Origin of the sequence: Pseudoclavibacter sp. JAI123 (assembly GCF_013409665.1) — a bacterium.
Lineage (GTDB): Bacteria > Actinomycetota > Actinomycetes > Actinomycetales > Microbacteriaceae > Pseudoclavibacter.
In genome coordinates this window covers 228,355-342,464 of record NZ_JACCCM010000002.1, presented here as the reverse complement: position 1 = coordinate 342,464, position 114,110 = coordinate 228,355, and the positions used below count along the sequence as shown (strand labels likewise).

The 114,110-nt window shown below is 69.6% G+C and carries 100 protein-coding genes and 1 tRNA gene (2 of these 101 only partly in view); 44 read left to right on the top strand and 57 right to left on the bottom strand.

The genetic code is table 11. From position 1 onward, the window contains the following. From HDC34_RS13760 to HDC34_RS13705, 12 genes are all read left to right on the top strand, one after another. Nucleotides 1-708, top strand: partial view of a glutamate--cysteine ligase gene (locus tag HDC34_RS13760; protein WP_179557416.1) — the 3' portion only. 396 nt of this gene lie to the left of the window's left edge; the window shows 708 of its 1,104 coding nt (coding positions 397-1,104); its start codon lies beyond the left edge, outside the window; the stop codon is at nt 706-708. A gap of 131 nt (nt 709-839) precedes the next feature. Beyond that, nucleotides 840-1,808, top strand: a complete 969-nt coding sequence (gene iolC / locus HDC34_RS13755; RefSeq protein ID WP_104311331.1) for a 5-dehydro-2-deoxygluconokinase — start codon at nt 840-842, stop codon at nt 1,806-1,808. Further along, complete coding sequence (locus HDC34_RS13750; RefSeq protein ID WP_218855256.1) at nt 1,801-2,709, top strand: deoxyribose-phosphate aldolase; 909 nt, start codon at nt 1,801-1,803, stop codon at nt 2,707-2,709. Before iolC ends, HDC34_RS13750 begins: the two co-directional genes overlap by 8 nt. Before the next feature lie 89 nt (nt 2,710-2,798). Further along, nucleotides 2,799-4,322, top strand: coding sequence for a CoA-acylating methylmalonate-semialdehyde dehydrogenase (locus HDC34_RS13745; protein WP_179557415.1), 1,524 nt, complete (start codon nt 2,799-2,801; stop codon nt 4,320-4,322). 66 nt (nt 4,323-4,388) lie between these two features. Continuing rightward, nucleotides 4,389-5,303 carry a 5-deoxy-glucuronate isomerase gene (iolB, locus tag HDC34_RS13740; protein WP_179557414.1) on the top strand — a complete coding sequence of 305 codons (915 nt, stop codon included), beginning with the start codon at nt 4,389-4,391 and terminating at the stop codon, nt 5,301-5,303. A gap of 69 nt (nt 5,304-5,372) precedes the next feature. After that, nucleotides 5,373-7,271, top strand: a complete 1,899-nt coding sequence (gene iolD / locus HDC34_RS13735; RefSeq protein WP_374100768.1) for a 3D-(3,5/4)-trihydroxycyclohexane-1,2-dione acylhydrolase (decyclizing) — start codon at nt 5,373-5,375, stop codon at nt 7,269-7,271. A 61-nt stretch (nt 7,272-7,332) separates the two neighbouring features. Further along, complete coding sequence (locus tag HDC34_RS13730) at nt 7,333-8,244, top strand: sugar phosphate isomerase/epimerase (protein WP_179557412.1); 912 nt, start codon at nt 7,333-7,335, stop codon at nt 8,242-8,244. Between the two features lie 27 nt (nt 8,245-8,271). Next, nucleotides 8,272-9,294 (top strand): Gfo/Idh/MocA family protein, encoded by a 1,023-nt coding sequence (locus tag HDC34_RS13725; protein WP_179557411.1) that lies wholly within the window; start codon nt 8,272-8,274, stop codon nt 9,292-9,294. Between the two features lie 11 nt (nt 9,295-9,305). Continuing rightward, complete coding sequence (locus tag HDC34_RS13720) at nt 9,306-10,178, top strand: sugar phosphate isomerase/epimerase (RefSeq protein WP_179557410.1); 873 nt, start codon at nt 9,306-9,308, stop codon at nt 10,176-10,178. 179 nt (nt 10,179-10,357) lie between these two features. After that, nucleotides 10,358-11,809: a sugar porter family MFS transporter gene (locus HDC34_RS13715; protein ID WP_104311297.1), complete on the top strand. Its 1,452-nt coding sequence runs from the start codon at nt 10,358-10,360 to the stop codon at nt 11,807-11,809. Nucleotides 11,810-11,913: 104 nt separating this feature from the next. Beyond that, on the top strand, nt 11,914-12,954 hold the full coding sequence (locus HDC34_RS13710) for a DMT family transporter (protein ID WP_179557409.1): 1,041 nt from the start codon (nt 11,914-11,916) through the stop codon (nt 12,952-12,954). Then, nucleotides 12,951-13,622, top strand: a complete 672-nt coding sequence (locus HDC34_RS13705; RefSeq protein WP_179557408.1) for a GntR family transcriptional regulator — start codon at nt 12,951-12,953, stop codon at nt 13,620-13,622. Before HDC34_RS13710 ends, HDC34_RS13705 begins: the two co-directional genes overlap by 4 nt. A 203-nt stretch (nt 13,623-13,825) precedes the next feature. Here HDC34_RS13705 and HDC34_RS13700 read toward each other — a convergent pair whose 3' ends face one another. After that, nucleotides 13,826-15,367 carry a DEAD/DEAH box helicase gene (locus HDC34_RS13700; protein ID WP_179557407.1) on the bottom strand — a complete coding sequence of 514 codons (1,542 nt, stop codon included), beginning with the start codon at nt 15,365-15,367 and terminating at the stop codon, nt 13,826-13,828. Between the two features lie 354 nt (nt 15,368-15,721). On the opposite strand from HDC34_RS13700, the gene HDC34_RS13695 reads away from it, so the two are divergent. After that, nucleotides 15,722-16,948, top strand: coding sequence for a galactokinase family protein (locus HDC34_RS13695; protein WP_179557406.1), 1,227 nt, complete (start codon nt 15,722-15,724; stop codon nt 16,946-16,948). A 27-nt stretch (nt 16,949-16,975) separates the two neighbouring features. Here HDC34_RS13695 and HDC34_RS13690 read toward each other — a convergent pair whose 3' ends face one another. Further along, nucleotides 16,976-18,010: a LacI family DNA-binding transcriptional regulator gene (locus tag HDC34_RS13690; protein WP_179557405.1), complete on the bottom strand. Its 1,035-nt coding sequence runs from the start codon at nt 18,008-18,010 to the stop codon at nt 16,976-16,978. 129 nt (nt 18,011-18,139) lie between these two features. On the opposite strand from HDC34_RS13690, the gene HDC34_RS13685 reads away from it, so the two are divergent. The 3 genes from HDC34_RS13685 (at nt 18,140) to HDC34_RS13675 (ending at nt 20,948) form a co-directional block, all read left to right on the top strand. Further along, the gene (locus tag HDC34_RS13685) at nt 18,140-19,348 is read left to right on the top strand and encodes a Gfo/Idh/MocA family protein (RefSeq protein ID WP_179557404.1); all 1,209 of its coding nucleotides are present in this window, start codon (nt 18,140-18,142) and stop codon (nt 19,346-19,348) included. A 1-nt stretch (nt 19,349) separates the two neighbouring features. Next, complete coding sequence (locus tag HDC34_RS13680; protein WP_179557403.1) at nt 19,350-20,354, top strand: sugar phosphate isomerase/epimerase; 1,005 nt, start codon at nt 19,350-19,352, stop codon at nt 20,352-20,354. A 186-nt stretch (nt 20,355-20,540) separates the two neighbouring features. Further along, entirely contained in the window at nt 20,541-20,948 is a 408-nt protein-coding gene (locus tag HDC34_RS13675; protein ID WP_179557402.1) for a tautomerase family protein, read from the top strand. 204 nt (nt 20,949-21,152) lie between these two features. On the opposite strand, the gene HDC34_RS13670 is transcribed toward HDC34_RS13675, so the two are convergent. Next, nucleotides 21,153-21,929 (bottom strand): GntR family transcriptional regulator, encoded by a 777-nt coding sequence (locus HDC34_RS13670; RefSeq protein ID WP_104252487.1) that lies wholly within the window; start codon nt 21,927-21,929, stop codon nt 21,153-21,155. 219 nt (nt 21,930-22,148) lie between these two features. On the opposite strand from HDC34_RS13670, the gene HDC34_RS13665 reads away from it, so the two are divergent. After that, nucleotides 22,149-23,501 (top strand): choice-of-anchor L domain-containing protein, encoded by a 1,353-nt coding sequence (locus tag HDC34_RS13665; protein ID WP_179557401.1) that lies wholly within the window; start codon nt 22,149-22,151, stop codon nt 23,499-23,501. Between the two features lie 168 nt (nt 23,502-23,669). Here the strand turns inward: HDC34_RS13665 and ffh are convergent, their stop codons facing one another. Beyond that, the gene (gene ffh, locus HDC34_RS13660; protein WP_104311288.1) at nt 23,670-25,241 is read right to left on the bottom strand and encodes a signal recognition particle protein; all 1,572 of its coding nucleotides are present in this window, start codon (nt 25,239-25,241) and stop codon (nt 23,670-23,672) included. Nucleotides 25,242-25,320: 79 nt separating this feature from the next. Here ffh and HDC34_RS13655 point away from each other — a divergent pair, with 79 nt between their 5' ends. The 3 genes from HDC34_RS13655 to HDC34_RS13645 all read left to right on the top strand — a co-directional run bounded on the left by HDC34_RS13655 (nt 25,321) and on the right by HDC34_RS13645 (nt 27,393). Continuing rightward, nucleotides 25,321-25,887 carry a gamma carbonic anhydrase family protein gene (locus tag HDC34_RS13655; protein ID WP_104311287.1) on the top strand — a complete coding sequence of 189 codons (567 nt, stop codon included), beginning with the start codon at nt 25,321-25,323 and terminating at the stop codon, nt 25,885-25,887. 9 nt (nt 25,888-25,896) lie between these two features. Next, nucleotides 25,897-26,112: an SCO4848 family membrane protein gene (locus HDC34_RS13650; RefSeq protein ID WP_104311286.1), complete on the top strand. Its 216-nt coding sequence runs from the start codon at nt 25,897-25,899 to the stop codon at nt 26,110-26,112. 102 nt (nt 26,113-26,214) lie between these two features. Beyond that, on the top strand, nt 26,215-27,393 hold the full coding sequence (locus tag HDC34_RS13645) for a sorbosone dehydrogenase family protein (RefSeq protein ID WP_179557400.1): 1,179 nt from the start codon (nt 26,215-26,217) through the stop codon (nt 27,391-27,393). A 41-nt stretch (nt 27,394-27,434) separates the two neighbouring features. Here HDC34_RS13645 and HDC34_RS13640 read toward each other — a convergent pair whose 3' ends face one another. The 3 genes from HDC34_RS13640 to ftsY form a co-directional block, all read right to left on the bottom strand. Next, nucleotides 27,435-28,802: an MFS transporter gene (locus tag HDC34_RS13640; protein WP_179557399.1), complete on the bottom strand. Its 1,368-nt coding sequence runs from the start codon at nt 28,800-28,802 to the stop codon at nt 27,435-27,437. A gap of 125 nt (nt 28,803-28,927) precedes the next feature. Then, nucleotides 28,928-29,320: a hypothetical protein gene (locus HDC34_RS13635; protein WP_179557398.1), complete on the bottom strand. Its 393-nt coding sequence runs from the start codon at nt 29,318-29,320 to the stop codon at nt 28,928-28,930. 60 nt (nt 29,321-29,380) lie between these two features. Next, nucleotides 29,381-30,256 (bottom strand): signal recognition particle-docking protein FtsY, encoded by an 876-nt coding sequence (gene ftsY, locus HDC34_RS13630; protein WP_179557397.1) that lies wholly within the window; start codon nt 30,254-30,256, stop codon nt 29,381-29,383. Between the two features lie 97 nt (nt 30,257-30,353). Between ftsY and HDC34_RS13625 the strand changes: the two genes are divergently transcribed. Both HDC34_RS13625 and HDC34_RS13620 read left to right on the top strand, forming a co-directional pair. Continuing rightward, entirely contained in the window at nt 30,354-30,920 is a 567-nt protein-coding gene (locus HDC34_RS13625; RefSeq protein WP_179557396.1) for a histidine phosphatase family protein, read from the top strand. 233 nt (nt 30,921-31,153) lie between these two features. Continuing rightward, nucleotides 31,154-32,257 (top strand): TerC/Alx family metal homeostasis membrane protein, encoded by a 1,104-nt coding sequence (locus HDC34_RS13620; RefSeq protein WP_104311280.1) that lies wholly within the window; start codon nt 31,154-31,156, stop codon nt 32,255-32,257. A 324-nt stretch (nt 32,258-32,581) separates the two neighbouring features. Here the strand turns inward: HDC34_RS13620 and HDC34_RS13615 are convergent, their stop codons facing one another. Continuing rightward, nucleotides 32,582-35,203, bottom strand: a complete 2,622-nt coding sequence (locus tag HDC34_RS13615; protein ID WP_179557395.1) for a DEAD/DEAH box helicase — start codon at nt 35,201-35,203, stop codon at nt 32,582-32,584. 194 nt (nt 35,204-35,397) lie between these two features. Next, a complete protein-coding gene (locus HDC34_RS13610) occupies nt 35,398-39,333 on the bottom strand; it encodes an AAA family ATPase (protein WP_179557394.1) in 3,936 nt (1,311 codons plus the stop codon). A gap of 141 nt (nt 39,334-39,474) precedes the next feature. Between HDC34_RS13610 and HDC34_RS13605 the strand changes: the two genes are divergently transcribed. From HDC34_RS13605 to HDC34_RS13585, 6 genes are all read left to right on the top strand, one after another. Further along, nucleotides 39,475-40,581, top strand: a complete 1,107-nt coding sequence (locus tag HDC34_RS13605; RefSeq protein WP_179557393.1) for a GNAT family N-acetyltransferase — start codon at nt 39,475-39,477, stop codon at nt 40,579-40,581. Nucleotides 40,582-40,731: 150 nt separating this feature from the next. Beyond that, entirely contained in the window at nt 40,732-41,442 is a 711-nt protein-coding gene (locus HDC34_RS13600; RefSeq protein WP_179557392.1) for a bifunctional 2-polyprenyl-6-hydroxyphenol methylase/3-demethylubiquinol 3-O-methyltransferase UbiG, read from the top strand. Between the two features lie 60 nt (nt 41,443-41,502). Beyond that, nucleotides 41,503-41,973, top strand: coding sequence for a hypothetical protein (locus HDC34_RS13595; RefSeq protein ID WP_179557391.1), 471 nt, complete (start codon nt 41,503-41,505; stop codon nt 41,971-41,973). Between the two features lie 55 nt (nt 41,974-42,028). Further along, entirely contained in the window at nt 42,029-42,478 is a 450-nt protein-coding gene (gene rnhA, locus HDC34_RS13590; RefSeq protein WP_179557390.1) for a ribonuclease HI, read from the top strand. A 22-nt stretch (nt 42,479-42,500) separates the two neighbouring features. After that, the gene (locus HDC34_RS17540; protein ID WP_218855254.1) at nt 42,501-42,629 is read left to right on the top strand and encodes a DUF1801 domain-containing protein; all 129 of its coding nucleotides are present in this window, start codon (nt 42,501-42,503) and stop codon (nt 42,627-42,629) included. 3 nt (nt 42,630-42,632) lie between these two features. Further along, nucleotides 42,633-42,866, top strand: coding sequence for an iron chaperone (locus tag HDC34_RS13585; protein ID WP_179557389.1), 234 nt, complete (start codon nt 42,633-42,635; stop codon nt 42,864-42,866). A gap of 18 nt (nt 42,867-42,884) precedes the next feature. On the opposite strand, the gene HDC34_RS13580 is transcribed toward HDC34_RS13585, so the two are convergent. Next, the gene (locus HDC34_RS13580; protein WP_179557388.1) at nt 42,885-43,424 is read right to left on the bottom strand and encodes a TetR/AcrR family transcriptional regulator; all 540 of its coding nucleotides are present in this window, start codon (nt 43,422-43,424) and stop codon (nt 42,885-42,887) included. Nucleotides 43,425-43,477: 53 nt separating this feature from the next. Here HDC34_RS13580 and HDC34_RS13575 point away from each other — a divergent pair, with 53 nt between their 5' ends. Next, entirely contained in the window at nt 43,478-44,200 is a 723-nt protein-coding gene (locus tag HDC34_RS13575) for an MBL fold metallo-hydrolase (protein ID WP_179557387.1), read from the top strand. Between the two features lie 46 nt (nt 44,201-44,246). On the opposite strand, the gene mutM is transcribed toward HDC34_RS13575, so the two are convergent. The 10 genes from mutM to HDC34_RS13525 form a co-directional block, all read right to left on the bottom strand. Beyond that, nucleotides 44,247-45,116 (bottom strand): bifunctional DNA-formamidopyrimidine glycosylase/DNA-(apurinic or apyrimidinic site) lyase, encoded by an 870-nt coding sequence (gene mutM / locus HDC34_RS13570; RefSeq protein WP_179557386.1) that lies wholly within the window; start codon nt 45,114-45,116, stop codon nt 44,247-44,249. Between the two features lie 2 nt (nt 45,117-45,118). Beyond that, a complete protein-coding gene (gene rnc / locus HDC34_RS13565; protein ID WP_179557385.1) occupies nt 45,119-45,865 on the bottom strand; it encodes a ribonuclease III in 747 nt (248 codons plus the stop codon). 10 nt (nt 45,866-45,875) lie between these two features. After that, entirely contained in the window at nt 45,876-46,079 is a 204-nt protein-coding gene (gene rpmF / locus HDC34_RS13560) for a 50S ribosomal protein L32 (protein ID WP_068484295.1), read from the bottom strand. Between the two features lie 41 nt (nt 46,080-46,120). Next, on the bottom strand, nt 46,121-46,741 hold the full coding sequence (locus tag HDC34_RS13555) for a DUF177 domain-containing protein (RefSeq protein WP_258068027.1): 621 nt from the start codon (nt 46,739-46,741) through the stop codon (nt 46,121-46,123). Between the two features lie 44 nt (nt 46,742-46,785). Further along, a complete protein-coding gene (gene coaD, locus HDC34_RS13550) occupies nt 46,786-47,286 on the bottom strand; it encodes a pantetheine-phosphate adenylyltransferase (protein WP_104252466.1) in 501 nt (166 codons plus the stop codon). Nucleotides 47,287-47,394: 108 nt separating this feature from the next. Then, nucleotides 47,395-48,135: a copper resistance CopC family protein gene (locus HDC34_RS13545; protein ID WP_179557384.1), complete on the bottom strand. Its 741-nt coding sequence runs from the start codon at nt 48,133-48,135 to the stop codon at nt 47,395-47,397. 106 nt (nt 48,136-48,241) lie between these two features. After that, the gene (locus HDC34_RS13540; RefSeq protein ID WP_179557383.1) at nt 48,242-50,392 is read right to left on the bottom strand and encodes an ATP-dependent DNA helicase RecG; all 2,151 of its coding nucleotides are present in this window, start codon (nt 50,390-50,392) and stop codon (nt 48,242-48,244) included. Next, nucleotides 50,392-52,848: a DUF3488 and transglutaminase-like domain-containing protein gene (locus tag HDC34_RS13535; RefSeq protein WP_179557382.1), complete on the bottom strand. Its 2,457-nt coding sequence runs from the start codon at nt 52,846-52,848 to the stop codon at nt 50,392-50,394. Before HDC34_RS13535 ends, HDC34_RS13540 begins: the two co-directional genes overlap by 1 nt. After that, nucleotides 52,845-54,158, bottom strand: a complete 1,314-nt coding sequence (locus tag HDC34_RS18250; RefSeq protein WP_104311264.1) for a DUF58 domain-containing protein — start codon at nt 54,156-54,158, stop codon at nt 52,845-52,847. The genes HDC34_RS13535 and HDC34_RS18250 overlap by 4 nt, the downstream gene beginning before the upstream one ends. Before the next feature lie 3 nt (nt 54,159-54,161). Next, nucleotides 54,162-55,205, bottom strand: coding sequence for a MoxR family ATPase (locus HDC34_RS13525; RefSeq protein ID WP_104311263.1), 1,044 nt, complete (start codon nt 55,203-55,205; stop codon nt 54,162-54,164). 106 nt (nt 55,206-55,311) lie between these two features. On the opposite strand from HDC34_RS13525, the gene rsmD reads away from it, so the two are divergent. Continuing rightward, nucleotides 55,312-55,923 carry a 16S rRNA (guanine(966)-N(2))-methyltransferase RsmD gene (rsmD, locus tag HDC34_RS13520; RefSeq protein ID WP_179557381.1) on the top strand — a complete coding sequence of 204 codons (612 nt, stop codon included), beginning with the start codon at nt 55,312-55,314 and terminating at the stop codon, nt 55,921-55,923. Here rsmD and thiL read toward each other — a convergent pair. Beyond that, nucleotides 55,872-57,005, bottom strand: coding sequence for a thiamine-phosphate kinase (gene thiL / locus HDC34_RS13515; protein WP_179557380.1), 1,134 nt, complete (start codon nt 57,003-57,005; stop codon nt 55,872-55,874). The genes rsmD and thiL overlap by 52 nt on opposite strands. 24 nt (nt 57,006-57,029) lie before the next feature. On the opposite strand from thiL, the gene HDC34_RS13510 reads away from it, so the two are divergent. Next, nucleotides 57,030-57,527 (top strand): DUF3515 family protein, encoded by a 498-nt coding sequence (locus HDC34_RS13510; RefSeq protein WP_179557379.1) that lies wholly within the window; start codon nt 57,030-57,032, stop codon nt 57,525-57,527. A 51-nt stretch (nt 57,528-57,578) separates the two neighbouring features. On the opposite strand, the gene HDC34_RS13505 is transcribed toward HDC34_RS13510, so the two are convergent. From HDC34_RS13505 to HDC34_RS13425, 17 genes are all read right to left on the bottom strand, one after another. After that, nucleotides 57,579-58,769, bottom strand: a complete 1,191-nt coding sequence (locus tag HDC34_RS13505) for a D-alanine--D-alanine ligase family protein (RefSeq protein WP_179557598.1) — start codon at nt 58,767-58,769, stop codon at nt 57,579-57,581. Nucleotides 58,770-58,841: 72 nt separating this feature from the next. Next, nucleotides 58,842-59,849: an NAD(P)H-dependent glycerol-3-phosphate dehydrogenase gene (locus HDC34_RS13500; RefSeq protein ID WP_258068025.1), complete on the bottom strand. Its 1,008-nt coding sequence runs from the start codon at nt 59,847-59,849 to the stop codon at nt 58,842-58,844. Then, a complete protein-coding gene (locus HDC34_RS13495; protein WP_307852862.1) occupies nt 59,846-60,655 on the bottom strand; it encodes a lysophospholipid acyltransferase family protein in 810 nt (269 codons plus the stop codon). Before HDC34_RS13495 ends, HDC34_RS13500 begins: the two co-directional genes overlap by 4 nt. Nucleotides 60,656-60,657: 2 nt before the next feature. Beyond that, nucleotides 60,658-62,028, bottom strand: a complete 1,371-nt coding sequence (murA, locus tag HDC34_RS13490) for a UDP-N-acetylglucosamine 1-carboxyvinyltransferase (protein WP_104252457.1) — start codon at nt 62,026-62,028, stop codon at nt 60,658-60,660. Next, nucleotides 62,025-62,654: a 3-isopropylmalate dehydratase small subunit gene (gene leuD / locus HDC34_RS13485; RefSeq protein ID WP_179557378.1), complete on the bottom strand. Its 630-nt coding sequence runs from the start codon at nt 62,652-62,654 to the stop codon at nt 62,025-62,027. The genes murA and leuD overlap by 4 nt, the downstream gene beginning before the upstream one ends. Then, nucleotides 62,654-64,159: a 3-isopropylmalate dehydratase large subunit gene (gene leuC / locus HDC34_RS13480; protein WP_179557377.1), complete on the bottom strand. Its 1,506-nt coding sequence runs from the start codon at nt 64,157-64,159 to the stop codon at nt 62,654-62,656. The genes leuD and leuC overlap by 1 nt, the downstream gene beginning before the upstream one ends. Before the next feature lie 230 nt (nt 64,160-64,389). Then, a complete protein-coding gene (locus HDC34_RS13475; protein WP_179557376.1) occupies nt 64,390-65,142 on the bottom strand; it encodes an FHA domain-containing protein in 753 nt (250 codons plus the stop codon). Beyond that, nucleotides 65,135-67,567, bottom strand: coding sequence for a transglutaminase domain-containing protein (locus HDC34_RS13470; RefSeq protein ID WP_179557375.1), 2,433 nt, complete (start codon nt 67,565-67,567; stop codon nt 65,135-65,137). Before HDC34_RS13470 ends, HDC34_RS13475 begins: the two co-directional genes overlap by 8 nt. Next, the gene (locus HDC34_RS18245) at nt 67,564-68,787 is read right to left on the bottom strand and encodes a DUF58 domain-containing protein (protein ID WP_179557374.1); all 1,224 of its coding nucleotides are present in this window, start codon (nt 68,785-68,787) and stop codon (nt 67,564-67,566) included. Before HDC34_RS18245 ends, HDC34_RS13470 begins: the two co-directional genes overlap by 4 nt. Beyond that, the gene (locus HDC34_RS13460; protein ID WP_179557373.1) at nt 68,787-69,755 is read right to left on the bottom strand and encodes a MoxR family ATPase; all 969 of its coding nucleotides are present in this window, start codon (nt 69,753-69,755) and stop codon (nt 68,787-68,789) included. The genes HDC34_RS18245 and HDC34_RS13460 overlap by 1 nt, the downstream gene beginning before the upstream one ends. A gap of 73 nt (nt 69,756-69,828) precedes the next feature. Next, nucleotides 69,829-75,171 (bottom strand): Ig-like domain-containing protein, encoded by a 5,343-nt coding sequence (locus HDC34_RS13455; RefSeq protein ID WP_179557372.1) that lies wholly within the window; start codon nt 75,169-75,171, stop codon nt 69,829-69,831. A 198-nt stretch (nt 75,172-75,369) separates the two neighbouring features. Next, nucleotides 75,370-76,161, bottom strand: coding sequence for a hypothetical protein (locus HDC34_RS13450; protein WP_249312502.1), 792 nt, complete (start codon nt 76,159-76,161; stop codon nt 75,370-75,372). A gap of 26 nt (nt 76,162-76,187) precedes the next feature. Continuing rightward, nucleotides 76,188-77,951, bottom strand: coding sequence for a serine/threonine-protein kinase (locus HDC34_RS13445; RefSeq protein WP_179557371.1), 1,764 nt, complete (start codon nt 77,949-77,951; stop codon nt 76,188-76,190). A gap of 2 nt (nt 77,952-77,953) precedes the next feature. Further along, a complete protein-coding gene (locus HDC34_RS17885; protein WP_257023294.1) occupies nt 77,954-79,762 on the bottom strand; it encodes an FHA domain-containing protein in 1,809 nt (602 codons plus the stop codon). 2 nt (nt 79,763-79,764) lie between these two features. Continuing rightward, complete coding sequence (locus tag HDC34_RS13435; protein ID WP_307852864.1) at nt 79,765-80,655, bottom strand: protein phosphatase 2C domain-containing protein; 891 nt, start codon at nt 80,653-80,655, stop codon at nt 79,765-79,767. A 131-nt stretch (nt 80,656-80,786) separates the two neighbouring features. Further along, on the bottom strand, nt 80,787-82,442 hold the full coding sequence (locus tag HDC34_RS13430) for an ABC-F family ATP-binding cassette domain-containing protein (protein WP_179557369.1): 1,656 nt from the start codon (nt 82,440-82,442) through the stop codon (nt 80,787-80,789). A 266-nt stretch (nt 82,443-82,708) separates the two neighbouring features. Next, nucleotides 82,709-82,784 (bottom strand) — tRNA-Glu (locus HDC34_RS13425). A gap of 174 nt (nt 82,785-82,958) precedes the next feature. Between HDC34_RS13425 and HDC34_RS13420 the strand changes: the two genes are divergently transcribed. Next, complete coding sequence (locus HDC34_RS13420; RefSeq protein WP_179557368.1) at nt 82,959-83,621, top strand: MBL fold metallo-hydrolase; 663 nt, start codon at nt 82,959-82,961, stop codon at nt 83,619-83,621. A 64-nt stretch (nt 83,622-83,685) separates the two neighbouring features. On the opposite strand, the gene HDC34_RS13415 is transcribed toward HDC34_RS13420, so the two are convergent. From HDC34_RS13415 to HDC34_RS13400, 4 genes are all read right to left on the bottom strand, one after another. Then, nucleotides 83,686-83,964 (bottom strand): Rho termination factor N-terminal domain-containing protein, encoded by a 279-nt coding sequence (locus tag HDC34_RS13415; RefSeq protein ID WP_104311250.1) that lies wholly within the window; start codon nt 83,962-83,964, stop codon nt 83,686-83,688. A 56-nt stretch (nt 83,965-84,020) separates the two neighbouring features. After that, nucleotides 84,021-84,902: an SDR family oxidoreductase gene (locus HDC34_RS13410; RefSeq protein WP_104311249.1), complete on the bottom strand. Its 882-nt coding sequence runs from the start codon at nt 84,900-84,902 to the stop codon at nt 84,021-84,023. A gap of 146 nt (nt 84,903-85,048) precedes the next feature. Further along, on the bottom strand, nt 85,049-86,269 hold the full coding sequence (locus HDC34_RS13405; protein WP_179557367.1) for an MFS transporter: 1,221 nt from the start codon (nt 86,267-86,269) through the stop codon (nt 85,049-85,051). Next, nucleotides 86,266-86,700, bottom strand: a complete 435-nt coding sequence (locus HDC34_RS13400; RefSeq protein ID WP_179557366.1) for an Lrp/AsnC family transcriptional regulator — start codon at nt 86,698-86,700, stop codon at nt 86,266-86,268. The genes HDC34_RS13405 and HDC34_RS13400 overlap by 4 nt, the downstream gene beginning before the upstream one ends. A gap of 79 nt (nt 86,701-86,779) precedes the next feature. On the opposite strand from HDC34_RS13400, the gene HDC34_RS13395 reads away from it, so the two are divergent. Together HDC34_RS13395 and HDC34_RS13390 are read left to right on the top strand one after the other, a co-directional pair. Continuing rightward, nucleotides 86,780-87,691: an AzlC family ABC transporter permease gene (locus HDC34_RS13395; RefSeq protein ID WP_257023293.1), complete on the top strand. Its 912-nt coding sequence runs from the start codon at nt 86,780-86,782 to the stop codon at nt 87,689-87,691. Next, complete coding sequence (locus tag HDC34_RS13390) at nt 87,684-88,007, top strand: branched-chain amino acid transporter permease (protein WP_179557365.1); 324 nt, start codon at nt 87,684-87,686, stop codon at nt 88,005-88,007. The genes HDC34_RS13395 and HDC34_RS13390 overlap by 8 nt, the downstream gene beginning before the upstream one ends. 285 nt (nt 88,008-88,292) lie before the next feature. On the opposite strand, the gene HDC34_RS13385 is transcribed toward HDC34_RS13390, so the two are convergent. Both HDC34_RS13385 and HDC34_RS13380 read right to left on the bottom strand, forming a co-directional pair. Beyond that, complete coding sequence (locus HDC34_RS13385; RefSeq protein WP_179557364.1) at nt 88,293-89,192, bottom strand: type II CAAX prenyl endopeptidase Rce1 family protein; 900 nt, start codon at nt 89,190-89,192, stop codon at nt 88,293-88,295. A gap of 148 nt (nt 89,193-89,340) precedes the next feature. Next, nucleotides 89,341-89,487 carry a hypothetical protein gene (locus HDC34_RS13380; protein ID WP_179557363.1) on the bottom strand — a complete coding sequence of 49 codons (147 nt, stop codon included), beginning with the start codon at nt 89,485-89,487 and terminating at the stop codon, nt 89,341-89,343. 97 nt (nt 89,488-89,584) lie between these two features. On the opposite strand from HDC34_RS13380, the gene HDC34_RS13375 reads away from it, so the two are divergent. Next, nucleotides 89,585-91,051: a PLP-dependent aminotransferase family protein gene (locus tag HDC34_RS13375; protein ID WP_104311243.1), complete on the top strand. Its 1,467-nt coding sequence runs from the start codon at nt 89,585-89,587 to the stop codon at nt 91,049-91,051. A 3-nt stretch (nt 91,052-91,054) separates the two neighbouring features. Beyond that, complete coding sequence (locus HDC34_RS13370) at nt 91,055-91,882, top strand: Cof-type HAD-IIB family hydrolase (RefSeq protein ID WP_179557362.1); 828 nt, start codon at nt 91,055-91,057, stop codon at nt 91,880-91,882. A gap of 481 nt (nt 91,883-92,363) precedes the next feature. On the opposite strand, the gene HDC34_RS13365 is transcribed toward HDC34_RS13370, so the two are convergent. Further along, nucleotides 92,364-93,953: an HNH endonuclease signature motif containing protein gene (locus tag HDC34_RS13365; protein ID WP_179557361.1), complete on the bottom strand. Its 1,590-nt coding sequence runs from the start codon at nt 93,951-93,953 to the stop codon at nt 92,364-92,366. A 208-nt stretch (nt 93,954-94,161) separates the two neighbouring features. Here HDC34_RS13365 and HDC34_RS13360 point away from each other — a divergent pair, with 208 nt between their 5' ends. Beyond that, the gene (locus HDC34_RS13360) at nt 94,162-94,785 is read left to right on the top strand and encodes a GNAT family N-acetyltransferase (protein ID WP_179557360.1); all 624 of its coding nucleotides are present in this window, start codon (nt 94,162-94,164) and stop codon (nt 94,783-94,785) included. A 153-nt stretch (nt 94,786-94,938) separates the two neighbouring features. On the opposite strand, the gene HDC34_RS13355 is transcribed toward HDC34_RS13360, so the two are convergent. Both HDC34_RS13355 and HDC34_RS13350 read right to left on the bottom strand, forming a co-directional pair. After that, a complete protein-coding gene (locus tag HDC34_RS13355; RefSeq protein ID WP_179557359.1) occupies nt 94,939-95,085 on the bottom strand; it encodes a hypothetical protein in 147 nt (48 codons plus the stop codon). Between the two features lie 347 nt (nt 95,086-95,432). Beyond that, complete coding sequence (locus HDC34_RS13350; protein ID WP_179557358.1) at nt 95,433-95,720, bottom strand: hypothetical protein; 288 nt, start codon at nt 95,718-95,720, stop codon at nt 95,433-95,435. 105 nt (nt 95,721-95,825) lie between these two features. On the opposite strand from HDC34_RS13350, the gene HDC34_RS13345 reads away from it, so the two are divergent. Further along, nucleotides 95,826-97,097 (top strand): DUF445 domain-containing protein, encoded by a 1,272-nt coding sequence (locus HDC34_RS13345; protein ID WP_104311238.1) that lies wholly within the window; start codon nt 95,826-95,828, stop codon nt 97,095-97,097. Nucleotides 97,098-97,186: 89 nt separating this feature from the next. Here the strand turns inward: HDC34_RS13345 and HDC34_RS13340 are convergent, their stop codons facing one another. From HDC34_RS13340 to HDC34_RS13330, 3 genes are read right to left on the bottom strand one after another with little or no spacing between them, the layout of a single operon-like run. After that, nucleotides 97,187-98,119 (bottom strand): TAXI family TRAP transporter solute-binding subunit, encoded by a 933-nt coding sequence (locus tag HDC34_RS13340; RefSeq protein WP_179557357.1) that lies wholly within the window; start codon nt 98,117-98,119, stop codon nt 97,187-97,189. Then, nucleotides 98,113-99,711 (bottom strand): HAMP domain-containing sensor histidine kinase, encoded by a 1,599-nt coding sequence (locus HDC34_RS13335; RefSeq protein WP_179557356.1) that lies wholly within the window; start codon nt 99,709-99,711, stop codon nt 98,113-98,115. The genes HDC34_RS13340 and HDC34_RS13335 overlap by 7 nt, the downstream gene beginning before the upstream one ends. Continuing rightward, entirely contained in the window at nt 99,708-100,370 is a 663-nt protein-coding gene (locus HDC34_RS13330; protein ID WP_179557355.1) for a response regulator transcription factor, read from the bottom strand. The genes HDC34_RS13335 and HDC34_RS13330 overlap by 4 nt, the downstream gene beginning before the upstream one ends. Before the next feature lie 191 nt (nt 100,371-100,561). Here HDC34_RS13330 and HDC34_RS13325 point away from each other — a divergent pair, with 191 nt between their 5' ends. Continuing rightward, the gene (locus tag HDC34_RS13325) at nt 100,562-101,938 is read left to right on the top strand and encodes an MFS transporter (RefSeq protein WP_257023291.1); all 1,377 of its coding nucleotides are present in this window, start codon (nt 100,562-100,564) and stop codon (nt 101,936-101,938) included. Nucleotides 101,939-102,088: 150 nt separating this feature from the next. Here the strand turns inward: HDC34_RS13325 and HDC34_RS13320 are convergent, their stop codons facing one another. Beyond that, the gene (locus HDC34_RS13320) at nt 102,089-102,874 is read right to left on the bottom strand and encodes an SDR family oxidoreductase (RefSeq protein WP_179557353.1); all 786 of its coding nucleotides are present in this window, start codon (nt 102,872-102,874) and stop codon (nt 102,089-102,091) included. 259 nt (nt 102,875-103,133) lie between these two features. Between HDC34_RS13320 and HDC34_RS13315 the strand changes: the two genes are divergently transcribed. Further along, entirely contained in the window at nt 103,134-103,931 is a 798-nt protein-coding gene (locus HDC34_RS13315; RefSeq protein ID WP_179557352.1) for an SDR family oxidoreductase, read from the top strand. Nucleotides 103,932-103,994: 63 nt separating this feature from the next. Here the strand turns inward: HDC34_RS13315 and HDC34_RS13310 are convergent, their stop codons facing one another. From HDC34_RS13310 to HDC34_RS13295, 4 genes are all read right to left on the bottom strand, one after another. Beyond that, on the bottom strand, nt 103,995-104,657 hold the full coding sequence (locus tag HDC34_RS13310) for a carbonic anhydrase (RefSeq protein WP_104311232.1): 663 nt from the start codon (nt 104,655-104,657) through the stop codon (nt 103,995-103,997). 63 nt (nt 104,658-104,720) lie between these two features. Then, nucleotides 104,721-105,818: a DUF475 domain-containing protein gene (locus HDC34_RS13305; protein ID WP_179557351.1), complete on the bottom strand. Its 1,098-nt coding sequence runs from the start codon at nt 105,816-105,818 to the stop codon at nt 104,721-104,723. Between the two features lie 451 nt (nt 105,819-106,269). After that, nucleotides 106,270-107,631 carry a 6-phospho-beta-glucosidase gene (locus HDC34_RS13300; protein ID WP_179557350.1) on the bottom strand — a complete coding sequence of 454 codons (1,362 nt, stop codon included), beginning with the start codon at nt 107,629-107,631 and terminating at the stop codon, nt 106,270-106,272. Beyond that, nucleotides 107,628-108,377 (bottom strand): DeoR/GlpR family DNA-binding transcription regulator, encoded by a 750-nt coding sequence (locus HDC34_RS13295; protein WP_104311229.1) that lies wholly within the window; start codon nt 108,375-108,377, stop codon nt 107,628-107,630. Before HDC34_RS13295 ends, HDC34_RS13300 begins: the two co-directional genes overlap by 4 nt. Nucleotides 108,378-108,500: 123 nt before the next feature. Between HDC34_RS13295 and HDC34_RS13290 the strand changes: the two genes are divergently transcribed. From HDC34_RS13290 to HDC34_RS13275, 4 genes are all read left to right on the top strand, one after another. After that, nucleotides 108,501-109,685 (top strand): PfkB family carbohydrate kinase, encoded by a 1,185-nt coding sequence (locus HDC34_RS13290; protein WP_249312507.1) that lies wholly within the window; start codon nt 108,501-108,503, stop codon nt 109,683-109,685. A 54-nt stretch (nt 109,686-109,739) separates the two neighbouring features. Continuing rightward, nucleotides 109,740-111,098 (top strand): ABC transporter substrate-binding protein, encoded by a 1,359-nt coding sequence (locus tag HDC34_RS13285; protein WP_179557349.1) that lies wholly within the window; start codon nt 109,740-109,742, stop codon nt 111,096-111,098. 73 nt (nt 111,099-111,171) lie between these two features. Then, complete coding sequence (locus tag HDC34_RS13280; RefSeq protein WP_104311227.1) at nt 111,172-112,086, top strand: carbohydrate ABC transporter permease; 915 nt, start codon at nt 111,172-111,174, stop codon at nt 112,084-112,086. Continuing rightward, the gene (locus HDC34_RS13275; protein ID WP_104311226.1) at nt 112,083-112,901 is read left to right on the top strand and encodes a carbohydrate ABC transporter permease; all 819 of its coding nucleotides are present in this window, start codon (nt 112,083-112,085) and stop codon (nt 112,899-112,901) included. The genes HDC34_RS13280 and HDC34_RS13275 overlap by 4 nt, the downstream gene beginning before the upstream one ends. On the opposite strand, the gene HDC34_RS13270 is transcribed toward HDC34_RS13275, so the two are convergent. After that, nucleotides 112,891-113,745 (bottom strand): citryl-CoA lyase, encoded by an 855-nt coding sequence (locus HDC34_RS13270; protein ID WP_179557348.1) that lies wholly within the window; start codon nt 113,743-113,745, stop codon nt 112,891-112,893. The two genes, HDC34_RS13275 and HDC34_RS13270, sit on opposite strands and share 11 nt — an antisense overlap. After that, nucleotides 113,742-114,110, bottom strand: the 3' end of a protein-coding gene (locus tag HDC34_RS13265; protein WP_179557347.1) for a CaiB/BaiF CoA-transferase family protein. It continues 846 nt past the right edge of the window; 369 of the gene's 1,215 nt are visible here — the last part of the coding sequence; its start codon lies beyond the right edge, outside the window; it ends in the stop codon at nt 113,742-113,744. The genes HDC34_RS13270 and HDC34_RS13265 overlap by 4 nt, the downstream gene beginning before the upstream one ends.

Below are 114,110 nucleotides of genomic sequence, written 5' to 3'. Positions count from 1 at the left end.
GGGATCGAGGACTGCCGGAAGGTGCCCGCGGTCATGCGGGCCGCGCTCGCCAACTACCCCCTCATGCTCGCGCTCTCCGCATCGAGCCCGTACTGGCAGGGCGAGGACACGACCTTCAGCTCCCACCGCACGATGATCTTCCAGCAGCTCCCGACGGGTGGCCTCCCGCCGGAGATGGAGACGTGGGAGGACTACGAGCGAGTCGCCCATGACGTGCTCCACACGGGCATCGTCGACGAGGTGCAGGAGCTGCGCTGGGACGTGCGCCCCTCGGCGCAGTGGGGCACGGTGGAGATCCGCATCTCGGACGGGGCGACGAACCTCCGCGAGCTCGGAGCCATGGTCGCGCTCAACCACGTCATCGTCGAGCACGCGTCTCGGGAGCTCGACGCCGGCAGGGACACGGATCGCCTCCCGTCGTGGTTCGTGCGCGAGAACAAATGGCGTGCGGCCCGCTATGGACTCGACGCCATCATCATCGAGGACGCGGACGGCAACGAGCGCCCCGTCACGGAGGTGCTCGCCGAGCGCATCGAGGGCGACTACCTGCAGGTCGCGGAGGACCTCGGATGCACGCGGGAGCTCGCCGTGATCGCGGAGATCATCGAGGGTGGCTCGTCGAGCGACCGGCAGCGTCGCGTGGCGGAGCGGCACGACGGCGCGCTTGTCCCCGTCGTCGACTCGCTCATCGAGGAACTCAAGGCCTGACGCACGCCGAACGGCGGCCGGAGATCGGGCCGATGAGGGTGACCGTTCGACTTTGTTACTTTGTCAGGACAATAGGTGTATGCTGACTCTCGTCCTCGTTCACCATCGGACTGAAAGTTGTACAGAGCCGTATGACCACTACAACAGCAACGTCAGCGTTCGACCTCATCACGCTCGGCCGTGTTGGCGTCGACATCTACCCTCTCCAGACCGGAGTCGGGCTCGAGGATGTCTCCACATTCGGGAAGTTCCTCGGCGGCAGTGCGACGAACGTCGCGGTCGCGGGCGCCAAGCACGGCCTGAACTCCGCGGTCATCACCCGCACGGGTGACGACCCCTTCGGCCGCTACATCGTGCGGGAGCTCGAGCGCCTCGGCGTCAGGAGCGACTTCGTGACGAGTGACGACTCGCTCGCCACTCCGGTCACGTTCTGCGAGATCTTCCCGCCTGACGACTTCCCCCTCTACTTCTACCGGCAGCCCAAGGCACCGGATCTCAACATCGAGGCCGAGACGCTCGACCTCGACGCGATCCGCGACGCCAAGATCTTCTGGGCGACCGTCACCGGCCTCTCCGAGGAGCCGAGCCGGGCCGCGCACCACGCTGCATTCGCCGCTCGTGCCCGCCGCGACCACACCATCCTCGACCTCGACTACCGCGCCATGTTCTGGCCGGATGCCGCAACTGCGACGGCCGCGATCGAGCCGATCCTCGCGCAGTCGACGATCGCCATCGGCAACAAGGAGGAGTGCGAGGTCGCCGTCGGTGAGACCGAGCCCCAGCGGGCAGCGGATGCGCTCCTCGAGCGAGGAGTCGACATCGCGGTCGTCAAGCAGGGCCCGCGCGGCGTCCTCGCCAAGACCCGAGAGGGATCCATCGAGGTGCCGACGCACTTCGTCGACGTCATCAACGGCCTCGGAGCCGGCGACAGCTTCGGCGGCGCGTTCTGCAAGGGCCTCATCGCCGGCTGGGACCTCGAGCACATCCTGCGCTTCGCGAACGTCGCCGGGGCCATCGTGGCCTCGCGACTCGAGTGCTCGACCGCCATGCCATCGACGGCGGAGGTCGACGAGATCCTGAAGGAGAACTCCCTTGCCTGAGCAGTACCGGATCCTCGACGAGGCCGCCTTCGAGAAGCTCCGCGACGCACGAGCTGACGGCCCTTCGGCCCTGCGCGAGGCGCTCGCCGGCCGGAAGCGCCGGACTTCGCTGCTTCCAGAAGACCGCAGGCTCTTCTTCGTGGCGGCCGACCACCCGGCGCGCGGCGCGCTCGGCGTCCGCGACGACGCCATGGCCATGGCCGATCGCTACGACCTGCTCGACCGCCTCGCGCTCGCCCTCTCCCGCCCTGGTGTCGATGGCGTGCTCGGCACGCCCGACGTCATCGACGATCTCGCCCTGCTCGGTGCCCTCGACGACAAGCTCATCGTCGGCTCCATGAACCGCGGCGGACTCCGGGGCGCGAGCTTCGAGATGGACGACCGCTTCACCGGGTACGACGTCGACTCGATGGTGCGCGACGGCATCGACTTCGCGAAGACCCTCCTGCGGGTGAACCTCTCCGACGCGGGCACGGTCTCGACGCTCGAGGCCAACGCACGCGCCGTCGACGACGCGGCGGCGGCCTCCCTGCCGATCATGCTCGAGCCGTTCATGAGTGAGTGGAAGGACGGGCGGATCGTCAACGACCTCTCGGCGGACGCCGTCATCACCTCGATCGCCATCGCCTCGGGTCTCGGCAACAGCTCCGGGTCGACCTGGATGAAGCTGCCCGTCGTCCCCGAGATGGAGCGCGTGATGGCGGCGACGACCATGCCGACGCTGTTGCTCGGCGGAGAGCCGAACGGCGACCAGGAAGCGGTCTACGCGAAGTGGGCCGAGGCCCTCGCGCTTCCCGGAGTTCGCGGCCTCGTCGTCGGCCGCACCCTCCTCTATCCCGCAGACGGCGACGTCGCGGCGGCCGTCGACACGGCCGCGCGCCTCGTGCATACCCCGAGCTGAGCTCGGACCGCCGACACCCTCACGTCGCGGCAGCTGCCGCATCCACTCGCGCCGCTCCCAACCCGGTGCACCACAGCGAAGGAAGATCAATGACTGACACTGCTCTGCCCACGATCCGGCACTGGATCGACGGCGCTTACTCAACCACCGCGCCGGCGCGCACCTCGCCGGTCTTCAACCCCGCCCTCGGCACCGCGACGGGCAACGTCGCTCTCGCCGACGACGCCGAGATCAACGCAGCGATCGCCGCCGCGAAGGCCGCGTTCCCCGGCTGGTCCAACACCTCGATCGCGAAGCGCCAGAACATCATCTTCAAGTTCCGCGAGCTGCTGAACGAGCGGAAGCTCGAGCTCGCGAAGATCATCACGTCCGAGCACGGCAAGGTCGTGTCCGACGCGGCCGGTGAGATCCAGCGCGGCCTCGAGGTCGTGGAGCTCGCGACCGGGTTCCCCCACATCATGAAGGGCGACTTCACCGAGAACGCGTCCACCGGTGTGGATGTGTTCTCCATCAAGCAGGCGCTCGGCGTGGTCGGCATCATCAGCCCCTTCAACTTCCCCGCGATGGTGCCCATGTGGTTCTTCCCCATCGCGATCGCCGTCGGCAACACGGTCGTGCTCAAGCCCTCCGAGAAGGACCCCTCCGCGGCGCTCTGGCTCGCGGAGCTCTGGAAGGAAGCCGGCCTCCCCGACGGTGTCTTCAACGTCCTCCACGGCGACAAGCAGGCCGTCGACGGCCTCCTGAACCACGACGACGTCGCCGCGATCAGCTTTGTCGGCTCCACGCCCATCGCGCAGTACATCTACGAGACCGCCTCCAAGAACGGTAAAAGGGTCCAGGCGCTCGGTGGGGCGAAGAACCACATGCTCGTGCTCCCCGACGCCGACCTCGACCTCGTCGCCGACCAGGCCATCAACGCCGGCTACGGCTCCGCGGGCGAGCGGTGCATGGCCATCAGCGTGGTCCTCGCGATCGAGCCCGTCGCCGACCAGCTCATCGAGAAGGTGAAGGAGCGCATCGCGAAGCTCCGCATCGGCGACGGCACCCCCACCGACACCCACACGGAGCCCGACATGGGCCCCATCGTCTCGGAAGTGCACCGCGACAAGATCGCCTCCTACATCCAGATCGCGAAAGACGACGGCGCGGACGTGCTCGTCGACGGCCGCGAGATCAAGGCGGAAGGCGCCGACGGCGGGTTCTGGCTCGGCCCGACCCTCATCGACAACCTCCCCACCACCAGCCGCGCCTACACGGAAGAGATCTTCGGCCCCGTCCTCGGCATCGTCCGCGTCAAGTCGTTCGAGGAGGGCGTGGAGCTCATCAACACCGGCCAGTTCGGCAACGGCACCGCGATCTTCACCAACGACGGCGGCGCCGCCCGCCGCTTCCAGAACGAGATCCAGGTCGGCATGATCGGCATCAACGTGCCCATCCCCGTCCCCGTCGCCTACTACTCCTTCGGCGGCTGGAAAGACTCCGCGTTCGGCGACTCCAAGGCCTACGGCCTCCAGGGCTTCCACTTCTACACCCGCGAGAAAGCCGTCACCAGCCGCTGGCTCGACCCCGCCAAGCACGGCGGCATCAACCTCGGCTTCCCCGAGAACGACTGAGCAGCCCAGAACGACTAGCCTCCACCGGCTAGCCAGACCATTCGCACCTAGAAAGACTCACGAGCAATGTCCTCACACGCAGCAGCAGAGAACACCTGGTTCAGGGCCCGCGGAGCCCTCTCGCGAGACGGCTGGGAGAGCGTCGTCGATGCGACGCTCCCCGGCTGGGAACACACGGGCATCCGAGTCGCAGACCTCTCCGATGGTGTGCGCCTCGAGCTGCCCGCAGGCGACATTGAGCGAATGGTCATCCCCCTCCGCGGAGACGCGGCCCTCGAGCTCGACGGGGCGGATGCGCCCGCATCCGTCGAGCTCGAGGGCCGCCCCTCGGTCTTCGACGGTCCGGCAGACGTCGCCTACCTGCCCGTCGGCACCAGTGCCGTCGTCACGGGGAACGGCAGGGTCGCCGTCGCCGAGGCGCCGACGACCCAGGTCTTCCCGTTCCAGGTGCTCCGCAAGGGCGACGTGCCGGTCGAGCTGCGCGGCGCCGGCCGCTCGAGCCGGCAGGTGCAGAACTTCGGCATCCCCGGCTCGCTGCAGGCCGCCAAGCTCATCGTGTGCGAGGTCATCACACCGGCCGAGAACTGGTCGTCGTACCCGCCCCACAAGCACGACGAGCACCACCCGGGCCACGAGAGCCGCCTCGAGGAGATCTACTACTTCGAGAGCGAGCCCACCAAGAACGCGACGGTCCCCGAGGGCGCTGACGCCTTCGGCATGTTCGCGACCTACACGTCGCCGGCGGGTGAGATCTCCATCAACGAGATCGTGCGCACGGGAGACATCGCGCTGGTCCCGTTCGGCTACCACGGCCCCGCCGTCGCGGCCCCAGGCTACGACCTGTACTACCTCAACGTCATGGCCGGCCCAGATGAGGCGCGCGAATGGCTCATCAGCGACGACCCGGCCCACGGCTGGGTGCGCGAGCAGTGGACCTCCCAGGAGTTCGACTCCCGCCTCCCCTACGGCCCCCAGCAGTAACGCCGCGCTTCCAGCGCACCAGCACCAGCACCAGCACCAGCTCAGTACCAACGCAGAAAGATGACGCAGATGTCAACCAAGCGAATGACCGTCGGCCAGGCGCTCGTCGAGTTCCTCGGCAAGCAGTACACCGTCGACGGCGACGTGCGCGAGCGCACGATCCCCGGCATGTTCGGGATCTTCGGCCACGGCAATGTCGCCGGCATCGGCCAGGCGCTCAAGCAGGCCAACGTCGAAGACCCGAGCCTCATGCCGTACTTCCAGGCGCGCAATGAGCAGGCGATGGTGCACCAGTCGGTGGGCTACGCGCGCATGCGGCGCCGCCGCGCGACGTACGCGAGCGCCGCATCCGTCGGACCGGGCGCCGCCAACATGCTCACGGGTGCCGCCCTCGCGACGGCCAACCGCCTGCCGGCACTGCTCCTGCCGAGCGACACCTTCGCGACGCGCGTCTCCGACCCCGTGCTGCAGCAGCTCGAGTTCCCGCACGACACGGGCATCCAGGTGACGGATGCGTTCCGTCCCCTCTCCCGCTTCTTCGACCGCGTGCAGCGCCCCGAGCAGCTGTTCTCGATCGCACTCGCCGCCATGCGCGTCCTCACCGACCCTGCCGAGACGGGTGCCGTGACGATCGCGCTGCCGGAGGACGTCCAGGCCGAGCTCATCGACGTGCCGCTCGCCTTCCTCGAGGAGCGCGAGTGGCACATCCGCCGTCCCCTCCCCGAGGCCGGTCCGCTCGCCCGTGCTGTCGAGGCGATCAAGAACGCGAAGAACCCGATCATCGTCGCGGGCGGCGGCGTCATCTACTCGGGAGCTGAGGACGAGCTGCGCGCTTTCGTCGAGGCCACCGGCATCCCGGTCGGCACGAGCCAAGCCGGCGGCGGGTCCCTCGACTGGGACCACCCGCAGTACCTCGGCGGCATCGGAGCCACCGGCACGACCGCCGCGAACCGCCTCGCGGCGCAGGCCGACGTCGTCATCGGCATCGGCACGCGCTACAGCGACTTCACGACGGCAAGCCGCACGGTGTTCCAGAACGACGGCGTGCGCTTCGTCAACATCAACGTGGCCGCCTTCGACGCCTACAAGCACGGCTCGCAGCTGCCCGTCGTGGCGGATGCGCGCGAGACGCTCGTGAAGCTCATCGGCGCCCTCTCCGGGTTCCGCGTGAGCGACGACTACTCGCGGCAGATCGCCGCCGAGAAGAGCGGGTGGGATGCGGCCGTCGACGCCGCGTTCGAGCCGAGCGGCCTCGAGCTGCCGGGCCAGCCCGAGATCATCGGCGCTGTGCAGGGCGCAAGCGACCCGCGCGACGTCGTCGTCCAGGCCGCCGGCTCCCTGCCGGGCGACCTGCACAAGCTCTGGCGCGTGCGCGACCCGCTCGGCTACCACGTCGAGTACGCGTTCTCCTGCATGGGCTACGAGATCGCAGGCGGCATGGGCGTGCGCCGCGCGGCTCCCGACCGCGACGTGATCGTCATGGTCGGCGACGGCTCGTACCTCATGCTCCACACCGAGCTCGTGACTGCCGTCGCCGAGGGCATCAAGATCATCGTCGTGCTGATCCAGAACCACGGCTACGCCTCCATCGGCCACCTCTCCGAGACGGTCGGCTCCGAGCGCTTCGGCACCTGGTACCGCGCCTTCGACGAGGCCGGCTCGAACTTCCAGGGCGACGAGATCCTCCCCGTCGACCTCGCCGCCAACGCGCGCAGCTACGGCATCACCACGATCGAGATCGAGCCGAGCGCCAACGCCATCAGCGACCTGCGCGACGCCATGGCCGCGGCGAAGGCATCTGACACCTCGACCCTCATCCACATCAACAGCAACCCGCTCCTCTACGCCCCCGACGGCGAAGGATGGTGGGATGTGCCGGTCGCCGAGACCTCCACGCTCGACTCCACGAAGAGCGCGCTCGAGGCCTACAAGGAGCAGAAGGCCGCCCAGCGGCCGCTCCTCGGCTGACGCCACGACAACACCCTCTTCTCGACCTCCCCGAACGACCCTCAACAGAAAGCAGACGACGATGTCGCAGAGCATCCGAATCGGAACCGCACCTGACTCCTGGGGCATCTGGCTCCCCGACCACCCGGGCCAGATCCCGTGGCAGACCTTCCTCGACGAGGTCGTCAAGGCCGGTTACACGTGGATCGAGCTCGGCCCGTACGGCTACCTCCCCACCGACCCCAACCAGCTCTCCGACGAACTCGAGTCGCGCGGCCTGAAGCTCTCGGCCGGAACCGTCTTCACGGGTTTCCACAACGAGGACGAGAGCCAGTGGCAGCGCGCCTGGGACCAGGCCATCGCCGTCGCGGGGCTTGCCTCGAAGCTCGGCGCCGAGCACCTCGTGACGATCCCCGACATGTGGCGTGACGACATCACGGGCCAGGCGAAGGAGCCCCGCACGCTCGACGCCGAGCAGTGGACGCGCCTCGCGGCCGGCCATGACCGCCTCGGCAAGGCACTCCTCGAGGAGTACGGCGTCAAGCAGCAGTTCCACTCGCACGCCGACAGCCACGTCGGCACGTACCGCGAGGTCGAGCGCCTGCTCACCGAGACCGACGCTCGGTACACGAACCTCTGCCTCGACACGGGTCACTTCTCGTACTACGGCGGCGACAGCCTGCGCCTCATGAACGCCTACCCCGAGCGCATCGGCTACCTGCACCTCAAGCAGGTCGATCCTGACCGCCTGTTCGACGTCCTCAAGAACGATGTTCCGTGGGCCGAGGCCGCAGCCGACATGATCATGGTCGAGCCGCCGAACGGCATCCCGGAGCTCGGCCCCATCGTGGCCCGTGCCGCCGAGATCGACCCGAACATCTTCGGCATCGTCGAGCAGGACATGTTCGGCTGCTCGGCCGACCGCCCGTACCCGATCGCCGAGCGCACGCTCAAGCACATCTGCGGCTCCACGCCGGCAGCCCGCGCGAAGTAGCGCCAGAGAAGAACAGGAACCATCGACATGACTTCAACTGACCTCCGCGTCGGCGTCGTCGGCGCCGGCCTCATGGGCGCAGACCACATCGCCCGCATCACGAAGCGCATCAGCGGTGCCAGCGTCGCGGCCGTCATCGAGCCGGACGAGGGACGCGGCACCGCGGCCCTGCAGAACGCGCCGGGCGCGCAGTGGTTCACGAGCATCGAGGACGCCATCGCGGCGAACGCCGTCGACGCGGTGGTCATCGCGACGCCAGGCAAGTTCCACGAGCCCGTGCTCCTGCCCGCCCTCGCGGCGAAGCTCCCCATCCTGTGCGAGAAGCCGCTGACGGCAGACTCCGCGTCGTCCCTGCGCGTCGTCGAGGCCGAGATGGCCGCGTCGGACCGACCGCTCATCCAACTCGGCTTCATGCGCCGCTTCGACGCCGAGTACGCCCGCCTGCGCGAGATCATCGCCTCGGGCGAGGCAGGCGAGCTGCTCGCGCTGCGCGCCGTGCACCGCAACCCCGACGTGCCCGAGACGTACACGCAGGACATGCTCATCAACGACTCGGTCGTGCACGAACTCGATGTCATCCCGTGGCTCGCGGGCAGCGAGATCCGCAGCATCGAGATCAAGTACATGCGTCGCAACCCGAACTCGCCCGAGCGCCTCCGCGAGCCGATCCTCGTGCTCATGGAGCTCGAGAACGGCATCCTCGTCGACGTCGAGATGAACGTCAGCATCAAGTTCGGCTACCAGGTCGCGACCGAGGCAGTGTTCTCGAACGGGCTCGCCCGCATCGGCCAGGCCAACGGAGTGCAGACCTGGTCGGACGGCTCGTTCGCGAAGGAGGAGCACCGCTCGTTCGTGACCCGCTTCGCGGCCGCCTACGACGTGCAGATCCAGCGCTGGGTGGATGCGGTCGCCCGCGGAACCATCGACGGCCCGGACGCGTGGCACGGCTACCGCGTCGCGCTCGCCTGCGAGGCCGGCGTGAAGGCGTTCGACGGTGGCATCGTCGAGGTCCAGCAGGTCGAGCGCCCCGCGTTCTACGACAAGGCGTAAGGAGAGACCCCATGGTTCGCATCGCACTGGACCCGACGCCGTTCCACCACGACGCCGGCTTCCTCGAGTTCCCGGACATCGCAGCCCGCCTCGGCTACGAGTACCTGCAGATCACGCCCCACCCCGACTTCTCCTGGTTCTTCCGTCACCCGTCGGCCGACGACGCGTACGCGCTGAAGTTCAAGAAGCGGGCGGCGGATGCAGGGGTCAAGATCCCCGCCATCCTGCCGGTGCAGCGCATCTCGGGGCCGGAGGAAGCCGGCCGCCTCGCGGCGGTCCGCAACTTCACGCGGGTCATCGAGTTGGCGTCGCTGCTCGAGATCCCCGTGATCAACACGGAGTTCAGCGGAGAGCCCTCCCAGTTCAACGAGTCGGAGGACGCCTTCCACCGCTCGATGGAGACGCTGCTGCCGATCCTCGAGCGCGAGGGCATCCAGCTCAACATCGACCCGCACCCCAACGACTTCGTCGAGGACGGGCTCGAGGGGTGGCGCGTCATCCGCGGTCTGAACAGCAAGAACGTGGGCTTCGTCTACGTCGCCTCGCACACCTTCCACTACGGCGACCGGGCGAGGACGCTGCTCCCCGAACTGGGTGAGCGGCTCGGCGCCGTCTACACGGCGGACACGTTCGACCACCACCGGTCGCACGGCCTGCGCTACATCTCGAACCCTCCAGGGAACGAGGCGCGCATCCACCAGCACCTCCGCATCGGCGACGGCGACGTCGACTTCGCGGAGCTCTTCGCGACGCTGAAGCAGGTCGGGTACCTCGACCGCCCGGACGCGCTCATCGTCTCGAACGTCTTCGCAGAGGACGAGCGGGCCGACGAGGTCTCGAAGTTCCAGCTCGAGAAGATCCGGGAGCTTGTCGCCTCCTCCTGACACTGTGTGGCCCCGCAGCTCTGAGCTGCGGGGCCATTGTCACTCTCGACAAATTTGTCAGGACATATTCACATCACGTCATTCTTCGGTTACCATCAAGACACGCGTTCGCAGAAGACGCGCCAGCAGCACCGCACAACCTTGCTCCACCTCGCAGCATCCACGACAAGGACGTCCAAATGGCCTCATCGCATCCGGCGGGCAATACCGCCGAGAAATCACTTCCGCCCCTCACAGCTGGGCCGCACCGTTCGCGGCTCGGGCTGATCTCGATCGTCGCGTGCTTCGGCGGTCTCCTCTTCGGCTACGACACCGGTGTCATCAACGGCGCCCTGAACCCCATGACCGAGGAGCTCGGTCTGACGCCGCTCACCGAAGGCGTCGTCACGAGCTCGCTCGTCTTCGCGGCCGCCATCGGCGCGATCTTCTGCGGCCGCCTCTCCGACGGCTGGGGCCGCCGCAAGACCATCATCATGCTCGCCGTGCTCTTCTTCCTCGGCACGCTCGTCGTCGTCTTCACCCCGAACTTCGAGGTGCTCGTCGTCGGCCGCATCCTCCTCGGTCTTGCCGTCGGCGGAGCGTCCACGGTCGTCCCGGTCTTCTTGGCCGAGCTGGCACCCTACGAGATCCGCGGGTCGATCTCAGGCCGCAACGAAGCCGCCATCGTCATCGGACAGCTCTCCGCGTTCATCATCAACGCCATCCTCGGCAACACGCTCGGACACCTCGACGGCGTCTGGCGCATCATGTTCGCCATCTGCGCCATCCCGGCCATCTGCCTCTTCTTCGGCATGCTGCGCATGCCGGAATCACCCCGCTGGCTCGTCGAGAAGGGCCGCGACGCCGAGGCGCTCGAGGTGCTCAAGACCGTCCGCTCACCCGAGCGCGCCGAAGCTGAGCTCGCACAGGTCGAGAAGGTCGCGCTGGAAGAGGGCCAGGAGAAGCAGGTCGGCTTCGCAGCCATCCTCAAGAACAAGTGGCTCCTGCGCATCCTGCTCGTCGGCATCGGACTCGGTGTCGCCCAGCAGCTCACGGGCATCAACTCGATCATGTACTACGGCCAGATCGTGCTCATCGAGTCCGGCTTCGACTCGAGCGCGGCCCTCATCGCCAACATCGCGCCAGGCGTCATCGCCGTGGTCGGTGCATTCATCGCGCTCTCCTACATGGACAAGTTCGACCGCCGCAAGACGTTCATCATCGGCTTCACGCTGACGACGATCTGCCACCTGCTCATCGGCCTGTCTTCGATGCTGCTCGAGGTCGGCAACCCGCTGCGCCCCTGGGTCATCCTGTTCCTCGTCGTCGCGTTCGTCGGGTCGATGCAGACGTTCCTCAACGTGGCCGTCTGGGTCTACCTCTCCGAGGTCTTCCCGCTGCACATGCGCGGCATCGGCATGGGCGTCTCGATCTTCTTCCTCTGGGTCGCGAACGGCTTCCTCTCGCTGTACTTCCCCTCGCTCGTCGACGGAATGGGCATCACTGGAACCTTCTTCCTGTTCGGCGCGCTGAACGTGGTCGCGCTCATCTTCGTCGCAACGCAGATCCCGGAGACCCGCGGCCGCACGCTCGAGTCACTGGATGAGGGCGTCACGACCGGCGCGATCTTCCTTCCGACCGCGAAGAAGTAACCCCCTCTGCAGCAATGAGCGATGGGCTCGGCCGTTCCGGCCGGGCCCATCACTCGTCTTCGGATGCACCCCACGCGCACGACGGATTGTGTAACAATCTGTTCGTGGTGCCTCTCCTCCTCGTCCTCCTCGCCGCCGTCTGCTTCGGCACGACCGGGACGGCGCAGGCGCTCGGCGCGCCGGAGGTGAGCGCGTTCTCGCTGGGCTCCGCCCGTCTCGCCATCGGCGGGACGCTCCTCGGCGCCTGGGCGCTGTTCGCTGTGCGGCATCGCCGCGGAGCCCGCGGAACAACCGCGAAGTTCACGCCGGACGCAGCCCGGATCCGCCGACCGAATCGTGCCCATCTCGGTCTGATCTCCCTGGGCGCGCTCGGTGTGCTCCTCTACCAGCCGCTGTTCTTCGCGGGCACGGCAGGCAGCGGCGTGGCAGTCGGCACCGTCCTCGCGCTCGGATCAGCACCGGTCCTCACGGGACTGCTGCAGTGGGCGCTCGAACGCCGCTTTCCCGGACTGAGCTGGGGCGTCGCGACCGCGATCGCCGTCCTCGGCGTCGCGCTCATCGCGGCGGCTGGCGCAGGAGACGCGGGCGGAGCGAACCTCGCCGGGATCGCGGCGTCGATCGGTGCCGGCGCGAGCTACAGCGTCTACACGCTCTCGGCGAAGGCGCTCATGAACCGAGGCTGGAGCGCCGACGGCACCATGGGCGTCGTCTTCGGTGTCGCCGGCATCGTCAGCGTTCCCCTGCTCCTCGCGAGCGGGGCCGAGTGGATGCTCACGCCGGCCGGGCTCGCGACCGCGGCCTGGCTCGGTGTCGTCACGACGACCATCGCCTACCTGTGCTTCGGGGCTGGCCTCGCGAAGCTGCAGGCAGCGACCGTCTCGACACTGACGCTCGCGGAGCCGCTGACCGCGAGCATCCTGGGGCTCCTCGTGCTTCGCGAGCAGCTCGCGGGCCTCGAAGCCCTCGGCCTCATCGTGCTCGCGGCAGGAATCGTGGTGCTGGTGCTGGGGTCCACCGCTGCCTTCCAGCGGTTCTCACCTGCGACGAAGATGAGACTCGCCGTGAACGGCGCGACAACGGGCGCGGCTGCGGCTGCGGCTGGCATCCATCCGGACGCAGATTCGGCGGAGCGGCAGCAGCGATGACGCGTGCTGGAGCGCCTGACGCAACGCCACGACTGACCGCCGCCTCGAAGCTCGCCACGACGCTTCGCGAGCGCATCCTCGAGGGCAGCTACGCCCGCGGCCAGTCGCTGCGCGAGGAGCACCTCGCGGACGAGTTCGGAGTGTCGCGGCACACGGTGCGCACGGCCCTCGCCGCGCTGGGCGCGGAACGGCTTGTCCACTCCGCTCCCTACAAGGGGGTCGAGGTCACGAAGCTCGACGACGCGGAGATCAGGGCCATGCAGGATCTGCGCTGCGCGCTCGAATCCGAGGCCGTGCGCATCCTGAACTCGAGGCACGCAGGCGGGTGGCCGCTGGCCGTGCGGCAGCCGATCCAGTCGAAGATCGCCCGATTGCGGGAGATCGAGGCGAGCGATGCGCAGTCCTGGCGCCTGCTCGAGGCGGCGCACGCCGCCGTGCACCAGGCCATCGTCGACGCGGCCGGGAGTCCCCGGATCAGCGAGGCCTCGCGATCACTCGAGAGCGAGGTCCGCCTGCTGCTGGCGGGAGCGCACGAGCACTACGAGGCCACGGGGCTGGCCGACGACCACGAGGCCTACCTCACCCTGCTCGAGCACGACGGCCCGGCCGCCGTGCGAGGCCACCTCGACGCCCTCACCGCCCACCTGGTGAGCGGCTCCCCCGCCTGAGCCGACTCAGCGCCTGCCTGCGCAGCGCCCTTGGCATCCACACATCCAGACGAGAGCTGCCGCTTCCTGCGCGATCAAAGCCGCATCTCCCACGTGGATGGACTCCGAATGCGGGCAGACCGGCGAGCGGCGCGGGCAGAGCACGAACGGGCGGACCGATTGCTCGGGCCGCCCGTTCGGGGATGCTGTGCGTCTGGCGCTGACTACTGGCCGGAGGACCAGCTGGCGCGACGCGAGCCGCGCTCGCCGCCACCGCGCGACGGAGCCGCTGCGGAGGTGGTGCCTGCGCGGCGCGGGCGACCCTCGCCGCGGCGCTGGCCCTGGGCTGCACCCTCTCCACCCTGCGAGCGCGCGGGGCGCGACGCGGACGACGAGGAGGAGGTCTGCGATGAGGACCCGCCGCGGCCACGGCCACCGCCGGTGCTCGATCCGCCACGCGATGCGCCACCACGCGAGGAGGCGTTGTCGCGCTTGCGGCGCGCGTTCGCTCCCTGCGAGGTGCCGCGGCCCTGGCTGACCTCGACGTTGCCGGATCCCGGTCCGCCCGGAACGGGGCGCACGGTCGGGGCGACTTCGCCGACGAGCTCGGCCACGAACGGCGAGTTGACGTTGGCGCGCTGCGGGGTCACGCCGATCTTCGCGCGACGGAGCAGCATCTCCGTGTCCTTGCGCTGGCTCGGGAGCATGAGGGTGACGACGTCGCCCTCGGAGCCCGCGCGTGCCGTGCGGCCGGAGCGGTGCAGGTACGCCTTGTGCTCTGCCGGCGGGTCGACGTGGACGACGAGCTCGATGGCGTCGACGTGCACGCCGCGTGCGGCGACGTCGGTCGCGACGAGCACGTTGACCTCGCCGCCGGAGAACGCCGCGAGGTTGCGGTCGCGGGCGTTCTGCGAGAGGTTGCCGTGCAGGTCGACGGCCGGGATGCCGGCCGCGGTCAGCTGCTTGGCGAGCTTCTTCGCCTGGTGCTTGGTGCGCATGAACATGATGCGGCGGCCCTTGCCACTGGCGAGGGCGTGCACGAGCGCCGTCTTCGCCTCGGGCGTCTCCGTCTCGTAGACGTGGTGCGTCATGGCGGCGACGTGCGAGTTCGACTCGTCCACCGAGTGGAGGATCGGGTCGTTGAGGAACTTCTTGACGAGCTTGTCCACGCCGTTGTCGAGCGTGGCAGAGAAGAGGAGGCGCTGCCCGCTCTGCGGCGTGGCGTTCATGATGCGCGTGACGACGGGCAGGAAGCCCAGGTCGGCCATGTGGTCGGCCTCGTCGAGCACGGTGACCTCGACGGCGTCGAGGTTCACGATGCGCTGCTTCATGAGGTCGTCGAGGCGTCCGGGGCAGGCCACGACGATGTCGACGCCGTTGCGGAACGCGGTCTCCTGCGGACGCTGCGAGACGCCGCCGAAGACGGTGGTCACGGTGAGGCCTGCGGCCTTGGCGAGCGGCTCGATGACCGCTGCGACCTGGGTTGCGAGCTCGCGGGTGGGGAGCAGCACGAGGCCGAGCGGACGGCCCGGGCGGCGCTTGCCACCGGACACGGCACCGGCGAGGCGGGCCACGAGCGGGATCGCGAACGCGAGCGTCTTGCCGGAGCCCGTCTTGCCACGGCCGAGGACGTCGCGGCCAGCGAGGGTGCTCGGGAGTGTGGACTGCTGGATCGGGAAGGCTTCGTGCTTGCCTGCTGCATCGAGCACGCTCACGAGGGACTTGGGGACGCCGAGCTCGGCGAAAGTTGAGGTTGTTTCCGTCATATGGAGGTCTTGCCTTTCAATCAGCACGCAGAGAACGCACAACACTCGAGTGCTGCGCTCTTGCGGCGATGATGCGGGCGAATGTGCCCGTTCGCCGCAACTCGTGAAATCGTGCCGAGGCAGGAAAGGTGCCCTCGAACAACAAACGGTACGACGATTGTGGGAAATAGGACCCACGAAGGTCCGACTCTAGCACGCGAGACCAGTCCCGACCAGATGGACGGCCCGTTCCGTTCGGGTGCGCGGCTCGCCCGCTGGAGTTTCGGCACTCGTTCAGGACGCAGTTATTAGAATCGCCCTGCGCATGCACAGGGGCGGACGCCCATTCGCCCATGCCTGAGAAACGGTGACGAGATGAGCAGAGACCTGACGACGATCGTCTGTGAGGGCTTCCGGGCCGCCTTCGAGCGCGAACCCCTCGGAGTCTGGTCCGCGCCGGGTCGCGTCAGCATCATGGGCGACCACACCGACCTGCAGGATGGCGTCGGCTACGGGTGCGCCATCCCCCTCCGCTCGAGCGCGGCGATCGCGCCGCGTGACGACGGCCGCATCCGCATCGTCACCGATCTCTCCACCGAGGAGGCTGTGACCGACCTGCGGTCGATCTCCTCGGAGATCCCCACCAAGGATTGGCGTGCGTACCCGCTCGGAGCGGTCTCGAGCATGCTGCGCTTCGCTCGTGAGAACCCGCCGGAAGGCACTCGCGGCGACGACGACGAGACGGACCCCGGGGTGCCCTTCTTCCTGGGCACCGGCCTCGACATCTTCCTGACGACGGACGTGCCCATCGGGGCTGGCCTCGCCTCCTCCGCCTCCGTGTGCGCCACCATCAGCACGGCCCTCAACGACTTCTGGGGCCTCGGCATGAACGTCGAGGAGCTCGCGGAGATCGGCCGACAGACCGAGGCCGACATCGTCGGCGCGCCCGGCGGCCTGAGCGATCACATCACCGTGCACGCCGCGCGCAGCGATGAGGACGTCTTCTTCGACGCGCGCGGGTCCGACGTCTCCATCCTGCCAGCGCCGCGACCAGCCGAGTCCGGCCTGGTCCGCGTGCTCATCGACACGCGGGAATCGCACCGCAACTGGTCGGCGGAGTTCGCATCGAGGGCCGAGGACTGCGCCAGGGCTGCCGAGGCGCTCGGCTGCCAGACGCTGCGCGAGGTGCGACCTGCTGAACTCGACGCGGCTGCGGACAAGCTCGACGAGGTCGTCTTCAGGCGCGCCCGCCACGTCGTCTCCGAGATCGCTCGCACGCTGGAGTTCACGAAGCTCATGCGCACGGGCGAGACTCCCGAGGAGCGCAATCACCTGCTCGCCGCGTCGCAGGCGTCGCTCCGGGATGACTTCGAGGTCTCGACCGCGCGCATCGACTTCACCGTGGAGCTGGCCACCTACCTCGGCGCTGCAAGCGCGCGCATGACCGGCACGGGCCTCGGCGGCTCCGTGTTCGTGATGCACCCAGCCGAGAAGGTCGACGAGCTGCGCGAGAGCGTGCTGAGCGCGTACGTGGAGCAGGGCTGGGAGGCTCCCCTCGTGCTCGCCTTCGAACCTGAGGCAGGGGCGCGACGCGACCGTTGAGCCGCGTCATCGGCCGGCGAGCGCAGCTCAGGCGGAGCCGTCGGCGGACGCGGTCGAGCCCCGGACCGTGAGGATCGGCTGGATGAGCCTGCGCGTTCCCTCGCCTCGCTCTCCGGCCTCCGGACGGCGCCCTTCGATGCGCGCGAGCAGGAGCTCGGCCGCCACACGACCCACGTCGGCACTGCGGTCGTCGACCGAGGTGAGCGACAGGTGCTCGGCGCCCGCGAGGTGCGAGTCGTCGTAGCCGACGATCGAGATGTCGTCCGGCACCCGCATCCCGAGCTTGTCGAGCGTTCCGAGCACGCCAAGCGCCATGACGTCGTTCGCGGCGAAAACGGCCGTGGTCTCCGGCCAGTTCTCGAGCAGCTCGCGCGAGGCTCGTCGCCCTTCGTCCTGGTCAGTGGGACCAGAGCCTCCGACGACGCGCGGCTGGAGCCCCGCCTCGACCATGGCCGCCTCGTAGGCCATGCGCCTGAGTTCGGCCGCTCGCCCGCTGCCCGTGACATGCCCGATCCTCGTGTGGCCGAGTGACCGCAGGTGCTCGACGGCGAGGCGGGCGCCAGCTTCGTCGTCGTTGGCCACGAGGTCGGCCCCGACCGGCACCGTCGCCCGGTTGCCCGCGACGACGGTCGGCACCGGGAAGCCCTCCGCAGGCACCGCATCCACGTCACCGCCGATGACAAGACCCTCGACCCCTGCGGCGAGGAAGCCGCTGATCGGGGACTGCTCGAGGTGCGCGTTCAGGTTCGCGTCAGCCACCGTCACGTGGAAGCCGGGCCCGTTCAGCACCTCCTGCATGCCCTCGAGGAGGTCGACGAACCAGGGGTTCCTGAAGTCGTCGATCATGACGCCGATCGCGCGTGTGCGGTTCCCCGCGAGCGCCGTGGCCGCCCGGCTCGGCAGGTAGCCGAGTTCCTGGATCGCGGTCCGCACTGCCGCGCGCTTCTCGTCGCTGACTCGGGTCGAGTTCTGCAGCACAAGCGACACCAGCGACTTGGAGACTCCGGCGCGCTCAGCGACGTCGTAGATCGTCGGTCGCTTCTGGCGGGACGTGGGTGGCATTCGACACTCCGAACTCGGATCGTTTGACAGGACATTGTTTCATGACCTACCTTCCAGTGTAGCGCTCCAACACCGTCGTCGGTCGCCTGCGCTCACCATCCCAGCTCACGCAGAACCACAGGAGAACCAATGTCCACCTCACTGGGCGTCGCCGTCATCGGCGCAGGCATGGCCGGGCGCGCACACGCCGCGGCGTACCGCGTCGCATCCACTCTCTACAGCCCCACGCTGCCCAAGATCCACCTCGTCTCCATCGGAGACATCAACCCGGAGTTCGGCGCACTCGCCGCCAAGCGCTTCGGCTACGAGCGCACCGACTCGTCCTGGCAGGCCATCGCGGCCGCCGACGACATCGACGTCGTGAGCGTCGTCATCGCGAACTCCCTGCACCGAGAGGCCGTCGAGGGCCTCCTCGCAGCCGGCAAGCACGTGCTCTGCGAGAAGCCCCTCAGCGACTCCATCGAGGACGCCTACGCCATGGCCGAGGCCGCGGAGCGCGCCGACTCCATCGCCCGCGTGGGCTTCACCTACCGCCGATCCCCCGGCATCGCCCACATCCGCCAGCTCATCCAGGACGGCACCCTCGGCAAGCTGCTCCACTTCAGCGGGCGCTACTGGACGGACTACGCCTGCGACCCACAGGGCCCCATGAGCTGGCGCTTCAAGGGCGCACCAGGAAGCGGCGCGCTGGCCGATGTCGGGAGCCACATGGCGTACATCGCGGAGTTCCTTGGCGGTGAGATCCAGGAGGTCAGCGGCGGGACGCTCAGCACCGTCATCCACGAGCGCCCCCTGCCGCTCGGAGCCGTCCTCGGCCACGACCACGCGGCCGTGAGCGACACCTTCGAGTCCGTCGAGAACGACGACTACGCCGCGTTCTCACTGAAGTTCGCGGACGGCGCTGGCACCATCGAGGTCTCCCGTGTGGCTCGCGGCCATGCCAACAGCCTCATCTTCGAGGTCTTCTGCGAGAACGGTGGCGCCAGGTACGACCAGCGTCGCCCCTCCGAGATCGAGCTCTTCCTGAACGATGTCCCCTCGGCCCAGAACGGGTACCGGCAGGTGATCCTCGGACCGGAGCACCCCTACATCGCCGGCGGGCTCGCGATGGACGCCCCGAGTGTCGGCTTCGGGCAGAACGACGCATTCGTCTACCAGGCGCGCTCCTTCCTCGAGGAGGTCGCAGGCATCCCGGAGCATGCATCGCTCCCCCGCTGCGCCAGCTTCGAAGAAGGCATCCACAACATGGAGCTGCTCCACGCCGTCGCCACATCAGCAGCCGCGAACGGCTCGGCCGTGCGCGTCAACCCCACCACCACGCACAAGATCGGAGCCTGACATGCGTCTCGGCGTCTACAACGCGATCCTCCACGACCGGCCGCTGCCGGAGGCGATCACGGTCATCGCCGACCTCGGCCTCACGGGGATCGAGCTCAACTCGGGCGGCTTCCTCCCGGCAACCCACATCCCGAACTTCGACGAGATCCTTGAGAGCGATGATGCACGGGATGCGTTCCTGGCCCAGTTCGAGGGCACCGGCGTCTCGATCGCCGGCCTCAACTGCAACGGCAACCCGCTGCACCCCGACCGCGCGATCGGCGAGAAGCACGCCGAGGACATCCGCCGGTCGATCCGCCTCGCGGCCCGCCTCGGACAGGACCGCGTCGTCACGATGTCCGGCCTCCCCGGTGGCGAGCCGGGAGCTACGACCGTGAACTGGGTGGTCAACGCCTGGAACTCGGCGGCGCTCGACGTCATCGACTACCAGCTCGACGTCGCCGCGAAGTTCTGGGCCGAGATCGACGAGCTCGCCCGCGAGCACGGCGTGAAGGTGGCGCTCGAGCTCCACCCGCAGAACGTCGCCTTCAACCCGGCGAACTTCCGCGAGCTCATCGAGCGGGCCGGCACGACGAACATCGGCGTCGAACTCGACGCCTCGCACCTCTTCTGGCAGCAGATGGACCCGGTGGCCGTCGTCCGCGACCTCGGCAAGTGGGTCTTCCACGCGGCCGCGAAGGATGTTCGCGTGAACCCGGCAGCCGCAATCTACGGCGTGCTGGACAACCAGTTCCGCAAGCTGTCCGCCGACGAGCCGCGCACCAACCTCGGTGGCGACGAGTGGGCGAACGAGTGGCCGAAGAACTCAGCGTGGGACTTCGTCGCCCTCGGCCGCGGCCACGACACGGCGTTCTGGACCGAGTTCCTCCGCGCCCTGCACGAGGTCGACCCGGAGATGTGGGTCAACATCGAGCACGAGGACACCTCGCTCGGCCGCATCGAGGGGCTCGAGGTCGCCGCGACGGTGCTCCTCGACGCCGACGCGGCCCTCGAGGCGTCGCTCTGACTTCCGTCTTGGGCAGGACTCTTCTGCGAGAGCTCCGCGCCTGGCCACCGGGGCCGCATCCATTCGGATGCGGCCCCTCGTGGTCCCAAGAGCCCGGACGGTATTTGTTAGGACATTAGGACTTTTGAAGGTAGACTTCGTGAGCAGACAACGAATGTCACCCCTCGACCTCAAGGACACCGCACCATGCCTCTCGTACGCATCGACGTCAACGCCGGCCGCACGCCCGAGCAGATCTCGTCCATCGCCGACGCCATCCACGACGCCATCGTCGCCGAGTACGGGATCCCCGCTCGCGACCGGTTCCAGATCATCACCGAGCACCAGGGTGGCCAGATCATCGCCCAGGACGCCGGACTGGGCTTCGACCGCTCGAACGGCATCGTCATGATCCAGATCTTCACGCAGCGCGGCCGCACCACGGAGGCCAAGCAGTCGCTCTACGCTCGCATCGCCGAAGCACTCGGCGAGCAGGGCGTCGAGGGCAACGACGTCTTCATCGGCTACGTCGAGAACGGCCCAGAAGACTGGACGTTCGGCTTCGGCCGCGCCCAGTACCTCACGGGCGAGCTCGCGGTCCCCAACCGCGCCTAGCCTCGGCCCCAAGGCAGCCAGACGCTGCCAGCCGATGTGCCCGACCGCACCCCACGCGGAGGGCACATCGGCTGGCAGCGTCTTCTCGCGCATCCCGGAGAACTCGCGCTGCCGGCGGTGGTCATCGGCCCGCGGACGAGGACCAACCCGCCACTTCAGCGCGGGTCAGCGCTGTCAGCGCCCGTCAGCGCAGGTCAGCGCAGGTCACCGCTCGACGAGCGTGATCTCGAACGTGTAGAGGTCCGGCCGGTAGCAGTGCCGCCCGTACTCGACGGCGCGACCCGTCGCGTCGAACGCGACGCGGGACATCGTGAGCACCGCTGCACCGCCGGAGAGATCAAGAAGGCGCTCCTCCTCGCGAGACGCTGTCCTGGCACCGATGCGCTGCTTGGCGATGCGCATGGTGACGCCGCGGGCGCGGAGCAGCTGGTAGAGCCCGTGCTGGATGAGCTCATCCTCGGTGAGCTCGACGAACGGCTCTGGCAGCACGTTGTCGAGCACAGCAAGGGGGACCCCATCCGCGCTGCGCAGGCGCGAGATGTGCAGGGTGGGGCTTCCGACCTCGATGCCGAGGGTCTCGGCGAGCTCGGGCGTCGCGGCCTCGACTCGGCGAGAGAGCAGCGTCGTCGTCGGCTTCTGCGCGGACCGCTCGAGATCCTCATACAGGCTCGTGAGCTCGACGTTGCGGGTGACGGGCCCGTGCACGACCTGCGTGCCCACACCGCGGCGTCGGACGAGGAGTCCCTTGTCGACCAGCTCCTGGATCGCTCGGCGCACCGTCGGGCGAGAGAGGCCGAGGCGGTGGCCGAGGGATATCTCGTTCTCGAGCTTCGACCCTGCAGGCAGCGTGTCGTCTCGGATCGCCTTCTCGATGCGCTCCGACACCTGGTGGTACAGCGGGACGGGGCTCGAACGGTCGATGCCGACGAACAGCCCGAGCGGGAGTCGGGCCTCGCCTGTTGTCGCAGCTTCATTGCTCAATGGCGCACTCCTCGGACGACTTGATGACCTGACAAGCGTACCTGTCGACGAGCCCTCACCAACGGCGGCTCATCGGGGTGGCGCGCATTCACACGAGTCACATCCGCCCCACCTTCTGGTCCCGGGACGCACGAGCCCGTCCCGTTTCCCAAGATTCTCTTGATTTTCAGCGAACTAGCGGCTTAGCATCACCAAACCCACAGATCCTCAGGAGAACACATGCGACTCCGCACCGCCCTCGCCGCAGGGGCAACATCCGTCCTTCTTCTCGGAGTCGGAGTCGGCACCGCCGCCGCCTCGCCCGGGCAGACCGTCACCGACCTCACCGCCCAGACACCCGAAGAGCTGGTCGCCTCCCTCGTCGGCGACGAGACCGCCGTCTCGAATGTCGCCTACTCGGGCGCGCCGGAAGCCTCCGGCAGCTACTCGGGATTCACGGACCTCGGCGTCGAGAGCGGCGTCACCCTGACAACCGGCTCAGCCGGCGAAGACGGCGCCCTGCTCGGCCCGAACGAGTCCGGGTCGACCACGACATCGCACGGCCTTCCGGGCGATGCGGACCTCGACAACATCGTCGAGGGCTCGACCCGCGATGCCGCTGTGCTCGAGTTCGACTTCGTCCCCACCGAGGACAACATCGCGTTCTCCTACGTCTTCGGCTCCGAGGAGTACCAGGAGTTCGTCGACACGGGCTTCAACGACGTCTTCGCCTTCTTCGTCAACGGCACCAACTACGCGACCTTCGACGCGGATGGCACCACCACCGCCGTCGCGATCAACAACATCAACCACCTGCGCAACACGGGGCTCTACCGGGACAACCCCGTGGACTCCGGCGCCTTCGACACTGGCCTCGACGGGCTCACGACGGTGCTCGGCCTCTCCGCCCCCGTCCAGCAGGGCGAGACGAACCACATCAAGCTCGTCATCGCCGACCGCGGTGACAGCTCCTACGACTCGGCGGTCCTCATCCAGGCCGGCAGCTTCCGCTCCAACACGCCGCCGACGGCGGCCTCGCAGAACCTGTCCACAGACATCGACACGCCGCTCGACATCACGCTCACGGGCGCTGACGCCGAAGGCGACCCGCTGACCTACACCGTCGTCACGCAGCCGGAGAACGGAACGCTCAGCGGCGAAGGCGCTGACCTCACCTTCACCCCGGCCGACGGCTTCGAGGGAGAGACCAGCTTCACGTTCACGACCAACGACGGCTCCGTCGACAGCGAGGTGGCCACGGTCACCATCACGGTGAGCCCCGTCGTCGTGACGCCGACGCCCACCGAGACGACGACGCCGACTCCAACACCGACCGAGACGACCACGCCGACGCCGACGCCCACCAGCACGGCCACGCCGACCGCAACCGTCGTCCCCCCTGTCCCGACGACCACCGCGCCGACCTGGACCCCGGCGCCGACCTCGACCCATACGACGCCGCCGGCCACTGGCGGAGGACTCGCGACGACCGGTGCTGAAGGCTTCGCCCCCGCGCTGGCGATCGGCGCAGGACTCCTGCTGGCCGCCGGTGCCGTGCTGCTCCTCACACGCCGCATGAGGAAGTCCGACTAACGGCAGCGCACGAACGCACGAGGGGCGCATCCATCAGTGGATGCGCCCCTCGTGCTTCCTGCCGGCCGCGGGGCGACGCGCGAAGCGAGCCCGCTCAACGACGGAGGGGCACATCCACCGAGATGGATGCGCCCCTCCGTCAGGTGCCGCCAGCGGCAGCGTTTCGAGCTACCCGCGACCCAGGTACTTCTGGAGCTGCTCGAGCTCCGCCGGGCTCGGCTGCCCGTCGCCGGCCGCGGGACGTCCGAGACCCGCGCCACCGAACGCGCCACCCGGCCGCTTCGGAGCCGCGGCCTCCTCGACGGCCTGCTGCGCGCGCTTGGCCGGATTGCCGCTTCGCTTGCCCTGCTGCTTCTTCTTGCCACCCTTGGCCGCAGCCTTGCGACCGCCGTGCTGGCCTGGCATCGGCCCCATGCCGGGGATCTGCGGCGTGCCGCCGCGTGCGACGGTCTTCATCATCTTCGCCGCCTGCTCGAAGCGCTTCACGAGCTCGTTGACGTCGGTGACGGTCCGACCGGAACCGCGGGCGATGCGCGCGCGACGCGAGCCGTTGAGCAGCTTCGGATTCTGCCGCTCGGCCTTCGTCATCGACTGGATGATCGCCTCGGTGCGGACCAGCTCGCGCTCGTCGAAGTTCTCGAGCGCCTCCTTCATCTGGCCCATGCCCGGGAGCATGCCCATCATCTTCTTGAAGTTGCCGGCCTTGCGCAGCTGCTGCATCTGCTTGAGGAAGTCATCGAGGGTGAAGTTCTCGGTCGCGAGCTTGCCCGCGATCTCCATCGCCTCGTCCTCGTCGAAGGCCTTCTGAGCCTGCTCGATGAGGCTGAGGATGTCACCCATGTCGAGGATGCGCTTCGCCATGCGGTCGGGGTGGAAGACCTCGAAGTCGTCGAGCCCCTCACCGGTCGACGCGTACATGATGGGACGACCGGTGAGCTGCGCCACCGAGAGGGCGGCGCCACCGCGGGCGTCTCCGTCGAGCTTCGAGAGCACGACGCCGGTGAAGTCGACGCCCTCCTGGAAGGCCTTGGCCGTCGCGACGGCGTCCTGGCCGATCATGGCGTCGATCACGAAGAGGACTTCGTCGGGGGTCGTGGCGCGGCGGATGTCAGCCGCCTGCTTCATGAGCTCCTGGTCGACGCCGAGGCGGCCGGCCGTGTCGATGATGACGACGTCGTGCAGCTTGTCCTTCGCGAAGCGGACCGCATCCGTCGCGACGCGCACCGGGTCACCGACGCCGTTGCCGGGCTCAGGGGCGTAGACCTGCACGCCTGCCTGCTGGCCGACGACCTGCAGCTGGGTGACGGCGTTCGGACGCTGGAGGTCGGCCGCGACGAGCAGCGGCGTGTGCTTCTCCCCCGCGAGCCGCTTCGCGAGCTTGCCGGCGAGCGTCGTCTTTCCGGCGCCCTGAAGGCCGGCGAGCATGATGATCGTCGGCGGCTGCTTGGCGAACTCGATCTGGCGGGTGTCGCCGCCGAGGATGCGCACGAGCTCCTCGTTGACGATCTGCACGACCTGCTGAGCCGGGTTGAGGGCGCGGTTGACCTCATCGCCGAGGGCCCGCTCGCGCACGTGCGCGGCGAAGTCCTTGACCACGGGAAGCGCGACGTCGGCTTCGAGGAGGGCGCGACGGATCTCGCGCACGGTGCCGTCGACGTCGGCGGGCGTGAGCTTGCCCTTGGAGCGGAGGCCGGCGAGCGTCTGCGTCAGCCGGTCAGAGAGGTTCCCGAAAATGGCCATAGTCCGCCCATTTTAGCCGAGGTGGCGGAGTCTGGCGTGCGGGGTCGCGAAGGAGCAGCGCAACTGCGAGTATCGGAGCATGACCAGCGCCGCTCCCCTGATTCTGCCGTTCGAGGGCAAGACGCCTCGCATCCACGAGAGCGCCTGGATCGCGCCGGGTGCCGTCATCGTCGGTGACGTCGAGATCGGCCCGGAATCGTCCGTCTGGTACGGGTGCGTGCTGCGAGCGGATGTGGGTGGCCGCATCGTCATCGGGGCACGGTCGAACCTGCAGGACGGCACCGTGGTGCACGTCGAGCGAGAGGTCGACACGATCATCGGCGACGACGTGACGGCCGGCCACCAGGCGCTCCTGCACGGCACGACCATCGCGAACGGCACGCTCATCGGGATGAAGGCCGCGTGCCTCTCGAGGTCCATCATCGGCACGGGCTCGCTCGTCGCCGCGGGCGCCGTGGTGCTCGAGGGCGCGAGCATCCCCGACGGCGTCCTCGTCGCCGGCGTGCCCGCCAAGGTCCGGCGCGAGCTGACAGCAGCGGAGAGCGCCGCGTTCATTCCGCACGCGGCAGGCTACGTCGCCCTCGCGAAGCGGCAGAGCCCGGCGGGCGCCGCCATCTCGATCGGGGACGCCACCGCCCGCCCATAGGCTTGGGGCATGGTCTTCCTCGCAAGCATCGCCCTGCTCGTCGGTGCCGTCTTCAACGTGCTCGTCTGGCCGTCCTTCTACCGTCGGGTCTCCAACGACCCGCGCGCTCGGGACGAGAACGGTCGCCCCACTCGCTTCCTCACGGTGCACGCCGTGCTCGTGCTCACGGCGCTCGTCATCGGCATCGCCCAGGCGCTGCTCGGCATCCTCCTGCTGACGAACTGAGCCGCGTCGCTGGCGCAGGCGCCAACGGCCCCGGCACGGAGCGCCAGCACAGACAGCTCGGCTTGACTGGTCGCATCCATCGTCGAAGGATTGGCCGTCACCATGACCAAGCGCACCGCTCCGCTCATCGCCCTCACCGCCGCCGCAGCACTGGCCCTCGCCGGATGCGCGCCGACAGCACCCGAGACAGGGGCGACGGCGACGGCCACGGCGTCGGCCAGCCCGTCGCCGGCATCCACGACCCAGGCTCCGGCGACGTCAGCAGCAGCCACCGAAGAACCCGGCCCCGTCGCCCCGAGCGGCGACCCGCGAGTGGTCACGACTGGCCTTCAGGCCCCCTGGTCCGTCGTCGAGCTGGAGACGGGCGACTTCCTCGTGAGCGAGCGCGACTCCGGCCAGATCGTCGAGGTGTCCGCCGACGGGTCGAACCCCAATCGCGTCGTGACGACCATCGATGACGTTGCACCGGGCGGCGAGGGCGGCCTCCTCGGCCTCGCCCTCGCGGGGACGAGCGACGACGCCGAGCAGTGGCTGTACGCCTTCTACACCGCCGACGCCGACAACCGCATCGTGCGCTTCCCCGTGACCTGGGAGGGTGGCCTCGGCGTCGGGGCCCCCGAAGTGATCGTGGACGGCATCGCGAAAGCCGGCAACCACAACGGCGGGCGACTCGCGATCGGCCCGGACGGCTACCTCTACGCCTCGACCGGAGACGCGTCCCAGACCGATCTCGCCCAGGACCAGAACTCGCTCAACGGCAAGATCCTCCGGATGGAGCTCGACGGCTCCCCCGTCGCCGACAACCCGTTCGGCAACCGCGTCTACTCGATGGGCCACCGCAACCCGCAAGGCCTCGCGTTCGACGCAACAGGTGCGCTGTGGGCGAGCGAGTTCGGGCAGAACACGTGGGACGAGCTCAACAAGATCGAGGCGGGCGGCAACTACGGCTGGCCGAACGTCGAAGGCCAGGGCGACGACCCCGCGTTCCTCAACCCCGTCCTGCAGTGGTCGACCGACGAGGCCAGCCCAAGCGGCCTCGCGTACTCGCGCGACACGCTCTTCATGGCCGGCCTCGGCGGGGAGCGCCTCTGGAAGATCGCCATCCCAGGGGCATCAGAAGCCAGCGACGAGGCACTCTACGTCGACGAGTTCGGGCGGCTCCGCGACGCCGTCGTGACCTCATCCGGCACCCTGCTCGTGCTGACGAACAACACCGACGGGCGGGGGTCACCGCGCGACGGCGACGACACCCTGCTCGAGCTCACGCTCAGCGCGACGTGACGCTTCCCCGGCCTGCGCCATCCGCCCGCGACCGGTCGAGGTCAGCTCGCCGCGGTGACGGCCTCCGGCTTCGGGTTCCGCACGCCGAGCCATGAGCTGAGCGCCCCGGCGAAGAGGAGGCCAGCCGTCACGAACATGAGCGGCTGGAAGCTGTCCACGTCGATCGTGCCGCCGGCGATGACGCCGATCATGGCGATCGCCACGAGGCCGGCAACTCGCGAGATGGCGTTGTTGGTGGCCGAGCCGATGCCGGACTGCGTCGTCGGCACGGAGCCGAGGATGGCGGACGTGAGCGGAGCGACGGTCATCGAGAGACCGAGCGAGAAGACGACGACGCCCGGCAGCACCTGGGTCCAGTAGTTCACCTCGGAGCCGAGCCCCGAGTACATCAGCGTGCCGACGCCCGCGAGGATGGGCCCGACCGTCATGAAGAGGCGCGGCCCGAAGCGTCCGCTGAGCGAACCGAACCACGAGGACAGCGCCACGTTGGCGATCGACGTGGGCAGCGTCGCCAGCGCTGCGAACGTGGCACTGAACCCGGCCACCTGCTGCAGGTAGATGGCCAGCACGAAGCCGCCCAGCGAGAGCGCCGCGTAGATGAAGACCGTCGCGATGTTGCCAGCCCAGAAGTTGCGGATGCGGAAGAGCCCAAGCGGCAGCATCGGCTGCGGCGCACGCGCCTGCCAGAACAGGAATCCCGCGAAGCTCAACAGGCCGAGCACAAGAGGCAGGAAGACGACGGGGCTCCCCCACCCGTAGTTGCCCTGCTCGATGAGCGCGAACACGGGCCCGCCGAGGCCGAGGAAGCCGAGCACCGCCCCCAGCACGTCGATGCGCCCGCCGGACCTGCTGTCGACGCTCTTGTCGAGTCGGGTGAGCATCCAGAGCGTGACGAGGATCGGGATGACGTTGATGCCGAACACGAGACGCCAGGTGACGTAGTCGGCCGCGAGGCCCCCGAGGAAGGGGCCGGCGAGGAACGCGGCACCGGTCCAGGCTGTCCAGATGCCGATCGCCTTCGCCTGCGCGGCGTCGCGAAACGCCGAGATGATGAGCGCGAGCGAGCTCGGGACGAGCAGCGCCCCCGCCACCCCCTGCAGTGCCCGCGCGACGATGACGAACTCCGGAGTCGGCGACAGCGCGATGGCGACGCTCGTGATGCCGAAACCGATCAAGCCGAAACGCAGCACCGAGATGCGACCGAACACGTCAGACAGGGAACCCGCGAGCAGGATGAGCGAGCCGAGCGTGATGAGGTACGCGTCCACGATCCACTGCTGGGTGCCGAGCCCGCCGCCGAGTTCGGCGACCATGGCCGGGAGCGCGACATTGGTCACCGAGCCGTCCAGGAAGGCGACGAACGAGGCGAGGATCGCGATGACGAGGATCTGGCGTTGCTGGCGGGTCACGTGGCTGACAACCTCTGCCGTCGACGAATCCTTCCGCCTCGCCGCGATTTCGTCATTTCGTCTCGCGCCACGGGAAAATCGTCTGCTTCGACGGCGCTGTGCGAGCTCGGCTCCTCATGGCAGGCTCAGCCTCGTCCGCGCTCCCGGCGGAGTCGGTCGGCTTCCAGCTGGGCTGCGTCAGCGGCCATCCGCCTGAGGATGTCGGGGCGGAGGAGCACGAGGCGGAGCAGCTCGGGCAGCTGGGCGCCGCTGAGCTGCGGGAGCAGCTTCCACCGCAGGGCACTCGTCACCGCGTTCGCGAGCACTGCCACCAGCACGAAGACCACGAAGAGCCACGGCCGCGACCCGAACGCCGTCCAGATCAGGAGGGTCGCCCCGAGCAGGCTGACGGTCGCGAAGATCACCATGCGCCAGGATCGCCTCGGTACGGAGCCGAAGGCCATGAGGACTCCGCCCGCACCCGCGAGCACCACCGCGAGCGCGTAGGACAGGAACACGAACAGCGCGTCAGCTTCCATCAGAGACCTCTTCCACGGATGCGAGGCACACTACTCCCCCGCACTGGGCGACGGCGGGCCTCAGCCGACGAGCTTCTCGGCGAAGACGTGCGGCGTGAAGCCGGCCAGGTCGTTGATGCCCTCGCCCTGCCCGATGAGCTTGATCGGCAGACCTGTCCGCTCCTGCACCGCGAGCACGAAGCCACCCTTGGCGGAGCCGTCGAGCTTCGTCACCACGAGGCCGGTGACGCCGGCGTGCTGGATGAACGCCTCGGCCTGCGCGACACCGTTCTGGCCGGTCGTCGCATCGAGCACCAGCAGCACCTCGGAGACGGGCGCCAGCTTCTCGACGACCCTGCGGATCTTCGACAGCTCGTCCATGAGCCCGCTCTTCGTCTGCAGACGGCCAGCAGTGTCGATGACGACCATCTCGAGCCCCTCGCGCATCGCGATCTCGACCGCCTGATACGCGACCGATGCGGGGTCCTGCCCATGCTGCTGCGGGCGAACGATGCCCGCGCCGGCGCGCTGCGCCCAGGTCGCCAGCTGCTCGACCGCCGCCGCGCGGAACGTGTCCGCCGCCGCGACGACCACGGTGCGTCCGTTGATGCGCAGGAAGTTCGCGAACTTGCCGATGGTGGTGGTCTTGCCGACGCCGTTCACCCCGACCACGAGCGTCACCGCCGGGCGCTCGCGCAGGTTCAGCGTCGTATCGAACTTCGAGAGCCGCTCCTCGATGAGCTCGCGCAGCATCCGCTTCAGGTCCTTCGGATCCTCGGTATGGAACCGGTCGACCTGCTCGCGCAGCTGCTCGACGATCTCGTCGGTGATGTCGGGTCCGAAGTCGGCCGTGATCAGCGCCTCCTCGAGGTCGTCCCACGTCGTCTCGTCGATCTTCTGCCTGCCGAACATGCCGCGCAGAGCGCCGGACAGTGACCAGGGAGTGCGTTCAGCCATGTGCCAAGCGTAGTCAGCGCTCTGACACCATGGGTGCTGACCCCTCAGCCAGCGGCGAAACTTCGCCAGCGAGGGTGGAAACCTCGAACGGAGCACTATGCGCATCGGCCTCATCCGCCACGGCGAAACCGAGTGGAACGCGACCGGCCTCCTCCAGGGAGCCACCGACATCCCCTTGAACTCGAGAGGCCTCGACCAGGCGGGAGATGCAGCCGGGCTCCTCGTGGGCCAGGGCTGGAGCAACCTCTACAGCTCCCCGCTCTCCCGCGCGAGAGTCACGGCCGAGATCATCGGCGAGGGAACGGGCCTCGGTGCCCCGATCCTGCTGCCCGGCATCATCGAGCGCAGCTTCGGGGTCCTCGAAGGTGAGAAGTACTGGATGCCCGACGGGACCCGCCGTCCACTCGACCACCCCACCGTCGAACCGCGAGCCGCGGTCGTCGAGCGGTCGCTGGCCACCATCGGCGAGGTCGCGGCCGCCCACCCGGACGAGGACTCCCTCATCGTGTGCCACGGCAGCGTCATCCGCCTCGTCCTCACCGCGATCCTCAGCGCCCAGGCGCCGCACATCGGCAACCTCGGCCTCAGCATCCTGCGACCGGGCGCTGAAGGCGGCTTCGTCGTGACGCTGCTCAACGGGTACCCGCTCGTTCCAACGCCCTAGCAGGCATCCGGGAACGCAGGCACGCGAATCTCGGATTCGAGCGACGGATTCCTCGCCGCCCCTGGCGTCGCCCCGTCCACGGTGTACGATGAGCTTCGTTGAAGGGGAGTATTCCTCCTGCGACGCGCTCGTCATCACGGTGACTGTCATCAGCCACCCGGGCGCGTCGGTCGGTTTCTGCCGACGGAAGAGACCTTCGGCCGATTCGCCGAACACACCCCTCCGGAGGACCCGTGGACGTTCCCATTTGGATCTGGGCGGTGACCATTGCCGTGGTCATCGGCTTCTTTGTTTTCGACTTCTTCACCCACGTGAAGACGCCGCACGAGCCGAGCCTCAAGGAAGCCGGCTGGTGGTCGATCTTCTACATCGCGCTGGCCGTCGTCTTCATGGTGGCGCTCGGCTTCGTCTGGGACTGGCAGCACGCGGGCGAGTTCATCGCCGGCTACACCACCGAGAAGGCGCTGTCGGTCGACAACCTCTTCATCTTCCTCATCATCATGACGAGCTTCAAGGTGCCGAAGATCGCGCAGCAGAAGGCGCTGCTCATCGGCATCGCCATCGCCCTCGTCATGCGCTTCGCGTTCATCATCGCGGGTGCCGCGATCCTCGAGGCCTGGGTCTCCGTCTTCTACATCTTCGCCGCCTGGCTGCTCTACATGGCCGTCAAGCAGGCCATCGACTCCTTCAAGGACGAAGAGCCGGAGATGCCCAAGTGGGTCGGCCTCGTCCGCAAGATCATCCCCGCCAGCGAGCACTACGACGGCGACAAGTGGAAGATCCTGGAGAACGGCAAGAAGGTCTGGACGCCGCTCATCCTCGTCATCGTGGCCCTCGGCTTCACCGACCTGCTCTTCGCGCTCGACTCCATCCCCGCCATCTTCGGCATCACTCAGGAGCCGTACCTCGTCTTCATGGCGAACGCCTTCGCGCTCATGGGCCTCCGCCAGCTGTACTTCCTCATCGGCGGGCTCCTCGAGCGCCTCGTGTTCCTCGACCTGGGCCTTGCGTTCATCCTCGGCTTCATCGGCGTGAAGCTCATGTTCCACGCGCTCCACGAGAACGAGCTGCCCTTCATCAACGGTGGCGAGCCGCTCCTCTGGATCCCCGAGATCCCGATCTGGCTGTCGCTCACGTTCATCTTCGGCGTGCTCATCGTCGCGACGATCGCGAGCATCATCTACACCCGCGCCAAGGGCGACGACGCTCCCAGCACCGTCGGGTCCGCCGCCGGTGGCCCTGAGGCCGCAGCCGCCGGCGTCGAGGGCACCACGCCCGAGACCGCAGAGGACACGGACTCCGCTCCGGTCGCCAGCCACGAGCCCGACCGCCGCTAGGCACCACGCCAGCAGTACGACGAAACCGGATGCACGCGCCAGTCGCGAGCATCCGGTTTCGTCGTTCCTACCCGGCGGACCAGGGCGGGCTCGTGCGGCCTGGTGCGGTCTCCGGTGCCCGCGGTGCCCGCGGTGCCGCCGGTGCCCGCTGCACACCTGGGGTTTGTGCATCCGCGTGCCGTGTTGTGGATGCGCGACCCCCAGGTCTGCGGATGGTGCCACCGCAGGCCTGTGGCCGCCGCACCCGGGTCTTGCCGGAGGCATGCGGCAGGCCCCCGTCTGCTGGCTGCCCCGGAAGGGGCGTGCCGGGCGAGGGCGCCGGGTCTACAGGCGCGCGACCTCGGTGACCCGCACGACGGCCTCCCCGGCCTCGTGCGACTCGGCGAGGTCGACGTCGGCGCGGATGCGCCAGTCGTGGTCGCCAGCCGGGTCATCGATGATCTGCTCCACATGCCACACGCCGGTCCAGAGGCCGCCCGACTGGCGCCCCTCGGAGTCGTCGATCGTGAGGAGCTTCGGCGAACGAGCCGCCGCATCCACCCCCATCGAGTCGTGGTCTGCGAAGTAGTCGTCGAGGGCCTTCGGCCAGTCCACGTCCGGGTCGAGCTCGGCGAGCGCCTCGTCGCGCTGGAGGGCAGCGAGCTGCACTCGGCCGAACATCTCGTTGCGCACGAGCACCGTGAACGCGCGGCGGTTGCCGACGACGCTCGGCGGGGCCGGCGGCACGACGGGCTCGTCGCTCGCCGCCTGCTGCTCAGGGTCGACCAGCGACGCCCACTCGTCGATGAGGCTCGAGTCGACCTGGCGCACCAGCTCGCCGAGCCACTCGATGATGTCGAGCAGCTCCTCGGTCTTCGCCTCGTCCGGCACCGTCTGGCGGATGGCCTTGTACGCGTCGCTCAGGTAACGGAGCACAAGCCCCTCGCTGCGCATCAGCTGGTAGAAGTTCACGTACTCGGCGAAGCTCATGGCGCGCTCGAACATGTCGCGCACCACCGACTTCGGCGAGAGCTCGAAGTCGCGCACCCACGGCTCGTGCTGCGCGAACAGCTCGAACGACTGCGCGAGGAGCCCCTCGAGCGGCTTGGGATGCGTGATCTCCTCGAGCCGCTCCATGCGCTCGTCGTACTCGATGCCGTCGGCCTTCATCTGCGCGACCGCCTCGCCGCGCGCCTTGAACTGCTGCTGCGAGAGCACGGGGCGCGGGTCGTCGAGGGTCGACTCGATGATGCTGACGACGTCGAGCGCGTAGTGGCCGGAGCCGACGGCCCCCTCGCCGCTCGTGTTCTCCTCGGAACCGCGGTCGCCGGGAGCGGCCTCAGCGTCAGGGTCGAGCAGCTCGATGGCCGCGAGCGCAAACGGCGAGAGCGGCTGGTTGAGCGCGAAGTTCGCCTGCAGGTCGACGGTGAGGGTGATGCGCCCCTGCCTGCCGATCTCGACGATGCCTGCCGTCACGAGCGTGCGGAAGATGCCGATCGCGCGCAACGCCAGCTCCCGCTGACGGGCGGGCTTCTCGTGGTTGTCGTAGACGAGCCTCTTCGCGTTGCCGAAGACGTCTCCCCCACGCGCGATGACGTTGATGATCATCGACGCCGTGATGTGCATATGCGAGGTGAGTGGCTCTGGCTCCGCGGAGACGAGCTTCTCGAACGACTTCTCGCCCCACGAGACGAAGCCCTGCGGCGCCTTCTTCTTGACGATGCGCTTGCGCTTCTTCTCGTCGTCGCCCGCCTTGCGGACCGCAGCGGCGTTCTCGATCTCGTGCTCTGGCGCCTCGACGACAACCGTCCCGGCCGTGTCGTAGCCGGCCCGGCCCGCGCGCCCAGCGATCTGGTGGAACTCGCGCGCCGACAGGTGTCGCATCCGCTGTCCGTCGAACTTGGCGAGCGCCGTGATGAGCACCGTGCGGATGGGCACGTTGATGCCGACACCAAGGGTGTCGGTGCCGCAGATGACCCGCAGGAGGCCCTTCTGCGCGAGCGTCTCGACGAGGCGGCGGTAGCGGGGCAGCATGCCAGCATGGTGCACGCCGATGCCGGCCCGCACGTACCGGGACAGCACCTTGCCGAACGCCGTCGTGAAGCGGAACCCGCCGATGGCGTCGGCGATCGCATCCCGGCCTGCACGGTCGACGACCTTGAGACTCGACAGCGCCTGCGCCCGCTCGATGGCGGCGGCCTGCGAGAAGTGCACGATGTAGATGGGCGTCTTGCGCTCTTCGACGAGCTTCTCGACGGTCTCGTGCGTGGGCGCCACGACGTACGAGAAGTCGAGCGGGACGGGACGCTCGACGCCGGTCACGAGGGAGACATCGCGCTGCGTGCGGCGTTCGAGGTCCTCGACGATCTCGGTGACGTCGCCGAGGGTCGCCGACATGAGTAGGAACTGCACGTCGGGCAGCATGAGCAGCGGCAGCTGCCACGCCCACCCGCGGTCTGGGTCGCCGTAGTAGTGGAACTCATCCATGACCACCTGGTCGACGTCGGCGTCAGACCCTTGGCGCAGGGCGAGGTTCGCGAGGATCTCGGCGGTGCAGCAGATGATGGGCGCGTCCGGGTTCACGGAGCTGTCGCCCGTGACCATGCCGACGTTCGCAGCCCCGAAGATCTCGACGAGGGCGAAGAACTTCTCGCTCACGAGCGCCTTGATGGGGGCCGTGTAGTAGCTGCGGCCGCCCTGCGCGAGGCAGGCCGCGTGGGCGGCGATCGCGACGAGCGACTTGCCGGTGCCCGTCGGCGTGGACAGGATGACGTGCGCCTCGGAGACGAGCTCCATGACGGCTTCCTCCTGCGCCGGGTACATGGTGATGCCGCGGCTCGTGGTCCACAGCTCGAACGCCTCGAACATGGAGTCGGCATCGTACGGGTCCGGAAGGAGGGTCACGAGCCCCAGCTTGGGCTCGGGCGTGGCGGGGGCTGGGGCGGAGGTGCCGTCGACGGAAGTCATTGGGTCCATCGTCCCACGCCCGGGTCCGCCGGCGGCGCGGGGCTTCCGGCAATCGCTGCCAGCCAACTGGCCCTTGTCGGCACCTCACCCTCGAACGCTGCCAGGCGAATGGCCCTTTACGCGGCTCCATTCGGGCCCATTGACTGGCAGCGATCCCGGATGCGCGGGCGCGACATGCGCGGGCGCGACGCGGGTTAGGCGGCGGGCTGGTCCTCGTCGCGCTGGATGCGCTGGCCGACGACCGCGGAGACGCCGTCCTGGCGCATCGAGACGCCGTAGAGCGCATCCGCGATCTCCATCGTGCGCTTCTGGTGCGTGATGACGATGAGCTGACTGGAAGCGCGCAGCTCCTCGAAGACGGCGAGGAGTCGGCCGAGGTTGGCGTCGTCGAGCGCGGCCTCGACCTCGTCCATGATGTAGAACGGGCTCGGCCTGGCCTTGAAGATCGACACGAGGATGGCGACGGCCGCGAGCGAGCGCTCCCCGCCGGAGAGCAGCGAGAGGCGCTCGATCTTCTTGCCGGCCGGTCGCACCGAGACCTCGATGCCCGTCGTGAGCATGTCGTCTGGCGCCGTGAGCGTGATGTCGCCGGAACCGCCGGGGAAGAGGATCGGGAAGACCGTGTGGAAGGCCTCCCGCGTGTCCTCGAAGGCCGCCTCGAAGACGGTGCGCATGCGCTCGTCGATGTCGCCGACGATGCGCAGCAGGTCGGCCTTCGTCGCCGCGAGGTCGTCGAGCTGGTCGGCGAGGAACGCGTGCCGCTGCTCGAGGGCCGCGAACTCCTCGAGGGCCAGCGGGTTGATGCGGCCGAGCGTCGACATCTTGCGCTCGGCGGCGGCGAGGCGCGCCTGCTGCTCGGCGCGCACGAAGGGCACGCCCACGAACTCCTCCTCCGCATCCTCCTCGAGAGTCGCGGCGAGGTCGTCGTCGAGGTGCTCCGGGAGCGCGGGACCGGGACCGGCTCCAGCTCCGGCGTCGCTGGCGGTGTCAGTGTCGCTGGCGGTGTCGGCGTCCGTCACGCTGTCTGCGCCTGCGTCGGCGCCTGCGCCCGCGAGCGCAGCATCGTTGGCACCTGGGGCGACGCCCGCCGCGCCCGCTGTGCCCACTGCGCCGGCGGCACCGGATGCATCCGTCGCGTCGCCCCGATCAGCGGGCTCCCCCGCGCCGTTCGCAGCAGCCGAACCCGCCGCCTCGCCCTCGGCGGCGACCTCGTGCCTGGCCCGCTGCTCGGCGAGCGCGGAGGCGATGCGCTCGGCCTTCGCGCGCAGGGCGTCGTCGTCGGCTGGCACGAGCTGGTCCGGCCCGTACTCGGCGACGAGCACGGCCTCGGCGAGGCGCAGCTCGCTCGCGGCGCGCTCGAGCGTGGAACGCAGCGCGCTCTTCTTCTCGTAGATCTGCAGCTCGATGGAGTGCACGTCCTCGGTGATCTCGCTGAGGCGGGCGCGCAGCTGCTGCTCGGTCTGCCGCAGCTGACCGAGCTCCTCGTGCTGGGCGGCGCGTTCACGCTCGGCCTCGGCGAGCTGCTGCTGGGCTTCGGCGAGCGACTCCTGCACGGCGGCGGCGAGGCGCGGGATGGCGACGAGCACGCGCTCGGTCTGGGCGAGCTCCGCGCGGCGCACGACGGTCTCGCGGGCGGCCTTGTCCGCGGCCTGACGGTCGGCTTCGAGCTGGCGTTCGAGGGACTCTGCGCGGAGTCGTTCGCTGCGCGAGCGCTCGCGCAGCGTCTCGAGCTGCAGGCGCGCCTCGACCTCGGCCTCGCGGGCGCGCTCCACCCCTGCGTTGGCGTCGACGCGCGCCGAGGAGTCGAGTTCGGGCCGTGGCAGGGCCTCGTGTTCCGCGAGCGCCGCCTTGGCCGCGCTTGCCGCGTGCTCGGCCGCCTCGACGCCGCCGGAGGCGAGGTCGAAGGCCTTCGCGGCGCGCGCGAGCTCGGCGGTGCCCGCATCCACTCGCGCGCTGGCCCGGTTGAGCTGCTCGCGTTCGGCCGCGAGCGCGCCGTCGAAGGCACGGAGCGCGTCGAGCGTGCGCTTCGCCTCGGTCTTCGCGGCCTGCGATGCGGCGCGATGCTCAGCGAGCGCAAGCGCTGCCTGGTCGAGCTCGTCGGCGACCACGGCGAGGCGGGCGGATGCGCGGTCGCGGGCCGCAAGCAGCTCGAGTCGACTGGTGCCCTCTTCCGCGAAGCCGCCGCGCAAGGAGGTGCTCGTGACGACCTCTCCGGCGCGGGTGACGATGGTCAGCGTGGCGTCCACTGGTGCGTCTCCGGAGGACGCCTGCGCTGCCACCGCGGCCCGTGCCTCGTCGAGCGTCTCGCTGACGTGGACGCGGGCAAGCAGCGCGGCGATCGCGGGCGGCGCCTGCACGAGCTCGACCGCGGGGCGCAGGCCTTCCGGAGGCGTGCTGCCGTTGGCACCGGTCGACGCCGCGGCGGCGGCGCCCAACTCGGCGACCACCTCGACGAGGCCGAGCTTCTCCCCCGTGGCGTGCTCGAGCACCCGGAAGGCGGCGTCGGCGTCGCTCGCGAGCACCGCATCCGCCGTCGAGCCGAGGGCTGCGGCGATGGCGGCCTCGTAGCCCTCGTCGATGCGGAGGTGCTCGGCGACGGGGCCTTCGACGCCGTCGAGGCGGGCGGCGAGGAGGGCCGCGGTGCCGTCCTTGGCGGCCGTCGCGAGAGTGAGCGCCTGCACGCGGGCCTGGAGGGCGTCGCGTTCGCGCTCGAGCTCGTGGGCTCTGGTGCGTCCGGCGTCGAGCTGCTGTTCCGCTTCGCGCTGTGCGGCCTCGGCTCGCTTGTAGGCGGCGTCGAGCTCGCTGGAGTCGGAGGCGCTCTGCGCGGCGCTCGCGTCGAGCTGCTCCTTCGCTTTCCTGGCCTGCGCGAGGCGGTCGTTCGCCGCGTCGCGCGCGTTGCGCTGCCTGAGCACCTCGCCGCGCACCGACGCGAGCTTCGAGGCGGCGGTGTCGGCGGCGCCGCGCAGCTCGCTGCGGGTGAGGTCGTAGGCGGAGATTCGCGTCGCCTGGGCTTGGATCTCGACATCGATGCGGTCGAGCGCGGCACGCGCATCCTGGGTCGCGACTTTCGTCGCCTCCCAGAGCGTCTCGGCCTCGGCGGCCCGCTCGACGAGCACCTCCGCCTCGCGGCGGGCGACGTCGACAGCTTCGAGGGTCACGGTCGGCACGAACGCGGGCGACTCGAGGCGCGACACGAGCAGCCCCTTGCGCTGCGAGGCGAGCGCGTTGAGGTTCTGGATGCGCTCGCGCACGCTCTCCAGGTCGAAGACGACCCGGCGCGCGCCGTCGGCCGCGTCTCCCCGGTTCTCGGCGGCGAGCAGCTCGGCCCGGTTCAGGGCTGCGGTCAGCTTCTCCTGCAGGACGACCCGCTCCTCGGAGCGCTCCTGCTCGATGCCGGTCGCGAGGCGAAGGGCAGCGCGCAGCTGCACGGCGTCGTCGGCGAGCAGGCGCGCCTTCGCGTCGCGCGCGATGGCCTGGATGCCCTGCGCGCGCCTGGCGATGTCGGCCTGACGGGAGAGCGGCTTGAGCTGACGGCGCACCTCGTTGGTGAGGTCGCGGAGGCGCGTGAGGTTGGCCTCCATCGCCTCGAGCTTGCGCACCGTCTTCTCCTTGCGGCGGCGGTGCTTGAGGATCCCGGCGGCCTCCTCGATGAAGCCTCTGCGCTCCTCCGGGGTCGCGCGCAGCACGGCGTCCAGGCGGCCCTGGCCGACGATGACGTGCATCTCCTTGCCGAGCCCGGTGTCGCTGAGCAGCTCCTGCACGTCGAGGAGGCGCACGCCGTCGCCGTTGATCGCGTACTCGGACCCGCCGTTGCGGAACAGCGTGCGGCGGATCGTCACCTCGCTGTACTCGATCGGGAGCATCCCGTCGGCGTTGTCGATCGTGAGCGTCACCTCGGCGCGGCCGAGCGGCCCGCGCGTCGCGGTGCCGGCGAAGATGACGTCCTCCATCTTGCCGCCGCGGAGGCTCTTCGCTCCCTGCTCGCCCATGACCCAGGCGAGCGCGTCCACGACGTTCGACTTGCCGGAGCCGTTCGGGCCGACGACGCAGGTCACGCCAGGTTCGAGCGCGAGGGTCGTCGGTTGCGCAAATGACTTGAAGCCCTTCATCGTGAGGCTCTTCAGATGCATGCGCGCTCGCTGGCCTCTCGCTGGTGGTCGGACTTCGTTCGTGGGTCGGACCGGGCTGGTCGCTCGGACTGGGGTCGCGGCGCCCCGATCGGCGCGCTGGCGGGGCTGACGGGTCCCTGGCCTGACAGCTACGGTACCGGAGTGGACTACTTCATTCGGGAGCTCACGCCTCCAGAGCCGGCGTCGGCCCGAGACGGGGAGGCCTGGCGCCTGCTGGAGGGCTTCCGCGACATCGTCAACTCCGGATACGCCGCCACCTACGGCGAGGGTCGTCTGCTCGAGACGAGCCAGCGCATCCTCGCCGGCTGGACCATGCCGGGCCCCGTCACGAGCCGCCTGTTCCTCGCCTTCCCGAGCGGCGACGGGCGGGACGCGGGCGAGCATCCGGTCGCCGCGGCGAAGCTCATGGTCTCGCCCCGCGACTCCCCCACGCACGCGTACCCGCACGTCGTCGTGGATGCGCCTGCCAGGCGGCGAGGCATCGGCACCTTCGTCGCGGCCCACCTCGAGGAGCTCGCGCGGGCGGACGGCCGCACGTCCCTGCAGGCCTGGGTCGAGCATCCGACCCCGGGAGGCGAGCGGGTGGCCGCGCCGACCGGGCACGGCAGCGTCTCGGCGGCGGACCCCGCCGCTCGCTTCCTGTGGAAGACCGGCTGGGAGCTCGGCCAGATCGAGCGCATCAGCGAGCTGCGCCTCCCGGTGTCGGCCGAGAGCCTGCTCGCGCACATGGAGGCCGCGGCCGCTCGGGCCGGTGACGACTACCGCGTGCTCACCTGGGAGGGCGAGAGCGACCCCGCGCACCTCGACGACCTCGCGAGGCTCAACGGCGACATGTCGGTCGACGCCCCGGCCGGTGAGCTCGAAGTGGACGAAGAGCACTGGGATGCCGAGCGAGTCGCCCAGCTGGAGCGCCGCGCGCTCGCATCCGGGGCGACGTTCCTGAACGCGGCCGTGCTGCACCTCCCGAGCGGCCGCCTCGTGGCCCAGTCGATGCTGCAGCTCGACCTCGACGACACCACGCGCCCGGCGCAGCAGGACAACACGCTCGTCACGTCGACGCACCGCGGCAGGCGGCTCGGGATGCTCGTGAAAGCCGCGAACCTCGAGCAGCTCGCCGACCGCTACCCGGAGTGCACGGGCGTCTTCACCTGGAACGCCGAGGAGAACGCACACATGCTTCGCGTCAACGAGGCGCTCGGCTTCACCGCGCTCGCGCCGGAGGGCGGCTGGCAGAAGCGGCTGTCGTGAGCAGGCCGGCCAGCTTGCGTGATGAAACGCGCAGGACAGGCCGCGCGCACCCCCGCTCATTCCGTTCGTCCCGCAAGTTGGCCACCCCTGGCGTTTGCGGTTCCCGCAAACAGGGTTGCGGATGCGCGGACGGGTGCGCATGCTGAGCGCATGACCTCGCACCACCACCACGCATCCGATGCCTCCGATCCATCCGCAGCTTCGGGCACGAACGCTGCCGCGGCCGCCGATCAGCCGCAGGCACCCACCGAATTCTGGGAAGAGCTCTACTCGGCGAAGCCCGCCGTGTGGTCTGGCCGCGTGAACGCGAACCTTGCGAGCGTCGCCGGCACGCTCGCGCCGGGCCGCGCTCTGGACCTCGGATGCGGTGAGGGCGGCGACGCGATCTGGCTCGCCCAGCAGGGGTGGCGGGTCACGGGCATCGACATCTCGACGGTCGCCATCGAGCGCGCACGCGCGGCGGCGCATGCTGCCGGCGTCGATGCGTCACTGCTCGACTTCGTGGCCGGCGACCTCGAGACGTGGCGTCCGACAGAGCCGCTCCAACTCGTCACGGCGAGCTTCCTCCAGTCGCCCGTGCACCTCCCTCGAACGCAGATCATCCGCGAGGCCGCCCTCATGCTCGCCCCCGGCGGCCACCTCCTCACCGTCGCGCACGCGGGCCCGCCATCATGGGCGGCGGGCTCCGAGCATCCCGCGCACCTGTTCGTGCATCCAGAGCGCGAGGTCGCCGACCTGGCGTTGCCCGCAGACGAGTGGGAGGCGGTCGTCGCCGAGCTCCGCACCCGCGAGGTCACCTCACCGGATGGGGAACCCGGCACCCTCGAGGACAGCGTGGTGCTGCTGCGCCGCCGCGCCTGACCCACCACCGCCACCCTCCCGGTCTGCTTGACTGAGACCTCGACGACCAAGGAGCGAACAGTGAACGGTGCTCGACCCTTCCGCGTCGCCGGGGCGGGACTGCTGGCCATCGCCGTGTTGACCGGATGCGCCTCGTCACCTCCCGAGGATGAGGCGCACTACGCAGACCTGGCGCGCGCGGCCGACGAGAGGGACGTGCTGCCTGCCGCCGTCGAGACCACCCAGGACGGCGTCGAAGTAGATGTCGAGACGGTCAGGCTCGCCGCGGAGAACGACGGGACACTCGTCTTCCTCGCGCGCGGCACGCAGGCTGGTGAGGACTCCGTCTGCCTCGTGCTGACCGGACCTGGCGACGAGGACTGGGGGCTCACCTGCAGCATCGTCGGCGGGAGCTTCGGGGATGACCGCTCCACCTACTTCGTCGTGCCGGACGATGCGGGGCCGGAGCGCCTCCCCCAGGACATCTCCCTCACCCGGCTGAGCGAGAACGTCTACGTGAGCCCCGCGGCCGCGCCGGAGGAAGTGCAGTGAAGCCGGACGGCGGCGCGTACGCTATCGGTTTTGGCCGCGAATCCGGAGGACGCACGTGAGCGATGTTGTGATGTACACGGACGGCGCCTGCAAGGGCAACCCAGGGCCTGGCGGTTGGGGGGTCTGGCTGAAGTCGGGCGACCACGAGCGGGAGCTGTTCGGCGGCGAGCTCAACACGACCAACAACCGCATGGAGCTCAAGGCCGTCATCGAGGGCCTCAGCGCACTCAAGAAGCCCTGCAACGTCGCGCTCTACCTGGACAGCCAGTACGTCCGCAAGGGCATCACCGAGTGGATCAAGGGGTGGAAGGCGAAGGGGTGGAAGACCGCTTCGAAGCAGCCCGTCAAGAACGCGGAGCTCTGGAAGGAGCTCGACTCGCTCGTCGAGGACAGCGGCCACACCATCGAGTGGCGCTGGGTGAAGGGCCACTCAGGCGATGTCGGCAACGAGCGCGCCGACATGCTCGCGAACAAGGGCGTCGACCAGGCACTCGGCCGCGGCTAGGCCGCTTCCGTAGACTCGAAGCATGGCTGAGACGGCAAGCAGCATCGACGAGTACCTCGAGGCACTGAGCCCGGAGTATCGGGCCGAGCTCGAGCGCATCCGCTCGATCGTGAAGCGCATCGTGCCGGAGGCCGAGGAGAAGATCAGCTAACGGATGCCGACGCTCGCCTACAAGGGCAGGGCGCTGGTCTACTTCACGGCGTCGAAGAAGCACCTGAGCTTCTACCCATCCGAGTGGGCGATCGAGGAGTTCGCAGACCGCCTCACCGACTACACGACGACGAAGCACGCCATCCAGTTCACGGTCGCGAAGCCCCTTCCGGATGCGCTCATCGAGGAGCTCGTGACGTACCACGCACGGCAGATCGACGCCGGCCGGCAGCAGTAGCTCGCGACTCGACGCGAACTACTCGTCGCCGATCGCCCTGACTATGCTCGCGAGCCCGAAGCGCCACGCCTCGTCGACGTCCCCGCCCAGGTTGAAGCCACTGTTGAGCTCCATGCTCACGAAGCCGGCAGCCCATGCCGTGAGCGTCCGGGCCGCCTCGAGCGCACGTTCTTCACCGGCCAGTTCGCCCGCGAGCCGCAGGATGCTCTGGCTGGCGGACGCTCCGAACTCGGGCCGTGCCGTCGGCGTCCCCGCGCCCGGCGTCAGGATCAGCTGGAAGGCGGCTGGCCGCTCGTGCCCGAAGGCCCGGAACTCTCCCGCGAGCTGCTCGAGGCTGCCCGCCTCATCAAGTCGTTCCCCGAGTTCGCTGAGGGTCGCTTCCGCCACGAACTGGATGAGCTCCTCGCGGTTCGCCACGCGCTTGTAGAGGGACGGAGCTCGCACGCCGACACGGGCGGCGACCGCCTGCATGCTGAGGCCTGCGAGCCCCTCGCTCTCGAGGAGGTCGCGGGCAGCGAGCACGATGGCGTCGAGGGAGGTCCTGTCCGGGGTAGGCATGCATCCACTATAGCTATTGACAGTAGCCATGATGGCTACATAGATTAGCCATCATGAGACTCGACACTTCGCTCCACCGCATCGGCAACGACATCGTGGCCGCCTACCTCGTCGTGACGCCGGAGGGCGTGACCGTCATCGACGCGGGCCTGTCCGGCCACTGGCGCGAACTCGTGACAGAGCTCGCGACGCTGGGGCTCACGGTCGCCGATATCAGGGGCGTGATCCTCACGCACGGCGACTCCGACCACGTGGGCTTCGCGGAACGCCTCCGACGCGACCACGGTGTGCCAGTCTTCATCCACGTTGCAGACGCGGAGCGGGCAAAAGGCGGTCCGAAGCCAGCGACCGCGAAGCAGCAGATGAGGCTCGGCGCGCTCCTCGGGTTCGCCGCCTACTCGCTGCGCAAGGGCGGCGCCCGGACCCGGTGGCTGACAGAGGTCGTCGAGGTCCAGGGCGGCGAGACCCTCGACCTCCCTGGCTCGCCTCAGATCATCAGCATGCCCGGCCACTCCGCGGGCAGCATCGCGGTCTACATACCGGTTGCGGACGCCGTCTTCGTGGGCGACGGACTCACCACCCGCCACGTGCTCACGGGCACGGAGGGCCCTCAGCCGGCCCCGTTCACCGACGAGCCCGCCCAGGCGATCGCATCCCTGCGGGCCATCGTCGACACCAAGGCGAAGTGGGTGCTGCCTGGCCACGGAGCCCCGTGGAGCGAGGGAGTAGAGGCGGCGGTGGCGGCGGTCGAGTCGGCGGCCACTGGGCCCCGCTGACCGCGATGCTCGTCCACGCGACCCAGGACGTCGCTGGTGGCGGCGGCTAGCGCTCCCGCTGGCACTTCTCGCAGAAGTGCGAGCCGCGGTTCTGGAACTTCTCGCGCACGATCGGCCGCCCGCACCGCGGGCAGGGCTTCCCTTGCCGCCCGTACACGTTGAGCGAATGCGCGAAGTAGCCGGCCTGACCGTTCACGTTGACGTACTGAGCATCGAAGGACGTGCCACCCTCGGCGAGCGCCTTCGCGAACACCTCGCGCACGTGTTGCAGCAGCTCCCTCGCCTTCGACGGCGACAGCCCCGCCGTGTTGCGCGCGTAGTGCAGCCGCGCTCGCCACAGCGCCTCGTCGGCGTAGATGTTGCCGATCCCCGAGATGAGCGTCTGGTCCAGCAGCGCTGACTTCACGCCCGTCTTGCGTCGCAGCAGCGCGGCCGACCAGGCGTCGTCGTCGAAGTGCGGGTCGAGCGGGTCCCGGGCGATGTGCGCGACCTGCGACGGGACATGCTCGCCCGCGACGTCCAGGGTCGGCACAAGCCGGTCGATCGCGAGCGAACCGAACACGCGCTGGTCGGCGAACGCCACCACGAGGTCGCCGACAGGGCCGTCGACGCGGATGCGCGCGCGCAGGTGACGGTCGTCAGGAGCGTCGGGGGAGCGCAGCAGCATCTGCCCGCTCATGCCGAGATGCGCGGTCAGGGCCTCCTCGCGGCCCTCAAGCGGGAGCCACAGGTACTTGCCCCGGCGGGAGACGCTCGAGAACCGCGCACCCTCAAGCGCACCCACGAAGTGCGTCGAGTCACCGAGGTGACGACGGAGGGACCGCTCGTCGAGCACCTCGACGGCGGACACGGATGCCCCCGTCACGGCGGGGGCGAGGCCGAGGCGGACGACCTCGACTTCAGGCAGCTCCGGCACGGCTAGGAGACCGAAGGGGCGACGTCGTCGCCCTCGCTCAGCTGATGCCACGCGGCAAGCGCCCCAGCCACTTCGGCCTGCTTCTTGCTCGTGCCGACACCCTTCGCCTGAGCGAGGATGCGCTTCTTCTTCAGCACCGTCACCGTGGCAGTGAAGCTGCGGTCGTGCTCGAGCCCGGATCCCTCGACCTCGTACCTCGGCGGCTCGGCACCGCGAGTATCGGCGAGCTCCTGCAGAGCGGTCTTCGGGTCCTGCTCGGCGCCGAGGCGCCACACGACCGCGAGCTTCGGCTCCACCAGTCGCAGGATCAACTCGGTCGCGACGTCGACACCGGCGGACAGATAGGCGGCCCCGATGACCGCCTCCATCGTGTCGGCGAGCACCGAGTCCTTGTTGTTGCCACCCGTCAGGTGCTCGCCGCGCCCCAGGTGCAGATATTTCCCGAGGTCGATGCCCCGAGCGATCTCCGCCAGCGCCACCGTCGAGACGAGGGACGCGCGCAGGCGCGACAGCTGCCCCTCCGTGTAGTCGGGGTACGTGCGGTACAGCATGACCGTCACGGCCTGCCCGAGAATCGAATCGCCGAGGAACTCGAGGCGCTGATTGTCGGGGATGCCGCCGTTCTCGACCGCGTACGACCTGTGGGTCAACGCGAGCTCGAGGAGCGCGGGAACGAAGTCGACCCCGAGGCCGCCTGCCAGCTCAGCTGACGGTGCGGCGTCGGGGTCGATGATCTTCACGTCGTGCATGACGCGAGGATCAGACGTCTGCGACCTTGCGGCCCTTGTACTCGAAGAACAGCGGAGTGCCAGCTGCGTCCTCGACAACCTTCGCGCGGTGCGGGAGGCTGTAGGTGACCTTGCCGTTCTCAACGGTCTTGACGAGGGTCGGCACGGAGGCCTTCCACTGCGAACGACGCGAACGCGTGTTCGAGCGGCTCATCTTGCGCTTGGGGAGAGCCATCGGCGTCTACCTTTCATCTTTCATCGTGCAGGGAGGCGAGCTCATCTCTGGCCCGACTCCCCCTTGTAATCATGGTTGCGCGTGCCCTCACGAACATCTGTCTCACGAGGACCCGCGACTTCCTCAGAACCCGTTGCTGGTTCCTCGGCTGCTTCTGTTGAAGCGCCAAACCCTGCCAGTGCCGCCCAACGCGGGTCAACCGCGGGCGCCTGCTCTTCGAGCGGCTCCACCAGCTTCTCGCCGGTTTCGGGATCTAGGCCGAGGCAGTCCGGCCGACAAACCGGCTGGAATGGCAGTGCGAGCACTACCGCATCGCGAACGGGCGGTTCAAGGTCGACAGTGTCGTCGTGAACCTCGTACTCGAGGGCTTCGTCGCGAGCATACGCGAAAAGCTCTGCGAAATCGACCCGGAGCGGCTCGTCCAGCGGCGTCAGGCATCGGCTGCACTCCCCGCTCATCCGGGACTCGAGGCTTGCGGTCGCCAGAATGCCGTCGTGCAGCACCTCGAGACGCACGTCGAGCTCGATCGGCGTGCCCTTCTCGATGTAGCCGAGCCCTTCGCCGATGCGCTCAGGCGCATCGAAGTCGAGCTCGAGGGTGCGCATCGTGCCGGCCTTGCCCACGATGGTCGCGATGTTCACGAGGTACGGAGAGGAAGTCACCGGGAGATTGTACGCCCTCGGCTCGGAGTGCATCCCGAACCCCCTCACTCGATGGAGGTGTCGGTGTCGCCCTGCAGGTACTCGTACACGACGCGCGGCACGTACGGCGAGACGTCGCCCCCGAGGCCAGCCACCTGACGGACCAGCGAGCTGGACACGTGCGCGTGACTCGGGTCGGGGAGCATGAACATCGTCTCGACACGGGCGAGGTTGCGGTTCACGATCGCCATCGGCGTCTCGTAGGTGACGTCGGCCTGCGAGCGGATGCCCTTCACGATGACCTTCGCGCCGACATCGGTGCAGTAGTCGACCAGCAGGCCGACGCTCCAGGAGGCGACGCGGACGTTGCCGCGGATCCCGCTCGCCGAGACGGCCTGCTCGATGAGCTCCACCCGGCGTGCGATGGGCAGGAGCGCGTGCTTGTCCGGGTTGTGCACGACGACGACGTGCACTTCCTCGAAGACCGAGGTGGCGCGCTGGATGACATCGAGGTGGCCAAGGGTCACCGGATCGAACGAACCGGGCACAACAGCGATTCTGCTCATGCGGACAAGACTACGGGGCACTTCCTGCGCGAAGCGCGCACGAGAACCACGTTGCCGCTCGCGGGCGGAACGTGGGGCCGGAACGCCGCCCGGCGGGCCAGCTCAGCGTCAGCGCGCGTTGGGCGTGTCGTCGTCCTGGTCTGCCGTCGGCTCGTCGGCCTGCGGTTTGCGGCTCGCCTCGAGGTCAGCGGCCTTACGACGGAACACGAGGAAGGAGACGAGGACGACGGAGACTCCGGCGAGCCCCATGAGCACCCAGGCCCACGCGGGGATGCCCGAGTCCTGGGTAACCGGGGTGCTGGATTGCTCCGCCGCGCCTGTCGCTCCCGCGTCGCTGTTGGTGAGCGTGGACCCCTCCGTGTTCTCCGCGGCTCCGAAGCCGGCGGGCGCGGATGCTGAGGGCTGCGCGTCCTCGACGGAGGCGACGCCCACGGAGACGGTGAACGGGATGGTGCCGGAGATCGGATGGCCGTCGGAGGAGACGACCTGCCAGTTGAGCGCGTAGTCTCCGGCAGCGAGCTCGGGGAGCGCCTGGTCGACCACCGTGCCGTCCACCGTCGCAGGCGACTCGAGGTCGACGGCGGTCTCCTCCACGGCACTCACTGCGAACAGCTCGATCTGCGGTCCGAGCGTGCCCTCCGACTGCACTTCCGCGGAGAACGTCAGGGTCGCGCTCGCCGGGGCCACCTCCACGGCTTCGTTGGCGGAGGGGCTCGACTCGACCAGCGAGTCGTGCGCGGAGGCGTACTGCGACCCGATCCCGAGCGCGAGCGCCAGGAAGGCCAGCATCGCGGCGATCATGAGGCGGGAGGCGATACGGAGCGAGCGCACGGAGGAGGAAGAGGTCACCGGACCATCGTAGGCCAGGGGCCCGACCTGGCCCCTGGCACCGGCCTCCCCTCGTGCGGCCCCGTCTGGGCGAGCCCCGCTCGCCTGACGGCACCGACCGCCGCCGTCAGGATTTGCCGAGGAACTCCCGCTCCTCGAAGCTGTGGCGGCCTATCGCCGCCTTGAGGTCCGGCCAGCGCTTCAGGCTCCAGTCGTCGTTGATCAGCAGGGCGGCTTCGTCTCGCGCGGAACGGATGAGGTCTGTGTCCTCGATGACCCGGAGCAGCTTCAGGGATGTCCGCCCGCCGGATTGTGCAGTGCCGAGCACGTCGCCCTCGCGGCGCAGCTCGAGGTCGCGCTCGGCGAGCTCGAAGCCGTCGAGCGTCTCCGCCACTGCGTTGATGCGCTCCCGAGCAGTGGATTCCTCCTCGGAGTTCGAGACGAGCAGGCACAGCCCCGGGTGCTCCCCTCGCCCCACGCGACCGCGCAGCTGGTGCAGCTGCGAGACGCCGAAGCGGTCCGCATCCATGACGATCATGACCGACGCGTTCGGCACGTTGACACCGACCTCGATGACGGTCGTGGCGACGAGCACGTCGATCTTGCCCTCCGCGAAGGCCCGCATGGCGCCGTCCTTCTCGTCGCTCGGCATCGCCCCGTGCACGGCGGCGACGCGCTTGCCCGCGAACAGCGGATGCACGGCGAGCGTCGGCGCGAGCTCCATGACGGCGGCGACCGGCTGCGGTGCCTCCTCGCCCTCGGCGGGCTCCGCGGGCTCGGAGGGCTCGATGGCCGGGCACACGACAAACGCCTGCCGCCCGCGGTCGACCTCTTCCGCCACGCGCTGCCAGGCGCGTTCGAGCCAGTGCGGATGCTCGCGAGTCGCGACGACGAACGTCTCGATCTTCTGGCGCCCCTTCGGCATCGTCACGATGCTCGAGATGTCGAGGTCGCCGAACACCGTCATCGCGACCGTGCGCGGGATCGGTGTCGCGGTGAGCACCAGCAGGTGCGGCGGCTGGGCGCCCTTGGCGCGCAGCGACTCGCGCTGCTCGACCCCGAACCGGTGCTGCTCGTCGACGATGACGAGGCCCAGGTCGTCGAACATGACGTCGTCGCTGAGCAGCGCATGGGTGCCCACGATGATCTTCGCCTCGCCGGCGACGACGCGGAGCGAGGCCCGCTTGCGCTCGGCTTTCGGCATGCTTCCAGTGATGAGCGTTGGCTTCAGCCGCTCGGCGAGCTCCGGCCCCAGCGAGTCGATGATCGAGCGGTAGTGCTGGGACGCGAGCACCTCGGTGGGAGCGAGCATGGCCGATTGTCCGCCTGCGTCGGCGACCTGCAGCATCGCGCGCAGGGCGACGAGTGTCTTGCCGGAGCCGACCTCGCCCTGCACGAGGCGGTGCATCGGCACGCCGCGCGCGAGATCCTTCGCGATCTGCCGGCCGACGGTCTTCTGGTCGGGTGTCAGCTCGAAGGGCACCAGTTCGTCGAAGGCCGCGAGCATCGGGCCGATGTCGTCGGTCCTGGCCCGGGCGGCCACGAGCTCGGAGATGGCGCGACGCTGCAGCAACGCGGCCTGCAGCACGTAGGCCTCGGTGAAGCGCAGTGACTCCCGCGCTCGTTCGAGCAGCTTGAAGGTCTCGGGTTGGTGGATGGCGCGCATCGCCTCGTCGTAGCTGTACATGCCGAACATGGCGCGCGTCTCGACGGGCACCGGGTCGCGCAGGAACGGGACCGCCTCGAGCACCGCCTGGACGGCGGCCGCGACCTTCCAGGTGGGCAGGCTGGCCGTGGCCGGATAGATCGGGATCGGCTCCTTCAGCCACTGGTCTCGACGCTCCGACAGGGCCTCGAGCGGCGCGTTCTCGAACAGCTCGTACTCGGGATGGGCGAGCTGGATCGCTCCCCGGTAGGCGGACGCCTTGCCGGAGAAGATGCCCGTCACGCCCGGCTGCAGCTGCTTCGCCCGCCAGCTCTGGTTGAAGAAGGTCAGCGAGACGATGCCCTTCTCGTCGGTGATCTCGACTTCAAGGATCGACCCGCGGCGCGCCCGCATCTGGCGGTCGCTGACCCGGAGCACGCGTGCGACCAGGGTGACGTGCTCACCGAGCGGCAGCGACTCGATGGCGGTCATCTCACCCCGACGCGCATATCGGCGCGGGTAGTGCTCGAGCATGCCGGCGACCGTCGTGACGTCGAGCTGCTTCTTGAGCTGCTGAGCGTCGCGCTTCCCGAGCACGTCCTCGAGCGGCGTGTCGAGGCCGAATCCGTCCATCAGCGCCTTCCTGACAGGGAGGCCGGGGCGAGCACCGCCCGGCGACGGACGGCGGGCGGTGCCGAGGCCCGGAGCGCTGCCCTGACCACGAGGACATCGTTCCAGAGCGCCGACCGCTCGCCTGCGCTCAGCTGCTGCCCGGCTCCCGGGTCCGAGAAGGCGGCGTGCTCATGCTCGACCCGGATGCGGTCGAGCGCGGAGCGTGCGTCATCCACCTCCCCGACTGCGGGGTCGGTGGCAGACGCAGAGGCAGGAGCAGGAGCAGACGTGTCTGCCGCGCCGCCGCGAGTCTCGACGGCGCCAGCGATGGCGGCGACGACCGCCTCAGGGGTGAGTCCGGCGGCGAGCCGGACGCCGTAGTCGACGGCGCTCTCGCAGACCTCCTGCCAAGCCGCGGTCCCCGCGCTCGGATGCTGCGGCGGCGTCCCGGTCAGGACCGCGGTTCGGCGCGCTCGACGTCTGGCGCCGCGCAGGAACGCCGGGATAAGGAGGAGCGCGATGATCGCCAGCGCTCCGGCGATGACCGCCAGCGTGATGAACACCGCGGTGAGATCGATGCCCGCCTCTTCATCCTCCTGCGCGCCGGGGCTGTCCGCCGCATCGGTCGGAGTCGGTGTCGGCGTCTCCGGCGGCACGGTCGGCGCCTCCGTGCTCTGGGTCTCGACAGGGGTCGGCGTCGGCGTCGTGGTCTCGAACGGGTCGATCGTCGGCGCGGTCGTCTCACCCGGGCCGGGCGCGACGAGGTTTCCGAGGGCACCTGCGGGCGTCGTCTCGAACATGACCCAGCCGTGGCCGGGCAGGTAGAGCTCTGCCCACGCGTGGAGCTGGTCGCTCGTGACGGTGTAGACAGGCTGCCCCTCGGCGTTCAGCTCCCCCGCGGAGCCCGGCGTGAAGCCGACGCCGATGCGGGAGGGGATGCCGAGCATGCGCGCCATGACCGCCATCGACGACGCGTAATGCACGCAGTATCCCGCTCGTGCGTCCAGGAAGGCGGCGATGACGTCGAGGCTCGTTCCGTCGTACCCCTGCTGGACGGGCGCGGTCTCCGAGTACGCGAAGCCGTCGGCGAAGAACGCCTGGAGCTGCAGCGCCTGCGTCCCGGCGGGGGCATCCTCGTCGACGATTTCGCCGAGCACGTCGCGAATGCGGTCGGCACTCGGCCCCTCCGGCACCTGTGTGAGCGGTTCGAGCTCGGGCGGCACGTCGACCTCGAGCTGCGAGATGGTCTCGAAGCTCGGAGTCGGCACCACCGTCTGGATCTCGTAGTTCTGCGCCAGCGCTTCATCGTTCGCGCTGCGCACGTCACCGGTCCGCTCTTCGAGGAGGAACTCCCCCTGCAGGTCGACGATGCTGGCCGCGAAACCGGGTCGCGGGAGGAACGAGCTCACGCCGTCGTTGAGCACGATGCGCGTCGTGAACTCGCTCGACTGCGCCCCCGCCGAGACGCCGGTCGGGAGTGGCAGCTCGCCCCCGTCGATCGCCACGTTCCCGTCGAACGCGCCGGGAGTCCAGTCGTCGCTGCCGTTCAGGTCGCTGAGCGTCTGCAGCGTCAGGTAGGGCAGCGACCCCTGGTCCGTGGTCGTCGCGTAGCGGAGCACCTCGACCGCGTTGTTGCGCCGAAGGTCCTCGCCGAGGTCGATGATGGGGTTCGCCCGGTTCGTGGACAGCCCGGTCGTGGACGTCTGCCGGATCGCGTCGATGCCGGTCGGCGAGGGGACGACGGTCGAGGCGACGAGGACGGCAACCAGCGACACCGCGGTGACGCCCAGCGCCCCGCCGAGGCCGGCCAGGCCTCTGCTGTCGACGAGGAAGCCCTGGTACGAGAGCTCCTCGTCGTGCACACGCTGGTGCCAGCTCGACACCGCGTAGAGGAACACCGCGAGCGCCAGCGCGGCGAAGACGTACGCCCAGCCGTCGAACGCGTCGATGCCGAGGGCCATCGGGATGAGCGGGAACGCGAGCAGCGGCAGCATCGCGAGCGAGCGACCCCTGATGCCGAACACGAAGAAGTCGCAGAGCACCACGATGATCGCGACGCCGATGAGCACGAGCATCGTCATGGCGTCGGTCTCGCGCAGTGGCGCCGCGTCGGAGCGAAGCTGCTCGACGAGCTGCTCGGTGAGCACACCCCAGCCCTCGACCGTCGCCCGCGGCGAGCCGCGCCCTGTGAAGCTCACGAGAACGATGGCGCCGCCCACGATCGAGGCGATGAGCGCCCAGAGCTGGGACCCGGTGAAGGTGCGGACGAGCGCGGCGGCCCCGAGCATGATCGTGACCAGGACGATGGCCTTCGCCGACCACGTGTTGGTGTCGAAGATCGGCCAGAGCAGGTTCGTCGCGCTGTAGATCAGCACGGCGAGCGAGACGGTGACCACCCATGAGCCGTTGGCGCCCGGGGTCCCCTTCCAGCCTTGGCGGCGACGCATCTGCGCCGTGGTCGTGGCCTGCGCGCTCATACGGTGGCCTCCAGCTCGAGCACGGGCGTGAACGGCCGCGCGCGGGCGGGTGAGTAGACGGCGACGTTCCAACCGGCTTCCGTGAATGACGTCAGGGTGGCCGGGGGCACGGGCCCGTCGGAGACGAGCAGCGCGAGGGCTGGCGAGGCGACGGACGAGAGCGATCGGATGGCGGCCAGGCCTTCCCCGCCCAGGTGACGGTGCACGTAGACGACGGGAGTGCGCGCCACGCGGGAGATGTCGTCGACGACCTCGGCGCAGGCCTCCCGTCGCTCGGCGTCGGGCTGCGTGAGCATGAGTCGGCGCATGACCCCTTCGAGGGCCTCCTCCGACGGCGTGCGCGTGCTCTCGGCGTCGCCGTCGAGAGCCGCGTGCGTCTCGAAGAGCTCGGTCTCGTACCCGAAGCGGTGGAAGCGTGCGAGGACCGAAGCGGCGAGAGAGACCGCGAGCTCGAACTCCGCATCCACGGCAGTCGACGGACTGGCCTGCTCGTTCATGAGGTCGATGATCGTCATCGGCGCCTTCGGCTCCTCGACCGCGGGTGCCCCGCTCGTGTCGAGGATCACCACGGAGGTGTCCTCGGCGTGGTGCTCCTCCTGGCGGACGCGCAGCTCTCCCGCGTGCGCCGTCGCACGCCAGTGGATGCGTCGCAGCGGGTCCCCTCGTCGGTAGTCGCGGGTGAGCACGTCGTCGGAGTCACCCGACTGCGCGACACCGGCCTCGACCTCGCCGCCGCTCTTGCCGCTCGGCACCGACATCGCCGGCAGGTCGACGACGCGTGGCCACACCTCGACCTCGGTCGCCTCACCGATCTTCAGGACTCGCCGGGTCAGACCGAGGCCGTCCATGTTGTCGAAGAACAGGGGCCCGACCTCGTGGACTCCGCGCCGCATCGAATCCACACCGTAGGCGACCCGGCGACGCCGCTTGTCCTCGTTGCGGTTGATGCGTGAGCCGATCGCCGGCAGCACGCCGCCGACGCTGGACGGCTCCGCACCAGGCAGCAGGTCCAGGTAGGAACTCGGCTCGAGCGCGATCCAGGACCGGTTGCGGACCTCCGTGACCACTCGCATCCGATCACCCACGGCGAGCGTCGTCGGGTAGATCGTGCGCTCGGCCTCGAGGCGCGGGCGCCAGATGAGGCGAAGCACGTAGGCGACGAGGGGCAACGCGACGAGGAACCCACCGAGGGCGAGCAGCTCACCCCGACCGAAGACCACGGCGGCGGCTCCGAGCAGCACGCCGACCACCACCAGGCCGATGGCTCGGCTGGTGGGTCTCAGCCGCCTCTCGATGCGCTTCGTCGCCACGCGCTACGCGGTCGCCGCGCTCGTTGGGACGGCGATCTGCTGCGAGATCTGGTCGATGATGCGGGCGGCGGATGCAGACGCGGCGGTGCCCCTCGACCCGCGGGCGCTCAGCACGAGACGGTGCGCGAAGACGGGACCGACGAGCTTTGCGACGTCGTCCGGCACGACGAAGTCGCGTCCGGCGACCGCCGCAGCCGCGCGCGAGGCGCGGACGAGGTGCAGGGTGGCGCGGGGGCTCACGCCGACGCGCACATCTGGATGCTCGCGCGTGGCCCTCGCGAGGTCGACGATGTACTGCTTGATGGCGGGGGCCACGTAGATTCGCGAGGCCTGCTCGATCATGGTCGACACGTCGGTCGCGCTCAGCGAGGCGCGCACGCTGGCGAGGGGGTCGCTCGAGTCTCGGCGGTCGACCATGGCGAGCTCGTCGTCGCGCTCGGGGTAGCCCATCGACATCCGCGCCATGAAGCGGTCCCGCTGCGCCTCGGGGAGCGCGTACGTGCCTTCCATCTCCGAAGGATTCTGCGTGGCGAACACCGTGAACGGCGCGGGGAGCTTGTGCGTGACGCCGTCGACCGTGACCTGGCCCTCCTCCATGCACTCCAGGAGCGCCGACTGGGTCTTCGGGGAGGCGCGGTTGATCTCATCGCCGATGACGACGTTCGCGAACACCGGGCCCTGCTGGAACTCGAAGCGGCGTTCGACCTGGTCGTAGATCGCGACACCCGTCACGTCCGACGGCAGGAGGTCAGGGGTGAACTGGATGCGGCTCACGCTCGAGTCCATCGCCGCCGCGAGCGTCTTCGCGAGCACCGTCTTGCCGACGCCGGGCACGTCCTCCACCAGCAGGTGACCCCCGGCGAGGAGCACGACGACGGCGAGATGCACCTGCTCGTCTTTCCCCGAGATGACCGACGACACGCTCTCGCGGATCTGACGCGCGCCATCCTGCAGCGCAACGGCTGTGCTCGATGCGCGCTCGCGCCCAGTAGGCGCGGCTGACAGGGCCGTCGCCGCCGCGGTCTCCGCGCTGTTGCCGTGTTCCATGGCCACCTCCGAATTCAAGTGCCCATCATTCCACGCACCCCCGACAAGTTCGGCCAGAAGCTCGCCGCTGTGCATGCAGTCGCGGCCTCACGGCTACGATCGCTGCGTGACACGCATCATCGCAGGAGCCGCCAGGGGCCACTCGCTCTCCGTTCCCAAGAGCGGCACTCGTCCGACGAGCGACCGCGTCCGGGAGGCGATGTTCTCGTCGCTCGAGTCGCTGCTCGATCTCGGCGGTGTCGCCGTGCTCGACCTGTACGCGGGTTCCGGGGCGCTGGCGTTCGAGGCGCTCAGCCGGGGCGCGTCCAGCGCCGTGCTCGTCGAGCAGTCCAAGGCGGCCACGGCCGTGCTGCGCGCCAACGCCGAGCTGCTCGCTCGCGTGACGCGTGAGCAGGGCCGCCGCACGGTGACGACGCGCGTCGCGCAGAGCTCCGTGTCGAGCTTCCTCCGCACTCCCCCTGCCCAGCGTTTCGAGCTCGTGTTCATCGACCCGCCATACGAACTCGGCGAGGCGGAGCTCGCGGAGGCGCTCGAGGCGCTGGTGCCGCACCTGGCGCCCGAGGCGGTCGTCGTGATCGAACGCGGCTCTCGCTCCCCCGCCCCGACCGTTCCGCACAGCTTCGAGCCGCTACGCCGCAAAGCGTACGGCGAGACGATCGTGTACAGCTACGAGGCAGTGCCCGTCGAGGAATCAGACGCCGAGAAGTCCCAGGCGTAGGGGTCCCAGCCCCGCGCGTCCCTCGGCGCACCGTCGACGTGCACCGCCGAAGCGGCCCCGTCTGCCGCCGAACGCACCCGCCCGATCGCGCGGAACCCGTCCGGCAGCGTCGCCCAGGCCGGAAAGGCCGCCAGCAGCCCGTGGTCCTCGCCGCCGACCACGACGAGCTCCACGGCGCGCGCCCGCCGCTGGGTCTCGTCGAGCTCCGGCATCGCGGCGCGCAGCGCCGCGTCGACCGCTTCGATGTCGGAGCCGAGCACTGAGGTGTCGATCTCGAGCCGCACACCGCTGGCCCGGGCCAGCCTGGTCGCATCGAGGAGGAGGCCGTCGGAGACATCCATCATCGCCGTCGCGCCGGCCTCCCTGGCCGCGAGCCCCAGCGAGGTGTCGATCGTGGGCGCGAGATGCCAGTCGACCACGGCGGCGACGGCGTCGCCGCGCGAGCGCAGGGCCGCGATGCCCTCGGCGAGCGCCTCGCCCCGCGCATCCCGGGCCAGGGCATAGAGCAGCGAGAGCCCCGCACCGCTGCGCCCGGCCGGGCCGCTGAGGGCCAGGACATCGCCGGCCTCCGCCCCGGACCGCGGCACCGGCTCTCCTCCGCCCAGGTCGCCGAACGCCGTGATCGCGATCACGAGCTGTTCGCTCGTCGAGAGGTCGCCGCCGATGACGCCGCAGTCTGGGGCCATCTCGCGGAGGGCCTCGGCGAAGCCCTCGGCCAGCTCCTCGACCCAGGAGACCGCCGTCTCGCCGGGGAGCGCGAGCGCCACGGTGATCGCGGTCGGCGCGGCGCCCATGGCCGCGACGTCGGCGAGGTTCGAGGCACACGCCTTGCGGGCGAGGTCGCGAGCCGACGACCAGGCGAGACGGAAGTCCGGCCCCTCGATCATGAGGTCGGTCGTGATGACGACCCTCCCGTCGCCGGCCGCCAGGACGGCAGCGTCGTCACCGGCTCCGAGCACCCCGGCTCTGGCAGCGGGAACCCTGGCGAGAATGCGCCGCAGCAGCTCGGCTTCGCCGCATTCGCCGACCGTGAACACGGCAGCAGCGGGACGGCGGGACGCTTCATCGGAAAGGGCGGGCACCCGTTCACGATAGCCTGGGAGCAAATGCTTCGAACCTCTCGCTCCGCCTCTCGAATCGGCTCCGCCGTGGTCGCGACCGCCGCATCCATCGTGCTGCTGACCGCCTGCAACAGCGCCAGCGTGCCCATGGAACCCGCGCCGGACGCGGCGGCGCCCGAGTGCGCGGAAGTCTCGGTCCGTCTCCCCTCCACCGTCGACGGGCTCGAGCTGCGGCTCACGAACGCGCAGGCCACCGGCGCGTGGGGCACCCCGGCCAGCGTGCTGCTGCGCTGCGGCGTGCCGACCCCGGGGCCGACCACCGACTACTGCCAGAACCTCAACGGCATCGACTGGGTGCTCGACGACAGCCAGGCCCCCACGTACCGCTTCACGAGCTACGGTCGCACGCCCGCCGTCGAGGTCATCCTCGACTCAGACGTCGTGTCCGGGACGGCCGTGCTCATCGACCTCGAGGATGCGGTCGAGAAGCTGCCGAAGACGGGCGCCTGCGTGGGCGCCGACGACGTGCTCGGCTCGCAGTAGCGGCCCAGGTCGCCTTCGGGTGCTCGCCCCGCGGACGCCCGGGCCCCTCCGCTAGCGCGTGAGGCGCGCCTCGCGGGCCGCGGCGTGCGCGCTCGCCACCTCGATGAGCTCGGTGATGAGCTCCGGGTAGCTCATGCCGCTCGCCTGCCAGCACTTCGGGAACATGGAGATGGGCGTGAAACCGGGCATCGTGTTGATCTCGTTGACGACGAAGCCCTCGTCGGTGAGGAAGAAGTCGACGCGCGCGAGACCGGAGGCGCCGAGCGCCTCGAAGGCGCGGACGCCGAGCTCCGCCATCTCCTCGAGCAGTTCGTCGCTCAGATCGGCGGGGCAGCGCAACTCGACACCTGAGTCGTCGAGGTACTTCGCCTCGAAGTCGTAGAACTCCGCCTTCGTCATGACGATCTCGCCGGCGACGGACGCGCGCGCACGCTCCCCTGGCCGCGACTCGAGCACGGCGATCTCGACCTCTCGGCCGGCGACTGCCGCCTCGACGAGCACGTGGTCGTCCTCAGCGAGGGCTGTGGCCATGGCGTCGGCGAACTCCTCGAGCGCAGCGACCTTGCTCACTCCGACGCTCGAGCCGGCGCGGGCCGGCTTGATGAACACCGGAAGCCCGAGCTGGTCGATGACCTCAGCCGCCAGCGACTCACCCTGGGTGTCCCACTGATGCTGCGTGATCGTGACGCCGGCCGCGACCTGCAGGCCGGCATCCCGCAGCACGATCTTCGTGTAGTGCTTGTCCATGCCGACGCTCGCGGCGAGCACCGACGACCCCACGAAGGGCAGACCGACGAGCTCGAGCATGCCCTGCACGGTTCCGTCCTCTCCGAACGGGCCGTGCAGGATCGGGAAGACGAGGTCGACCTCGCCGAGTGACGTGCGCTCCGTGAGCTCGGCACCGGCTTCGGCACCCAGGGCGTCACCCTCGACTCGGGAGACGGTCACCTCGCGGTGCTTCGCGGAGTCCGGCAGGTGGATGCGCGTGCCGTTGTCGACGACCTCCGGCAGGTTCTCGGGGTCGAGCGCGAACTTGTCCGCGTCGTCGTCCTCCAGCACCCAGGCGCCATCCCGCGTGATGCCGATCGGCAGGACACGGTACTTGTCGCGGTCGATCGCGCCGAGGACACCGCTCGCCGTGGCGCACGAGATCGCGTGCTCGCTCGATCGGCCGCCGAAGACGATGGCGATGAGGGGCCGCGAGTCTGCTGCTGCGGTGGCGTTCGTCTGAGCGGTCGACATGAGGGTTCCTTCCACGAGCGACTCTTCGCTCACCGCATCAAGGGTACGGGGTCGCCAGGCTGGGACCGGGCGCTACTCGCCGCTCGGTCCGTCGTCGGTCGCGAGGTGCGGTGCCAGGTCGGCGGGGCTCATGCGGCCGTGGAGGACGTCGTCGATCTGCGTCGCGATGGGCATGTCGACACCGTGGCGCTCGGCGAGCTCGAGGATCGCGCCGACCGATCGAAGCCCTTCTGCCGTCTGCTGCATCTGCGCGACGACGTCGTCGTAGACGTAGCCCTGCCCCAGGAGCCTGCCGGCCGTGAAGTTCCGCGAGAGCGGGGATTCGCAGGTCGCGATGAGGTCGCCGAGCCCGGCCAGTCCGATCATGGTCGACGCCTGGGCGCCCATGGCGACGGCGAAGTCGGAGATCTCGGCGAGGCCGCGCGTCATGACCGACGCCTTGGTGTTCTCGCCGTAGCCGACGCCGTCGACGATGCCGACGGCGATCGCGATGAGGTTCTTGAGGACCCCGCCGAACTCGGTGCCGACCACGTCGACGTTCACGAACGACTTCAGGTAGCCGTTGCGGGCGAGCTTCGCGACGCTCACGGCCGTCGCCTCGCTGTCCGACGCGACGACGATGGCGGTCGGCTGCTCCTTCGCGATCTCGAGCGCGATGTTGGGGCCGCTGGCGACCGCGATGCGCTCGGCCGGGAGGTCCAGGACGCCTGTGAGCACCTGGCTCATGCGGAGGCCGCTCGAGCGCTCGACGCCCTTCATGAGGCTCACGACGACCGCGTCGTCGTCGATGAGGGTGGCGAGCTGCCCGGCGAGCTCGCGCGCTGTCTGCGCGGGCACCGACACGAAGACGAAGTGCTGCCCTCGAACCGCCTCGACGAGGTCCGGCGTCGCGCGCAGGTTCCTCGGCAGGTCGATGCCGGGCAGGTAGCCCGTGTTGCGGTGCGACTCGTTGATCTCGTTCGCGACCTCAGGACGGCGAGCCCAGATGGTCACCTCGTGCCCCGCGTCCGCGAGCACCTTCGCGAACGTGGTGCCCCAGCTGCCGCTGCCGAGCACGACGGCGCGCTGCACGGAGCTCACGCCCCGCTCCCCGATTCCCGAGGGGTGGTGCCCCGGTCCTGCGGGAACCGGCCGTGCTCCGTCTGCCCGTGCTTGGCCGGGTCGTAGAGCTCGGTCGGAGCCTTCTCACCGCGGATGCCCTCGAGCAGTCCCGTGATGTCGTGCATGATGAGCTCGGTCGCGCCCTTCATGGCGCTCGCGCTGTGCATGCGCCCGCTGAACTCGGCGAGGCTGACGGGCTCGCCGACGTGCACCGTGATGGTCTTGCGCCATCCCAGCGTGAGCTTCTTGGAGTAGCGGGGCAGGATGTGCTGCGCGCCCCAGATCGCCGTCGGGTAGACCGGGATGTCGGCACTCAGCGCAACTCGGGCGGCTCCGTTCTTGCCGCGCATGGGCCACAGCTCGGGCTCGCGGGTGAGCGTGCCCTCCGGGTAGATGATGACTCCTTGGCCGAGGCGTGCGAGCTGCTGCGCGGATGCGATGGCAGCCTGGTTGGCGCCGCGGACGTCACGCGAGACGGGGATCTGCCCGCTCTTGCGGAGAATCCAGCCGAGCCCCTTCACCCGGAAGAGCCGGTCGGCCGCCATGAAGCGCGGCGCGCGGCCGAGCTTCCAGACGGCCATCCCCATGATGAGCGGGTCGATCTCGCTCGTGTGGTTCGGGGCGACGATGAACGCGCCGTCGACCGGCAGCTCGCCCTTGATCTCCCACCGCATGATCGGCCAGCTCAACGGGAAGGCGATCGCCGCCAGGAACCAGAAGATCGACGGCCTGCTCTTCTCCGGCGAGACGCGCTTTCCCGCAGATCCCCGCTTCGCAGCGGTCACTCCTACGCCTCTACCGTGAAGTCAGCTCCGAGGGTCTCGAGCTTCGCGATGAAGTTCTCGTAGCCGCGCGCGATGATGCCGACGTTGGAGACACGCGAGGTGCCCTCCGCTGCGAGCGCCGCGATGAGGTGGCTGAAGCCGCCGCGCAGGTCGGGGACCTCGATGTCGGCTGCCTTGAGCTTCGTCGGGCCGGAGATGACGGCGGAGTGCTGGAAGTTGCGCTGTCCGAAGCGGCACTCCTGGCTGCCGAGGCACTCGCGGTGCAGCTGGATGTCGCTGCCCATCTCGACGAGCGCGTCGACGAAGCCGAAGCGCTGCTCGTACACGGTCTCGTGCACGATCGAGACGCCGTGCGCCTGTGTCAGCGCGACGACGAGCGGCTGCTGCCAGTCGGTCATGAAGCCGGGGTGCACGTCCGTCTCGATGACGACGGGGCGCAGCTCACCGCCGGGGTGGTAGAAGCGGATGCCGTCGTCGTGGATCTCGAATGCTCCACCGGCCTTGCGGAAGACGTTGAGGAACGTGAGCATCTCGGGCTGCTTGGCGCCGCCGACGTAGATGTCGCCCTTCGTGACGAGCGCCGCGGAGGCCCAGCTGGCTGCCTCGTTGCGGTCGAAGAGCGCCTTGTGGCTGTAGCCGCCGAGGCGTTCGACGCCCTCGATGCGGATGACGCGGTCGGCGTCGACCGAGATGATGGCGCCCATCTTCTGCAGGATGTTGATGAGGTCCATGATCTCGGGCTCGATGGCCGCGTTGCGCAGCTCCGTGCGCCCGTTGGCGCGCACGGCCGTGAGGAGGACCTGCTCGGTGGCGCCGACGGACGGGTACGGGAGCGTGACCTTCGCGCCGTGCAGGCCTTCTGGCGCGCTCATCCGGATGCCGCTCGGCAGCTTCTCGATGACGGCGCCGAAGTTGCGGAGCACCTCGAGGTGGAAGTCGATCGGGCGGTCGCCGATGCGGCAGCCGCCGAGGTCGGGGATGAACGCCTCGCCGAGGCGGTGCAGGAGCGGGCCGCAGAAGAGGATCGGGATGCGGCTGGAGCCGGCGTGCGCGTTGATCTCGGCCATGTGGGCCGTCTCGACGTTCGTCGGGTCGAGGCGCAGGTCGCCAGACACCTCGTTGCGGTCGATCTTCACGCCGTGGAGGGTGAGGAGGCCGGCGACGACGCGGACGTCGGAGATGTCCGGCACGTCGCGCAGCACGCTGACGTCCTCGCCGAGGAGGGCCGCGACCATGGCCTTGGTCACGAGGTTCTTCGCGCCACGGACCTCGATGCGACCGGCGAGCGGGCGTCCGCCGTTGAAGACGATGGTGTCGCCGGTCAGGCCGACTGATGCGCCGGCGCGAGCCGAGTCGTTGGTGATCGTGTTCACTGAGTTGCACTCCCTGCGGTGGTGGACCTGCGGATCGGAAGAGTCCGCGGACGCCACGCCTCTCGGCGTGACTCAAAGGTGGAGATCGCGTGTTCGTCACGCAACGTCAACGAGATGTCGTCGAGGCCCTCGAGCAGACGCCATCTCGTGTAGTCGTCGATCTCGAACGTCGCCGTCATGTCTCCGACAGTAACGGTGTTCGTGGTGAGGTCAACGACCGCAGCCGCACCCGGGTCCGCTTCCGCGGCATCCCAGAGCTGTTCTACGAGGTGCTCCTCCAGCGTGGCGACAAGCAGCCCTTGCTTGCCGGCGTTGCCGAGGAAGATGTCTCCGAAGCGGGAGCCGATGACGGCTCGGAAGCCGTAATCCTTGAGCGCCCAGACGGCGTGCTCTCGGGATGACCCGGTGCCGAAGTCGGGTCCAACGAGCAGGATGCGGGGGGTCTCCTGGTATTCGGGTCGGTTGAGGACGAAGTCGGGGTCTTGCCGCCACCCGTTGAAGAGCGCGTCTTCGTAGCCCGTCTTGGTGACGCGCTTGAGGTAGACCGCTGGGAGGATCTGGTCGGTGTCGACGTTGGAGCGGCGAAGCGGGACGGCGGCGCCTTCGATGCGGGTGATCTTCTCCATCAGACGGTCACCTCCTGTGGCTGCTGCGCGTTGCCCGGGGTCGCGGATGCAGCGGGCGGGTCGAGATCGGACGGACTGGAGAGCGTACCGCGAACGGCCGTCGCGGCGGCCACGAGGGGCGACACGAGATGCGTCCGCCCGCCTTTGCCCTGACGACCTTCGAAGTTGCGGTTGGAGGTGGAGGCGCAGCGCTGGCCAGGTTCGAGCTGGTCGGGGTTCATGCCGAGGCACATGGAGCAGCCCGCGAAGCGCCACTCCGCGCCGAAGTCGGTGATGATCCTGTCGAGGCCCTCGGCTTCCGCCTCGAGGCGCACTCGCGCGGAACCGGGGACGACCATGACGCGCACGCCCTCTGCCTTCTGGCGTCCCGCGATCACCGAGGTGAAGGCGCGGAGGTCTTCGATGCGGCTGTTCGTGCACGAGCCCATGAAGACGACGTCGACGGGGATGCTCTTCAGCGGGCGGCCCGCTTCGAGCGCCATGTACTCGAGGGCACGCTCGGCCGCCTGCCGGTCGTTGGGGTCGGCGAACTCGGACGGCTCTGGGACGACGCCGCTGAGGGAGACGCCCTGGCCGGGGTTGGTGCCCCAGGTGACGAACGGCTCGAGGGTGTCGGCGTCGATGGAGACTTCGGCGTCGAAGACGGCGCCGTCGTCGGTTCGCAGCGTTCTCCAGTAGTCGAGTGCCGCGTCCCAGTCTTCGCCCACGGGGGCGTGATCGCGGCCTTCGAGATACGCGAAGGTCTTCTCGTCCGGTGCGACCATGCCCGCGCGCGCTCCGGCCTCGATCGACATGTTGCAGATCGTCATGCGCCCCTCCATGGAGAGGGCCTCGATGGCGGAGCCACGGTACTCGAGCACGTAGCCTGCGCCGCCGCCCGTGCCGATCTTGGCGATGACGGCGAGGATGACGTCCTTCGCCGTGACACCTTCCCTGAGGGTTCCGTCGACGTTGATGGCCATCGTCTTGAATGGCTTGATGGCGAGCGTCTGCGTGGCGAGCACGTGCTCGACCTCGCTGGTGCCGATGCCGAACGCGATGGCGCCGAAGGCACCGTGGGTCGAGGTGTGCGAGTCGCCGCAGACCACGGTGATGCCGGGCTGCGTGAGGCCGAGCTGCGGTCCGACGACGTGCACGATGCCCTGCTCGGCGTCGCCGAGCGGGTGGAGGCGGATGCCGAACTCCTGGGCGTTGCGGCGCAGCGTCTCGATCTGCGTGCGGCTCGTGGTGTCGGCGATGCGGTTCAGGATGTCGACCGTCGGCGTGTTGTGGTCTTCCGTCGCGATCGTGAGGTCGGGGCGGCGCACGGGGCGGCCGGCGACGCGCAGGCCGTCGAATGCCTGTGGGCTGGTGACCTCGTGCATGATGTGCAGGTCGATGTAGATGAGGTCCGGTGAGCCGTTCTCGCCCTTGGCGACGAGGTGGTCTTCCCACACCTTCTGCGCCAGGGTCTTCGGCTGCGCCGTTGGAGGTGCGCCGTGTGCGTTGCTGCGTTCCGTCTTCATGCTGCTTGTGTCTCCTCGCATCTGGTCAGGCGCCTTGAACACCGCGACGGGATGCACCTGCGAAGTCAGGCCCCGTCGCGGCAGCAAAGGAGGAGCAGACCGGCAGACATGCGGACCATGCTAACACTGCGCCGTTTTCCGGTTTTCGGGCTTCGGGCGTCGGCGTTCGGAGGGTGAGTCGCGGCGGCGAGACCATGCGGCTCCTGACGGGACGAGGCTGAACGCGTCGCTCAGCTGCGGCGGATCGACAGTCGGTATTCGCCGAGCTGCACGACGTCGCCGGAGCGGAGTTCCGCTGGGACTCCAGGCTCAACCGCGAGGGCGCCGTGCGCATTCCCGCCAGGGAAGAGGGCGACGCCGTTGGTCGAGTTCAGGTCGTCGACGTACAGGCGATCTCCGTCGGCCCAGAACCTGGCGTGGGTCTTCGACATGGTCTGTGTGATGTCGGCGACCGCGGAGACCGAGGCGTCGGGGAAGCGTTCCTGCGAGGGGTTGCGCCCGATCACCACCGGACCGTAGATGGGGAGGCTGACGCCGTCGGAGAGCACGATCACCCATTCTGGGAGCGGCTGCTCGGCCTGCATGCCTGGCTCTTGCGGATTCGGCTGTCGGGCGTCGATCTCCGGGGTGGTCGACGGGCCCTGGAACGGCGCTGCGGGCTGCGCACGATCGACCGGGGCGAACGGCGGTGCGAGCGGCGACTCGAGCGGCGCGCTGGTGACCTGCGCTGCCGCGCCGAACTGCGGCGCCGCCGGAGGGAGGCTCTGCACAGCCGGAGGCAGGCCCTGCGCAGCCGGAGGGAGGCCCTGCGCGGCTGGCTGCGGCGTGAGCCTGGGCCGTGGGGCAGGGAGGGGCGGCAGCGGGTAGTCGTCGTCGAGCTCGGCGCGGAGCCAGTCGTCGGCCGAGCCTTCCGTCGAGCTTCCGCCGCGTGCTGATTGCTCCGACCGAGCTACCCGGTCGGGCTCGTCTGCCGTTTCAGACATGCTCGCCCCCTGGCCGATCATTCCCGGCGGTACCTCGATGAACCCCGAACGTTCCACGTCGCCATGATACGGCTCGCGGGCGGCGCCGGAACGCAAATCGTCCTCGGAGGCGGCGCCAGAAGCCGACAGTCTTGCGCGCCTCGGCGACGGAGGCATCCGCATCCGCCCAGAGGAGCGCGAGCTGCTCATCCGTCGGCAGCTCGTCGCCGAACACAGCCTGGTCGCTCCGGTCGGCGATGGAGGCGAGCGATGGATGCACTGCCGCGGCCGTCTGCACCCGGGTGCTTCGTGGCGGCACTGCGTAGCCGAGCTCGGCGAATCGGTCGATGCTGTCGCTCCACGCCCCGGCCGCCCGGAGGTGCGGGGGCCCCTCGTGCTGTCGTTTCCTGCGTCGTCGCCGTTTGAGGATCCCGATCACGAGCAGCGGCACGAAGAACAGCGCGAGCGGAACGGCGAGCGATACGCCGAGGGTGAGGATCCAGCCGGGGAGGGTCTCCTCGTCGTCAGGCTCTTCCTCCTGTCGACGCTCGTCGGCACTCGTCAGCAGCTCGTCCGGCTTCTCCTGGGTCTGCGGCGGCTGACGCACCTGCGCCTTGGGCTTCGACTGGGGGTCGGTCGTCGTGTTGACGGGCACGTCGGTGCGCTCCGGTGTGGGGTCGAACGCGACCCATCCGAAGCGCTCGAATGGGACCTCGACCCAGGCGGTGACGTCGGAACCGCGGACTTCCGTGGTGCCGTCGCTCGTGACCTGCTCTGGCGCGTAGCCCATGACGACACGTGCCGGGAAGCCGAGCTGGCGGGCCATGATCGCCATGGCTGACGCGTACTGCTCCTCGTCGCCGACGAGGTAGCGGAGTTCGAAGAGCTCCTGCATGCGGTCGAGCCCGTGCCCGGCACGGGAAGGCACGGTGTCGCTGGCGGTGCCGTGGCTGAAGTACCCCTCGGCCATGAGCGCGTTCTCGATGGCCTTCAGCTGCAGGTAGGGCGACGTCTCGCCCGCGACGTAGCTCTGCAGGCGCTCGACGAGCGCGGTTGGCGCGGCAGGCATCTCCGGGTAGGCGAGGTCGACGACGTCCGCGTTGTCGAGCTGCCCTTCGATCGGGAGGTCCTGCACGAGTGCGGCGATCTCGTAGGTGTCTCCTTCTCGGAGCCCCGAGGTGACGAGGCCCCCGCTGGCACGAGCGTTGAAGCGGAAGTCCCCGCTGCGCTCTGGCAGGCTGCCGCCAGTGAGGTTCACGTCCGTCGGGACGCCGACGCTTGGCAGCCAGATGTCGGAGTAGTCGCGGATGGTGACGTCGAGATGCCTTTGGGACGACGCGGTCACGAAGGGGTTGCTCGGCACGACTCGCCCCGAGAGGGTGTAGCTGCCGGCTGCTTCGAGGGACTGCTGGGGGTCGGCGATCTGCCAGGACTTGCCCGAGTAGCTCTCGAGCGTCGCGAGGCGGATGCGGTCTCCACCCTGGAGTCCGGTCGCGTCGAAGAGCACGGCGTCTGGTTTCAGTTTGGAGTACTCGCGGAAGCCGGCGAGCGGGCTCGTGTGCGAGAGGGGGTCGAACGGCGGCGTGATCTGCTCGCGTGCGACGACCCGCTGGTCGGCGACGGTCGCCGCGGCGACGAAGCCACCGGCGGTCGTGAGCAGGGCGGCGACGAGGACGAGCACACCGGTGCCGAGCGCGCGGGAACGGAAGAGCGCCCGCCTGGCGTCCTTCGAGGCGACGTTGCCGAAGCCTCGGCGCCAGCTGAGCCAGACGAGGGCGACGGCGGCGAAGGCTCCGCCGCGCAGCACGCCGGCGACGCTGTCGTCTGTCCCGATGAAGATCGCGCTGGCGAGGACGGCGAGGGGGCCGAGCAGCGCGACGCTCGGCGGCCAGACCGCGCGGGGCCGTGCGGGTGCGACCCAGAGGAGCAGCATCATCGACACGAGGGAGCAGGCGGCGGCGACGAAGTAGGGCAGCGCCGCCAGATGGCCGGGCTCGAGCAGCGGGGTCGAGAGGGTCACGGCGTCGCGCCACGCGAAGACGGGGGCGCGGGCGAGGTCGGCGAGCGTCGCGAGGGTGGGCAGCACCCCGCCGAGGTCGGACTGGGGCAGCGCGAACGCGGTTCCGAAGAGGAAGTAGCTGGCGATCGCCACGAGGAGCGTGTTGACGCGGGTGAGGCCCAGGCGGGCCCCGATGAGGGAGGAGCCGATGCCGACGATCAGTCCGCCGGCGACGGCCAGCAGGAACCAGCCGCTGCCGTAGGCGGGCGCGAACCCGAGGGATGCGACCATCGTGAGCACCGCGATGACACCCGCGTCGACGAGGGAACGCGCCCCCATGAGGGACGTGGTCGCTGTCTCCTGCGGTGCCCGGGTGGCTCGGTCGCGCCGGGGTGAGGACGTCTCCCGGGGTCCGCCGCCTGTCTGCCCCTTGGTCGCCGCGGTCATGTGCGCACCCGCGTCTCGCGCACCAGGCGCGGCAGGTCGTCGAGATCAGGCACCGTGCACACGACGGTCTCGCGGAGGCGCGTGCGGCTGGCGGGGTGTCCGATGGCGCAGCGGAAGACGACGAGGGTCACGTCGGCGGTGAAGACGGACTGCAGCTGCCCGAGCTGCGCGTCGGTCGTGGCGCTGCCGCAGACGAGGAAGACGATGCTGGCCTGCGGAAGCCGTCGGACGCTGAGGGCGACGAAGTCGCGCAGCGATGGGGCTGCCGTCGCGTGGGGCTGCAGCCTGCTGGTGCCGTCGAGCATCGATGAGACGGCGCGCGTCGGCAGCCGCCCACTCTGGGTCATGGCGCTGAGGGCGACCCCTGAGCGGATGAGTTCTTGCGCGAGGGAGGCGAGCACCTCGACGCCGAGCTCGAACTCCTCCTCGGACGCGTAGGCGGACGTCTCGAGTGTCTGGAGCACGTTGGCCTGCGAGCGACGGGTCTCCTGGAACTGACGGACCATGAGCAGGCCGGTCCGCGCGCTGGTGCGCCAGTGGATGTTCCTGCGGTCGTCGCCGGGCTCGTAGGGGCGGAGGGCGTGGAAGGCGAGGTCGTCGTCGGTGATGCGCTCGCCGGTGACACCTTCGAGGTCGCGAAGGAGGCCCGCCACCTGGGCGGTGATGCGCACGGTCCTGGGGTGCACGAACAGCTCGAGCACGCCCGTCCATCTCGTGGCCCGCTCAAGCAGGCCGATGGGGTCGCCCCGCAGCGAACGGGCTGGCCCGGCTTCGATGACGGCGCGGCGCGTGGTGGGCACGGCGAAGAGGTCCTCGTGCGTCTCGTCCGGCCCCAGCTGGGGCACGCTGAACTCGGCGGTCGCGTGACCGACCGGGAGGGCGAGGCGGGTCGGGAGGACGCGGCGCTCGCCGAGGTTGGTGACCTGCAGCCGGCCGAGCGCGCGGTCGCCGACGCGAACGCGCCGCGGCTCGAGATCGACCTGCACGCCGAAGCTCTCGCGTCCGATGGTGAAGGGCACCGCGGCGGCGAACACGCCGACGAGCACTCCCCCGATTCCGATGAGCTCAAGCCATCCGAACACCGTCCCGACGGCGAGCAGCAGGACGCCGGAGACGAGCACGACCCAGCCGAGCGGCGTGACGCAGCTGATGGCGTCGCCGATCGTGAGCCGGTCGCGGTCCGCGATGTCGGCGTCGGTGGATTCGTGCGCGTCGGTCACTACGCGGCTCGGTGCTGGGGTGGGTCGACCTCGAGGAGGCACCGGTCGATGACCTGGTCGGGCGTGGTGCCCGAGAACTCGGCTTCCGGGTCGAGGATGAGCCGGTGTGCGAGCACGGGATGCGCGAGGGTGCGCACATCGTCGGGAATGACGTAGCGGCGGCCGTGCGCGGGGGCCCAGGCCTTCACGGCGCGGGCGAGCGCAAGCGCGCCGCGGACGGAGACGCCGACGAGCACGTCTCGGTCGGCGCGCGTGGCGGTGACGATCTCCGAGACGTAGGCCATGATCGACTCGTCGACGTGCACGTCGGCGGCGAGCTGCTGCATGACGACGACGTTCTCGGCGTGGAGGATGGCGGGCACGCTGTCGGCGCGCTGCCGGTTTCCCGCATCCATGAGCAGGCGCACGGTGCTCTCGTGGTCGGGGTAGCCGAGGGAGGTCTTCATGAGGAAGCGGTCGAGCTGCGCTTCCGGCAGCTTGTAGGTGCCGGCCTGCTCGACGGGGTTCTGGGTCGCGATGACGAGGAACGGCGACGGCACTGGATGCGGCGTTCCGTCGACGGTGACCCGCCCCTCCTCCATGACCTCGAGCAGCGCGGACTGCGTCTTCGGCGAGGCGCGGTTGATCTCGTCGGCGAGCACGATGGAGGCGAAGATGGGGCCGGGGTGGAACTCGAAGTCGCGCTTCCCTTGGTCGAAGATCGTGACGCCGGTGACGTCGGAGGGCAGCAGGTCGGGCGTGAACTGCACGCGACTGTTGGTGCCATCGATCGTCTTGGCGAGGGCCTTCGCGAGCACCGTCTTGCCGGTGCCTGGCACGTCCTCGAGGAGGAGGTGCCCCTGGCTGAAGAGGGTCGTGAGGGTGAGCTCGACGACGTGCCGCTTGCCGACGACCGCCTGCTCGATGTTGGCGGTCAGTCGCTCGAAGGCGTCCTGGAACCAGGCGGCCTGCTCTTCGGTCACGGTCATACGGGCTCCTCCTGCTGACGACGCCGCTGCGCGCCGGTTCTGGTCATTGTCTGCTCGGCCACCGACATTCGGGCTACCACTTCTCGAGCACCGGGCTCTTGACTACGGGTGCGCCGTTCTCGATGATCTCCACCCAGTAACCGCCGAGGCTCCCCTGGCAGTCCGGCAGATGGAGCCCTCCGTCGGAGTTGAGGAACGCGGCGTTCAGACCGGTCTGCTCTCCGATCAACTTGTTGTCGCCTGGCTTGTTGTTGCTGTAGCACTTGACGCCGTAGGTGGTCGCCTCGGAGAAGTCCTGCCCCTTGATGACGAAGCTCTTCACGTCGTCAGGCTTCCCGTCTACCGCCTTGCCCGCGATGATGCTGATCTTGTAGTCCCGGGTGTAGAACAGGGTGCCCGTGATCTTGACTGTGGCCGTGGAGGCCCCAGCTTCGTTCTTCGCCGCGACATAGACGCTCACCGGCGTCGAACCGTACTTGGGGATAGCGATACCGGTGATCTCGAAGGAACGCTGCGATGCCGGCAGACTCGTCGTCGTCGGGGCCTGCGTTCCGACCTGCACCGTCACGTCGTACCCGCTGAGTCCTCCACCGTCCACGGCGGGCGCAGACCAGTCCGCCTTGAGTGTCCCCGTGAGCGCTCCCGGCGCGGCCTGAACATCAGGAACCGAGAGTCCCTGGGGCGCCTGAGGGAGGTTGATCGGCTTCGCACCGGCCGAGTTCGAAGGCGGCCCTATGCCCAGCGCGTTCTTGGCCTGGACGGTTGCGGTGTACTCCACGCCGGGCACAAGGCCGTCGGAAGCCGAGAAGGTCGCACTGTACGCCACGCCAACAGACGCGGTGAGGACAGCCCCGCCCCCGGTGAGCGTCACCTCGTATCCGGTGATGTCGGGGCCGTTGGAGATGGCGCTCGACCAGCCCACGACGAGCGTGCCGAGCGCGCTGCCCTTCTCGAGCGTCACCGACGTGGGAATGCCTGGCACGTCCTGCACCTCGACGGTTGCCAGGCCGGTCGTCTCGCGGAGCGGGTCGCCGGTCTGGTCGCCGATGCGGTAGCTGACCGTGATGGTGCCGATGAAGTTCGGGGCCGGGACGACCCGCAGCTGCCCGTCCACGATGGACACGGCAGCCTTCTCGGCACCGCCAGACACGTCGCTCGCGGCGAGGAGCTCGAGGGGCGACTCGGGGAACGGGTTGAAGTCGTTGGCGGTGACGTTCATGGTGACGGGCTCGTTGCGTCGGGCGAGCTGCTCGTCCGGCACGGCGCGCGGCAGCGGCTTCGAGGTCGAGACGACCGTGACGGTGACGGTGCCCGTCTGCACGAACTCGCGGAACGTGTACGTGACCGTGTACTTCGCGACCGTGCCGACCTTCGCGGTGACGCCGGCCCCGACCTTGACGGTGCTGCCGTCGAGGGACGCCGTGAGGTCTCCCGCTCCGCCCGTGAGCTTCGAGAACTGCACCTGGGGCACGACGTCCTTGTTGGGGTGCCCGGTGGCGGTGCTCAGGTCGAAGCTCTGCTCCGTGCCCTGCTCGATGGTGAGCTGCGGGGCGACGAACGTCGGGGCGACATCGAAGAAGTCGGGGTCGCCGACGGCGATCGGCACGCGGACGGTCGCGATGCCGGCGTTCGGGTCGTTGTCGCCGTCCGCATCCGACACCTGGAAGGTGATGGATGCGGGCCCGCGGAACCCTGGCTTCGGCGTGAACCTGAGCTCGGTGTCGCTCTGCACGATGGGGCTGCCGTCTGCCTGCTCGGCCCACGCCTCCTCCGGGTTGATGATCGCGACGCGGTTGCCGGAGGGCGCCCGGACGAGGTCGTTGACGTTCCACGAGATCGACTCGCCGACCTTGACCTTCTGCGCGGGGAGGTCCGGGATGAGGAACGGCGACTGCCGCTTCGACTCTTCGGTGATGAGGGCGGGGACCATGAGGAATCCGGCCGCCGTGAGCCCTGTGTCCGCTGCTGTCAGCCGGTAGACGATGATCTGCCTGACGTCGCTGAGCGTCACCGTCACGCGTCCGTCCTCTTCGACCTGCGCCGCCCCGGCCCCGGCGCCCACGAGGTCGACGGCGAGCTCGCTCACGCGCCCGCCGGGGTTCGCGGCGCCGTCGCGCACGTTGACGCTCAGCGTCTCCGCGCCGGCGAAGTCGTCGAGGCGAACGACGTGGTCGGTCGCGGTCGGCGGGAGGGTCGGGGCATCCGCGCTGATCGTGATGTGGATGAACGCGGCGTCCTGACCTCCCTGGCCGTTGGTGATCGTGTAGGGCACGGAGACGAACTCGCCGTCGCTCGGGACCGTGACGATGACGGAGTCGCCGTCGACCTCGGCGTCGAGGCTCGCGTCGACCCCGACGAGCTCCGGAACGAGCTCGAGCGGGTAGCCGTTCGGGTCGGAGTCGTTCTGCAGCGCGGGGACCGCGATGCGCGAGCCGGGCTTGGCGCGCACGGTGTCATCGACGGCGACGGGTGGCGCTGTGGCGGCGGGGCGGGCGACGACGCCCACCTTGATGGTGCCCTCGGCTCGCTGGCCGTAGCCGTCGACGACCTCGTAGCGCAGCACGTCCGTTCCGGAGGCGCCCGCGAAGGCCTCGTAGATGAAGGAGGTCTGCGTGATCTCCCGCACCGAGCCGAGCTTGGGGACGTCGACGAGCTGCGTGAGCTCGACGGAGTCCCCGTCCGGGTCGATGCCGTTCAGGGGCACCTCGATGCGCACGCTGGCGCCCTCGAAGACCCTGGCGGTGTCGGTGCCCGGCTCCGGCGGCCGGTTGCTCGACTCGTCGGGGGCCGTCACCTGGAAGGTGAGGTTCGCGCCGGCCTGCTCGCCGTGCTCGTCGACGACCGTGTACCCGAGCGAGTAGGTGCCCGGCTCGCTCGGCGCCTGAAGGCGGACGTCGTCGCCGGAGACGAACGTGTAGCCGTCGCCGACCTGCATATTGTTGAGCTCCGGCGCGAGCGACATCTGCGCCTCGTCCGGGTGCGAGTCGTTCTCGAGCACGGAGACGCTCGTGTAGTCGCCGGCCCGCACCCGTCTGGTGTCGTCGACGGCGACGGGGGGCTCGTGTGTGACGGCCGGCTCGACCGGGACGACGACGATGTAGCCGACGGACGTCGCCGTGCCGTCGGTGATCGTGTACGGCAGCTCGATGGCCTGCTGGATCGCCGCCTGCGAGGAGAGGCGGACGATCGTGTTGTCGATGAGTTCGACGGCGAGCCCCGCGATCCGCGCCTCATCCGTCGTCTCGACGCTCTGCACGGAGAGCACCCCCGTGCCCGTCGACACGTCGTTGCCCAGCACGTCGACCGCGTTCGACTGGCCAGGGCGCAGGTAGGCGAGGTCGCGGACGGCGGTCACCTGCGTGGGCTCCGCCGCGGCGTCCTCGACGTCGAAGCGGATGATCCCGACCGAGGTGGCGGCGCCAGCCGTGACGGTGTACTGCACGTAGGCGGTCATCGCGGTCTCGGAGGTGAAGGTCACCGTGCCGAGGTCGGGGTTGAAGCTGGCCCCTCCGGTCGCCGTGCCGAGCTCCGCGATCTCGACGAGGCCGAGGGCCTGCCCGTTCGGCGAGAGGTCGTTGACGAGCGGCTGCGCGGTGACGGTCTCGCCGACCACGCCCCTCGCGTAGTCGGGCGTCCCGATCGGGCCGAGTGTCCCTGGCGCCTCGACGCGGATGCGCAGCTCGCCGGCGGCCTGCGAGGAGCCGTCCGAGACGAGATAGGGCACGACGCGCTCCCCCAGCTCCGCGCTGGCAGCCGTGAAGGTGATGCGGCCGTCTGGCGTGAAGCCGATGGCGTCGCCGACCGGTGCCGTCGCCCCCTGCAGGAAGATGGGGTCGCCGTCTGGGTCGATCCAGTCGGGGATGACGTTGTAGGAGATCTTCTGGCCGGCCTCGACGGCGACCGTGCTGGTCCTGTTCGTCGTGGGCGCCTGGTTCTCGGCATCCGCGGGCTGGATCCGGATCGTGAGCCGCGCCTCAGCGACGCCGCCCTGTCTGCCGTCGGTCGCCGTGTAGGTCAGCGTCTGCTCGCCGGAGGCTCCGTCGGCGGCACGGAACTGGAGGGCGCGCCCGTCGTCGATGAGGCGCAGCTCGCCGAAGGACTCCGGCACGTCCCCCGCGAGTCCGGTGATCGTGAGGATGTCGCCGTCGACATCGGAGTCGTTGTCGAGCACCGTCAGATACCCCGTGGATCCGGCGCGCACGCCGAAGACGTCGTCCACCAGGTCTGGTGGCGTGTTCACCTCGCCCCGCTCGGCGAGTGTCGCCTCGAACGATTCCTCGGTCGCCTCGTTCTCCCCCTCGACGCCGTCGGCGTCCTCGGGCGGCACGAGCTCGTTCCAGTTCTCGACGAGCCGCATGTTCTCCTGCGGCAGCCACACCTGGCCCGTCGCGACGTCGTTGAGGGCGACGACGTTGCGGTTGACCCGGAAGAGGATCTCGCCGAGCGGCGGCGTCGACATCGACTGGATGCGCGGCTCGCCGCCACCGCACGCGACCATCGTCGTGGCGGCCTGCGCCCACGCCGCGTGCGTGCATCCGCCGACCACCGCGGGACGCGCGGTGCCCTCCGGCGTGGCCAGGGAGCCGTCGATGCCGGCGGGCTCGCTGACCGGGTCGCCGCCGTCCAGGGGCACCCGAAGGGCTCCGTCGACGGTCGCGAACACGATCTCGGGGGCCGCCGCGCCTGGCAGCTGCACGCGGAGTGCCGTCTCGGGGACCGGCCTGGCCTCGCCGTCGACCAGCAGCGAGCCAGCCTCGCGGTCGAAGACCACCGGCTGCTCCCCGACAGCGGTCAGCTCGTACTCGCCGGGGGAACCCGCGAGAGGTTCCCAGCTCTGCTCGGCGCCGAGGCCCTCCATGCGCAGGATCTGCTGCTTCTCGGGCGAGACCGCGAGCACCGTGCCGAGCGGCGTGACGACGACCTGCGCGTGGGCGCCGAGCTCCGCGACCGGCTCCGCGGTCGCCGCGTCGAAGGCGAGCGGCTGGGCGGCATCGATGAGCCACAGCCTGCCGGTTGCCGGGTCGAGGAGCGCGATCACACCGCCCCCATACGAGCTGCGACTGCCGGCAGGCGTCAGGATGCTCTCCCGCAGGTCGGTGAGCGCCGGGTCGACCCGTCCGAGGGAGCCGCTCGTCTGGTCATGCAGGAACACGGTGTCGCCGTCCTGCAGGATGCCCACGTCTGCGGTGACGAGGCTCACGCTCGCGTCGAGCTCCTGGATCTGCGCGTTCAGGCGCCCCGCCCGGAGGTCCTGGCTGTTCGAGACCCAGACGTCGCTGCTCTCCACCTCGATCTCGGCGGCCGCGAACCCCTCGTGGAGGAGCGCGAACAGCAGGGGGGTTCCCACGAGGAGGGCGAGGACGAGCGTCATCGCCAGCTGGCGGCGGCCCCTCGGCCTCGGCGCTGTTCGGCGCATGCTTCCCCACCCCCAGCAGAGATCCTCAGCGCCTCACGCAAGGCGCACCGGACATCATTGTGCACGAGGAGCGGACGCGGGCGCGACCGCGCGGGCTCCCCGCCTCCTCGGGAGTCGGCGATGCTCCTCGGAACTCGGCGAGGCTGCCGGGCGCTCGGCGGGACTCTCCCGGACGACTCTGGCGGCTGCCAGGCGGTGTCAGCGGCGGTCGAGAATGTCGAGGTCCTCCGGAGTCACGAGACGCGTCGAGATGGCGTACTCGACGAGGCGGGCGCGGCGGTTGGACGCGAGCTTGCTGCGCCCGCCCCGCAGTCCAGAGACGCCGAACTTGTCGAGCTTGTCGCACACGTTGTCGAGCTTCCGGTTGAAGGTCGGGAGCGTCCAGCCGAGGCGAGCGGCCGCATCCGCCGAGCTCGGGATGACGCCGCGCCCCGGAACGGAGTTGCGCAGGACGTCCTCCGCCAGCGCGAGGATCAGCTCGCGCTGCGTCTCGGTGAGGTGGATGACGGCCTGCGTCGTGTTGCCGGATGGGGACATGTTGACGTGGGACGTGTTGTAGAAGTCCGACGCCGAGTGGATGGCGAAGTCGTACGTCGTGGAGCCGGCCGTGAACATGACCTGCATGTGCTGGAAGACGACCGGCAGCTTCGCGCCGGGCGACAGCCAGGACTGCACCTGGCCCGAGTCGTCGGTGACCGTGGCCGAGAGCACCGAGCCCACGTTGGAGAGCCACCACATGCCGAACTCGGCCTGGAGCACGAGGAACTGTCGGTGCAGGTACGGGTTCTCGTCGATGACGAGGTCCGCGTCGCGGCCGATCGTGAACGGCGCCGCCGGGTCCAGTTCGTACCATTCCCCCACGAACTCGACGCGCAGCGGTCCGAGTGGCGGCACCTCGCTGACGACTCGCTCGTCGCTGTCGGAGATCTCGACGGCCTCTTCCGGGATCTCGCTCGCGTCGACCGCAGAGGTGTACTTGCTTTCACTCATGGGTCCATCATGGCGGATCGGCGCGCTCATTGCGGGTAGCAGACATCGAGCGGTTCCGGACTGACCTTCCCGCCGCGCCGCACTTCCACCTCGATGCAGGCCTGGGCGCCCTCCGGTACTCCCGGGATCACGACCCATGTCTCACTTGTCGTCGCGCCGTCCTTGCCGTTCTCTCCGACGGTCCAGTAGTAGACGTCGCCGGGCTGCGGGTCGGGGTTCGACCACGAGAAGGTGACGGCTCCGTCTGGGCTGCGGACGGCGACGGGGGCCACGAGCACGGGAGGGAAGCCACCAGCGTCGATGGACACTGGGGTGGCGGTGGCGCGGCCGATCTCCTCGTCCCCGGGGGTGAGCATCCACGCGGCGGCGGCGGCAACGCCGATGACGACGACGAGGCCGCCCGCGATGAGACCGACGAGCGCGTTCCGCGAGGGCCTGCGCCTGGCGGCCGCCGCGTTGGCCTCGCTGACACCGGCCAGGTCGTCGGCCATCGTCGCCTCGACGCGCGCGTCACCGATCTGCTGGCTTCCGGGTGCGCCCCCGAATGAGGGCGCGGTCGGCGCTGGACCGGCGGATGCGTGGCCCGGTGTCGTGATGCGGCGGGCTGTCGTCGGTCCGGAGTCATCGCTCGGCTGCGCGGCCGGGTGCTCGGCGCCCCGGGGCCTCCTGCCGGTCCGTGGGCCGCTGGCCGTCTCGTACCGCGCGGCGAACCCACCTGGCGACTGCTGCGCGGCGACTCGGACGACCGCGCGGGCGGACGTCAGCTCGGCCTTGCTCGCGCGGGCCCCTTCGTGGACCTGCGCGTTGACCAGCGAGACGGGCCGCAGGCTCGTCGCATCCGCATCCCCACCCCCGGTCGCGATGGGAGCGGAGATCGTCATGTTGGGCACGTCGATCGCGGTCGGCGCGTAGTTCAGCTCGAGCTCGACCCGCTGCAGCGCGTACGCGAACTCGACCGCGCTCTGGTAGCGGTGGGCGGGGTTGCGGGCCATCGCCTTGTGGAGCACGCTCACGAGCGACCTGGGGACGTCCCCGCGGTCGATGGGTGAGATGGATCCGCGCTCGATGCGGGAGATGAGGTCGAGCGTCGAGTTCTTCTGCCCCGGGCGTTCGAACGGGGTGTGCCCTGCGACCAGCGAGTAGACGGTCGCGCCGAGCGAGAAGACCTCGCTGCGCACGTCGGGCTTCGGTTCGTCCTCGAACATCTCCGGCGGGGACCAGGGCACCGACAGCCCGCCTCCCCCTGCCGGGGCGGACTCGACGAGATCGCCGGCGTCTGCGAGTTCATCGTCGACCGCGGAGGAGATGCCGAAGTCGGTGAGCGCCGGCCAGCCGAAGTCGTTCGTGAGGATGTTCGCTGGCTTCACGTCGCGGTGCAGGATGCCGACAGCGTGTGCGGTCGCGACGGCGCTCGAGATGCGCACCCCCGTGCGCAGCACTTCCTCGACGGGGATCCGCTCTCGCTTGTAGCGTTCGGAGAGGCTGAGGCCCGACGCGAACTCCATCACGAAGTAGGGGCGGCCGTCGCCCGCGACGTCGGCCTGGAAGATCGTGACGATGTAGGGGTGCGACGACATCTGCGCCATGAGGTTGGCCTCGCCGATGAACGCCTGCCTGCTCGTCTCGCCGAGGTCGTCACCGCCCAGCAGCACCTTGACCGCCACGAGCCTTCGCGGGAACTGCTGCTCGTAGAGGAAGACGTCGGAGAAGCCGCCAGAACCTAAGTGCTTTCGGTAGACGTAGCCAGGAATCTCGGGCGGCTCCGCTGGCGTTCGTCGCTGCCCGGCCACCGTCAGTGGCTCGCCGTCATGGACAGGTTGCGCACGGTCAGGAAGATGCCGCTGCCGAGGTCGATGACCGTGTTCGGCATGACCGCTGTCGGCTCGCCGGCTCGCAGCCGCTGCGGGCCGCGGCCGGGCATGACGACGTCGGTGCCGTTGCGCGAATGCAGGTCGGTGACGACGATGACGCCACCCTCGACGCTCATCAGCACGTGGTTGCGGGAGATGTCGGTCGCCCCGGTGAGCTTGACGTGCTGGGGCTCGACGCCCCCGGTCTGCTCTGCCCCCATGCTCGGCGCCCTGCCGAGCACAAGCGGACCCGCGAGCCCGACCGTGCCGCCAGTGGACAGCTCGACGACGTAGGCGGGCGCGTTCGGCGCAGTGGGATGCGCGGTCGCAGGCGCGGGCGCAGCCGGCGGGGCGGATGGTGCTGTCGCGCGCGGCGCTGCGGGCTCTGGGGCCGGGGCCGCGACTGGCCCTGCCGGCGGTGCGGTCGGCGCAGCGGTCGGCGCAGCGAACGTCGCGCCCCCGCCTTCGGGGTGCGTCTCAAACGACAGCGCCTGCGCGAGCACCGTCTCACCGAGGTCGCCGAGCCCGACCTGGCTGGCACGGTCGCGCCTGAGGTCCTGGATCGATCCTCCGGCGACCGTGAGACCGTCGTGCTCCCCCTGCTCGGGGCGGTCGGTGAGCTCGCGGTGACCGCTTCGGTCTGCCGAGGCGACGTGCTGGGGCGGGAGCGACCCGAGCTGGGTCGCCGCCGGGTCGGGGTGGTCCTGGGATTCTCGGCGCGCGGCGCGGCGCGCAGATGCGGCTTGGCGGATGCGGCTCGCTTCGTCGCTCAGGATCGTGCGGCCGTCATGCTCGCCGATCAGGTCGGCCTGCGCTTCCGCGTCGAGGATCGGCACGGGGAACGTCTGCGCGTCGCGATTCGAGGGGTCCGCGTCCTCGCTCGTCTCGGGCTCCGATGCGCCTTCGGCTGCTGCATCACCGTCGGCGGGCGCGTCACCTTCGGCTGCAGGCTCGGATTCGGATTCGGATTCGGAGGCGGGCTTGTCGAGCGCGGCCGATTCGTCGCGGGAACGTCCTTTGTCATCTGAGGGAAGCTCGAGGTCGACGGGCAGCTCGAGAATCGTCGCCTCTGGGAACGCCTCGCCCGATTCCGCCTTCGCTGTGTGCGAGCGTGGGGCCCCTTCGAGCTGCGCCTCGAGCGACTGCGAATGCTCCTGCACGGCCTCCCCCGGGCCGACGGCGCCGTCGAGGTCGGGGTCTGCGGTCGTCTCCACGGCCTCGAGGTTCGGGACTGACGTCTCGGCGACCTCGTGGTCGCGGTCCGCGAACAGCAGCTGGATCGGCACCTCGTCGCGTCCGAGCCTGTCGTCTTCGACGGTGACCTCGACGCCGCGCGCGGCCGGGAGCAGGGCTTCGACCCAGGTGAGCGCCTCCCGCGCATTGATGACGGCGGGGCGCATCCCGACCCGTGGCGAGTTCGGCAGCTCGACGACGCGCAGCGGCCCTCGCGCGAGGACCCGCAGGCCGTTCCCGTCGCGGATCAGGTACACGAACGGGGCGACCTCGCTGAGCGGGCCGCCGCCGAGCAGGGCCGCGAGGACGCGGTCGCACGAGAGGGCGCCGTCCGTGAACGCAAGGCGGGCCGCGTCGACGGCTCCCGCGGCCTCAGGGGCGTCAGGGGCGTCGCCAGCGTCGAGCGCCGGGTCCGCGCGCTGCGACGATGCGAGCGGACGCGGGATCAGCAGCGCGTGACGGCGCTGACGAAAGATCACGGGAGCGTGTGCCGTGGCCTCGTGGGGTGCCTCGGTCATCGTTACCTCGGCGTCGTGTCTTCGAAGCTGTCGTCGGCCGGCGGAGCCGCGATCGGCCCCGTCGTCACGGTGGGCACAGCGGATGCCTGGTCGGCGTTCGCGTATTCGGAGTCGATGACGACGACGCTCACGTTGTCGCGTCCGCCGACCTCGACCGCCGTCTGCACGAGCGTCTCGGCGAGCGTCAGCTCGGGCTCCGGGTCGGAGTGGTACTCGAGCATGACCTGCGAGATCTGCTCGTCGCTGAGCTCCTTCGTGAGCCCATCCGAGCAGACGAGGAACACCTGGTGGCCGTGCACCGGCATGAGCCAGATGTCGGCCTCCACGTCGCTCTCGGAGCCGACGGCGCGAGTGATGACGTTGCGGTCGGGGTGGATGAGCGCGTCGGCGGCCGAGATGAGCCCCATGGCGACCATCTCCTGCACGGCCGAGTGGTCGACGGTGACCTGCACGAGCGCGCGGCCGTTCCAGCCGTACACGCGCGAGTCCCCGACGTTGAAGATCATCCAGTGCAGCAGCTCTGCGCCGAGGTCGGCAAGGTCGACGAGCGCGATGCCGGAGAGCGTCGTGCCCGCGACGGCGCCGGGGCCGTCGGCCTCGGTCACGAGGTCCTGCACCGCACGGTTCGCGCGGTCGATGGTGCGCAGCACGCGATCCGGCGTCGCGGGCTCCTCGACCTGGAACTCCTCGTCGAAGGTCGCGACCACGGTCTGGCTCGCGCGGTCGCCGTAGGCGTGACCGCCCATGCCATCGGCGACGAAGAAGACGGGCATTCGTGCGAGCACGGAGTCCTCGTTGACCTGGCGCACACTTCCGACGTCGCTGGCGGCACTCACGCGCAACGCGACGGCTTCCTCCGCGCGCGCGTACGACGAAGCCAGTTCAGTATTCACAAATAGCACCTCTGGAACTCTGCCCGGGTGGCCTGCCCCGAAGGCACACCTTGTACGCGTAGATCGCGCGTGCATCCATTGTGGCATTGCGGCGGCCCTGCTGCGAGACCCGCCGCGACCCCGTCCCGGCCTCACGCCTCTGCGATGACGCTCCCCGCCGGGTCGAGACCGAGTCGTCTGGTCACCCCCAGCCTCCCGAGGAACCGCTCGTCGTGGCTCACGACGAGGAGCGCTCCCCGGTAGTCGCCGAGCGCGCTGACGAGCTGCGCGGTCGATTCCCGGTCGAGGTTGTTGGTCGGCTCGTCCAGCAGCAGGAGCTGGGAGGCGGGGGTCGCGAGGAGGAGCCGAACGAGCGAGACCCGGAAGCGCTCGCCTCCGGAGAGCGAGGACACGGGCCGTTCGACGACGGCCCCGCGCAGCATGAACCGAGCGAGCTGCGCTCTGAGCTCCTGCACGGAGGTCTCCGGCGCCGCCCGCTGCACGTTGTCGAGCACACTCGCCCCGTCGTCCAGACCGTCGAGGCGCTGGCGCAGGTATCCGACACGGTTGGTGGACGCGGTGACCCACGCTCCCCCGCGCGTGCCGATGCGCGCAGCCCCCTCGGCGCGGCCCGCGTCGGCCGAGGTGGCGATCGCCTCGAGGATCGTCGTCTTGCCCGAGCCGTTCGGACCGGCGAGGGCGATGCGCTCCGGCCCCATGATCACGATCGGCCGCAGCTCGCCCGCGGTATCCGGCAGCTCGAGGGTCGCGAGCCGACGCGACGACGCGACGTCGGGGTCGGGCAGCTGGATGCGGATGCTCGCGTCGTCCCTCACGCGCTCCTCCGCCCGGTCCACGGCGGCACGAGCGTCGGCGAGGCGCGCGTCGTGCTCCCCTCGGAGCTTCCCCGCGGACACCTGGGCGCGCGCCTTCTGCCCGTTCATGAGGATCTTCGGCGCCCGCTTGTTGGCCTGCGCCTTCTTCCCCGCTCGGAGGCTGCTCGCGATCTTCGCCTCCGCTTCTCGACGGTCGCGCTGCTCGGATCTGAGCGTGCCCTCGGCTGAGCGGAGGGCCTGGGCGGCCGCCATTCGCTCGCGTTCGAGCTGCTCGAGGTACGCGCTGTACCCGCCGCCGGTCAGGCTGAGCTCCCCTCGCCGGAGCTCGGCGATCTGGTCGACGTGCTCGAGCAGCTCCTCGTCGTGGCTGGCGATGACGAGCGTTCCACGCCACGATGCGACGAGCTCGGTGAGCCTGTCGCGCGCCTCCCGATCGAGGTTGTTGCTGGGCTCGTCGAGCAGCACGATCGGCGCACCGCCGAGGCGCAGACCGGCGACGGCCACGAGCATGGCCTCGCCGCCGGACAGGCTGCCGACGGTGCGGGTCAGCATCGCCTCGTCGAGACCGAGGCTTCGCAGCTCTGCCTCGGCGCGCATCTCGATGTCCCAGTCATCCCCGAGCACGTCGTACTCGGCCGTGTCGATGGAGCCGCCCTCGATGGCGCGCAGGGCCGCGATCTTCTCTTCAACACCCAAGAGGGCGGTGACGTGGAGGCCGGTATCGAGGGTCAGCTGCTGCGGCAGGTAGGCGACGTCCGCATCCACCCGGATCGTCCCGCCGCTCGGCGTGAGCGTGCCTGCGAGGAGGCGAAGCAGGGTCGATTTGCCGCTGCCGTTGCGGCCTACGAGGCCGGTCCTCCCCGGCGGGAAGGCGCCCGTGAGCGAGTCGAGTGCCCGCGTCCCGTCGGGCCAGCTCAGGCTGAGGCGCTCGAAGGCGAGTGGGGTGATGGTGTGAGGTGTCGACGTAGACACGATGCTCCCTGGTGGTTCAGTGCGCGCACTGACACCGGAAGCCTCAGAAGGTGGGTTCGACGGTCGTCAGCGCACGGTGTGCGTTGCGGGGGCGTCGAGAATCCTCACCGGCCTGCCAATCTGTCGGGAACAGGAACCGTCCCAAGGTATCCCCGAGCAGGGTTGCCGTCAACCGAACCCGAGTGCGGGACCCTTGACCACGCATGCAGAAAGCTGACCACGCATGCAGAAAGCCCGGTTCGAGATGTCTCGAACCGGGCTTTCGTTGGTGATCCCAGCGGGATTCGAACCCGCGCTGCCGCCGTGAGAGGGCGGTGTCCTAGGCCGCTAAACGATGGGACCGTTTTGGCAACTCGGATATTCTGGCACACGGCGCGAAGACAATGCAAGTCGGGGTTTGGGGTACGGCGCGTCGCGCGTCGTTCCGCGGGTCCTGTGCGGCCGACCAGACGCGGGTTGCTAGCGTTGTCGCATCGTCGCGCGTCCCACGGAGGCCGCATCTCATCAAGGGGGAACATGCGCCTCACCAAGCTCGAGCACGCCGCGCTTTCGATCGAGAAGAGCGGGTCGCGGCTCTTCATAGATCCGGGCAAGTTCACGACCCCGATCACCGAGGCGGCGGGGACGGTCGCCATCGTCATCACGCACGAGCACGACGACCACTGGACTCCGGAGCAGCTGACGCGCATCCTGGCCAGGAACCCGAAGACCCCGATCTTCACGACGCCCTCGGCCGCCGAGAAGATCTTCGCCGCCGATCTTCCGGACATCGGAGAGGTCATCGACGTCTCCGCTGGCGAATCGGTGCTGGTCGGAGGCTTCGATCTCGCGTTCTTCGGCGGCGAGCATGCCATCATCCACAGTTCGATCCCCCGCATCGAAAACGTCGGCGTGCTCGTCGAGCACGGCGCGCTCTACTACGGGGGCGACGCCTACACTGCGCCGGAGGGCGTCGACATCGACGTGCTGGCCGTGTGCGCGAACGCGCCGTGGATGCGCATCGCGGAGTCGATGGACTACATCGAGCGGGTGCGCCCCAAGCGGGTGCTGCCCGTGCACGAGATGCTGCTCGCCAAGGTCGGGAAGTCGCTGGCGACGACTCGGCTCCGAGAGTCGGCGGAGCGCGCAGGTGCACTGCTCGTGGACCTGCAGCCCTTCGAGACGCTCGAACTCGACTGACGGCCGCCGCCCCGCGCGGGACGGGCTCTCGTGAACTCATCCCCAGCGGGGCAGGTAAGTCCGCTCAGTGCTCGCGGAGCATCTCGATGAGCTCGTCCTTGCGCTTGTCCGAATAGCCCGTGAGGTCGAGCTCCTTCGCGCGCTGCTTCAGGTCCGCGACGGTCCAGTCCTCGTACGATCCGGATTCGCCGCCCTTCTTCCCGACCTCACTCCGCCCCTTCTTGGCGGCGGCGTTCGAGATGCGTGCGGCCTTCTCCTTCGAGTTGCCCTCGTCGCGCAGCTTCTCGTAGAGCTCCTGGTCCTTCAGGCTCGGCTGGTCGTCGGCGTTCGAGTTCTTGGGCATGATCCGCTCCTCTCGCTTCGATCCGGGTCGGGTCGCCTGTTCGGCGTCCGTCGACGTCAGAGGTTCTTGCCGCCCGTGACGGCGATGATCGCTCCGGTCGTGTAGGTGGCGTCGTCGGAGGCCAGGTAGACGTAGGCGCCCGCCAGCTCAGCCGGCTGACCGGCCCGCCCCAGGGGCGTGTCCTGGCCGAAGCTCGCGAGCTTCTCCTCGTCCCAGCCCGTGGCCGGGATGAGGGGCGTCCAGATTGGGCCAGGGGCGACGGCGTTGACGCGGACGCCCTTCGGACCGAACTCCTTCGCCATCGACTCGGTGAGCGACACGAGGGCCGCCTTCGTCATGGCGTAGTCGAACAGGCCGTCGCTCGGCTCGTAGCCCTGCACGGACGACGAGAAGATGACGGATGCGCCCGGCGGCAGGTGCTCTTCCGCGGCACGAAGCGTGTAGATGGGCGCCTCGAGGTTCGTCTCGATGACGCGACGGATCTCCTCCGTCGGCGTCTCGCCGATGCTCGTCCGGTCGCGCTGGTAGGCGGCGTTGAGGACAAGCAGGTCGATGCCTCCGAAGGCGGCGACCGTCGCGTGCACGATCTCGGAGCAGTACTGCTCGTTCCGGAGGTCACCAGGGAGCAGGAGTCCGGTCTCGCCGGCCTCGTTGATCAGGCGCGCGGTCTCCTGCGCGTCCGCCTCCTCCTCCGGCAGGTACGAGATGGCGACTTTCGCACCCTCTCGCGCGTAGGCGAGGGCAACGGCGCGACCGATGCCGGAGTCGCCACCGGTGATGAGGGCGCGGCGGCCTTTGAGCCGCCCGTGGCCCGTGTAGCTGCTCTCCCCGTGGTCGGGGGCGGGTGTGGTCTCGGTGGTGAGGCCGGGCTGCTGCTGCTCCTGGCCGGGGAAGCCGGAGTCGCTGAAGCGGTTTCTGGGGTCGGTGAGTGCGGTCATCGTTCGCCTCCGTCTGATCGGTGGTTCGTGGTGATCGTGGTCTGGCATCGACGCGGCGGTTCGCGGCGCAATGTACCGACGACGCTAGGGATCGAACGTTGACGTTCCCTGATCAGCAGGTGCGTGCGCGCTCAGTGCGGCGCGCGTCACCGGGTGCGTCGCGCGCTGAACGCGACCAGGGCGGCGCATCCGCTCGCCACGACGGCGACGGTCACGAGCAGGGAGGTCATGCCGAACGTCGGTGCCAGCGCGGAGAGGATGGCGGGGAGGGCGAAGCCGATGTAGGTGAGCGCGTAGTACAGGCCGGTGAGGCCCGCCAGGTTGCGGCTCCCCGCCATCGCCTGCACCTCCACGAGGCCGGTGAGCATGCAGATGCCGTACGCCCCACCGAGGAGGACGCCGGCCGCGCACGCGAGCAGCGGAGACTGGACGGCGACGTTGGCGGCCACGGTGAGGGCCCCAACGGCGAGGAGCCCGAGGCCGACCGAGCCGGAGGCGCCGCCGACGCGCGCGGCGATGCGCGGCACGCTGGGCTGGATGAGGAACCCGACCGTGAGCGTGACGAGCGTGAGGAGGGCTGCGAACGCTATCTCGAGTCCCCCGAGCCGCTCCACGACGATGGCCGGCGAGACGGCGAACGCCAGCGCGGGAGCCGCGAAGACCCACGGTGCCATCGGCAGGATGACCGTGAGGAAGCGACGACGGTGCTCGGGCGCGATGGCCACGTCGACGATCGGTCGAGGCGGCCGTTCCTCACCCGATCGAAGGGACTGCGGGCCGGCGGTCTCGGTTCCCCGTGCGAGCGCGATGGCGGCGACGGCCGTGAGCGCGAGCTGCACGACGTACGGGGTCACGGTGGGCCAGGGCGCCCACTGCGCGAGGAGGCCGGCGACGACGGCGCCGAGGAGGAATCCGCCGGTGATGGTGAGCGAGGCGCGCCTCGCCGCGATGGCGGGTGCCACGGTTCCGCTCGAGAGCTCGCGGATCCAGGTCGTGCCGACGACCATGGCGAAGGCCACCGAGACGCCGGACAGGAGGCGCCCGACCATCATCGCGGTCGGGCTCGCGCTGCCGAGGGCGAGCACAACCGCGGCGACGACACTCAGCGTCACCGAGGCGATCATGACCGGCTTGCGGCCGAAGCGGTCGGAGAGGGAGCCTGCGATGAGGAAGCCGGGAATGAGGCCCAGGATGTAGGCGCCGAAGAAGAGGTCGACCTGCAGCGCCGAGTAGCCCTCGACCTTGCGGTAGAGGAGCAGGAGCGGCGTGAACTGGTTGCCGCCCCAGGCCATCATGAGGACAGCGGGGGCCGCGGCGATCCAGGCCCGCGCGCGTCGTGGCGCGGGCGACGGGGACGCCGCGCTCACCCCTTGAGCACTTTCATCGTGAAGTGGGAGGTGACGCGGTGGACGCCGGGGAGCCGCCAGATCTTCTCGCGCAGTAGCTTCTCGAAGCTCTCGAGGTCGGCGACCTCGACGCGGAACGCGTAGTCGGGCGAGCCGAACATGCGGCGCACCTCGGTCACCTCGGTGAGCTCGACAGCCTGCAACTCGAACGCCTCCACCGTGGAGTGCGCCTGACTCGTGAGGTCGACGTCGATGAGCACCTTGAAGGCCCGCCCCACCTTGTCCGGGTTGACCTCGGCGTGATAGCCGAGCAGCACGCCGTCCTCCTCCAAGCGCCGCACGCGGCGCAGGCAGGGCGCCGGCGTCAGCCCCACGCGCTGCGCGAGTTCGGCGTTCGTGAGTCGGGCGTTCACTTGCAGTTCGCGCAGGATTGCGCGATCGATGGTGTCCACACTTGATTATTGCCGAATCTGACGCCGCGAGGCTCCAATTCGCTCTCGGCATGCGCGCCCGACGTGCCAAGATCTCCGCATGACCACCCCAGACGCCGAAGCGCGCGACGCCGCGCCCCCTAGGCCCGCCGCGACGAGGCCTCGGGCTGCGCGTGCGCTGGGCATGCGCGCAGGCACGGGCAGGGCCGCGAACGCGGGAGCAGCAGGGAATGAGCGCGCGAACGCCGCCGCGAGCCCGGATCCGAGCCTGACCGCGACACTGGCCCCACCCCTGGCGGCCCCATCGACCCGCGGCGCGCGCATCCGAGCTGGGCTCCGCGACTCGCTCGCGGCGGGCCTCGGCGTGGTGCCGCTCGGCGTGGCCTTCGGGGTGCTGGTCATGCAGGCTGGGCTGCCCTGGTGGGTCGCGCCGTCGCTGTCGGTGTTCGTCTACGCGGGGTCGATCGAGCTCCTGCTGGTGGGCCTCATCGCGGCGGGAACACCGATCGCGACGATGGCACTCACGACCTTCTTCGTCAACTTCCGGCACGTGTTCTACGCGTTCTCGTTCCCGCTGCATCTGGTGCGCGGGCGCCTCGCCCGCCTCTACTCGATCTGGGCGATGACCGATGAGGCCTACGCGATCGTGACACCCATCCCTCCCGCGCAGCGCTCCGCGACTCGCCTCCTCACCCTGCAGCTCGCCCTCCAGGCCTACTGGGTCGGCGGGGGCCTGGCCGGCGTGGCGCTGGCAAGCATCCTCCCCGGCGAGATCAAGGGCCTCGAGTTCTCGCTGTGTGCGCTCTTCACGGTGCTGGCTCTTGACGCGATCCGCTCCCGCGAGGATGTGCCGTCGCTGCTCATCGCCGGTTTGAGCGTCTCGCTGGGGCTGCTCTTCGTGCCGGACGCTCCGCTCTTCGCGGCGCTCATCCTCTTCGCCGTGGCGCTCGCGGTGCGCGCGCTGTTGGCCGCGAGGCGCGACCGCGGGGAGGCGCAGGTGAGCGATGTCTGACGTGTGGTGGTTCGTCGGGGCGCTCGCCGTCTGCGGTGGCATCACGTTCGCGCTGCGCGCGGTGCCGTTCGCGGCGCTCAAGCCGTTGCGCGATTCGAAGACGGTGCAGCGGCTTGCCGTGTGGATGCCCGCGGGGATCCTCGCGATCCTCGCCGTCGTCACCTTCAGCGACTTCGCCGTCGAGCCACGCACATCCCTGTGGGCGGCGATCGCGCTCGCTGTGACGATCGGCGTGCACCTCGGGTTCGGACGCAGGACACTGCTCAGCGTCGGGCTCGGGACGGCAACCTTCGTCGTGCTCGTGAACGTCTTCTAGCCGATCACCCGCACGGCCGGCACTCCCGCTCGCGCCCCCTCGGCCATCTCGACCGTCGATTCACCGCCGTCCCTGATTCGCTGCGGCGCTGTGCGCTCGCGGAGCCGCCAGACTCGCGGCCGCCAGAATCGCGGCCATCCGGCTCGCAGCCGCCCGGCCTCGCGGCCGTCCGGCTCGCGGCCGTCATACCGGGCTGCCGTCGCGCGTGGATGCCGTCCCGAGTGGCGGCCGTCATACCCGACTGCCGTCACGCGCGAATGCCATCTCTCTCTTCTCGCAGCCTTCTCACCTGGCAGCGCTGTGGCGTCGTCGCAGCCAGCTGAAGGCGATGACCGAGATGGTCGCGTAGCCGGCGAAGAAGAGCAGCATGCCGAGGTCGTCCATCTCGTACTGGACGCTCTCGCCGCCGAGCACGAGGCGGTTCATGGTGAGCCACCCGAGGTGGGCGCCGATGCTCGTCCAGACGGTGGCGGATGCGGTGGCGTCGCGCGCGCAGATCAGGAGGTATCCGAAGGCGGTGAGCATCGTGTAGTAGACGATGGGGTCCTCGCCCGCCGGCGCCAGCAGGACCTCGTCGCCCGTCCCGCGAGCAGCCGCGAGGGCACCTTGGAACGTGATGGCCAGAATCGGGACGACGAGGAACGTCGCGATGTTGAGGAGGGCTGCCGGGGCGGGCGGGAAGGCATCGCGGAGGTTCGTGAGCGCGTAGCCGCGGATCGCGAGTTCCTCCGGGACGGCTTCGAGGAGGAGCGCGACGACGGTGTTGGTGGCGAGGAACCCGAGGAGCCGCACGGGGTCGAGGGCGATGAGGCTCACGACGCCGGTGACCTCGAGCGCCAGGAGCATGGCGAGGCCGGCGGCGACGAGGGTGCCGAGGCCGAGGGCGAACCCGGAGGCGTCGGCCCGGAGGCCCGTGAGCCCGATGCCGGCGAGCGATCGGCGATCCCACCGACACCGAAGGAGCAGGATGACGCCGACGACGATGAGCGTGACGCAGCACGCCACGAGCACTCGGGATCCGAACCCGCTCGCGGCGGTCGCGTCGACCCCGAAGAGGAACGATGAGACCTCGGTGGAGACCACGAGGCCGGTCGCCATGACGGCGGCAGCCACCAGGGCTCGAGTGGTTGCGACCCCTCGGCCGAGCGTCGCAACTCGCCGCCGTCCGTGCTCTGCGCCTGCCATGCCGCCTCCCCCAGCTTGCGGCCAGTGTATTGGTCGCGACGTCGCATCAGGGCGTGGGCCCGAGGGCCGAGTCGTTGGCGTCGGTCGTGAACTGGTTCGAGCGCGTGGGTCGTGGCCGGGCGCCAGCCGGGTCGTGAGCGCGGGCTGGCTAGAGCGGCTGGCGCGAGTCGTAATTGGACTGCAGTGGGCGCGCCCGGTAGCCGTCCCGCATCATGACGACGAGGGTGGCTGCCACCCCGGCTGCAGCGATGAGGGCGACGATGAGAGCGATGACGATGAGCGGGCTGAGTTCCATGGGCCACCTCCGTGATGGTGCGCGAGTCGTGCTGTTGGGCACATCCAATCGCTGTATTGGCCTGGCCGTCGCGGTCCACTTCGCGCATACTGGATCCATGGAGTCAACGTCTGGTTCTCGCATCTCTGCCCGCACCCTGCTGTCGTTGGCGGGTGAGCTGCGCGACGATTCGGCGGCGTACGAGGCCCTGGCCGAGCGCATCCGCCTGCTGATCGTCGACGGACGCATTCCCGTCGGCACTCGCCTGCCGTCTGAGCGGGAGCTCGCCGTGCAGTCTGGCCGGAGCCGCACGACGATCGTGGCCGCGTATCAGTCGCTGCGTGACAGCGGGCACGTGCTGAGTCGCCAGGGGTCCGGGAGTCGCGTGACGCTCCCCCGGCTCGGTCGGCAGGACTACCGTCCGACTGGGGAGGGTGAGAACTTCGGCGTGGACTTCGCGCGGGCGGTGCCGCCACCGGTCGAGGGGCTCGCGGAGATCATCGCGGACGCGTCGAGCTCCATGCCGCTCGCGCTCGCTGCCCCGGGTTTCGACCTCCTGGGAACGCTGTCGCTGCGGTCGGCGATCGCGGACCGGTACACAGCGCGGGGTCTTCCGACGACGGCAGACCAGATCATCGTGACGATGGGTGCGCAGCACGCGATCTCGTTGACGGCGCACACGCTGCTCACGCGGTCGGACGTGGTGCTCGTGGAGTCGCCCACGTATCCGCACGCCTACGAGGCGATGCGGCGGGCGGGCGCGCGGCTCATCGCGACTCCGGTCACGACGGGCGGGTGGGAGATCGATCATCTGGTCGAGACGATCGAGCGCATGCGTCCGGCTCTCGCGTACCTGATCCCGGACTTCCATAATCCGACGGGGGCGTCGATGCGGCCCGAGGATCGCGTGCGCGTGACGGAGGCGGCGCGTGCGGCTGGCACGATTCTGATCGTGGACGAGACGACCGCTGACCTGTCCATCGACCGGCCGTGGGACGACGGCCCCTTTGCGCGCCACGCGCGGGGGGCGTCGCCGTTCTCCGGTTCGGGGGTCGTGACGGTCGGGTCGCTGAGCAAGGCCGCTTGGGCTGGCCTGCGCATCGGCTGGATCCGGGCCGATGCGGCCCTGATTCGCCGGTTCGTGCAGGCGCGCCCCGCGGGTGATCTTGGGACGCCGCAGATCGAGCAGCTTCTTGCGGAGCGGATCGTGCGGGCCCTGCCCGAGCTGCTGCCGCGGCGCCGCGAGCAGATGCGTCGCCACCGGGACGCACTGCATGAGGCGCTGAGCTTGCATCTGCCGGAGTGGCACGTGCCGCTGCCTGATGGTGGCTTGTCGATGTGGGTGCATCTCGCGCAGTCGGCGAGCTCCGCCATGACGTCGCTGTCGGAGGCGCGCGGGTTGGCGCTGGTCGCTGGGCCGAAGTTCTCGATCGATGGGAGCCTGGAGCGGTTCCTGCGGGTGCCGTTCACGGCGCCGATCGCTGACCTGGAGGCGGGCACTCGGATGCTTGCTGATGCGTGGGCGCAGCTGTCGGTTCGTGACGTCCGGACGATGGCGGATACGCGTCTTCCTGAGATGGTGTAGTCCATGGCTCTCTTCATCAGCGACATCGACGGCACCTTGCTGAGCGCGCAGCGGACTCTTTCGTCCAGGACGATCGAGGCGATCTCGGCGGTTCGGGCCGCCGGCCACCACTTCGTGCTCTGTTCGTCGAGGCCCCCCGAGTCGATGAGGGTGCTCGAGCGCCTGTACGGCGGTATCGGGTCGCCTTTGGTGGCGTACAACGGCGGGTTGGTGCTCTCGGGGAGCGGTGAGGTGCAGCATGATGTGCCGATCTCGCCCGCGGATGCGCGGTTCGTCGCCGATCACTGCGAGGCGTCCGGGTTGCATGCGAGTTTCTTCGCCGGTGAGCACTGGTACGCCTGGAACGAGGACGAGTGGACCGAGCGGGAGCGCACGCACACGTGGGTGCACCCGGAGGCGACTTCGGCGTTGGAGTTCGTCGCGTCTGGGGAGGTGGATGCGACTCCTCCGCACAAGATCATGTGCATGGGTGCTCCGGCGCTGGTGGATGCGCTTGAGGTGGCGCTTGGTGCGCGTTCCGGTGTTGTGAGCTACCGGTCCAAGGACACCTACTTGGAGATCGCGAACGCGGACTGTTCGAAGGGCACTGGCCTGCTTGCTGTTGCGCAGCAGCTGGGGGTTGGTTCCGAGGACCTGTATTACTTCGGCGACAACTACAACGATCTGCCGGCGTTCGAGGTGGTCGGCCATCCGATCGCGGTGGCGAACGCGCGGGCCGAGGCGCTCGCGGTGGTCGAGTCGGTGATTCCGAGCAACATTGACGATGGGGTTGCGGTCTTCCTCGAGGAGTGGCTCGAGGCGCAGATTGCTGCGGGGCGACCAGTCCACTGACCCCCGAGTGGACCGCGACACGCCCGGGTGGATGCGATTGGATTGCAATATCCGGCATCCGCCGGCAGATCACGGAGGTGGACCCATGGAACTTCTTGTTATTGGTATCGGGGTTGTGGCGGTTGTCGCCTTCGCCGCTGAGACTGTCCGCGCTGTCCGCAAGGACGGCTATCCGCAGCGCCCTACGCGTTTCGGCTACAACACTCGTCAGCCGCAGCTCTAGTCGCGCTGCTGCACGCCGCTCGCTCTGAGCGGAGTTGGACAGCAACCGGTGCCGCCCTGGTCTTCATGATCTCGGCGGCACTTTCGCGTTTCGGCGCCGACCTTTCGATGTTCCGCGCCAGGTCCGCGGAGGACTGAGCCTGCCACACGGGAGGCTTCAGGGTCCTCGGTTAATCACGGTGCTCGGTTGATCACGGTCATCGGCTGAACACGGTCATCGGCTGAACACGGTCCTCGGCTGGTTAAGGTCCTCGGTTGATCAGGGTCTTCGGTTGATTGCTGGGCGTGCGGTTGGGACGCTGCTGGTGGTGTAGCTGCCGCGGCGCGCGGTTCTGCGTGGGGCGTGATGTCCGAGGGCGGGGACGACGTGCCAGCGTCCGCTGCCACTGTTGCTGCTGCCGTTGCCGTTGCTGTTGCTGCCGTTGCGTCCGTTGCTGCCGTTGTTGCCGTTGGTGAGGACGAGCCGTCCGCGGTGGACTTCGTGGTGGTGGAAGGAGCACAGCAGGATGCCGTGTTTCACGTCGGTGGGTCCGCCTTCGCTCCAGGGCTGTGCGTGGTGCACTTCGCACCAGCGCACGGGTGCGCTGCATCCGGGCGCCCGGCATTGCCGGTCGCGGATCGCGATGGCTCGGCGTTGGGCGGTGGTGAAGAGTCGTTGCTTGCGGCCGAGGTCGAGGATCTCCCCGGTGCTGCTGCGGGTCGCGACGCGGATGAAACCGTCGCACAGCAGCTGCGCGGCGACGCTCGGCGGGACCGGTTCCCCGGTGCGCTCCAGGTGGGGGACGTCCTCGGGACGGGTCGCGGTGCCGGCGATGCCGGCCTTGGTGGTCACGATGATGACGGTGGGCGCTTCGCCGCCGGTTCGGGGCGCGTCTGGGGATTCGGCGTAGGCGCGCACGAGCATCGTGAGCGCGTCGATGCGCTGCTGCTCGATCGACCGCGGATCCACCAGCGGAACCTCGACGTTGTCGTTGTCGTTGTCGCGGTGCGCGTTGTCGTCGTCCAGCGGGAGCTCGTTGGCGCCGAGGGCCGGGGCGAGTGGTTCCCCGCACTCGGACGCCGCCGGGAACTCCACCCTGCGCCGCGGCGAGAGCAGCGCGTCGAACACCGATAAGAGTTGCTCGCCCTGCTCGGGCGTCGCGACGAACTTCCCGGTGACCGCGCCGTCGCTACGGCGGGAGATCCACAGCCCGCGCTCTTCCGCGATCTTGTCGGCCCGCGGCTCGTCACCGTCCGGGTCGAGGTACGACACCCACGTCGCGGCCTGCACCTCCAGCACCTTCGGTACGGCTGGCTGCTCGTCTTCCGGGTTCACCCCGCACGCCGACGCGACCAGCTCCATCTCGGCCCGCTCGAGCTCGTCGACGCCCACGCGGTTCCCGGTGTGGTCCAGGCCCTTCGTGATCGCCGACGCCTGCGCGATCGACATGACCGCCGACCCGACCGCCTGCGACACCGCCGGGTACCTCGCCGGGATCGGCTCGCCCGTGACGCTCATCCGCTCCCGCGTCGCCGCGGCCACCCGCACCAGCGTGCTCGCCTCGAACGGCCGCACAGCAAGCACCTGCTCCAGCATGGCCGTCAGGTTCCGGAACCCCGACTTCCGCGCCACCGACTCCGCCCGCGGCGACTCGTCCTCCCGCCGCAGCAACTCGCCCGCGACCTCCACCAACGCCGCATCCAACACACGCCGACGAGCCGCCAACTCCCGCAACGCGACCACGATCTCCGCATCCGGAAACCCCGCCAACGGACACCGCGCCTCGAGCAGCGCATCAACCACAGCCGTCTCCACCGCCGTCTCCACTGACGACTCGCGATACGCCTCCTGCTCGAACTGCGATGCCACGATAACCTCCCCCAAGATCACTACCAGCGTAGCACTGGACCGCACCCAAAACCAGCCGTTGACCGGGAATTGTGGAAAAACATCGAAACTAGTTTCGACTCTATTCGCGCTCACGGACATCCCCTGATGGCAAGAGTGATTCCTTCGGAAGACAGGCGATCTCGGTGCTCCTGCGCCCCAGCAATCGCGCGCGACCTACGCTGACGGGATGACCTTCACGCCACGAGTTGTCGCCCACGAGGCGCTCACGTGTGCCGACCTCGCGGCTCTGCGGACGCTCTTCGATCGCGAGTACCTCGACGAGCACGGGCCGTGGGATCCCGACCACCCATACGGCTACGCGCCGGCTTCCATGCACGCCATCGTCCACGACGCGGCCGGGACTGTCGTGGCGCACGTCGGATTTCAGCCCCGAGAGATCGCGGTCGGCGAGTCCAGCGTTCTCGTCGCGGGCACGGGAGGAGTCCTCGTCGACGCCCGCTTCCGCGGCAGAGGGCTGGGCGAGTTGGCCATGTCGACCGCCCAAGGGGCCATGCGAGCGAACCCGGCCCTCGAGTTCGGCTACCTCGGTTGCAGGGAAGAGGTCGTCCCGTTCTACGAGCGCACAGGCTGGCGCCGCATCCACGTGGCGGAGCGGAGCGTCTCGCGCACGCCCGCGACGAGCGGGGTTCCTGTGACGAGCGGCACACCCGAGACGAGCGGCACACCCACGACGATCGGGACACCCGAGACGATCCTCGAAGAGGGCGCACCCGTGCTCATCTTCCCGCTGCGACGCGACGTCCGAGCCTGGCCGCCTGGCCCCGTCGATCTGCGGGGTCGACCCTGGTGAATGCGCGCGGCCCCGAGAGCTGCCCTCCGCTGGGCGTCCACCGCGACAGCACACTCGGGCGCCCTCAGCCAGTGGTGCCGTGATGGCAACAGGCTCGGCTGCGGCTGCGGCATCCTCGCGATTAAAGGCTGACGGCTGTCGGCTGTCGGCTAACTAGGACGACGACCTCGGCCCTTCGCCGGCATCCCCCGCCGCCTGCGCCTCGAGTTCGCGGAGGTGCTTGAGCCGTGCCCAGGGCACGAACCCGATCCACATGACGGATGCGATGGCTGCGCCCATGATCATCGACGAGATATCCATGTCATCCACCCTACGAACTGCGCCTGGGCCACCGCATCGGCTGCACGACGGACGTCACCCTGGCCTGCTGATGGACCCGCGCGGTCCGAAGGCCACGCGGTAATCGCTCGATCGCCTCGCCACCAACGTCACCGGCTCAGCTGAGCACCGCACGACCGCCGCACGCTCACCGCACCCAGCCCGCACCGCCCGGTCACCCTGCACAGAGGACTCCGGTCACCGCGAACCCCGCCAGGCCGCCCGCAGACACCGCCAGGTCACCCGCGAACCCCACCGGGCCGCCCGCAAAGGCCGCCCGCAAATGCCTCCCGGCCATCCCATCAACACCACCCAGCGCCGCACCTCCCCTACTCGCCGCCCCACCGCCGGTCGCTGCGGTCAAGGAGCACGTAGACCGTGCGGATGAACGCGACGAACGCCCCGACCCCGCACACGCCGCTGACGGCGATGGACGCCCACAGCACGACGCCGAGCGTCTCCTGGTGATCCGTGCCGACGGCGAGCTGCGTGGAGGCGGGCGTCGAGACGACCCCGCTGAGCACCCCGATGAGGAGGAACACGGTCCACCACATGAACGACGTCGCCGCCGACCCGTCTGCGGCTGATCTGAAGGTGCGCTGGTGGTGCGGGGTCATGCGTCCAGTCTGCCGATCTGGTGCAGCCGATGAATCCCCGGAGACCCACGCGAGACCTGGGTCGTCGCGCAGTCGTGACGCGCCGCCGCGTGCGAGGATGACCGCATGTCGCGCACCCCGACCGAGCTCCTGAGTCCTGCCGATCAGGAGCGCCGTCGCAGCCTTCGGGTCATGAAGGCGGTCGCCCTGGGCGCCCTGCTGTTCATGGCGGTCGTGTTCGTCGTCGCGTTCGCGCTGCAGCGCGACGTGCCCGCGTTCGCCTATGTGCGCGCGGCGGCCGAGGGCGGCATGGTCGGCGCCCTCGCCGACTGGTTCGCGGTGACGGCCCTGTTCCGGCATCCGCTCGGCATCCCGATCCCGCACACGGCGATCATCCCGAAGCGGAAGGACGAGATCGGCAGGACCCTCGGCGAGTTCGTCGAGACCGAGTTCCTGCGCGGCGACGTGGTGCGCGCGAAGCTGCAGGCCACGTCGATCGCGTCTCGCCTCGGCGAGTGGATCGAGCAGCCGGAGCATGCCGAGCGCATCGCCTCGGAGGCGTCGATCATGGCGACCGGCGTGCTCGAGGCGCTCAGCGACGACGATGTGCAGGGCCTCATCGAGGACCTCGCCCGCGAGCACCTCGTGGAGCCGCAGTGGGCGCCGCCCCTCGGCGAGTGGATGTCGCGTGTCGTCGCGACGGGCGCGCACCGGGGTGCCGTCGACCTCGCCGCCGACAGCGCCGCCGCGTGGCTGGCCGCGAACCAGTCCGCGTTCGACGGCCTCGTCTCGAAGCGCCTCCCCTCGTGGGTGCCGTCGGTTGCGACGAGGCTCGTCGACACCACCGCCTACAACGAGGCTGTGAAGTTCGTGGCCGCCGTGCGGGCCGACGACGCGCATCCGGCCCGCGCCGCCATCGACGGCTACCTCGCGCGCCTCTCGGACCAGCTGCAGCACGACCCCGAGCTCATCGCCCGCTTCGAGGGCGCCAAGGGGAACATCTTCGACAGCCCGCGCATGCGCGAGCTGGCCGCCGAGGCGTGGAACGCCGCGAAGAGCGGACTCCTGCGCTCACTCGCCGACCCCGAGAGCACCCTGCGCACGCGCGTCACGGCGGCGCTCGTCGACATCGGCCAGCGGTTGACGACGGATGCGCAGCTGCAGCAGCGCGTGAACACGTGGGTCATCGACGCGGCCGTGTTCCTCGTCGACCGGTATCGGCACGAGATCTCGTCGATCATCTCGGACACCGTCGCGAGCTGGGATGCCGAGGAGACGAGCGAGAAGATCGAGCTCATGGTGGGCCGCGACCTGCAGTACATCCGCCTCAACGGCACGATCGTCGGGGCGCTCGCCGGCGTCACGATCTTCACGGTCGCGCACGCCTTCCTGGGCTGAGCACGAGCACGAGCACGAGCACCACCCGACCGCGCCCCGCCCCCGCCGCCGCCCCGCCCAGCGAAGCGGCCTCAGCGTGGCCCCGTCGACTATCCGTACAGCTGCCGGTACCGGCGCTGAGCCGCGGGATGCAGCTCGATGGGGGTCGTGTCGATGAGGTTCGAGGCGGTCAGGTACTGCACCCCGAGCGAACCGTCCGGAACGAGCTTCGCGGCGTCCCCGATCAGCACGTCGACCAGGGCTCGGGCGACGTCGTCAGGCAGGTCGGGGCGCGCGAGCAGGTAGTTGGAGACGCCGATGGCCGGCACCGCCTCATCGCTCCCGTAGGTGCTCGCCGGCACCGCCGTGAGCGTGTAGACACCGGGATGCTCCGCTTCGAGGGACTCGAGCGCGCTCGTGAGGTCGAGCAGATCGACCGCCGCGTCGAGGTCCTGCACCGCCGGCAGCGGCAACCCGCCTGACCAGAAGATCGCGTCGACGGTGTCAGCCTCGATCGCAGCGATGGCCTCGTCGAGGTACAGCTCGGACACCACGGCGGCCTGCTCCCCGTCGAGGAGGCCGAGGGAGTCGAGCACACGCCTGGCGGTCAGCGCCGCCCCGGACTGCGGCGCCCCGACCGAGACCCGCCGCCCCGCGAGGTCTTCCACGCCACCGACCGGCCCATCCTTGCGCACGAAGCACTGCAGGTAGTTCTGGTAGACGCGTCCGATCGCGACCTTGTTCTGCGCGTCGGTCGCGGCCGCGTCGGCGAGCACGATGGCCAGCTCGGCGTCTCGCGCCTGCAGCAGGGCGAGGTTGGCGACGCTGCCGCCCGTCGTCACGACCTCGAGCCCCGTCGTGCCGGTCCTGCCGAGTGCGTCGCGGAGCAGCTCGCCGAACTGCACGTAGGTGCCGCCCTGCTCACCGCACGCCATGCGGATGCGCGTGGGCGCCTGCCCGAGCGAGCACCCGGCGAGCGAGAGGGTCGCGGCCGCCGCCGCGCCTGCGCCCAGCAGGAAGCCACGCCTCGTGACGCTCACCACGTGCGCACCAAACGCACTCGTGCCCGGAGCCCACCCTCGGGCGCCCGGTCGTAGCTGACCGAGGCCCGGTTGGCCCTCGCGAGCTCCCCGACGATCGCGAGGCCGAGCCCCGTGCCCGGCTTCGCCCGATGGTCGGGCGAGCGCCAGAACCTCGTGCCGAGCTGCGCGAGCTCGTCGTCGCGAACCCCGGGCCCGTCGTCGCTGATCTCGAGAAGCGCGTGCCCGGCTGCGCCCTCGAACTCGTCGAAACCCTCGTATCCGTCGAAGCCCTCAAGACCGTCCTGCGCGTCGGAAGCCCCGTCGCCCGTGGCGCCGCTGAAGCCTCCACGCTCCGCAGGCGGGCGCGACCCCGGCCCGCCGGCCAGACCCTGGCCGTGCACGTGCGCCTGCACCGACCCCGACGTCTGCACCGCCTCGCCCCCGTGCTCGGGACCCTCCAGGACGAACCTCATCGTGACCGTCGCCCCGCCCCCCGCGTACTTCCTCGCGTTGTCGAGGAGCGTCTCGACGATCTCCTCGAGGTCGCTCTTGCGACAGACCACGCGCACCTCGCGCTCGTCGACGACGCGCAGCCGCATCCCCTCGTCGCGGAACCGCTCCTCGTGGGGCGCAGCGAGCATGGCCGCGGACGTGACGTGCTCGCGGGCGGCCCCGTCGGCGAACCCCGTCCTCCGCCCGCTGGCCTCCGCCGTCGCGCGATGCTCAGCGTTCGCGAGCACGAGCATCCGGTCGACGACGTGCTCCAGACGGTCCAGGTCGCCACCGACCGCCTCCAGCTCGGCCTCATCGGCGTCGTCTCGGGGCAGGGCGTCGATGCGAAGGCGGATCGCCGCGAGCGGATTGCGCAGCTGGTGGGAGGCCTCCGCGACGAACCCGCGCTGCTGTTCGAGTGCGTCCTCGACGCCCCTCGACATGCGGGCGAACGACGAGGACAGGCGCCGCAGCTCGAGCGGTCCGGTCGCCGCAGCCAGGTCCGGCTCTCGCTGCTCCGCGAGCGCGTTGGCGGCGGCGTCGAGCGCGCGGACGGGCCGCAGCACCCAGCTCGTCCAGAACTGCGACGCCGCGAAGAGCAGCAGCAGGAGCAGGACGCCGGCGAGCGCGACAAGCGCCCACCACCCCGTGATCTCGGCTTTCGCCTCCGCCTGGTTCACCTCGAGCAGCACGGCACCCGATGCGGCGCTCGAGCCGTTCGCGAAGGGCTCCGCGACGAGGTGCGTGTCATCGCTCCACGGGTAGATGGTCGGGATGGAGCGCTGGGGCACCGTGCGCGACGCGGCGAGCACCAGCGACGCGGCACGCGCATCCAGGTCGACGTCGCCGGTCGAGGCGACGAGCGCGCCCTCGCTGTCGACGACCATCGCAGATTCGCCGTAGACGTCGGCGAAACGGTCCAGGTAGCGGATGAGGCCGGCGGCGTCGTCGCTCGCGACCACCGTCTCGGCGCGCTGCACGATCTGGTCCATGGATGTCGCCCGCTGCAGGGTGAGCTGCTGGGTGCGGTTCACGGCGATGCCCTCGCTTGCGGGGATGATGATGGCGATCACCGTGAGCAGGCCGAAGAGCATGAGGGGCAGCAGCACCTGCAGCCTCATCGGGCTGGCTTCGTCTCGAGCCGGTAGCCGAAACCGCGGATCGTCGTGATCGCGACGGCCGGCAGCTTCTGGCGCAGCTGCGCGAGGTGCACGTCGAAGGACCGCGAGGTCGCCGCGTAGGCATCGCCCCACACCTGGTCGAGCAGCTCCTGCCTGCTGACGGCGCGGCCGACGCGCTTCGCGAGCACAGCGAGCAGCTCGAACTCGGTCGGCGTCAGCGACACCTCGTCGTCGCCGACCGCGACGCGGCGGGAGAGGAGCTCGATGCGGGCCTCGCCGACGTGCACCACCTCTGGCTCGGCCGTCGGGGCTCGACGTCTGGCGACGGCGTCGATGCGGGCGAGCAGCTCGTGCATGCGCACGGGCTTCACGAGGTAGTCGTCGGCGCCGAGCCCGAGGGCGCGCACCGTGGAACGCTCGTCGCCGCGAGCCGTGACCACGATGACGGGCACCTGGCTGACCTGACGCAGACGCCTGAGCACCTCGAGCCCGTCCATGTCCTCGAGGCCGAGGTCGAGCAGCACGAGGTCGACGTCGCGGTGCTTCAGGAGCACGTCGCCGCCCCGGGCGACCTGCTGGCAGGCGTGATCGGCGCGCCCGAGCACGGCCGCGAGGGCGGCGGAGACGGACGCGTCATCCTCGGCGACGAGCACACGCATGCCCCAATGGTAGGCGCGCACCCACGGTGGCCGCCTACACGGGCGAGCGAACGGCACGCACGTAAAGGGAATGTAAGGATCCGCCCGCCGCCCCTTGCGCGCTGTCGAGAGTGGTGCAGTACACCCACACCGAGGTGGGGCCGGGGCTCCACCCCGCGGTCAGCAGCAGATCAACGACGATGGAGAAGTCAATGACGACGACACAGCAGCCGGGCAGCCTTCGCCGCTCGGTTTCCAACACCCTGAAGGGCTCGGCCGGCAACCTCGTCGAGTGGTACGACGTCTACGTCTACTCGGTCTTCGCCTCCTACTTCGAGTTCCAGTTCTTCGATTCCGAGGACAAGAACTCGCAGATCTACATCTGGGCGATCTTCGCCGTCACGTTCCTGATGCGTCCCATCGGCGCCTGGTTCTTCGGGCGCTTCGCGGACAGGCATGGGCGCCGCCTGGCCCTCACCGTCTCCGTGTCGATCATGGCCGGCTGCTCGTTCATCATCGCGCTCACCCCGTCGGCCGAGGTCATCGGTGCGGGTGCGGCGATCATCCTGATCATGTGCCGCCTCGTGCAGGGCTTCGCGACGGGCGGCGAGTACGGCACGAGCGCGACGTACATGTCGGAGGCCGCCATCCGCGGACGCCGCGGCTTCCTGTCGTCGTTCCACTACGTGACGCTCGTCGGTGGGCACGTGCTCGCGCAGGCCACGCTGCTCGTCATGGTCCTGTCCATGCCGACCGAGGCGATCTCCGAGTGGGGCTGGCGCATCGCGTTCGGCATCGGCGGCGTCGCAGCCATCGTCGTCTTCTACCTGCGCCGCACGATGGACGAGTCGCTCAGCGAGTCGGCCATCGAGTCCGTCAAGGACGGCACGTCGCGCTCCTCCGGCTCGATGAAGGAGCTCATGCTGCACCAGTGGCGCCCGCTCCTCCTCTGCTTCCTCATCACGATGGGCGGCACGGTCGCGTTCTACACCTACTCGGTCACGGGCCCCGGCATCGTGAAGAAGGCGTTCGCGGGCGACGACGTCGTCTCCGGCACGATCCTGAACCTCATCGCGCTCACCGTGCTCATGCTGCTGCAGCCCATCGGCGGCTGGCTCTCCGACATCGTCGGCCGCAAGACGCTCCTCGTGTTCTTCGGCGCAGGCGGTGTGCTGTACACCTGGTTCCTGCTCACGTACCTGCCGCAGCAGACCAACGAGCTCGCCGCGTTCGGCATCCTCGTCGGCGGCTTCGTGATCCTCACCGGCTACACGTCCATCAACGCCGTCGTGAAGGCCGAGCTGTTCCCGACGCACATCCGCGCTCTCGGCGTCGGCTTCGGCTACGCCATGGCGAACTCGCTGTTCGGCGGCACCGCGCCGCTGCTCTACACGGCGGCGGGCGAAGCCCAGCAGGTGCCGCTCTTCATCATCTACGTCACCATCGCCATCGCCGCGTCCCTCGTGGTGTACGTGTTCTTCCTCAACAACAAGGGCGTGAACTGGCTCGACGATGAGAAGGCCATGCGCGCCAAGGACGACGAGCGGGACGCCAAGCGCGAGGACCGCGAGGTCGCCGGCATCCGCTGATCTCAGCGGTTCGCACCCATACGGGGAATGCAGGCTCGTCGCGAGACGAGCCTGCTTCTTCGTATGGATGCACCTGGACGAACGCGGGCGGAGGTCCGGAGCAGGCGATCGTCGTTGACGGAGGAGCGGCGGATGGCGCGGGCGCGTGAGTCAGATGAGCGCGGGGCGGCGCGTGCTCTCGGCTCCCCCGTCGGCGTAGATGACCTGGCCGGTCACGTAGCCGTTGTCCTCGCTGGTGAGCCACGCGAGGAGGTTCGCGACGTGGCTCGGGTCGCCCGTCAGCTGCCCGTCAGGGACTGCTTCTTCACGACCGAGCGCTGCGCGGCTCTCCGACGTCTCGAGCGCGCCCGCGGTCATGGACATGAACGCGCGCCCCGGAGCCACGACGTTCAGGGCGATGCCCTCGCCGCCCCACTCCGGCATGGTTGCCGCGCGCCTCGCCCAGCGTGCGACGGACTGCTTCGACGTGGTGAAGAGCACGGACCAGCCGAGGGGCGTCACCGCGGATGCGAGCTCGTCCGCGTAGGCGAGGGCCGCTTCCTCGTCACCCGTCTCGATGAGGTCGAGCAGCTGGGCGTCGACCTCCTCGAGCGCGACGAGCGTGGCGACGACCGCCGCGCGCGGAGCATCCGACAGCGCGAGCAGCGGCCGCAGGCCCTCGAGCGTGGCGACGGCCCCGAAGTGGTTCACCGAGACCGTCTCAGAGGCAGGCCGCATGCGGTCTGCGATCGCGAGTGCACCGTCGACGATGCCCCCGCTGAGCTCGGTGGCCTGCGCGATGAGCTCGGCTCGACCTTCCGCACTCGTGAGGTCGACGTTGATGTCGGCTCCGGCGAGATCGACCCCGATGACGCGGTGGCCGTCTTCTCTGAGCTTCAGCGCCGCCGCCTTGCCTATGCCGGTTGCCGAGCCTGTGACGACGTACGTGCGAGTCATGGGTGAGGGTCCTTAGCGCTGGGTGAGCCTTCGCTCAATGACAGAGGTGCCGCAGAGCTACGCGGCGGACCGTGCCCATGAGCACAGTTCAGGAGAGCCGAGGCGTGGGCGCCGAGGGTGGCTCAAGCCTAGAACTGAGGCAAGCGTCCGCCTCGAATTTAGTCCACTTCAGTAGGCCGCCTAACAATTGTCGGAGGTTCGCGACGCATCCGGACGCCGCCCGGAGGCTTCACCGGAAGCACCCCCGTACATTGGCCGCATGACTTCTCGGAAGCTTCCCCTCCGTTTCGGATCGCAGACCGTGCTCGTCACGGGGGCGAGCTCTGGCCTCGGTGCCGAGTTCGCGCGGCAGCTCGCGTCGCGCGGCAGCGACCTCGTGCTCGTCGCCCGCCGAGAGGCGAAGCTCGAGAACCTCGCCGACGAGCTGCGAAGCCGGTACGGGGTGACCGTCTCGACGATCGCCGCTGACCTCGGCGCGGCGGGCGCCGCATCCATGCTCAACGCGGAGCTCGAACGCCGAGACGTGCATGTGACGAGTCTCATCAACAACGCCGGATTCGCGACGAGCGGTGCCTTCCATGACGAGGACGCGGAACGCGTGCGCGCGGAGATCGCCCTCAACGTGGCGGCGCTCGTCGACCTGACGCAGACGTTCATCGGGCAGCTCCGGCAGGGTGACGGCTTCCTCGTCAACGTCGCGAGCGTCGCCGGGTACCAGCCGACGCCTGGCTTCGCGGTCTACGGGGCGACGAAGGCCTTCGTGCGGAGCTTCACCGAGGCCCTGTGGGCCGAATCCGCGGGCACCGGCCTGCGGGTGCTCGCACTCGCGCCTGGCCCGACCTCGACGGAGTTCTTCGATGTCGCTGGCGAGGACATCGGCTCCGGGCTGCCGCGCATGACGGCCCGCCGCGTCGTGGCGATCACCCTGCGGGCCCTCAGGAAGCGCGACCCGGGGCCGTCGGTCGTCCCCGGTCCCGTCAACACGACGCTCACGCTCGCGTCGAAGTTCGCGCCTCGCAGGCTGCTGCTGCGCGGGATGAACCGCGCGTCGCGCTGACGAACCGCAAGGGTTCGTCAGCGCGACGCGGGCCGAGCGCGATCAGCGATCAGCGATCAGCGATCAGCGATTGATGGCGAGGTGCCCGAGCGCCGTGACCGGTGTGACGCGCCCGTCGGCGAGCTTGTACTGGCAGCCGACGATGCTGAGGGCGCCGCTCGCGACGGCGTCGCTGAGAACGCGCGAGCTGCGCACGAGCGCGTTGATCGTCGAATAGAGGTGGCGGCGCCCCACGGCGTCCGGGTCGATCTGCGCCTCGTCGACGTACGGCGTCGACTGGTCGCTCGTGAACCACTCCTCCTGGACGGAGGGCTGGATGCGCGCCAGCTCGTCCCTGATCGCGGGCGTCACGTCGTGCGGGTGCGCCGTGGTCTGGTTGATGGCGGCCTTGACGGCGCCGCAGGAGCCGTGGGCGAGGACGACGATGACGGCGACGCCCAGTTCGGCGACGGCGAACTCCATGGTCGCCGTCGTGTTCTCATTGGCGATCTGGCCCATGTTGCGGGCCACGAACAGGTCGCCGAGTCCGCAGTCGAAGAGGATCTCGGCGGCGACTCGCGAGTCGGAGCAGCCGAGGAATGCGGCGTTCGGCGCCTGGCTTCCCGAGAGCTCGGTGCGGCGCTCGGTGCTCTGCTGCGGGTGCAGCAGGTCGCCCTTGATGAAGCGCTCGTTGCCGTCGACGAGGGCATCCCAGGCCTCCTGGGGTGTGACGCGTGATGAGGTCATTCGTTCTGTTTCCTTTCGAGGTTGACAGGCATGCGCCTGCACTGGAGGTTCTGCGGGGCAGGGTCAGGCGCGAAGACGCGCCTGAGCGGCCGCGAGACGGGCTCGAAGACCGTCGACGAGGCGCTCCCAGATCGGCAGCGACGTGATGAGCGCGGCGAGGATGATGACGGTGGCGACCCAGCTTGCGACGATGCCCGGGATCGGTGCGATGAGACTCGCCCAGAGCAGGATGCTGAGAGCGCCCAGACAGTAGGCGGCCCCCGCCTTCAGATGCCGGTGGCGTGCGAGGCCGTCGCTCGCGACCACGCGTCCGGTGACCAGCGCGAGCAGGACCGCGCCGACCGTCACTGCCGCCGATGCGATGAGAATCTGCAGGACCGGACTGGGCACAGCCTTGACGGACTGCAGCACGGAAACGCCGTCGAGGATCTCGCACATCAGGAAGATCACGAGCGCGCGCTCGAAGATCACGGTTCCGGCGTGCACGGACACTCGACGCCCGCCTGTGCCGCGGCGAGCCCAGGCGGCGATGCCTTTCGAGAGCGCGTACGTGGCCCCACCGGCGGCACCGCACGCGAAGATGATGAGGGCCGCATGTGGCGGCACGAGGAACGCCCCGACGGTCGCGCCGATCACGGCGGTCGAGATGGATGCGAGCCACGGGCGTCGGACTCGAGCCAGGCGCGCTTCTGCGGGCCCGAGCCACGACCCCCGACTGGTTCGATCGGTGTTGAAGAGGTACTCCGCGAAGACGAGCCACACGAACACCGCTCCGTAGGCGGCGATCGCCGGTCGAATGTGCAGGAGATCGGACGCGAACGCGCTCGGATCCGTGACGACCTCGATGAACGCATTCCAGAGGTGCGTGTCCCCTTCCCGGGCATGCTCGACCGCCACGGCGAATTCAGGCAGCAGCAGGCGCCCGAGGAGCTCGCCCACGACGAGCCCGAAGGTGAGGAAGATCCGGCGGGACCGCTCGTCGATGCGAGTTGCGACGCCCGCCATGGGCACTGCGGACTTGACCCCCATCGTCGTCTCGAGCACAACGAGGAAGAGGAACGCGGCGGCGATCTGGAGGCCGAGCACCTCCCAGGCGACGAGGGTGACGACGGCCGTGAGAATGACCGGCACGGTGAGGACACGGTTGAGCTTCCGAATCAATAGGCTCTCCTGACTGATGAGGCGGACGAGCGGAGTCGGGGCTCCCCCACCTCGTCTTGGACCCGTCCAAGCTAGCAGTGAAGTGAACGACGATGCATTTCTCCTGGTCCGCCCGGCGATCTGCCTCACCCAAGGGACCCATGAGACCCGGGGAATAGGGGAACTCCCCGTCAGGAGATCCGGCTCCGACGCTCGGCGTCGCGAGTCGCCAGCACTCGCCGACCGGAAGGTCGTCGTAAACCCATGATTCAGCTGAGCAGTGCGGGTTTTCCGGCAGCACGCCTGGCGCTGAAGCGGGGTCTCGTGTCACGCTGACGCGGAACGATGACGGAACCCGGCTGCCGAACTCGACAGATCGGACCACTCGCCGCGACCATGCCCGCCAGTGGCACGGTCAGCGTGCGTCCCAGAAAGTGAATTTACATTCCTCGCGCGAAGTGAAGGGCGCGGGTCAGTGGAGGAGGCGTCCGATGCTCGTGAAGTGCTGGCTGTAGCCGTCGACGAGCTTTCGGGCCACGGCAACCGAATCGACGAGCGGGTGCGCGGCGAAGCCACGCCAGGCGAGCTCGCGGGAGCCGCTGGTGGCTGCTTCGATGACGAGCTGCTCGGCCGCCTTGACCTGAGTCATGAGCCCGAGCATCTCGCCCTCGACAGGGGCGATCGGCCACGGATGCACGCCGTCGGCATCGACGACGCAGCCGACCTCGACCACCGCATCCTCGGGCAGGGCAGGCACGAGTCCGCCGTTGCGCACATTGAGGATCATGGTCGCCGGCGTTCCCGACGAGAGGGCGGCCATCAGGTCGAGGGCGACGCTCTCGTAGCCGCCTCCAGCGACATCCTCGACCTCGCGCTCCTCGCCCTCTTCGCGGCTCTCGGCCATGTAGCTCGCCTCGCGCTCGTGACGTGTGCGCATCCAGGACTCGAAGGGGTCCGTGCCCGGGTTCGCGAAGAACGCCCCCTGCTGCGCGTTGAGATACTCGCCCCTCGTTGATGCGGCGGCGCGGATGCTCTCGTTCGCTTCGCGCGTGAAGGAGTAGTAGTAGAGGTACTCGTTGGGCAGCGCGCCGAGGGCCCGCACCCAGTCGAAGCCGAGGAGGCGAGCCTCTTCGATGCGCTGCAGCGAGGCGTCAGAGGCGAGCAGCTCCGGCAGGCGCTCGACCCCGTCGACCTTCAGGGAGCGCAGCCAGCCGAGGTGGTTGAGCCCGACGTAGTCGAAGGCGAGCTCCGACTCCGAGGAGGCGCTGGTGCCCGGACGCGCCGCCGCTGGTGCCCCCGCGACGGCCGCGGCTCGCCGCAGCAGACCGATCGGGGTGTCGCAGATGCCGACGACGCGATCCCCGAGCACGCCGCGCATGGCTTCCGTGACGATGCCCGCCGGGTTGGTGAAGTTGATGACCCACGGCTCCGGCGCGACCCGACGGATCGTCTCCGCCAGCGAGATCATGAACGGGATCGTGCGCAGCGCGTAGGCTAGCCCGCCCGGGCCGACCGTCTCCTGGCCGAGCACGCCGAGCTCGAGGGCGATGCGCTCATCCGCCACCCGGCCCGCCGTGCCGCCCACGCGGACGGCGCTGAAGACGAAGTCAGCACCCTGGAGCGCCTCTTCGAGGTCGGTCGTCACGGTGATCCTGGGTGCGAATCGACGCTCGCTCCCGATGCGCTCGACGATCACGCGGATGATCGCGAGCCGCTCAGGTGAGATGTCGTAGAGGCTCAGCTCGTCGATGCGGACGGGAGCGTCGTCGGACGCGACCGCCTCGAACACCTGGGGGACCCGGAACCCTCCGCCTCCGATGATCGTCAGCTTCACGAGAACATCACCTCTACTTCCGCCTCGCGGAGCACGGCGAGCGTCGCCGGGTCCGCTTGTCTCTCCGTCACGACACCCGTGATATCGCTGGCCCCGCAGACCCGCAGCAGCCCGACCCCGGGGAACTTGGTCGCATCCGCGAGCACGACGGTCCGCTGCGACGACGCGATCATCGCGAGCTTGACGGGAACCTCGGTCCCGGTCGTGTCGGAGACCGTGCCGTCCGGTCTGATGCCGCTGGTGCCGAGGAAGCAGACGGTGGCCCGGATCTGCGCGAGCGCCTGCTCGGTGAGCACGCCCACCATGGAGCTGTAGTTCTTCCGGACGACCCCGCCGAGCACGATGAGCTCGACCGTGTCGTCGTCCCGCAGCGCATCGACGACGGCGAGGCTCGAGGTGATGACGGTGATGCGTCGGCCGCGCAGCTCTCTCGCGAGGTGGGCGGTGGTCGTGCCGATGTCGATGAGGACGACGTCGCCGTCGCGCACCAGCTCGGCGGCTCGGGCCGCGATGGCGCCCTTCTCGGAGCTCTGGTGCGTCGCGACCTCGGAGAACGGAACCCGGTCGGGCTCGACGCTGCCGCCGCCTCTGACCCGGCGGAGCAGGCCCTCCGCGCTGAGCGCGTTGAGGTCGCGGCGCACCGTCGACGGCGAGACCCCGAACTGCACGGCCAGCTGCTCGACGGTGACCTGCCCGTCGGCGCGCAGCGACTGCAGGATGCGAGCCTGGCGGGTCGTGGTGAGCATGCGAGGCATCGTAGCAGTCACAGACGCGCAGCATTCAAGCGCGAGTGAGCACGACTTGACGCACGAACGATCACCGCGCAGGATGTGTGAGCAACACCGCTGTTGCACCCGAGAGGAGCCGCGATGGACTCCGCACGCGACCCCATGTCGCCCCCGATCCAGGCGCCCGCCCAGTTCCAGGCGCCGCAAGCAGGAGCGACGGCGGATGCACGCTTCGACGTCGTGCTCGCCGGCTCCGTCTTCTTCGACATCGTGTTCACCGACCTGCACGGCGTGCCGAGCGCCGGGACCGAGGTGTGGGCAGACGGCATGGGGTCGACGCCGGGCGGCATCGCGAACCTGGCGGTCGCCGCCAGCCGCCTCGGGCTCACGACCTCTCTCGCGTCGGTCTTCGGCGACGACGTCTACGGGCGCTGGTGCTGGGAGCTCCTCGAGGAGCACGAGGGCATCGACCTGAGCCGCTCGCGCCGCTTCGAGAACTGGCACACCGCCGTCACCGTCTCGGTGGCGCAGCACGGCGACCGCAGCATGATCACCCACGGGCACCCGAGCCCGATCTCGAGCGACGCGCTGCTGGGCGACGGCATCTCGAGCCGCACCGCGCTCACCGAGCTGGGCGTCATGTCGAGCCTCGAGCAGGAGCCGTGGTGGCTGCGCGCCGCCGGCCAGGGCACCCGCATCTTCGCCGACGTGGGCTGGGACGACACGGGCGCGTGGGACCCGGCCGTCCTCGAACCGCTCGCCTCCTGCTACGCCTTCCTGCCCAACGAGCGCGAGGCGGTCGAGTACACGCGCACCGAGTCGCCGCTCGCCGCAGCCCGCGCGCTCGCCGCGCACGTGCCGCTCGTCGTCGTGACCTGCGGCAAGGACGGCGCGATCGGCATCGACTCCGCGACCGGCGAGGAGGTCCGAGTGCCGGCCGTGCCGGTTCGCGCGTACGACGCGACGGGGGCCGGAGACGTGTTCGGCGCATCCTTCGTGCTCGGGACCCTGCGCGACTGGCCGCTCGAGCAGCGCCTCACGTTCTCCGCGCTGTGCTCGGCGCTCGCCGTGCAGCAGTTCGGGGGCTCGCTCGCCGCGCCCGGCTGGGGTGACATCGCCGACTGGTGGGAGGCGACGCGAGCTTCCGGCGACGCCGACCTCATCCGCCGCTACGGCTTCCTGCAGGATGTGCTTCCCCCCGAGCGCGCCGGCGCGGTGCGCCGTGCGGAGGCGACCTTCCGCCTCGTCGACCATTTCCCTCCCGGAAGGCACAGCCTCTCGGGCGGGCAGGGTCCCGCCCCGCGCGACGAGAATCCCGTCGGCTGACGCCCAAGCGATATCTTTACCCTCTGCTCCCCCGCTGCGATAGGAAGGCCCAACATGTACGAGAAGCACCGGAGAACCGCGGCGGCCGCAGGCGGCTTGGCGCTCGTCCTCGCACTGGCGGGCTGCGCGCCAGGCACCGGCCAGACAGACGGCCCCGCCGAGCCGGCAGGCGACATCAGCACCGACATCTCGCAGGTCGGGGACGTGACGCTCACCGTCTGGGACCAGGAGGTGCGCGGCGGGCAGAACGAGCAGATCGAGCAGCTGAACGCGGCGTTCGAGGAGCTGTACCCGAACGTGACGATCGAGCGGAACTCGCAGGCCTTCGACGACCTGGCGACGACGCTGCGACTGGCGCTCACCGACGACAACGCGCCCGACGTCGTGCAGGCCAACAACGGCCGCAACACGATGGGGGCGTTCGTCGAGGCCGGGCAGCTGCGCCCGCTCGACGACTACGCGGAGGCGTACGGCTGGTTCGACCGCTACCAGGAGTCGATCCTGCAGTACTCGACGTACAGCGACGACGCGAAGGTGTTCGGCGAAGGCAACCTGTACGGCCTCCCCCAGGTCGGTGAGGTCGTCGGCATCTTCTACTCGAAGGCGAAGCTCGACAAGCTCGGCATCGAGGTGCCCGGCACCTGGTCGGAGTTCGATTCCGCGCTCGCGACGGCGAAGGCGGCGGGCGAGACGCCCATGCAGCTCGGCAACATCGAGCAGTGGCCGGCCGGGCACGTGTTCGGCCCGCTGCAGGGCGGCTACGTGGATGCGGAGACCATCACGAACCTCGGGCTCGGCAACCCCGGCGCGAGCTGGACCACGCCGGAGAACGTGGAGGCGGCATCCGCCCTCAAGGGCTGGGTGGATGACGGCTACTTCAACAGCGGCGTGAACGGCACCGACTACGACGCCGCCTGGCAGGCGCTTGCAGACGGCAACGGCGTCTTCCTCATCGGCGGCTCGTGGCTCGCGGCCGACCTCGAGGCGAGCATGGGTGACGACCTGGGCTTCTTCGTGCCGAAGACGGATGACGGTGCGCTGGCGACGACCGGCGGCACCGGCCTCCCGTTCGCGATGACCTCGGCGGCCGACAACACCGACGTCGCGGCCGCGTACATCGACTTCCTGACGAGCGACGACGCGATGCAGATCCTCGCCGACACCGGCAACCTGCCCGTCAACAAGTCCGCCGAGCTGGCGCCCGAGTCCGGTGTCTTCGCCGACATCTACGGCGCCTTCGGCGAGGTCACCGAGTCGGGCAGCGTCCTCCCCTACCTCGACTACGCGACGCCGACCTTCGGCGACACCATCGGCCAGTCCCTGCAGGGGCTCATCGACGGGCAGCTCACGCCAGAGCAGTTCACCGAGGCCCTCGAGGCCGACTACGCGGCCTTCACTGCAGCGAACGAGTGACCCCCGTGTCGTCGCTGATGAGGAGCATCGGTCTGGGCCCGGCCGTGCGTGCACGGCCAGAGCGTCTCCGCGGATGACGATCAAGGACCCGACGGCGCGCGAGCGCCGTCCAGCGAGGGGTGCCAGCCGTGGCACCCCCGCCTGGGTGCCGTTCGCGTACCTCGCGCCCGCGTTCCTCCTCTACGGCACGTTCCTGCTGTTCCCGCTCGGTCGGGCCGTGCAGTTCTCGTTCTTCGAGTGGGACGGGCTCGGCGCATCCACTTTCGTCGGCTTCGACAACTACGTGCAGATCGTGCAGGACGAGCGGCTGCGGGAGGCCTTCGGGCACGCGTTCGTGCTCATCTTCTTCTACGCGGTGCTGCCCCTTGCCGTCGGACTCATGCTCGCGGCGATCCTCACGCGGGCGAGGGTGCGGGGCCTCGGCTTCTTCCGAACGCTCATCTTCCTGCCGCAGGTCATCGCGATGGTCGTCGTGGCCGTCACGTGGCGGCAGATCTACGCGCCGGATGGTCCCCTCAACGGGCTGCTGCGCCTCGTCGGGCTGGAGAGCTGGACGCGGGCGTGGCTCGGCGACTACACCTTCACGCTGCCCGCCGTGGGGCTCATCGGCTCGTGGGTGTCGCTCGGCCTCGTGACCGTGCTGCTCATGGCCGGCATGAGCCGCGTGCCGAAGGAGCTCTACGAGGCCGCGCGGCTCGACGGCGCGGGACCCGTGCGCGAGTTCTTCTCGATCACCCTGCCGTCGGTGCGTGGCGAGATCACGGTCGCCCTGACCCTCACGATCGTCGCCGCGCTCAAGACCTTCGACCTCATCTACGTCACCACGAGCGGTGGGCCCGGCACGTCGACGACCGTGCCGAGCTTCGAGGTGTACCGGCGGGCGTTCGAGCTCGGCGAGGTCGGGGCCGCCACGGCAGTCGGCGCTGTGCTGACCCTCATCGTCTTCGCCATCAACTTCGTCGTGAACCGGATCGGGGACCGCGCATGAACGTCTCCGTCTTCGAGAAGGTCGCCAACTACCTGATCCTCGGCGTCTTCGGGCTCGTCATCCTCGGACCGATCAGCGTCATCGTGACCCTCGCGTTCGGGCCGGAGAACGCGACCGTCGCCCAGGAGGGGCGCATCTTCCACTGGGAGAACTTCCCCACGGCCTGGGAGGTAGCCCGCTTCGGGCAGTACATGCTCACGTCGGTGGTCGTCGCGGCGATCGTGGTCGTCGTCGCCGTGCTCGCCTCCATCCTTGCCGGCTACGCGCTCGGCACCATGAAGTTCCGGGGCGCGACACCGATCTTCTACCTGTTCCTCCTCGGCATCATGGTGCCGACGGAGGCGTTCATCGTGCCCCTCTACTTCGACCTGCGCACCGTCGGGCTGACGAACACGGTGTGGGGGGTCGCGTTCCCGCAGATCGCCATGTCGATCGCCTTCGGCACGTTCTGGATGCGCACCTACTTCCGCTCCTCCAGCCAGGCCCTCATCGACGCGGCCAAGCTCGACGGGGCCGGCTCCATGCGCATCCTCTGGCAGGTGCTCGTGCCGATCGGCCGGCCCGCCATCCTCACGCTCGTGCTGCTGACGTTCATGTGGACCTGGAACGAGTTCCTCATCCCCCTCGTGATGTCGCCGAACGGCAGCGTGCGCACGGCGCCCCTCGGCCTCGCGTTCTTCCAGGGCCAGTACACGCAGGGCACCGCGCTGCTCGCGGCCGGCGCCATCATGGTGGCGCTGCCCGTCGTCGTGCTCTACATCTTCCTGCAGCGCCACTTCATCCAGGGGATGCTCGAGGGGGCGGTCAGGGAGTAGCCGCCCGGCGCGCGCCGGGCACGTCGCGCGTCGCCTCACCCGTGTAGTCGGCGAGCAGGGGCGGCGGCAGCGGGCCCTTGATGCGCTGCCCCGCCTGCTTCTCCTCCCACGCGTGGGCGAGGATCCCCACGGAGCGCGAGAGCACGAAGAGGCCCCTCGCGAGCTCCGGCTGCACGCCGAGCTCGGCGTACACGATGGCGGAGATGCCGTCGATGTTCATCGGGATGCGCCGCTCCCCCCGCTCGAGCGCGCGCTCGAGCGCCAGACCGGCGGCGAGGTAGCGGCCCGAGATGTCGTCCCTGGCGACGGCCTCTTCGACGAGCCGCAGCAGCGGGTCGCGGCGCGGGTCGCGGGGGTGGAACCGGTGCCCGAAGCCCGGGACGAACATTCCCCGGCTCTTGTGGTCGGCGATCGCCTCGCGGGCGAGCTGCTCCAACGCGACGCCCTCGGACTCGTGCCGGGTGACGAGGTCGTTGAGCAGCTGGACGCACTGCTGGCCGGCTCCGCCGTGCGTGTCGCCGAGCACGTTCACCCCGTTGGCGACGGCCGAGTTGAGGCCGACGCCGCAGGTGGCCGCCATGCGCGCGCTGGCGATCGACGGCGCCTGGGGACCGTGGTCGACGCTCGCGACGAGCGTCGCCTCGAGGAGTTCGGACACGGCCCTCGTCGGGAGCGCCCCGGTCGTGAGGAGCCAGATCGTGCTCACGAATCCGACGTTGCCGATGACCTCCTCGATCGGGTAGCCGCGGAGCTCGATCTCCCCCGGGGCGATTCGGGTGACGCTGGTGCTCCACCACGCGGTCGCGTCGTCGACGGTGGGCTGGCGGTCGGTCGTGCTGCTCATACGGCTCGCTCCTCGTGAAGTGCTCGAATCTCCGTCTCGTCGTAGCCGAGCTCGTGCAGGATCTCGTCGGTGTGCTGGCCGAGCCCCGGCGGCGGAACGGTGGGGGCGCTCGGTCGGTCATCGAGGCGGATGCCGTTGCCGAGCACCCGCAGGGTCTCGCCGTCGCGCCCGGGGAAGGGCAGATCGTGCACGAGCTCCCGGTCGACGATCTGCGGGCTGGCGAGCATCTCCGGAACCGTGAGGACGGCGGCCGCCGGCACGCCCCGCGCCGAGAGCAGGTCCTCCCAGTGCGCCGTGTCGTGCGCGCTCAGCGCCTGCTCGATCTCACTCGTGAGCTCCGCCCGGAAGCGCTTGCGGTCCTCCCG

Excerpts from the sequence above, each read along its gene's own strand:
- iolC (WP_104311331.1), top strand. The coding sequence starts at position 840 with ATGACCACTACAACAGCAACGTCAGCGTTCGACCTCATCACGCTCGGC.
- HDC34_RS13745 (WP_179557415.1), top strand. The coding sequence starts at position 2,799 with ATGACTGACACTGCTCTGCCCACGATCCGGCACTGGATCGACGGCGCT.
- iolB (WP_179557414.1), top strand. The coding sequence starts at position 4,389 with ATGTCCTCACACGCAGCAGCAGAGAACACCTGGTTCAGGGCCCGCGGA.
- iolD (WP_374100768.1), top strand. The coding sequence starts at position 5,373 with ATGTCAACCAAGCGAATGACCGTCGGCCAGGCGCTCGTCGAGTTCCTC.
- HDC34_RS13730 (WP_179557412.1), top strand. The coding sequence starts at position 7,333 with ATGTCGCAGAGCATCCGAATCGGAACCGCACCTGACTCCTGGGGCATC.
- HDC34_RS13725 (WP_179557411.1), top strand. The coding sequence starts at position 8,272 with ATGACTTCAACTGACCTCCGCGTCGGCGTCGTCGGCGCCGGCCTCATG.
- HDC34_RS13720 (WP_179557410.1), top strand. The coding sequence starts at position 9,306 with ATGGTTCGCATCGCACTGGACCCGACGCCGTTCCACCACGACGCCGGC.
- HDC34_RS13715 (WP_104311297.1), top strand. The coding sequence starts at position 10,358 with ATGGCCTCATCGCATCCGGCGGGCAATACCGCCGAGAAATCACTTCCG.
- HDC34_RS13705 (WP_179557408.1), top strand. The coding sequence starts at position 12,951 with ATGACGCGTGCTGGAGCGCCTGACGCAACGCCACGACTGACCGCCGCC.
- HDC34_RS13700 (WP_179557407.1), bottom strand. The coding sequence starts at position 15,367 with ATGACGGAAACAACCTCAACTTTCGCCGAGCTCGGCGTCCCCAAGTCC.
- HDC34_RS13695 (WP_179557406.1), top strand. The coding sequence starts at position 15,722 with ATGAGCAGAGACCTGACGACGATCGTCTGTGAGGGCTTCCGGGCCGCC.
- HDC34_RS13690 (WP_179557405.1), bottom strand. The coding sequence starts at position 18,010 with ATGCCACCCACGTCCCGCCAGAAGCGACCGACGATCTACGACGTCGCT.
- HDC34_RS13685 (WP_179557404.1), top strand. The coding sequence starts at position 18,140 with ATGTCCACCTCACTGGGCGTCGCCGTCATCGGCGCAGGCATGGCCGGG.
- HDC34_RS13680 (WP_179557403.1), top strand. The coding sequence starts at position 19,350 with ATGCGTCTCGGCGTCTACAACGCGATCCTCCACGACCGGCCGCTGCCG.
- HDC34_RS13675 (WP_179557402.1), top strand. The coding sequence starts at position 20,541 with ATGCCTCTCGTACGCATCGACGTCAACGCCGGCCGCACGCCCGAGCAG.
- HDC34_RS13665 (WP_179557401.1), top strand. The coding sequence starts at position 22,149 with ATGCGACTCCGCACCGCCCTCGCCGCAGGGGCAACATCCGTCCTTCTT.
- ffh (WP_104311288.1), bottom strand. The coding sequence starts at position 25,241 with ATGGCCATTTTCGGGAACCTCTCTGACCGGCTGACGCAGACGCTCGCC.
- HDC34_RS13655 (WP_104311287.1), top strand. The coding sequence starts at position 25,321 with ATGACCAGCGCCGCTCCCCTGATTCTGCCGTTCGAGGGCAAGACGCCT.
- HDC34_RS13650 (WP_104311286.1), top strand. The coding sequence starts at position 25,897 with ATGGTCTTCCTCGCAAGCATCGCCCTGCTCGTCGGTGCCGTCTTCAAC.
- HDC34_RS13645 (WP_179557400.1), top strand. The coding sequence starts at position 26,215 with ATGACCAAGCGCACCGCTCCGCTCATCGCCCTCACCGCCGCCGCAGCA.
- HDC34_RS13635 (WP_179557398.1), bottom strand. The coding sequence starts at position 29,320 with ATGGAAGCTGACGCGCTGTTCGTGTTCCTGTCCTACGCGCTCGCGGTG.
- ftsY (WP_179557397.1), bottom strand. The coding sequence starts at position 30,256 with ATGGCTGAACGCACTCCCTGGTCACTGTCCGGCGCTCTGCGCGGCATG.
- HDC34_RS13625 (WP_179557396.1), top strand. The coding sequence starts at position 30,354 with ATGCGCATCGGCCTCATCCGCCACGGCGAAACCGAGTGGAACGCGACC.
- HDC34_RS13615 (WP_179557395.1), bottom strand. The coding sequence starts at position 35,203 with ATGACTTCCGTCGACGGCACCTCCGCCCCAGCCCCCGCCACGCCCGAG.
- HDC34_RS13610 (WP_179557394.1), bottom strand. The coding sequence starts at position 39,333 with ATGCATCTGAAGAGCCTCACGATGAAGGGCTTCAAGTCATTTGCGCAA.
- HDC34_RS13600 (WP_179557392.1), top strand. The coding sequence starts at position 40,732 with ATGACCTCGCACCACCACCACGCATCCGATGCCTCCGATCCATCCGCA.
- HDC34_RS17540 (WP_218855254.1), top strand. The coding sequence starts at position 42,501 with ATGGCTGAGACGGCAAGCAGCATCGACGAGTACCTCGAGGCACTGAGC.
- HDC34_RS13585 (WP_179557389.1), top strand. The coding sequence starts at position 42,633 with ATGCCGACGCTCGCCTACAAGGGCAGGGCGCTGGTCTACTTCACGGCG.
- HDC34_RS13580 (WP_179557388.1), bottom strand. The coding sequence starts at position 43,424 with ATGCCTACCCCGGACAGGACCTCCCTCGACGCCATCGTGCTCGCTGCC.
- HDC34_RS13575 (WP_179557387.1), top strand. The coding sequence starts at position 43,478 with ATGAGACTCGACACTTCGCTCCACCGCATCGGCAACGACATCGTGGCC.
- rnc (WP_179557385.1), bottom strand. The coding sequence starts at position 45,865 with ATGCACGACGTGAAGATCATCGACCCCGACGCCGCACCGTCAGCTGAG.
- rpmF (WP_068484295.1), bottom strand. The coding sequence starts at position 46,079 with ATGGCTCTCCCCAAGCGCAAGATGAGCCGCTCGAACACGCGTTCGCGT.
- coaD (WP_104252466.1), bottom strand. The coding sequence starts at position 47,286 with ATGAGCAGAATCGCTGTTGTGCCCGGTTCGTTCGATCCGGTGACCCTT.
- HDC34_RS13540 (WP_179557383.1), bottom strand. The coding sequence starts at position 50,392 with ATGGACGGATTCGGCCTCGACACGCCGCTCGAGGACGTGCTCGGGAAG.
- HDC34_RS13535 (WP_179557382.1), bottom strand. The coding sequence starts at position 52,848 with ATGAGCGCGCAGGCCACGACCACGGCGCAGATGCGTCGCCGCCAAGGC.
- HDC34_RS13525 (WP_104311263.1), bottom strand. The coding sequence starts at position 55,205 with ATGGAACACGGCAACAGCGCGGAGACCGCGGCGGCGACGGCCCTGTCA.
- HDC34_RS13510 (WP_179557379.1), top strand. The coding sequence starts at position 57,030 with ATGCTTCGAACCTCTCGCTCCGCCTCTCGAATCGGCTCCGCCGTGGTC.
- HDC34_RS13505 (WP_179557598.1), bottom strand. The coding sequence starts at position 58,769 with ATGTCGACCGCTCAGACGAACGCCACCGCAGCAGCAGACTCGCGGCCC.
- leuD (WP_179557378.1), bottom strand. The coding sequence starts at position 62,654 with ATGGAGAAGATCACCCGCATCGAAGGCGCCGCCGTCCCGCTTCGCCGC.
- leuC (WP_179557377.1), bottom strand. The coding sequence starts at position 64,159 with ATGAAGACGGAACGCAGCAACGCACACGGCGCACCTCCAACGGCGCAG.
- HDC34_RS13475 (WP_179557376.1), bottom strand. The coding sequence starts at position 65,142 with ATGTCTGAAACGGCAGACGAGCCCGACCGGGTAGCTCGGTCGGAGCAA.
- HDC34_RS13470 (WP_179557375.1), bottom strand. The coding sequence starts at position 67,567 with ATGACCGCGGCGACCAAGGGGCAGACAGGCGGCGGACCCCGGGAGACG.
- HDC34_RS13460 (WP_179557373.1), bottom strand. The coding sequence starts at position 69,755 with ATGACCGTGACCGAAGAGCAGGCCGCCTGGTTCCAGGACGCCTTCGAG.
- HDC34_RS13455 (WP_179557372.1), bottom strand. The coding sequence starts at position 75,171 with ATGCGCCGAACAGCGCCGAGGCCGAGGGGCCGCCGCCAGCTGGCGATG.
- HDC34_RS13450 (WP_249312502.1), bottom strand. The coding sequence starts at position 76,161 with ATGAGTGAAAGCAAGTACACCTCTGCGGTCGACGCGAGCGAGATCCCG.
- HDC34_RS17885 (WP_257023294.1), bottom strand. The coding sequence starts at position 79,762 with ATGACCGAGGCACCCCACGAGGCCACGGCACACGCTCCCGTGATCTTT.
- HDC34_RS13420 (WP_179557368.1), top strand. The coding sequence starts at position 82,959 with ATGCGCCTCACCAAGCTCGAGCACGCCGCGCTTTCGATCGAGAAGAGC.
- HDC34_RS13415 (WP_104311250.1), bottom strand. The coding sequence starts at position 83,964 with ATGCCCAAGAACTCGAACGCCGACGACCAGCCGAGCCTGAAGGACCAG.
- HDC34_RS13410 (WP_104311249.1), bottom strand. The coding sequence starts at position 84,902 with ATGACCGCACTCACCGACCCCAGAAACCGCTTCAGCGACTCCGGCTTC.
- HDC34_RS13395 (WP_257023293.1), top strand. The coding sequence starts at position 86,780 with ATGACCACCCCAGACGCCGAAGCGCGCGACGCCGCGCCCCCTAGGCCC.
- HDC34_RS13390 (WP_179557365.1), top strand. The coding sequence starts at position 87,684 with ATGTCTGACGTGTGGTGGTTCGTCGGGGCGCTCGCCGTCTGCGGTGGC.
- HDC34_RS13385 (WP_179557364.1), bottom strand. The coding sequence starts at position 89,192 with ATGGCAGGCGCAGAGCACGGACGGCGGCGAGTTGCGACGCTCGGCCGA.
- HDC34_RS13380 (WP_179557363.1), bottom strand. The coding sequence starts at position 89,487 with ATGGAACTCAGCCCGCTCATCGTCATCGCTCTCATCGTCGCCCTCATC.
- HDC34_RS13375 (WP_104311243.1), top strand. The coding sequence starts at position 89,585 with ATGGAGTCAACGTCTGGTTCTCGCATCTCTGCCCGCACCCTGCTGTCG.
- HDC34_RS13370 (WP_179557362.1), top strand. The coding sequence starts at position 91,055 with ATGGCTCTCTTCATCAGCGACATCGACGGCACCTTGCTGAGCGCGCAG.
- HDC34_RS13360 (WP_179557360.1), top strand. The coding sequence starts at position 94,162 with ATGACCTTCACGCCACGAGTTGTCGCCCACGAGGCGCTCACGTGTGCC.
- HDC34_RS13355 (WP_179557359.1), bottom strand. The coding sequence starts at position 95,085 with ATGGATATCTCGTCGATGATCATGGGCGCAGCCATCGCATCCGTCATG.
- HDC34_RS13350 (WP_179557358.1), bottom strand. The coding sequence starts at position 95,720 with ATGACCCCGCACCACCAGCGCACCTTCAGATCAGCCGCAGACGGGTCG.
- HDC34_RS13345 (WP_104311238.1), top strand. The coding sequence starts at position 95,826 with ATGTCGCGCACCCCGACCGAGCTCCTGAGTCCTGCCGATCAGGAGCGC.
- HDC34_RS13335 (WP_179557356.1), bottom strand. The coding sequence starts at position 99,711 with ATGAGGCTGCAGGTGCTGCTGCCCCTCATGCTCTTCGGCCTGCTCACG.
- HDC34_RS13330 (WP_179557355.1), bottom strand. The coding sequence starts at position 100,370 with ATGCGTGTGCTCGTCGCCGAGGATGACGCGTCCGTCTCCGCCGCCCTC.
- HDC34_RS13325 (WP_257023291.1), top strand. The coding sequence starts at position 100,562 with ATGACGACGACACAGCAGCCGGGCAGCCTTCGCCGCTCGGTTTCCAAC.
- HDC34_RS13320 (WP_179557353.1), bottom strand. The coding sequence starts at position 102,874 with ATGACTCGCACGTACGTCGTCACAGGCTCGGCAACCGGCATAGGCAAG.
- HDC34_RS13315 (WP_179557352.1), top strand. The coding sequence starts at position 103,134 with ATGACTTCTCGGAAGCTTCCCCTCCGTTTCGGATCGCAGACCGTGCTC.
- HDC34_RS13310 (WP_104311232.1), bottom strand. The coding sequence starts at position 104,657 with ATGACCTCATCACGCGTCACACCCCAGGAGGCCTGGGATGCCCTCGTC.
- HDC34_RS13295 (WP_104311229.1), bottom strand. The coding sequence starts at position 108,377 with ATGCTCACCACGACCCGCCAGGCTCGCATCCTGCAGTCGCTGCGCGCC.
- HDC34_RS13290 (WP_249312507.1), top strand. The coding sequence starts at position 108,501 with ATGGACTCCGCACGCGACCCCATGTCGCCCCCGATCCAGGCGCCCGCC.
- HDC34_RS13285 (WP_179557349.1), top strand. The coding sequence starts at position 109,740 with ATGTACGAGAAGCACCGGAGAACCGCGGCGGCCGCAGGCGGCTTGGCG.
- HDC34_RS13280 (WP_104311227.1), top strand. The coding sequence starts at position 111,172 with ATGACGATCAAGGACCCGACGGCGCGCGAGCGCCGTCCAGCGAGGGGT.
- HDC34_RS13275 (WP_104311226.1), top strand. The coding sequence starts at position 112,083 with ATGAACGTCTCCGTCTTCGAGAAGGTCGCCAACTACCTGATCCTCGGC.
- HDC34_RS13270 (WP_179557348.1), bottom strand. The coding sequence starts at position 113,745 with ATGAGCAGCACGACCGACCGCCAGCCCACCGTCGACGACGCGACCGCG.